Source organism: Anaerovibrio sp. RM50 (assembly GCF_000622005.1).
Lineage (GTDB): Bacteria > Bacillota > Negativicutes > Selenomonadales > Selenomonadaceae > Anaerovibrio.
In genome coordinates, this window is sequence record NZ_JHWV01000008.1 from 57,672 (window position 1) to 149,835 (window position 92,164).

Sequence of the window (92,164 nt, forward strand, 5' to 3'; positions counted from 1 at the left end):
CAATCCACCACGCCAGTATACAGAGCCACCGCCAACACCAAAACATTTGTAATAACGGTTACAATGATGATATGGCTCTCCCCCCACTGAGAGATAACATAAAAGGAAAAAATAAGGGGGAGCATGGATAAATAAAGGGTATCCACCGAATGATAAAAGCTATAGATGAACCCCCGCAGAATTTCACGAAAATTATAATACCACACAAAGGAAAGTCTGCTTTTATTTGAAAACAAAAAAGCACACTGCACAATACAGGATATAAATGTTCCCAGCAAGGTTGCAAGGCCTATACCAAAGGTTCCCAAGGTTCTACATAAGACTATATTCAGAATAATATTGGCCACAAAGGCAATGGCTGACGCCCTGACACATACCTGTTCCTCTCCATCCTGTATCAGAAAGGTATAGAACAAGATATTAAGAAAAACCACGGGAGGCAACCATTTCAGGCCATCATAATATCCTCTGGCATGGACCATATACTCCGGTGAAATTTTCCAAAAGGAAAGAAGCTGCTCCTGGAATATATTCAACAATAAAACCAGCATCAGCCCCAGTCCCACAGACAGCATTATGCCCTGACTGAACAGGCGATTTACTTCATCCCGATCCTCCTGCCCCTGGGCATAGGCCGCCAACATTCCCAACCCATCTGCAATGAGATAGCTTAAGAAAAACAATATTGTCATTAAGGGAAAAACCAAGGACATGGCCGCCACTGCGTCGTCATTTATAAACTGACCGGCTACGATATTATCCGACAGCATCAAGATATAGGACAACGTCATGGCTACCATGGCCGAAGTAAACACTGACCAAAATCTGGTAGAAATAACCGTTTTCTTCCGTAATACTGAGAAAAAACTCATGATAACAGCTCCAACACAGCTTTATCCTTATCCTGTAAGCCCTTAATCATTTCATCCACCGATTCGGCAAACCGGCCCATCATTCCCTCAGAATAACGGCTGGCATCATATTCCAGCTTTAAGCGGTAGGTGCCATCATCCTCGCACACCACATGGATGTCCAAAGAATTTTCCACTGCCGACGCTTTGTTTTGCGGTAATTCCTGAATCGTAGCCACCGTACCACAAAGAGGGATTTCACCGCTGACATTGCCCATTATATTGCCCTTTTGCAAGATAAAGGTGGCACATTCATCCTCCAGCCCCTCTTCATATACGGTCTCAAGACTATCGCGATGCTGGAAGCCTTCTTCTACCCGCTGTTTCAGGTCTTCAAGGAAGGCACCAACACTTATGTCCTTATCGAAATCATATCGAACTGGTATCTGGGTAAGCATCAGACCCATCAATCGCATTTCCGCCCTGGTGGTGCGGCCATTATGTACATAGCTCATAATAGCGCTGGAGCTGCCGGTGGATTTGGCGATGGCCAGCATCATGGCTCCCAGCAAAAATGTATGCTCAGGGTAATTCGTTTCCTTGAAAAGGTCCTTTTTAATATTCTTCAAGGTAGCAAAATGAGCATTAAAATTCCAAGAACCCTCATTTCTGTCACTTGGTGGAAGATGCTTGCTTTCATCGAAGTCCGCCAGCATATTGCGCCAATAGGCTGCACCGGCTTCATTTTTTGGTTTGGAGCATAGCTCTCTTATATACTCGGCATAACTGTACCCTGTTTGTTTTACTGGTTTTCCCAAATAGCGGTTATCCACTTCCCGGAAAAACAGCAATGCCGTTGCCACACCATCCATTATTACATGATAAAAATCCACATATAGATATTTTCCGGATGGGACAATAATCAGATATATGTGGAATAATGGCCTGTCTATAATCTGATATGGCTTTTTCAGCTCCAGCTTGCGTTTTTCAAATTCCGCTTCTGACAGGGACTCAATACGCACCTTTGACAAGGTTCCGTCAAAACGCTGGGATATTTCACCTGTCTCCGGGTGGAATAATATACGGCAACGGAATATATCATGGGCAGCCAGGGTATCATTGATGGCTCCTGCCAAACGCTCCATATCAATGGAATCATCCAGCTTGGCCAGGCCCCCTTCATTCATCATGGTAGATTTTGCCTTCTGAAAATGGGTATCCATCATCCAGCGCTGAATTGGGCTGAGGGGGTAAAACTCCCCAAGGCTGTCATCTGCTACCCCGTCCTCTTTTTCTTTATCGGTGTGAACAATTTCCACAAAACGATTGAAGCCCGTCATGGCAAAGACCTCGTCCACTTCTTCCTTGGGATCTACAACCTTGAATTTAATATTTTCCTTGTCCGTCCACTTTTTGGCCACCAGAATGGAACGTAACCCTGCCGATGAGAGATAATCAAGCTGGGACAAGTCCATCTGCAGCTCATCAAAATCATTGGTAAACTTTTCCAAGGTTTCATCGAACTCTGGGGAGGTATTGGCATCAAGCCGCCCCACCAGCTTCACCACTATTACGCCATCCTTGGATGGATCCTTTTTTATATCAATAACTAGCTTCATAATCTTATTTCCCCTTTACATTATCTGCTAGTATATACGACTATTCTTCATAATTATAACGCCATTGTTCAAATTTTTCCCATTTTTTCCATTGGATTTTTTGTATATGGATGTAACTAAAAAGGGCGACTGATAATTCAGCCGCCGATTTTTATGCTTCTTTACTCACCAGATTTCCTTCATCCATTGTCTGTAGTTTTCTTCCAGGAACTTTATGATTAAATTAAACATTCCGTAAATTTCATCACCCAGTGAGGCAAAATCCTTCTCCTTGTCGCCGATGGTCGTCATGCACACATCCATAATCAATGCGCCGTTACGATCGAAAAACAGCTTGAAGGGCTTGTAGTTCATGTTCTGGGTGTTGGCCATATAAAGAAGCTGTACATCTTTATCCTGTTTCAGAGCGTTGTTAAGAATCAAAACCCTTATCACGGTAAATGCCGAGTCATCCAATATAACCATGAGAGGAAGCTGCTGTCCCTCCACCTGAATGTGGGATTGGAAGGTCACCGTATTCTGCTCGTCATCAGGTACTTCCTCCACCTGAAATACCGTAACCTCCTTCTCCTTCAGATACTTTTTAAAAACTTTTGCCTTGGTATTCATAAATAATCTCCTTTGTGAATATTTTAAATTAGGTATTCGACAAAAATTACCGTTTATCCTGCCCCGTAAGAAATCCGCCTGTCAATTTTTTAGACCGACAAGCGGACTTTCCTGCTATTTGTACTATTCTTTTACTTACTTTAATATTGGAACTTCCTCCACCTGAAATACCGTAACCTCCTTCTCCTTCAGATACTTTTTAAAAACTTTTGCCTTGGTATTCATAAAAAACTCCTTCCCCGTAAGAAATCCGCCTGTCAATTTTTTAGACCGACAAGCGGATTCTCCTACTATTTGTACTATTCTTTTACTTACTTTAATATCAGATGAACTTTTAGAAGGTATAGGCTACACTAACGCTGCCCATTACCCCCTGCTTCTTGCCGACGAAGCAGGTGAGATTGAGGTCTACTCCCCATGGGTTGTCAGCACTCGGACGCATAAAGGTTCCGATTTCACCGCGGACTCTGCCACCGCCAATATCAGCACCACGAATGCTGAGACCGTTTACACGGCCAGTGGCCTTACCGTCCATCTCATACTCATAAGCCAGACCGCCGTAGAAGTTCCACCGGTCATTCCTCTCGGTGTACCGTGCCCCTACCCGCACCAGACTGCTAGTAACGGCATCAAGGCTGTAATCAGCACCAGCCACCGTAAAGTCTGTACCATTTCTGCGGTTGTAGAAATACTTGGCATAAACATCCAAAGAGCTGTTCTTATCCAGCTTCAGCTCCCTGCCCACACCAACATGGAAGCCGAAATAGTTAGTGTCGGTCTTGTAGCCGTAGGCATTGTTCATGCTATCCCGCAGGAGATTGTTGGCATCCTCATGTACAGTACCGGCACGGAGGCTGCCTTCCACATAGAAGCCCTTTGGTGCATACCACTTGGCCAGGAGGCCACCGCCGGTATAGCGGGTGCTGCCGTCACCAGGCTGAGTAGCATCATTGAAGGTAGTGTAGTTGCCGTTTCCATACTCGAAGAAGGCACCATACTCAAAGGAGGACTGCTTCTTCACGTTCTTGTGGCCCACTGCCAGAATTGCATTCCAGGTACTTACATCAATATGGCTGCCGGTTTCCTGGGTCAGCTTGCCGCCACCCAGCTTGGCAAAGGAAGCCACGCCGTCAGTGCCGGTATTAACAGGCAATGCCAGCCCGTCAGTAGCTGCGCCGATGTAGTCATTACCAACATTGAGAACCGTCATGGTAGCCTCTGCACCCATCAGAACGTTATGGGTCTGCTCAGTGGCCCTTACGTCCTTTACGTTGTAAACCACATTGCCCTTTTCATCAAGGGCCACCTTACCAGTACCCTCTACTGCTATACCAATGGTAAAGTCGGAATCCTCATTGACCTTGGTTGCCTTGTTGGTCACTGTGGTCTGATCAAGAAGGGTCATGGTATCATCCTTGGCCACTACCTTGACCCCGGTGAAGGTCACCTTGTTGGCGCTTACAGTGGTATTTGACAGGTCGCTGGCAGTACCATCAGTAATGGTAACCGCAGACTTGCTCTTGCTCCAAGGAACCACGGAGAAGTCCATGGCCTCAAAGTTGGAGATATTCTTTACCAGCTGGTCGCCGCCGGTCCATGGGGTATTGTTATAACCAATATTCAGGGTATTGCCGTTGTACTGCAGATTGCCGCCGAAGATACCGGTATTGGAAACATCTGCGGTACCAAAGAGATTAACTGTATTGTTCTGGGTAGTGCCGCTTACGCTGTAGCCACCATATACGCCGCCATCAATGGTAACGCCCAGGGTTGCAGAAGCAATGGTATTACCCTTTACGGTGCCACCGCCAAGATTTACGGTGTTGTTGTTGGCTGTGGAGGTTCCGCCATAGCCGCCAATAACGCTGCCATTTACCGTACCACCGGTCAAGGTTACCGTATTGCCAGTAGCCGTGGTGGTAGCAAAGCCGCCGATAACGTGCTCAGTTACGTCACCCTTCAAGAGGGAAACGCTGTTGTTTAATGCCTCGTCACAGCCACCGCCGATAATACCAAGAACAGTACCTTCATGGAAGTATACCAGGTCATTGGAGGAGCGGATCTTGCTCTTGCCGCCGTATACATAGTCATCAATGGCTGCTTTCTTTACGGTAACAATATTGCCATCAGCAGTGCCATTCTCACTGTAGCCGCCATAAACCGCACCCTTCACTGCCACATTGCCGTCAAGGGTTACATTATTGGAGGCTGCCGCACTGGTACCGTCGGTCTTGCCGCCGTATACGCTGCCGCCTACACTGCCGCCGGATACAGTTGCCTCATTGGTGGAAACAGCTCCTTCCTTGCTGTAGCCACCCATTACGCTGCCACCAACATTGCTGTTGGTAACATTAACAGTATTCTGTACAGAAGTACCGCTTTCACTCTGGCCGCCGACCACGGAACCGCCTACAGTACTTCCATCAACAGTTGCCTTGTTTTCAGAAGAATTACCGCTGCTGGTCTTGCCGCCAATTACATCCTTTTCTACCTTGCTGCCGCCAGTTACAGTGGCTTCGTTCTTGTCGGTGCTGCCGCTGGTACTCTGACCACCGACTACATTACCGCCAACCTCACTGCCACCTTCTACAGTGGTCTTGTTTTCGGAGGAAGTGCCGCTGTTGGTCTTGCCACCGGTAACATCACCAGTAACCTTGCTCTTGCCACTGACCTTGGTTTCGTTCTTGCCGGTATTGCCGCTTTCACTCTGACCGCCAGTAACATTACCGCCTACAGTACTTCCATCAACAGTTGCCTTGTTTTCATTGGAAGTGCCCTTGCCCTCGTTCTGGCCGCCGATTACATCCTTCTCTACCTTGCTGCCGCCAGTTACAGTGGTTTCATTCTGGTTGGTATCGCCATTCTTGCTATGGCCACCAACTACGTTGCCGCCTATCTCGCTGCCGCCGGATACAGTAGTCTTGTTTTCGTTGGAAGTGCCGTCACCGTTGGACTTACCACCGGTAACATCACCGCCCACCTTGCTGCCTTCAGTAACGGTGGTTTCGTTCTTGTTGGCATTGCCCTGTTCACTTCTTCCGCCGTTGACATTGCCGCCAACCTCACTGCCTTCCACTTCGGCCTCGTTGCCGGTGCAGTCACCGTTGCCGCCGGAACGGCCGCCAGTTACGTTACCGCCAATCTTGCTGCCGTTCTTGATGTCAACCTTGTTTTCTTCGGTATTGCCGTCGCCATCAGTCTTGCCGCCGTTTACATCGCCGCCGACTTCAGTGCCATCCAACGTGGTCTCATTGCCCTTGGAGCCGCCGCTGCCACCGGAGTGGCCACCGTTCACATCGCCGCCGATCTTACTGCCAGTCAGGATCACGTGGTTTTCTTCGGTATTGCCGCTGCCACCAGTCTTGCCGCCGTTCACATCACCATCCACTGTGCTGTCTTCCATCGTGGTCGTGTTGCCCTTGGAGCCGCCATGGCCACCGAGGGTTTCACCACCGGTTACGGTGCCGTGGATTGTACCTCTCTTGATAATGACCTCGTTTTCCTCGGTGTTGCCGGTATCGCTCTGGCCACCGTTGGCATCACCGTCTATTTCACTGTCTTCCACATCCAGCTTGTTATTGTCGGCATCGCCGTTCTCACTGGTACCACCGTTGGCATCACCGCCGGTGCCGTCATCGTTCTTCTGGATATGGGAATTTTTAACCTTGGTTTCATTATCCTTGGCCTCGCCGTCACCTTCGGCCTTGCCGCCCGGAACATCGCCCTTATGAGGATTTTCGCCGTCTATTGTGGTCTCAACCTTCACGGCCTCCACAGGTGCCACCTGCTCATCAACGCCGCGGTCAACCACATACATCAGGCTCTGCGTAGCACTGTCCCAATAAGCATGGCCCTTGCCGGTCTTGCCGTTGTCCAGGGTAAAGATGCCCGCACGGGTCTTGTTGACGCTGTCACCAAAGTTAGATACCAATTTCATGGTATCACCCTTGTTGAGAGCGCTTACCCCTGTAAAGAATACATTTTCTGCATTTACAAAGGCATCACTGTAAGCGATTTCTGTATTTGGACGGGCATAGGTGCTGTTCCAGCCCAGCTTGCCAACGTTAAGGTCAGAGGCCTTGTTGGAGGATACTGTGTAGAGTACATTGCCACCAGTGGCAGACACATTGCCCGTCACTGCCCCCTTGACGATCAGACCCGGATTGGCTGTGTAGGTGTAGTTCAGCTTGCCAGTATCCTGGGCACCAATATTATTCAAAGTATTATTGGCCTTCACCAGTGTCATGGAATCATTGGCAGCTGCCGTCTTTTTCTGGTCATCGGTCATGGTTACACCAAAGCCGGATTTATCCAGAGTCTTTACATTGGAGAAGTTGTACATGGCCTCGTGCTTATCCATCAGCACGTCACCCTTGTTATAGGTGACCTTACCCAGCCCGATAGTGTCTATGTAGGCCGCTCCTATGCTATACTGGAGAGCCGTACCGTCACTGTTGGCCTGAACGCCCTTGGCCTGCTTGCCTGAAATGGTGATGTTATTCTCTGTTTCGCTGTAAGTACCGCTTGGCTGATACTTAATGCTTTCATCAATTTTGGCACCAGTAAAGAAGCCTGTATCTGTAGATTTCAGGATATTATAATCGCCTACAGCCGTAGGAGTCGTAAAGCCGCTGCCCGTAACAGCAATGCCGCTGCGAGTCTTTGTCCAGCTTTCATGCACTTCTGTATCAACTGTGGTACCATCCCACTTGGAAATATCCACGCTGTCCAGAGTCTTAGTGTCCAGCGTATATTTAACTCCATTATTTATTGTAGTTACATTACCAGTCAAAGTACCAGAGAGATTTGCTACATTATTAATGCCATAGCTTACCTTCTGGCTGACCGGGGAACCCTTTACAGCAAGGTCAGCTGCAAGATTTGTGGCTCCACTCAGCAACTCCATGCTATCATTGTGCTTGATGGTATTGACCTTATCTCCATCAAAAGTAAACGTCAACTTCGATGCGTCCACGCCATTGTTTCCGACATTATTGAATGTATAGCCTGTGCCTGTCATTACCCGGCCAGTGCCCCAGTTCATATCGCCAAGGGTAATGGTATCTACGGCCATGGACTCGGCATAATATTTCAGGGTTGCACCGCTGTCTTCCGCCTTAACGCCGCCAGTTTTGCTGCCAGCCAGAGTTACGCCATTTTGGGTATCGTCAGTAATCCGCTCACCGCTTTTGTAAGCCTTGGACCCGGATACGGTGCCGAAAGTGTTTGCCCCCAAGTTGTTAAAGAGGATTTTATTTTCCGCCTGGGAAGCAAAATTCCCTGTCTCCACCGCTATGTTGGTGCCTGTCCAGCTGGTAGGAAGGTTCATAGTTTGTGTACCCGTCCAACCATTAAGATTCATGCTGCTAATGGTACCGCCAGTAATGGTATATTTTACATTTGTGCCGTTAGCTGTATTTTCCAACGATACATTACCAGTAGTACCAGTGCCCTTATAGACAATATTATTGTCGGTAAACTCAGCAGCTACCTTGGCATTGTTTGGCGGGGTTATCCCCACTGTACCAGAAAGATTGTTGGCACCAGTAATAAGATTAGTAGACGCATCAGGTGCTGTTGCTGTGCCTTTAAAGGTCAGACCAGAGGCATCGATATTTGTTACCCCTGCAAAGTCATAGGCTGTGGTGGCTGCCCGCGGGGTCCCCCATTCCATCTGCCCCAAGGAAACAGTATTCACATCAAATTTTTCAGCATAATAAGTCAGCTTTTTGCCGCTGTCCTCGGCCTTTACACCGCCAGCTCTGTTGCCGGCCAGAGTTACGCCATTAACTTCGTTGTTAAAGGTGCCAGTAGAATCATAAGCTCTAGCACCTGTAACCGTGCCAAAAAAGTTTTCCGTGGTGGTGGTGAAAATGTCCACTTTATCGGATGGGGTAACTGTGAAGTTTCCGGTGTCAACGGTAACGCCACCCGTGGTTGGCTTCGTCCAGCCCGTGGGCAGCGTTCCCGCCGTGCCGATCCAGCCATTGAGGTTGATGCTGTTCAGCGTCGTGCCTGTTGCGGTATAGTCCAGCGTATTTGCAGTGCGTGTCACACTGCCGTTGAGCGTCGCATTGAGCGTCGCGTCGTTGTCCGCAGCTGTTGAAAAATCCTGCGAATGACTGGTGCTGCTCCCCGCCGTCAGTCCCGTGGCGTTTGAAAGGAGCGTCATATTGCCAGTGACGGCAGCGGGATTGCTGAATGTCAGGCCCGTGGCGGTGATGGACGTGCCCGAGCTGAAATTGTAGCCGGACCCCGACCGCGCCGCGGCGCTCGTGTTCCATGCAATCGTGCCGAGAGAGATACCCGACACTTGCTTCGTCTCGGCCTCATAGGTCAGGTTCTTGCCGCTGTTCGTCGCTTTTACGCCGCTGTAAACTCCGCCGGAGAAGGTCACGCCGGTCGTCCCGGTTTCGCCGGGCAGGTCGCCGGTCTTGCCGTACTTCCGATTCCCTGTGATATAGGCGTCTTTGAAAAAGTTTGCCGTGCTTGTCGTCAGAATATCCTTCGTCGTGCTCGGCACGGTGAAGTTATTTGCCGTAATGGAATTATTGGTTAGGGAAGACGTCCAGCCAGTAGGGACAGCACTTGTTGTGCCGTCCCAGTTCGACAAATCAACTGCCGTAAGGTTATTTGTGATAACGTAATTGACGTTATATCGGTCAGGATACTTAATGTCATGAGTACCGCTATGGGTCAGCACCAAGGACTTATTCTGATCACTAGGGTTAGTATAATATTGCGCATTAGTGAAAGAGGTAACATTATATGTACCATTACCAGAAGGAATAGTTGCATAAGTATCAGTACCAGTTTTGATTTTAAAATTCTCCCCCATAGTAGTCGTAGATTTGAGAAGCGTCATGGTACCAGCAATATCTCTGTAACTCTTCAATGTGCTTGCCCCAGTAGTAAGATCTAGGTAGCCAATATCGATTTCTTGAGCAGTAAGTATCGCTGGAGCAGAAGTTGTATTAGGCTTAAATTTAAAATCATCCTTTATGACAAACTTCTGAAAGGCTCCAACTGTTAAACCAACAATATTATTTTGGGCATCGCCAGCCAGGTATAGTACATTATCACCACTTGTACCCGTAGCCTTCCGTACATCACCTGCCACTCCGCCCATAACAGATTTCGTTATGTTTGCAGATCCCTTAAAGGTTACACTGTTGCCACCCACATCACCTGAGGAATTAGCAGCTTTGCCGGCAATAACTTCTCCACTTATTATTACTTTCCCAGTCGTTGAATTGGTTCCCTCGATAATAACACTGTTGCCAGAGGCAGAACCAACATTGCTATATTGAGACAAGCCACCATAGACATTATTAATACCTACATTACCAGGGGTTTTAATTGTAATCGTATTACCCGTGGCAGCACCTTGATATGAGTAGCCACCACCGATATTAGTACTTGCAGAAAAACCTCCTCCATCTACCAATACCTGGTTATTTGAAGCAGTATAAGACGCTTGGGAATAAGCACCCCATACCTCTTTTAAATTTCCACCTTCATGGCTTACCGTTAGGCCCGAAAAATTTCCCGTACCAACAGCACCAACAATAATTCTGTCAGCGTATTTATTTATATTATTATCATTCGTAAGTTTAAAAGTAAATTTATCTCCATTAGAAGCACTTGTGATGTACATAAAGTTAGGAGACGTGGTTCCTACATTTGTGGAAACATGTACGGTGGTCTCACCATTATCTATAATGGAAGCATCTGATGCCTCAGCCACAGGCCCATAGAGGCACCCTCCGCCCAAGATCAATGCCGTCAATATAAGACGGGTCAATTCTTTTTTGCTTTTCTTGTTTTTCATATTACTCCCCTCCCTGGGCTATCTACGCCAAAACATAAAAAGCCTCCCCTCAGGCCGCCGGCAAGCCGCAAAGACTCACCAGCCTCCTGAGAGAAGGCTTATTTACATAGTTATGTACTTGTTGATAAGTGTCTACTGGAGCTGAACAGTTACCCCCCCCCGCGAGGACAGACTTAGGCACAAAAAAATCGCCCTGCACGTTGGTTGTAAATAAACTCTGCGCTTTCATGCCCTGTCACTCCTTTCGGGGAAATTTTAAAATACACTTATTTTTGTACATCTTCGACATTGAAAACAAAAATCCTGCAAAGTTAATAACTATTATGCCTAATTATCGGAATAACGGCGGATTTTCTTAAAAAAGCTCCCAGCCGTAGCCGGGAGTCATTTGAAATCCAAATATTAAATTAGGGCATTTTTCTTGCCAATCTCTTTTACCTGTTCAACAGACAGCTTTGTGACACGGGATATCATGTCTACTGATAATTTCTCTTTAAACATACCAATAACAGTTTCATTTGCCATCTGTTCCCTGCCCTCAGCCAGTCCAAGGGCCATGCCTTTTTCTATACCACGTCTTTCAACGCCTTCGCTTAAATTACACATTTCCGTTACACCCCTTTCAAGTCCCGGTGTTATTCTTATGGAAAATTCCTCTGCCAGTTTGTTTTTCTTTTCCTGCTGATTAAGGCTATTGTCAACCAACACAAGATTTAACAGCCTCAAAAGGCCCTCCAGCTCGGTATACTGTTTTTGCCCCAGACAAATCATCACCACTGACAACAAATCATAATGGGATTCTTTGGCCTTCGCTTTGCCAATAATATTTTCTTCTATTATAGCATCTTCCGTCGCTTATCCGCATTATCCATATTTCTCTCCTCAACTTTATGCCTTTAAATCTCTAATTATATTAATATAATATCATATATCACTTTATAAATCCATATAATATTAAGCTATTTATTAATATTATATATATTACTTTCAGCTTGGTAATATGGAATTTAATGTAAAAATATAAAAGCTCCCAGCCATAGCCGGGAGTCATAAAAATATTAAATATCATGTCTACTGATAATTTATAACATACAAACGTGTAGATTTTACCCAAGAACCTTTGCCACCCTGTTCTGTACCTCCTGGGCATTCCAAAACGGCTTTTTCCAAAATTCCACGGCACCCAATTCCATGGCCCTTTTCTCCAGATGCACCTGGGCGCTCATTACTATCACCGGAATATCCTTAAGTGTGTCATCAGCCTTGATGTATTCCAGTAAATCCAAGCCTGTCTTTTCAGGATCCGGGAATATCAAATCAAGAATAATCAGGTCAAAGGAACCCCCATGGGTATGGAGCTTCTCAACGGCATCGTCCCAGTTATACGCATTTACCAGCTCATAGGCCTCCAAAATTCGTGACAATAACATCTGATTGACTTCAGCGTCATCAACAATGAGAATCTTCTTTTTTGCCTGGTCCCCCATAATACCGCCACCTATCTATATATTTAATCCATATTAACAAAATCCGATTGGGAACACCCAACCTTGGAAATTCCCTTTACACTATATAATCATAATATCACAATGAATATAGCAGCACAATAATAACTATTAACAAAAATTCACATGCAATTTTAATGGAATTATAATAATCTTTTAGGAAGGAATAAGACCCCAAAACTCGAATATAATGATATATATATTATTTTTATATTCCCCTTGAAAGGAGGATTTCCTATGTTTCGCTTTTTAAACCCTCTTCTAAGCGGGATACTGCTCCTGCTGGTGGTTCTCTGCCCATTGACAGCCCAGGCCGAAAAGGTAAACTGGGAGGACAAAGCCTATGATTTTTCCAAGATAAAAATTGCTATTGTCTATGATGTGGAAATAGTTGATAATTCCGAGCTGCCCAGTGAGCTGACGGAAAAGGTGGTACAGGAGGAATATTGGAAAACCGCCTCAAAGCCTCCTTACAAGCTTATCCGCCCGGATGATAATTCAGTGCTTTATCCCCAGGACATGGCTGACATTTATGTAAAGGCGCAAGTATTAAAATGGCACGATGACTTTTACATTAAGCCGGCCTACACTGACTGGGAGACCCGCTCCTCCACCAGAAAGGTGAAGCGGTCCGATGGCAGCTGGTATGATGAGACATATTATTACACCGTGCCCGTATATCATCCTGAGCAGACCATCTACACCTCCACTGTACGGGTTAAGTTCGATGTGTATGACAACAAGACCAACAAGCTGATTATGTCCAGGGACGAGTTGAGAGAACGTGACGATTCCCGTCAGGGGCAGGTAGGTATATTTGGCCGTATAAGCAAGTCATTCTTTGATGATCTGGGCAAAAAAATAAAAAAATAAGTATGAAAGCAAGAACGTAAGTAAGAAGCAGGAGGAATTTTATGAAGAAAGTGTTACAGCTGGTCAACAACGATTTTGAGGACCTGGAATTGTGGTGCCCTGTTATGAGACTCCGTGAAGAAGGGGTACAGGTGGATCTTGTGGCTGAAAAGCCGGGCCTGTACCACGGAAAATACGGGGTTCCCTGTGAAGTGGAAATGTCCTTTAACGACGTGGAAGCAAAGGATTATGACGGCATTCTGGTTCCCGGTGGCTGGGCTCCCGACAAGCTGAGAAGGTTCCCAAAGGTTCTGGAGCTGGTGGCTGAAATGGACAAAAGTGGCAAGCTCATAGGGCAGATTTGTCACGCTGGCTGGGTTCTGGCCTCCGCCAAGGTTTTACAGGGCAGAAGGGTTACCAGTACCCCGGGTATCAAGGACGATATGACCAATGCAGGAGCCACATGGCTTGACCAGCCATGCGTAGTGGACAAGAATATAGTTTCTGCCAGAAGACCCCCGGATATTCCTGAATATATGAAGTCTCTTGTCGAGGTACTTAACAAACAGAAATAGGCTTTAATTTCAACCTTTATTTTTAAGGCACTTTGCAGCTTCGCAAAGTGCCTTCATTTATTTCATTAGCTTCCTTTGTGATGATTGCTTATATTATTTGGGACTATTTGGGGATTTTTAAATTTGGATATGGAAAATTGTATTTATTTAGGTTATAATGTATCTGAGGTAAAGTCTGAATTTTTGTACAATTAGCAAAAATTTCTATAACTTGTTTCTTTACCAGGGGTAAAAAGCAGGAAATACAAGGAGGTGTTTTCTATGCTGGAAGCGATTGGGCGCGTTGGCACAAGCTCAAGGCAACGCAATTATCAGTTGGTTGCCCAGTACCGTGCCAATTTAGGACGGAACCTGATGCCCTCAAATACATCACAGATACACCATTCCGCGAAAAAGAATGAAACTGCTCGTTTTGGTGGAATGAACTCCGGTGATGCTATTGAAACTGCCAGCATCAGGTCCAAACTGAATATGGGGGAGAGGTTATCCTCTATGGAGATGGATCATCTGAAGGGCAAGGAACCAACCTTGCATCGTCAGGCCCAGAGTGTGGAAGAGGCCAGAACCAGCTTTGAAAAGGAGCTGACGGACTGCACCACCAAGCAGGAGGCCAGAAATGCACTTATGACGGCCCTCAACAAGGATGCGGACAGCATTGCCAAGTCTTCTGCCGCCAAGGACTCTGATGACCATCAGATAATTGATGAACAGGCTGCGGAAGCCAGTGCCGTTCAACAGATGGTGACCAGCCTTATGACTCAGATCAAGGCCAGTCTTGGTGCCAGCACCAAAGCCGGCAAGACCGCTGAAATCGCTGAGTCCGCCGAGGCTATCAAGGCAGATGTGGCCACGGCCTCAGAGAATTCAATGCCTCTGCCACCGTTGAAGGACACCAGCTCCGGGGCTCATGACCAGGATATTTTACAGACATTCCTTTTTAAGATTCGTGCTCTGCAGAACGCCTGGGACAAATACGTTCATACCCAGGACTACAAGGCAATGCCGGAGGGTGGCTCCGTCCTGGACGCCCAAAGGAAGGCCGATGGAGTGGTAATGGACATGATCAAGCGTTATAGTCCTTATAAAATTCAGGCACAGATGGCTACTGCCTCCAATGTGGATATTGCACAGTAGTTTATCGTGATTATCAAATCATTCTTAGTAAGTAAATCATTCTTAGAAAATTAAAAGCTGGGCGTCACTTATGTGGCGTCCAGCTTATCTTTTTTCCTGCTAATTTGGGGGTTGCCCTGTTGAAGGGCCCCTGTTGAATAGCTTAAACCGATTGGATATGCTCTTTTTGTTCAAAGAGATTGCTTATGGTTTCCAGCATTTTCTTTACGTCAATCGGCTTGGCCAGATGGTCGTTCATGCCCACCTCTATTGCCCTCTGCCTGTCCTCCTTAAAGGCATTGGCCGTCATGGCAATAATCATTATATTGGCCTTTACCGGATCGTCCAGCTTGCGGATCTTTCTGGTGGCATCATAGCCATTGAGATTTGGCATCTGGATATCCATAAGAATCAGGTCATAATAACCCGCCTCAGCCTTGGAAACCATATCGCAGCACTCAATGCCGTCACGGGCCCTTTCCACCTTAAAGCCGCTGTCCTCAAGAATTGCCGTGGCAATTTCCGCATTAAGGTCATTATCCTCCGCCAGCAGAATCCGCTTGTTGGAGAAGTCAACGGCAACTTTCTGGTCATCACTGCCCTCCCTCTCAGAAGGAGCAGCGCCAATCTTATGAGGAATGCGGAAGCGCACCTCAGTACCCTCTCCCACCTTGCTGTTAATATGAATGGTTCCATGCATCAGCTCAATGAGGTTCTTAACGATGGCCATGCCAAGGCCCGTGCCCTGTATGCCGCTCTGGGAGGTATTACGCTCCCGTGAGAACTGCTCGAATATATCGGAAACAAATTCCTCGGACATGCCAATACCATTGTCCTTGATGGACACTTCTATTATGCACTGGTCTTCCTTATCTCCCGGCAGTTCACGGCAATTAATCCATATAGTACCGCCGGACGGTGTGTACTTCACCGCATTGCTCATGATGTTCATGACAACCTCTGACAAATGGGTTTTGTCAAGGTACAGATAATGATGCTGTATATCCCAATTATCCACCAGAGTCAGATTCTTCTTCCTCATTTCCCCTTCAAATACGGCAATGCAGGAATTGAACAGCTCCTCTGAATCCGTCAGCTCCTCCTCAATAATAACCTTCTTGTTTTCAATGCGGGACATTTCCAGCACGTTATTCAGTATATCCAGCAGCTGGTAGCTGGCCAGCTTCACCTTTTTGCGGTATTGCTTATTCAGCTCCACATTATCAGGATCCCGTTCCTCCAGCTCCGTAAAGCCAATAATGGCATTAAGAGGGGTGCGGATATCATGGGACATATTAAACAGGAAGGAGGTCTTGGCCTGGTTTGCCACATCGGCAGCTTCCCTTGCTTCCTCCAGTCTTATATGCTGCTCCTGTAGTATATCATTCAGGGCCTTTGTCTTTTCAAGCTGCAGATCCTGAGCCGCCGTCAGCTCCTCCAGCCGCAGCTGTCTGTCCTGCAAAATATTATTAAGGGTGGTAATTTCCATAATCTGGGACTCGGACTCGGCAAGATGCTCACGATTCTTCTTGTTTTCTCTGGTTATAAAGAAAACTACCAGGGCAAAAATTCCCGCCAAGGCCCCTATAGGAATCCAGATATTCTGCTTCAAAAACTCGCTTATTGGTACATCGCGATGAGGTATATAGGTGTAGGAACGTGTAAGGGCATAATCCTTTTCCATGAGGGTAATACCATGATTGAGCACACTCATAACCAGAGCTGATTCATTCATGCCCTCAAAGCCTATGGAAGAATCGTCAGGGAGCAGTGCGGAATGAAGAATCTTGTAGTCAGATTTTCTGTTAAGCAAATACTCCGTTCTAATACCGCTTACAATGACAACATCAGCCTCACCCCTGACAACGGCATCCATGGCCTCCTCATCGGTGTCAAAATAAAGCACAGGATTGTGCGGATAATGCACTGCCCTGAAATCATCAAGTACACCCAGACGGCTGGCCACGGCAATTCTGGCAGCGGCCAAATCAGGATAATCCCCCTTGTACAAAATGTTAAAGTAGGAATTAATAACCGGGTCAGTTGGCACCATGTCATATTCCTCAGCAATCCAATAGTTGGAAAAGGCCGGGAACATAACATCAATTTCGCCGCTCTGCAAAGCCTTGGTCATCTCCATATTAGTAGAGTATCCCTTGTATTCTATATTATCCTTCTCTACTCCCAAGGCCCTGAAAATCTCTGGTACAACGTCCTTTACAACACCAGTAACTTCCCCATTTTCATCGGTGTCACAGTATGGCAGATAATTATCAATATACCCCACCCTGAAGGTTTCATTTTTAGCCAGCCACTGGCGTTCAGCCTTGGAAAGTGTGGTGGTAAAAATTGTACGCTTAAACCACTTTTTGGTAAGGTCATTTATATAGTTTTGATTCTCCTGATACAGACGATGCTGGGCCTGATTCAGATCCTCCAAAATATCGGGACGGGCCTTGCTTACAACCAGATAAAAATCAGATGTTCCCGCCTCCTGGCATACCTCAATGCCCATATTTCGGAAATAGTTATAGCCCTCAGCCATCATCACATCTATGTAGCCTCTTTTGAGGGCCTCGTCACGGTCCTTGATGTCCTCGTAGGTGACAAGCTGGGCCTGAAGATTATGGGCAGCCAGATATTTTTCTACCACCTTGACCTGGGCACCTGTGAGAACGCCGATCCGCTTGCCATTTAAGGACTCCGGCTCCGAGGTAACCCGCTCATTGGAGGTACGCTTGAAAAACAGGTACTGGCTGGCTCCCATAGGGTCCTTTGGATAGCTGAGAACGGCCTCACGCTCCGGCCTGTATGCCAGACCGGCCAAAAGGTCAATCTCACCCTTTAGCAGCTTCTCATAGAGATCCCCATAGGAACCGTAAACATATTCATACTTCCAATTGCTGTACAGCTTCAGCCGCTGCATATAATCATAGGCGTAACCGCTCTTAACGTCACCATCCTGGTCTCCCATCTGGAAGCCCTCTTCCACGAAATAACCAACCCGCACAAGCTTTTCCGCGTTGGCTTCCACAGATGCCACCTCAGACAGCCTAAGAACACCTGCCACACAGGCAAGGAACGCCACAAGGCAAAACAGAAGATTTATATTTATCTTTTTAAAAAATATTTTGTGCCCATGTTTCATTTTCATGTGCCCCCCATATTTTAAAAAAATCACAGCGAAAAAATATTATCACACTGCACAGTTTAAATTCACGGCACACAAGTATATTCGTTAATATTATATCAAAAATTAGCCAACAAATTAAATAAAAATAGGTAAAATTGGGAATTTTTTGCCACTTTTTTAAAAATACAAGGTGACTGTTGTATAAAATGCCGGGAAAGTTGTATCATAGAGAAGTAAGTTTCCTTGTGGTATTACATTTCACGGCAGGAGGAATGAAGTTATGCTTAACAAAAATCACATGGCAGGCAACGCCCACCTCTCCTCGGAGGCGGCAGAGCCCTTTGATGTCCGGATAAAAAAAGACAAGCCGGAGCTGGCCCCGGGGGTAGACAAGCTTTTGGAGCTGCTTCCTGAGGACATCTACAAGCGGGCCTTCAAAAATATCCAGACCTTTAACAAGCGTGGGGACACTCTCCTTATTGTCAGCGGCGGCATACTGGAGCGCACATTCCTGGAGCGTGACTGTATTCCTGCACTGAAAGAGGCTTTTGAAGTGGCAAAGGTTCAGATTATCGGCTGAGTCCTTTTACACCACGTTTTTGGTGAGAATCTCCACCTTCAAAATATTCCCCACTCCGGAGATATTCTACATTTGGTGGGCAGTATCCTTTTGGGATGGATTTTTTTTAAAATTTTTTCCTTGACTCGTGCCTTTTTTTGCAGTATCATATTTCTTGTTCACGGCGCGTTGGTCAAGTGGTTAAGACTCCGCCCTCTCACGGCGGCTTCAGGGGTTCGAATCCCCTACGCGTCACCAGAAATCACAGCCCAGGATTATGTCCTGGGCTTTTTTACTACGAAATCTTAACGAATCGAATCTAATAGATGAAGATGAGCTTTTTGGAGTTTTGCATAAATGGATAAGAAACGTATTGGAAAGTATATTATAAACAGCCTTGTATGTCTGGCTCTGATGAATGTATTGTTTTATGCCACGGGGAGCGAGGGCATATCCTTCCCCGACACCCCATTTACCTTAAAATCTTTGGTGTGCGCTGTCCTTATTTTTGTTGCCCAGTACATAGGGGGCTGTCCTTTTTTTCACAGGAAAAATCTTGTATCTCTTTTTGTTATGGGCTGGTGGTATTTGTATCTCCTCTATAAATTTTTCCTTATGAATTCGGTGAATGCCCCATGTGATGGCACGGAAATAATCGCCGGCATGGGGGGAGCTGCCAGCTTTATAATGGGCCAGTTCCTCTGTGAAAAATACGCTCAAAAAAAAATTGCCTTTATTTTTTTGGACGTAGTGCAATTTCTTTTCTGCCTGCCCCCTGTCCTGTCCCTGATTCACTATAGCTTATATGGCACCCTCATAACCTACGAGGAGGCTGTTGCCCTGCACAATACAAATTTCAGGGAATCCTACGAATGGATTATTACCTATATGGGGCCTTTATATGCTTTCATGACGGTTCTGGTCCTTGGGGGAATCTTTCTGCTGATAAACAAAATGCGGACCTTCTGTTTATCTCATAGCGTCAACGAAATTGATTCCCGCAATGATATTAATTATGGCGAAAGCATGGAACACGACGGGGGCAAGAAGCCTCCTGTGCTGATTTTGTCCCTTGCCCTGACCCTGGCAGTTTCCATTTTGCCATGGAATATGTGGCTCCAGACTGATTTTGTGGCCCCTTACTTTAAGGCGGTCCGCTACAGCATGGGACTTAGCCAGTATTACCGCAACATTGAGGCAAAAAAGGACAGCATCGCCATTTCTGATGCCGCCCCTGTTACCAGTTCCTCCCACACCATTATTATGGTTATAGGGGAATCTGCCACCCGGGACAAAATGAAGGCCTTCACCCCCGATTACAAATACGATGATACCCCATGGCTAAGCCAGCAGCTAAATAACCCTAATTTTATTGTCTTTAAAAACGCCTACGCCTGCCAGAGCCTTACCCAGCAGGTGCTGGAAAGCGCCCTTACGGAAAAGAGCGCCTACAACGACAAGGAATTTCTGGACAGCGTGAATATTATTGATATTGCCAAAAAGAAGGGCTACAAAACCTACTGGATCACCAATCTGGGCTACAACAACAACGAATCCTCATTTTTTAACGTGGCCTCCCGGGCAGATGTGCTGCTTAACACCGGGGACGATGACGATCACAGTATGTTGGCTGAGCTTTCAAAAATTAACCCTCAGGAGAATAATCTCATTATCCTCCACGGCAATGGCAGCCACGCAGCCTACAAGGAGCGCTATCCAAAGGAGAAGGCTGTATTTGCGGAAAGTGACGCCGCCAAGGCCAAGGAAGCGGAGTACGCCAACAGCATACGCTACACCGACGAATTTTTGCAGGCCATATACGACTATGGCAGAGCGAAGCTGAATCTTCAGGTTATGCTATATTTTTCCGACCACGGGGAGCACATGAGAACAGGCCATACCCCTAATGACCAGAATTTTGTGAAGGTGCGCATTCCTATGTTTATTTATTTAGGGGATGAATACCTTAAAAATAACAAGGCGAAGGCAGAAGTGCTTATGGGGAGGAAGGACACCTTCTTCACCAACGATATGATGTACAACACCCTCAGCGGCATTATGAATGCAGAATCCAATTTTTATATTCCCCATGAGGATTTAACCAATCCCGCATACGACTTTACTGCCGACACCCTCTGGACCTTTGGGAATACCATAAAGGTCTCCGAGGACCCGGCCTTTAAATGACAATGTCCCACCCTTATAGTATGCGAAAAGCTAAAGAAAGTATGCTTTAAAATAATTTTTAAACTTTTTTCTATAACCCTATTGACATAGTAAGAAAATCGAGTATACTAATACACAACAACATACATGGCAATGACGCCCCATGAAATCAGGTACCGGATTTCGTGGGGTATTTTTGTTCTCCTGTAGGTTGTATTTCTCACAAAACCAAATAGAAATATCTATACTGTCACACAAGAAACAAGATCTCCTAGCTTTTTCTTCAGTATAGGTATAAGACAATGGCGTCTTATGGTTCTTCCTTTGAAAAGGAGGGATTATGAGGCGCCATTCTATTTGGGAAACATTATTAGGTATAATTTATTCTTTAAGATTTAAGGTGGAAAGGACTGATTCTTATGATTAATACCGGCGATACTGCTTGGGTCCTCATCAGCGCGGCCCTTGTATTTCTAATGACTCCCGGCCTTGCCTTCTTCTATGGGGGCATGGTTCGCAGCAAAAACGTACTTACCACAATAATGCAGAGCTTTTTTATAGTAGCCCTGATTTCCGTTGAATGGGTTATCATCGGCTATGCCATGACTTTCGGAACTGATATTAATGGATTTATTGGCAGTCTTGATAAAATCGGTCTTATTGGCGTAGGATACAATGTGCTGGAAAACGGCACTATTCCGGAGCTGGCCTTCGTAGCCTTCCAGTGTATGTTTGCTGTAATTACCCCGGCCCTTATCACAGGTGCCTTTGCAGAACGCATGAAGTTCGCAGCCTTCGCTCTCTTTATTCTCCTTTGGGCCATCTTTATTTATAATCCAATGGCTCACTGGGTATGGGGCGGTGGCTTCCTGGCCGAGCTTGGTGCCCTTGATTTCGCAGGCGGTCTGGTAATTCACATTCTCTCCGGTGTATCTGGCCTCACTCTCTGTATTCTCCTTGGCAAACGTGCTGGCTATGGCCGCACTGCCATGATTCCTCACAATCTTCCAATGACCGTTCTTGGTGCAGCCCTTCTCTGGTTCGGCTGGTTCGGCTTTAACGCCGGCAGTGCCCTTGGCGCCAACGAGCTGGCTGCCAACGCCTTTGTTACCTCACAGGCTGCTGCCGCAGCTGCCACCCTCTCCTGGGTAGTTACTGAGTGGAAGATGAATGGCAAGCCTACCATTCTCGGCGCCGCCTCCGGCTGTATCGCTGGTCTAGTTGCCATTACCCCGGCCGCTGGCTTCGTAGCTCCTCTTCCTTCCGTTATCATCGGTCTTGTAGGCGGTGTGGTTTGCTACTTCGCAGTAGCTGTCCTCAAGGAAAAGCTGGGCTACGATGATGCCCTTGACGCTTTCGGCGTACATGGTATTGGCGGTATGTGGGGTGCTTTGGCCACCGGTATCTGGGCTACCACCGAGATTAATCCTGATGGTGCCAACGGCCTTTACTATGGTGATACCCATCTCTTTATTGCACAGCTCATTTCCATTGGTGTGGCTATTGCCCTGGCAGTAGTAGGCACCTGCGTTCTCTACAAGCTGGTTACCCTTGTCACCGAAGCCCGTGTTTCCGAGGCTGAGGAGCTTACAGGTCTGGACATTGTAGAGCACGGCGAGCGGGGCTATGCCCGTTCCATTCTGGGTGGCTCCCCTATTATGGGCAGCTTTGAGGATTCCTCTGAAATGCTGGCCAACACTGTAATGCAGGCAAATGCCAACAAGGCGTAAGAAAGGACAGGTGATATTATGAAAATGACCAAGATTGAAATTATTACCCGTTCCAACAAGCTGGACGACCTTATGGGTGCCCTGAATGATATCGGGGTGCTTGGTATGACCGTCAGCCAGGTCTTTGGCTGTGGTCTCCAGAAGGGCCACGAGGAAGTGTACCGTGGCAAAAAGTACGATATAAATCTGGTGCCCAAGGTAAAAATCGAAACTGTTGTATGCGAGGTTCCCGTGGATCTGGTTCTGGACACAGCCCAGAGGGTTCTCCGCACCGGCAACTATGGTGATGGCAAGATTTTCGTATACGAGCTAACTGATGCTGTCCGTATCCGTACTGGCCAGCGCGGCGCCACCGCCATCATGGATATCCCTGGGGAAAAGAAGGAATCCATAAGATGAGCTTTTGCCCATCATATAAGATTTTCAATAATTAAATAACATTATAAAATCATTAATATAATACTATCTTAGATTCATATTAACCTAACAATCCCTCTTAAAAATGCTGGAACACGGAGTTTGTTCCAGCATTTTTATTTATATCTATATTACATAACCTATTACCTATTTATACATATCCTGCAAAGAAATCAGCTTATATTGGGACGTATCTATCTCCTCACTAAAACCGCTTCTTGAAAAGAAACCAAATCTGTAAAATTTCATCCCCAGTTGCTCAGCCTGCCATTTCTCCTCATTAACCACCTTCATTCCAAGTGGTTCTTTTTTATATTTACACTCATAAGATGTAAACCCTACATTATCCTCCGTAACCACATCAAATTCACCATTCTGCCCCTTTACCCTGTCATTATATATGTATCTTCCAATAGCCGAAAATGGTGGATCTACACGGCCGGCACGATTTTCCCTCAACAGATATTCCTTGGCTAACTGTTCAAATTTACGGGGCAAATATTCACTGGCTAATTTCTCCTTGATATGACGGTCCCAGAACACATCAGGGGACATAATACTCCTGGCCGTTGTTTCCTTAAACAGATAAGAATAATAGAAATCTAACAGATTATCGCAAATTACGTAGCGATGCTGTTTTTTACTTGAAGCTGCATTTATAGGGGAATCCTTTTCTATCAGTCCCATACCAGACAGCTTGCTGAGAATATGGCTTATATTGCTGCTGTTGTGGAGGAAATTGGCGATGTCTCTGTACTTGCCTACACCGTTGGCTATTTTTTCAAGAATAAGATTGGCATTCTCCTCCTTGGATAATTCTGCCTTTAATTGTAAACGAATCTCCCCTTCTAATAAGGAGCCTTCCGGTATAAGCAGCCGCTTTATATTTTCCTCAACTGTCAACTCATCATCTATTTGTATCAAATAAAAAGGAATACCTCCAAAGATGCTGTACAAGAGGAATTTTTCCTCCAATTTTTTGGAAGGAAAGAATTTGGCTGTATCATAATAATCAAATGGTTTGAGCTTTATAATTTCAGAAAATCTGCCAAATAAAGGTGCATCACTCTCTATGAGTTTTTGCATAACTTGAACATAAGAGCCGCACAAAATCAGCTTCAGGCAACCTTCATGCTGCCATGTATCAATAGCAATTTGAAACTCCGAATCTATTGCCTCATTGTCCCCTCGTAAAAATGGGTACTCGTCAATTACCATAATGACTTTCTGATTTTTGGCTTTTTTATAAACGTACTCCAACAGTTTTCCAAGCTGGCTAAATTGGACCGGTTCATCAAATGCCTCCGCCACCACCAGACTGAGTCCAGCCAAATTTTCTTCAAAACTGGCCTTGCGGCATACATAGTGAACAACAGTGGCATTTATCTGGCGCAAAGACTCTTTGATAAGTTCACTCTTACCTACACGCCTTCTGCCGTACAATAACAGACATTCCGATCGGTTATTGTCCAGCTTTCGCTTTATATCGCCCAACTCTTTTTCTCTGCCGATGAATCTCATGGTCTCACCCCATTTTGAATTATACAATAAAATTATTACTACATTTGTTTTTACTAAAATCATTTTTAGTAATTTTATCATAGTATAATATTTTAAACAAGGGGCAGCGCCACTAATTTTTCTTAGTGCGACAGCTCCTTTTTCTGTGCCATAGGATTAGTTAAGAGTAAAAAAAATAGACCGATTATCACGATGATAATCAGTCTCTAATCAGCCACGGCCTTATTTTGTTCAAGGAATTTAGCATATAATATAAGGTTGCGGATTTGTGGTTTAGTAAAGTTTTCGACGATACTTATTAATTCCTTCATATCTGCACTTTGGTATTTTAGGTTTCCATCATTTTGTTTAGCAATATATCCACATATTTCAAGCAAAGTGATGTAATTGATATTGTATGTATTACTTATAAGTTTTAGAGTATCTGGGGTTGGCTTATTACTTATACCAGTGCGGGTATCAAATCCTTTTTCTAATTTATTAAGGTAAGTGTGACTTATACCAATTAGTTCAGCGGCCGAACGTAGGCTGAGCTTCATAGCAGCTCTTTTTTCCTTTAACAATTTTGCTAAAGAATCCATGTATTCTCACCTCCTGATTTTATTGTAATATATTATCTAGGAAAACTTCTGTAATACATTGTTGACAAAAATGTAATATAGGGATTACAATAGATTAATAGGGTAAAACTTTTTTTAAGAGAAGTTTTATATAGAAAATATTTTATAATGTAATATTAACTTTATTATGTTAAGGGAGAATATAAGTGAGTTTTAGTAAAATAATTAATGTTATTGTATGTGTATTATTAGTTGTATTTTCTTTTACAGGGTGCATCAATACAAAAACTACCTCACCAGAAAAAAAAACAAAAGACGAAGTGGAGATTACGGAAATTAAAGAAAAAACGGATGTAACCACTAAAGAACAGGAAGAGCAGGCGATTATTTCCAGCAATGGTACTCATGCAAAGTTGATCGTGAAATATATTTATTTAACCGAAACAAGTGACGTAAAGCATGGTGATATCCATGCCAGTGCTAAAGGGGAACACTGTCTAATTGATTATGAAATAATTAATACCAGTACCGATAAAACCATTGTTGGTTACCAGGCAGACGTCATTATTTTGAACGATTATGAGAATAGGGTTGTTAAGACAAATATTAATGAGACAAATGTTGTCATAGCACCAAATGAAAGTGAATCAAAAAAATACCTCATAAAACGATTAACATCCAGAATATCAGGTTTTAGAAGTGAAAAAGTTAAAGGCTTTGTCATAATTACCAGGGTTCTTTATTCTGATGGTAGCTTAGAAAGAGGAAAAGATGATGCTGTAAAAGTATTTTTGTAAAAGCAAACTCTAAAGGGGCTGTCACATTCTTAATGCGACAGCCCCTTTTTACTTTTTTATGAGGCTTCCCCGGGTAATGCCCAGCTTGCCAAATTTGCTGTTTATATCATCAATGGCCTGGTACAGCTTGTCCTTTTTCTCATCATGGAACAGGGACAGGCTTTCCATTTCCCCGAAGCCTGTGGTGGAAACCCCCAGCAGCCTTATATTTTTGGTGATATTCAGGGCCGTAAATAGCTCATGAATGGCAGTATATATATCATTATCATAATTGGAGGGCTCAAATAGCTGCTTTTGACGGGTATGGGTGGTAAAATCCCTTGTCCGTAGCTTAAGCTGAATAGTCTTGGCCTTAAAGCCCGCTTTACGAAGACGCCAGCCCACCTTTACTGATAGCTCCAGCAGAACCTGCAGGGCATCCTCGGCGGTCTGCAGATCCTCCCCAAAGGTCACCTCATTGCCAATGGACTTGGCCCGTCCCCTTGGGGCCACCGGCCTTTCATCCTTCCCCTGGGCCAGCCAGAATAAATGGTAGGCGGTTTTTTCCCCGAAGGTTTTATGGAGCTCTTCATAGGGCATTTTCCGCAAATCGGCAATGGTCTTAATCCGCAGTCTGTCCAGTACCATGGCTGTCTTGGCCCCCACCCCCCAGATTCTCCTTACGGGCAGGGGATCAAGAAACTCCTGAACCTTGTCCTTGTCAACCACCACCAGCCCGTCAGGCTTATCAAGATCCGAGGCAATCTTTGCCAGAAACTTATTGGGCGCAATGCCCACGGAGGCCACTATTCCCGTTTTTTCCTTTATTTCCTTCTTCAGCTTCATGGCATATTGCAGGGGATTATCCATGAGCCGCTCCATACCCGTAATATCCAAAAAGGCCTCATCGATGGAAAGGGGCTCTATAAGAGGGGAATAAGTGTCAAAAATATCAAAAATCTGCTGTGAAACCTCACTGTAGCGGGGATAATTGCCCCTTATAAAAATTCCCTGGGGACAAAGCTTCATGGCCTTGGCAGTTGGCATGGCGGAATGAACCCCAAATTTTCTGGCCTCGTAGGAACAGGTGGACACCACTCCCCTGCCCCCTATACCGCCAACTATCAGGGGCTTTCCTCTGTATTCCTCGTGGTCCAGCTGCTCCACCGAGGCAAAGAAAGCATCCATATCCACATGCATAATGAGTCTGTCCATAAAATCCCCCGAGCCTAAAAATGTAATATCATCTAAGCCCTTATTTTATAAGGTTTTGGAAAAATTGTCGACCAGAAACCGAAAAATAGGTTGAGTGCAATGGGGCTTAAAGCTAAATATCTTTTTTGATAATCTTTTTCAATATTTTCTCTAAAAGCTGTTGTATTTGCATAACAATGTGGTATACTATGATAAAAATGTTATAACAAAGCAATAATTTAAGGGGTGTTTTATTTGGCTACTGTAAACGAAAACTATTTAAAACTGCCGGGGAGCTATCTCTTTGCAGAAATTGGCCGCCGTGTGGCAGCCTTTAAGGACGCCCATCCAGAGGCTGATATTATCCGTCTGGGCATCGGGGATGTTACCCAGCCACTGCCTGCTGTGTGCATTGAAGCAATGCACAAGGCTGTAGATGAAATGGCCAGTGCTGAAACCTTCCGGGGCTACGGTCCGGAGCAGGGCTATGATTTCCTTATTGAGGCCATCCGCAAGACAAATTACACTGACCGGGGCATAGATATTGAAGCTGATGAAATCTTTGTCAGTGACGGCTCCAAGAGTGACTGCGGAAACATTCAGGAGATTTTTGGAGTAGATAACAAGGTGGCCATTACCGACCCTGTATACCCTGTTTATCTTGATACCAATGTTATGGCGGGCCGCACCGGTGAAATCAAGGAAGACAGCCATTTTGAGGGAATTACCTACCTTCCTTGTGACGCAAATAACAACTTTTCTCCTGACCTACCAAATGAGCGGGTGGATATGATTTATCTCTGCTGCCCAAATAATCCTACCGGCACCACCCTTTCCAAGGAGGAACTGACCAAGTGGGTAAAATACGCCAAGGAAAATAAATCCGTTATTCTCTTTGATGCGGCTTATGCAGCTTACATTACCGAGGAAGATGTGCCCCGCTCCATCTACGAAATTGAAGGTGCAAAAGAGGTGGCCATTGAGTTCCGCTCCTTCTCCAAGACTGCGGGCTTTACAGGCACCCGTTGCGGTTATACCGTAATTCCTAAGGCAGTTAAAGGCTTTACAAAAGAAGGCAAGGCAGTGGAATTTAACAAGCTGTGGAACCGCCGTCACACCACCAAATTCAATGGTACTGCCTATATTATTCAGCGTGGTGCAGCTGCCATCTACACTCCTGAGGGCCAGAAGCAGGTTAAGGAGCTGGTGGGCTACTATATGGAAAATGCCCGCATTATACGTGAGGGCCTTAAGGCCGCCGGCATTGAGGCCTACGGCGGTGTTAATGCCCCATATATCTGGCTGAAGACCCCAAACAATATGCCATCCTGGGACTTCTTTGACAAGCTCCTGACAGAGGTAAATATTGTGGGTACCCCTGGTGCAGGCTTCGGTCCATGCGGCGAGGGATATTTCCGCCTTACCTCCTTCGGAGACAGGGAAAACACCCTCCGGGCCGTAGAACGCATCAAAAACAAGCTTCACTTCTAAAAAAAAAGTAACGGGTTTCACGCTAAGAAATTAGTGTGAAACTCTTTTTTTGTGGTTTATTTATCACTTTTTTAGGGGGTGTCATGGGATAAGGCCTCCCCCTATCCCATGACAGGCCCCGCCAAATTTATATAAATAAAAACCTGCTGATCAGTCAATAACCAATCAGCAGGAATAAATAATATTTATTTAACATTAATTTAATATTTCTTTATTGCTAAAATAATGTTTTAATACAACTATTTTGCTATTAAAACGGAGCATGGGGCCTGCTCCAGCACATTGCGGCTGACGCTGCCCATGAGGATACCCTCCACAAGGCTGAGGCCGCGGCTGCCCATAACTATAAGGTCCACTTCATTTTCAGTGGCATAATCCACGATTTTCTCGTAAGGAATACCCACATCAAGGACGGTTTCGCAATCAAGGCCCTCAGGCAGTCCTTCCTTGATCTCACCCAGAATTCTGTTGCCCTCCTCAGTAAGGGAATCAATAATCTCCTGACAGAGATGGACGGAAATAGCCGCCTGCTGAATATTTACCACATATATAAAAATTAATTTTCCCGGCTCCAGCTTGGCCAGACGCACGGCCTTCTCCACAGCCTTCTCGGATTCTTCAGAGCCATCTACAGGTACCAAAATCTTGCACATATCAGTTCCCCCTTTATTGCCAACGTCATTATAACGCCATTGTTCAAATTTTTCTTCTTTAGAAGAAAAATCTTCCAATTAGCGTTTCAACGAGCTGGGAGATATTCTCACCAGCTATTGTAGTTTGTTTTCCCCCACCTAAAGAGGAAGGGGACATCTTAAAGCTCGTTACAAATCTTTTATTCAAAATCCCCTACGCTTAAATTTTTCCCCTTTAACAGCCCCACACGGCCTGTTTCACCGCTTTCAGGGTGAACCAGCAGCCACTTGTTAATGGCAAAGAGCATTTTTGACTCCCCCCTGGCCTCCGGCTCCATGTCCAGGGCCTCGTTGGTTCCCCCAGGAAGAACAACGCCGCTGCGGAATTCCTTCCCATCCACTCCACAAGGTGCATAATGCAGGGTTGTGGCAAATATCTCCACCACCGTCCCCTTGGGTACGAAGAAGGCCTCCACCTTTGAGGTATCATAGGAATTATCCGAATAATCAATATCCCATCTGTGCCCAACCATAAGAATCATGTCCGTACCAGCTATATTAATTTCCGAATCCCTGTGGTACTCAAGACCGTTCAGCTTCTCGTTAAAACCATGGCAGCAGCCAAATTCCACAGGCATGCCCCCATATACCTCGTCCATAAAGGTGAGAAACAGCTTGGTGGTTTCAAATTCTGGAATAGAGGCTTCATAAAGCACCTGTCCCTCAGGAGCCTCTGGCAGCTTCTGAACCTCCTCCATAAACTCGGAAGCATCCACATCCAATACCCGTCCGTAGGTTCTGAAGGCTTCCTCCATTACACTTTTCATTATCTTAAACCTCCAAAAAATTACTTTTGCTTTCTAATTCGCCAGAATACTTTTCAAATCCTGCCAAATATGGAAAGTTTTGTTGCCAGAGGCCCTTCTTGGTTCTATACTTAAAAATGTACGTGCTTGGGATTTGAAAGTTTATCCCGGAGAGAGAGGTTTTATTATGCAATCCGTATTGACCATTGCCGGATCCGATTCCAGCGGAGGGGCCGGAATCCAGGCTGACATCAAGACCATTACTGCCCACAAGCTCTTTGCCACCAGTGCAATTACGGCCCTTACAGCCCAAAATACCACAGGGGTACGGGCCATTCACAATGCCCCGGCAGAATTTGTGGGACAGCAGATAGATGCTGTTTTTGAGGACATTCCTCCAGATGCGGTGAAAATAGGTATGGTATCTGCCCCTGACATTATTCAGATTATTTCTGAGAAGCTGCGGGATTATAGTGCCATGAATATTGTGGTGGACCCAGTGATGGTATCCACCTCCGGAGCCAAGCTCCTTGAGGAGGAGGCCCAAGATAATCTTTGCCGCCTGCTGCTGCCTATTGCCAGCGTAATTACCCCTAATATTCCCGAGGCCCAGGTCCTTTCCGGCATGGAAATCAAGAGTCTGGAGGATATGGAGGAGGCTGCCAAAATAATCGGCTCCAAAATATATGGCGGTGTCCTTATTAAGGGGGGGCATTTGTCCGCCACTGCCACGGATCTTTTATATTATGATGGGGAATTAAACTGGTACCGTCAGGAGCATATTGATAATCCAAATACCCACGGCACAGGCTGTACCCTGTCCTCGGCCATTGCCTGCAATCTGGCAAAGGGCTATGATCTGCCCGAGGCCATTGCCAATGCCAAGAAGTATATTACCGGGGCATTGAAGGACGGACTGAATCTGGGGAAGGGCTCAGGCCCCCTTAACCACATGTTTGCGTTATAAAAATTAAAGCACTCTGTAAATTTATTTCCAGAGTGCTTTTAAAATGCTTAAAAATAGTTATAAAAGTATTTAATTAATATTTATATAACACTATTTTAATGCTATGTATATCACATAGGCTTAAATTCCAGATTGTGCCTTATGCCCCAGTCCACCACTGCATCCTTTATATCTCCCTTTAAAATGTGGTTATGGTCTCCCCGGGCCTGAACGATGACTCCCTTGGACACCTCGATGCAGGCCACGGGCTTTCCCTCCTGCTCCAGATAGTAAATAGCACACTCCCTGCGGTTCATCTTTTCAGTGTACAGATAAAAAACGCAGTTATGGAAAGCCTCAGAAAGCTCAAAGAGCTCCTTGCCACTGCGGGCAATCTTAAAGCTCCCCTGAGGTGTTTCCTCCTCCTTTATGAGATCACCCTTGGTCAAGGTAAACTCTATATCAAGATAGCTGTTATGGCGGGCATTTTGTTCCCTGCGAAACTGCTCCATGGCGAGCCGCTGCAGGCGCCGCTCCTCCTCCGTCCATATATCATGGGTCTCCTTGGAAAAGCCTGTACGATAAAGGGCGTGGACAAATTCATCATTCATCTCATTATTGGTGTAGCTTCTGAACCACATGGAAAGACAGTCCTTAATATCCTCTGATGAGTCAGCCAAGGCGCTGTGGAGTATCTCAGCCACCTTCAGGGGCTCCCACTTTTCCATTAGCCAGCGGCAAAGCATCTGCCAGCCCACATAGGCAGGGTCATAGTCAGCGATTGCCTCCTTATCCTGGTTCTTCCACCACCAATTAATTGAATAATCGCTTACATCCCCCCACCAATACCGCCAGGAAAAGCCCTGACGCCTGTAAAAGGCCCCATTGCGGTCAATCCCAAGCTTTTCTATATCCTGGCCCCAAAGACTCTTTATATCATAAAATTGAGACCACAAATTTACATCTTCAATGCCTATTTTCTGCAAAAAATGGCATACTGCAAGGGACCGACCGTTTTCCCGATAGGCCTTCTGGAGGCCCTTTGTCTTTGGCAGCTTCAGATAATCGCAAATAAGGTCAAAGTTTGTATCATTTGCCCTTATAATATGACGGGCAAAATCATAGCCCAGCATATCCACGTACCAGCCCACATTCACATCAAGGGGATACTGGGTAAAATACTTTATGAGCCTTGCGGTGGGTATATCACTTGGCACAGTAGGTACAAAGCCAAATTCCTCCTGGGCAAGCTCCTTCAAAAATTCCATAACCCTGTCAACAACTATTTGTGGAATTTCCACGGAAAAATCAAAGCCCTCATCAGTCCAGTCGTACTTATAATTAAATACGTTTCCCCCGGACTCTGCCTGCTCTGATTTCGAAGGAATGACAGTATACTTCCACTTGCCATAATCCAGCCGAAGGGAAAATTGCTTGCTGCCCCTGGTATGAAGAGCCACACCGTTCTGGGTGCCCATAACGCTGAACACATCCACCAATATAATGGCAGTTTTTTGCGGTTTGTAGAGCTGTACCCGCCATCTGGCGGCCGCTTTTTTATATGCGCAGTCATATCGGTAATCAAAATCCCCTATATCCACATAGGCCAGAAGATGATTTGGTGACTGCTCCTGTGCCAGGGCACTGATCTCCCTTTTCCCCATTCCCTTGTCCACTATGCTCAAGGAAAATTTCTCAATATCCTTTTCAATCCAGGGCTCATGGCACTCCGCCCATGCTCCGGATTTCCCGTCAAAATAATAATAAATCTGTTCCACAACTATCCCACCTATGTATAAAGCGCACCTCCGTGGAAGTGCGCCTAGTACAGTTTATTCATTGTATTGGATTTCTTCCAGATCCAGCAAAAACTTCTTTTTGTCCAGGCCCCCTGTGTATCCCGTGATTGCTCCCCCGGCTCCCAAAACCCTGTGACATGGCACAATAATGGAAACGGGATTATGTCCCACTGCTCCTCCCACAGCCTGGGCCGAAACCCTGGTTCCCCGCTTCTCCTCCACAACCTTGGCGATTTCCCCGTAGGTCATGGTTTTTCCGTAGGGAATGTCCTTTATCACGTCCCACACGTCCATACGAAAATCCGAGCCCTTTAAGGACAGCTTAGGGGTAAAATCAGGTCTTCCTCCGTTAAAATACAAGCTCAGCCATAATTTTGCGTCCATAATATCCGGCTGCTCATCATTAAACTCAATATCACTGACATTTAAAGGAAGCTGATTTCCATCCTCATTTTCGTATATTATGCCCGTAAGACCCCCATCATCTGCGGTGAGATACAGCTTGCCCAGGGGGGAATCAAAAAAAGAAATATACTGCACCCTGAATATCTCCTCTAAAAATTATACCACTTTTTAAACATTATATAAATATTATATAAGTGTTGTAATAGTGTTTTTATATTTTTAAATTAAGGTTATTTTATACTCATATTATGGAACGCAGGCCTTGAAAACCTTTCCCACAGCATCGTGAATTACCAGGTCGCACCACTCATCAGCCGGGGTCGGGGTTTTGTTGATTACGATGAGATTCATGCCCCGGAAAAATCTCACCAGACTTGCCGCAGGATAAACCATCAGGGAGGTTCCCCCCACTATCATGGTATCAGCCTTGGAAATAGCCGCCTCTGCGTCAATAAGGTCCTGTCTGTTAAGGGCCTCCTCGTAAAGGACCACATCAGGCCTTACCATGCCCCCGCACTTCGGGCATGTTGGAATCCCCTCACTGTTTACCACAAATTCCGCATCGTATGTGGCGTGGCACTTTACACAGAAATTGCGGTGAACAGAACCGTGAAGCTCAATAACCTTCTTTGAACCCGCCATCTGGTGCAGTCCATCAATATTCTGGGTCACAACGGCCTTCATCTTGCCCATTTCCTCCAGCTTGGCCAGGGCCTTATGGGCATTATTGGGCTTGGCATCCAGATAGATAAGATTCTTCTTGTAATATTCGAAGAATTCCCTTGGGTGATCAACCAAAAAAGTATGGGAAACCATTTCCTCCGGGCTGAACTTCTGCTTCAGCCTGCGATTATACAAGCCCTTGGCACTTCTGAAATCTGGAATCCCGGACTCTGTGGATACTCCCGCACCGCCCAAAAACACCATGGAACGGCTCTTGTCAATTATGTCCTTCAGCTTTTTTATCTCTTCAGCACCCATCCAAAACCACCTCGCAATCCTTGGATATTTGCCGGTACTTTTAACATTCTCCGTTATGAATAATAACATTCTGCTTTCCGAATAATCTTAATTGTCATTTATTCTGCAAAATGCACTAAAATTCCTGCTGATTTTTGCCTTAAATAGAAAACACCTGCCGATTTAACGGCAGGTGTTTTCCTCTAGGAAGGTCTTATGGGTTTTATCAAATAAATGTGATTGTCGTTAAAATAATATTTATATAATGTTATATTAGTATTGTAATAACCTTTATATAACAATTATATGATGATATTTAAACAGCACGCTTGTAATTTTCCAGCTGCTCAATGCCCTTTGGCAAAGGCAGGCTGTCATAGGTGCTCTTAATAGAGGAATAAAGCTCCGCCTTTCTCTCAGTGGAGGTTTCCGGATTTCTCCACTCCTCATACATCTTATGGGTGGAACGGCTTGCCGCCAGTGTTTCCTGGGAATGAACCTGAATCTCGAAGGCCTGGCCGGAAGGACTGGTTGCATTGAGATGAACCGCCTTGTAACGGCCCTCCTTGTTGAGGTACTTATTGTCAATTTCGTCCAGAGTGTAACCCTTCTCCTCAAGGAGTGCCACTGTGTCACGAACCTTTTCTGCCATTTCATCATGATTTACCACCTCAGTATATCTGAGGAGATCACCGGTTTCGGAAACGTATTCGAAATCCTGTTTTGGGGTTTCCCCTGCTTCCAGAGCCTTGTTGGTCTTGCGCTCAATCTTGCTCTTGATGCTGGAGGCTGTCTTTACTGAATATTCCAGCCCCTCCATGGAGGTGCCAAGTCTGTTGGCTATGTCCAGCATATCCATTGTTATCCGCGGTTCATTGGCCCTTGCCATATTATAGGCCACCTGTGCCCGCTGCTGACATCCTTCAAGAATATTGTCCTCCTGGGATGCGCTGCCGGAAATAACCACCTTGCCGTTTCTATTGCGATAAGGGATACCCCCAAGGCGCATGCTGTCTGTGAGGACTGTAGCAGTGCTCATAAGCCCAATCTGGGCTGCCGCTGCACTATTTACATTACCAAAGCTGCATGTAAATGCGGACCAGGCCACAACACCGGCTACCAGGAATGCCTTCCCCTTCCCCAGGTTGTCCATTTTGGTAATCTCAATCATACGGGATAAATCATTAAGCTTGGTATTTTTCAAATACTTTTTCACCTTTTTCATATAATCTGTTACTTCATTTGTATCCATACAGCTTCACTTCCTCTCTGTATTAAAATAGCTGTGATACAATGCAATAGCTTTAACGCCACTGTCTATGGTTAAACTATAACAACTTATTCTGAATTTTACTTGAAAATAATTATTAAAATAAGATTAGATATAAATACATGACCTGATTGTATAAAAGCTTCAACAAGTCGAAGTGAATATTTCACCTTGTTATACACAGGCAAAAAAATTAGGACGCAACTGGGTTTGCGTCCTTTTTTCATGTTAAAGAATTAAATTAGTCCACAGCTTTTATTAAAAATCCACAACTTACTAAGATGTTATACAGAGTTATTAACAGGGTACCTGTGGATTGTGTGGATTATTTGAGGATTTCCGCAATGGATGTCTTCCCCACAATGTTCTGAATCTCGGAAATGTTCAGCTTGGCATCAAGGCACTGCTGCAAAAACTCCTTGCTGATCTTTTCCCCATTTACCAGTACAGTAAGCACCAGCTGGTTTTTCAGGTATTCCTTCTGGGAATTGCTGTGTTCCTCCACATGGGCCACTTCTGCCTCCGGAACATCCTCAACAATATCAAGTATGGCAGCTTCCTCTGCTTCCAATGTATCATTATCAACAGCATTTGGAGTAGCCTTGACGGCCTCAGCCGCAATGCGGTCCCTGGCTGCTGAAAACTCTGATACATTTTGGTCATCTATGGAGTCATAACCATCCATCAGAGATGAGAAATCTCCTTTTCGGTAGCACTCCATGAATTTGGCCTTATCAATATCCCCCAATAATGTATCAACAACTTCGTCCATATCCCCGGCCTTGGCCTTGGCCATAATAACCTCACGGGACATTTCACCGATGCCACGGGAAATAAGGAATTTTTCACAGGCCTTGTCGCTTTCGTCATCCGCCATTTTGTTATGCTCGAACAAATCAAACTGCATGGCAGCCTTCTTGGCGTTCCCCGCATAATCCTGCTCAATGGCCCTGCGCAAATAGGCAGGGATATTCTTCACCCCGTGCTGTGTAAGGGTGTACTGCACATTGTCCCTGATGCGTTTGGCATCATAGTTTTTAATAAGGCGATTGGCCACGATTTTGCCAATACCATATTTAAGGAGAATATCCACCAGATCATCCTCAGCCACTGTAATATTATCCTCAAGATTTGGAGTATCACTCTTTTTGCTGAGGAAAAATTTAAAGCCAATTATTGTGCGGCTAGGCTTGATTTTCTCGTATTCGATAAAATAGCCGGTATGGCTGTTAATATCATTTATGGAATAGTTAATAACGGACCTTATAAATACGGACACATTCTGATATCTGTCCTCAACACCCATATATTTCCGCAGCTCTTCCAGGGAAAATTCCCGCTCAATAACCCCTGAGGCCTTAAATTTATCAAAGCCCTGATATTGCAAAAGAAGCTCCAGCAGCTTAATGGAGTGGGTTGATTTCAGTGAAAAAATGGAGGAGGCAGCAATCTGGGTATATGGCTTGTCCGCCAATTCCAGTACATAGGGCGCAAAATCCTTATGGAGCTCAATGGAAAGCATACCCTTGGCCTTATCAAATTCAAATTTTGGAAATGGGACTACAGATACATACTTGCCTTTTTCCTCATTGTCCAGCAGATTTACCTGAATCCCCTGAAGATTACTGCAAAAGCCCTTCAGCCGTGAATAATACACATTGTTGCCACCAAATATCTTGATGACATCCACCGAAGGGATACTTACAACTTTATTTTCCGTAGGCTCTCCTGCCTTTAGCTGGGGCCTTAAGCTGGCCAATGCCATATAAAAAAGTCTGGCCTCCATAAGATTTGAAAAGAAGGAAGGGGACTCTATGAGGGTATTGGCCTGAACAATTATCTGTTTTGTTTTTTTCTTATGACTGCTAAGTTTAGTGTTCATCCCTTTACTATCCTTATATGTAAAGTTTTGTATATACGACCGGGTTGTATCAAACTTTTCACAGTGAAAAGGATACACGACCTCAATGTATCAATCTTACGCGACCATTATAACATTATATGAGTAAAATGTATAATACTTTTTTATATTTTTTTAAACAATGTTACATTTTAGTCGTGTATCGTATCGTCCCATATTGTCTGGCTTCAGGTGATTTTATTTCATGTTGTTTCATTTATACATGACCTTATTGTATAAAAACTTTATTGAAATTATGATACAATTCGGTCATATAAAGACCATTTTGTATCAATTGTTCAGATACATGAGTGAATTGTATCATAAAATTTGGGATAATTAGCTGGGTTCTGGAAAAACATGAACTAATTGTATCATTACTTTTAAATTTTCAACTTAATTTTGAGATACAATTAAGTCATGTATTATAAATTTATGATACAATCTAGTCAGATATAGGCTATTTATGACCTAATTGTATCATTTTTTTACGATTTTACCTTAAAGTTATGATACAATTCAGTATTCTATTGCTACAATAAGGTCATTTATCGGCTTTTTCCGCATTTTCTTCCTTAATATATGATACAATCCGGTCATGTATTCTCCATTTCGTCCACTGAAGCCGCCTCTATTGGCCTGATCCCTGAAATTATGTTACAATTTTTCAGATAACAATGAGGAACAAAAAAGATGACCATAATGTATCATCCTTTTGTTATTTCCCATACCAGGGCAGCCTTAGCTGACCAGATTGTATCCTAAAAACATGGTGTAACCCTTACAAATACTGAGTTTTCCACAGATACATGACCTAATTGTATAGTTACTTTCTAAAAATCCCCTCCAAAATCAATCTCAATGATACAATTCGGTATTGTATTGCTACAATAAGGTCATATAATCTATACAATTCCATACCATGACTGATACATTGTGGTCCTGTATCTGATACAATCCAGTCATCTGTATTATACAATTAAGTCATATAAAACCGCTGTATCCCTTGCTGCACGTGGCCTGAACAGGGAATAAAAACATAAAAAATATAAAACAATATATAAATAACTAAAACACACTTATCAACAGCAATCTCCGGATAAAAAGGTGGGGAAGGGGAGCAATGTAAGTGTGTGTTTTATTTTTTGAAAAATTTTACTTTTGTATTAAATATGAGATAGGGTACAGTTTTTCTTTTAATAAATGATACAATCTATTCATGTATTGAACAATGGTACATTTTAGTCATGTATTTTAGATAATGAATCTGTATATAGGAAGAAAATTCAAAGGGTTGCATTATTTTTAATTATGTACTATTATAACCATATTATAATCATTAAAAAATACTATATTAACATTTATGTAATGTTATATAAATGTTAATATAGCAATAAAATGAGGTGTATAAATGGAAATAATTGCTTTTTCAAACAAGAAGGGTGGTACGGGAAAAACCACCTCAGCCATTAACTTTTGTGCAGCATTAGGCAGAAAAGGATACAAGGTTCTGGCCATCGATCTGGACCCACAGGCCAATTTTACATCTGATTCCGGCGGGGAAGCTATTGGTACAGTTGCAGGTACCTTCGATTTCATTTTGGGAGCTCCTCTGGAGGATGTGGTTCAGCACAATGAATATTACGATTTCATGGGGGCTGACAAGCGCATTGAGAACCAGAGAAACAAATTTGAGGAAAAGGGCTCCGATTTCCTGCTGAAAAAGGCCCTGGCCAAGGTGGAGGGATATGACTATGTGGTTCTTGATACAGCCCCTAGCATGTCTGGCATAGTATTTTTGGCTTTGGTAGCCTGCAACCGTGTTATTGGTGTATGTGATGCAGACCAGCGAAGTGTAACCGGCCTTGGTGATCTGTATTCTGCTATCCAGAGCGCGGCGGATTATAACCCTGGTCTGAAAATCGATGGAATTCTAATTACAAGGGATGTTCCACGTACCCAGGCAAATAAATTTGCGGTGGATGTATTCCATCAGGCAGCTGCCCAGATAAACAGCATTGTATTTGATACACATATTAAGGAGCGTACAGTATTCCATCAGTGTACTGCCCTTCATACAAACGTGTTTAACGTGGATGCCAGATCTGATGGTGCCAGGGACTACGAGACTTTTACCGATGAGGTACTTGAGCTGTTTAAAAAGAGTAATCAAAAGATAAAATAAAATTATATTAATGTTATATAAATATTAGTTTAACAATATAACGAGCTTTAAGATGTCCCCTTCCTCTTTAGGTGGGGGAAAACAAACTACAACAGCTGGTGAGAATATCTCCCAGCTCGTTGAAACGCTAATTGGAAGATTTTTCTTCTAAAGAAGAAAAATTTGAACAATGGCGTTATAATAATGTTAAATTGGGGTGAAAATAATGGCAAAGAAATTGGATCTTAATAATACAGCAGCAGCCCTGGGGGATTTTACAGGCAGGGCAAAACCTATTGTTCCAATCCAGCAGGTTGAGGAAAAAACAGAGGAAACTCCTGTACAGGCCACTGTGAAAAATGAAGAAATGACACATGACCAAAATGTATCAGAAAATAGAGTAAATACATCAGCGGGAACAGAAGCTGTTCTGGATAATGTTGCCCCCAAAAGAAGGGGACGTCCTATCAAGGCAATAAAAAAAGATTCCAGATTATCAGTTTATCTCACAGAGGAGTTAAAGGGACGTCTGGAAGCATTGGCTGATAAAAAGAGCATGAGTATGAACACAATTATTACTGCAGCTCTTATGGATTATTGCGAAGCAAATGGCTTATGATGCAATTGATTTTAGGCAGGAACAATGGCAAAAGCTTGAAAATAAGTATTGCAAGATAAGATGTAAAATAAAACTATATAAATATTAAAATAACGTTATAAAAGTGTTTATTTGACAATAAAATAATATTTTTTAAGCATTTTAAAAGGCTCGTCCACAATAGGGCGGGCCTTTTAAATTTCACATAGTTCACACATTTCAAAAATCTCACAAATCACAATAATCTCAACAAATCTTAAAAAATCCCGATAAACGAACTAAAAGCGCTAATACTTCTTACCATAAACATCTTCTTCCTGACCGATATCCTCCTCGTCATCAGGAAAATGGCGATCGTCAATGTCAGGGTGCAGAGGGTCCGCGTCCTGCCAGGCTTCTTTTTCCGACCCATCATACTCCTGCCACCATTTCTTAGGCCCTTCCATACCGCTTCCCTCCTTTCCACGAAGCTTATCTTACCTCATTATACCATTTTCGAAAGAAAAAAATCAGAACTTTTAGAAAATTCTGATACATGAAAAAAGAAGGATTTTTCGAAGGAATGTAAAATATAACTAATATTAGTAGTAAGTTTATGATTGAGTCCATCTTCCAATGTGCAGGAGGAAAATATCATGAAGAAAGCTGGATCGTTGCAAAAGCAGGTAATGGCTTTTCTCATAATGACTCTTGTGCTCCTGACAGCAGTATTAAGCTTTGCAGCCATTGAAATAGTGGGCAGGGATAAGGATAAGGATATTTCCATGGAAATGAATATCCTTACCGCCAATGAGGCTGAAAAGCTGGATCAGGATTATATAAGATTTGAGGATGCTGTGAATCACATGACCAGCATCACGGATTATTATATTGATAGTGCAGAAGCAATAAAGGACCCGGCCAAACGCCAGCATATTGATGGAATTCTGCAGCAGCTGTATGACAGAGTATCCAATACAACCAATATGTCTCTTGGCTACTACTGTGTTTATAACCCTGATTTGGTAGGTAACAGGCAAGGATTCTTTTATGTACGTAATGCTGCCGGTAATATGGAAAAGCATGAAATGGCCACTATCAGTGATTTTGATGCTGATGACATTGAGCGCGTAGGCTGGTATAAAAAACCTGTAAAGGCGGGAAAAGCAGTATGGCTGCCTCCATACTTTAATAAGAATACAAGAAGATATACCATTTCCTACTGCTCTCCGTTATATAAGGACGGAGTTCTGGTGGCGGTTATTGGTATGGACTTTAATTTTGAAACTTTGCTGAATGTGGTAGACCGTATACAGTTCAGCAAGAGTGGTTATGCCTATTTAAAGAGTGCAGATGGCAAAATACATTATCATGCCCACGATTTTATGCTGGGAAGTGTTCATGGTGATGAAAACTTAGAGAGGGTAAGAAACGGAGAACTTCTGTCCCAGGAAACCTCAGGAAAAGATGTGCTTCAGTATTGGAAAGACGGCAGTGACAGGGTACAGACCTTTACTACCTTAAGATGCGGACTTCAGCTGGTGCTTTGTGATGACTATGATGAGATATACATGGGGCGCTATAAGCTGTTAACTGTGGATATTCTGGTTATTGTAGTTTGCGGCTTAGTGATAATTGGATTGATATATTACTATACCCGCCGTATTACCCAGCCTATTAAAAAGCTTACAGAGGCAGTAAATTTAATTAAGGAAGGCCAGTACGATGTGGAGCTTCCAACAAATGCACCAGGGGAAATTGGGGTATTGACCCAGGGTGTGGCCATGGCTGCGGCGGCCCTTGGGGAAAAGAACAGGCTTAATGCCTCTGCCCTGGCAGCACAGAACAGAAAGCTTGAAAAGGCTGTTAAAAAGGCAAATGAGGCCAGCAGGGCAAAAAGTGATTTCCTGTCCCGTATGAGTCACGATATCAGAACTCCGATGAACGCCATTGTGGGCATGGGGATGATTGCGGAATCCCACAAGGATGACCCTGTTAAGCTGACGGAATGTCTCAGAAAGATTTCAACATCCAGTAAATATTTGCTGAATCTCATTAACGAGGTTCTTGATATGAGCCGGATTGAAAGCGGAAATCTCACCATGACAAAGGCGCCAGTTAATATTCCGGAACTTATCGGAAGTATTGTTGCCATGATAGGCCCTCAATTAAAGGATCATAGACATAATATAACAACAACCATAAAAGACCTGCCACATGAGACTGTACTCAGTGATTCCCTTAGAATGCAGCAGGTATTCGTTAATATACTCAGCAACGCCATTAAATATACACCGGATGGTGGTAATATAAGCCTGATGGTTAGGGAGATTCACGTTTCTGCCAGCAGAAGCATGTATGTATTTTCCTTTAAGGATAATGGTATAGGTATGTCCCCGGAATTCCAGGAGAAGATGTTCCAGCCATTTGCCAGGGCCCAGGATGACCATGAAACAGAGGTAAAGGGAACTGGTCTGGGCATGTCCATTACAAAGGCAATTGTGGATTTGCTGGGTGGTACTATAAGCGTTAAGAGTGCCCTGAACAAGGGGACTGAGATAACAGTCAAGCTTGATCTGGAATTTGTGGAGGATTCTGCAGAGGGATCCAAGACCAGCAGAAGAATGGATTTCTCGGAAATTCACCTGGAGGGGAAACGTATCCTTCTGGTTGATGATATTTTGTTGAACCTTGAAATAGCGGAAAATCTGCTGGAAATGACCGGTGCAGAAATGGATAAGGCCGGCAACGGCAAGGAAGCAGTGGATATGTTCATGGAAAAGGGAGACGGGTATTACGACCTAATTTTCATGGACGCCAGAATGCCTATAATGGACGGATATGCTGCAACCCGATCCATAAGGACCATGGATTCGGAATATGCCCATAGTATTCCTATTATCGCCATGAGTGCCGATGCCTTTGCCGAGGATATCGAAAACTTCATGAAATGCGGCATGAATGATTATGTTTCCAAGCCAATAGATTTGAAGAATCTGGCCAGGGTATTGCAGAAGCATTTGCTCTAAAAAAACAATAAAATAATGTTAAATAAAGTCTATTAAAATGTTTTTTATTCCTCATAATAAAGGAGGGGCCATTATGAAAAAGTTTTTTAGGGTTTTATTGGTTGCATCATTGTTTATAGGTTTTGCAGGTATTACGGAGAAGGCATCAGCCTGGGCCCTGGAGGGGGATTTTTACGACGACAGCGGTAAATGCGTTGTAAGTGCTCATAATGGCTATGTAAACGGTCTTAAGGTCATGGCTGATTATGTGGAGGATATAACTGCTCCGGATATTCACGTGCTGAAGCTGCTGCAGCCTTACGGCATCAGTTTTATGACTGTGGAAGCAATTGACCAGAATCATGTAATCCGGGTGGACGATGGCCCTGAGCTCAGAGTCAGATGAAAATCGGTATGATTATGTAACAAGTAAAAATGATATTTTAATCACATTATAAAAATGATATAAAAATATTATAAAAGAAAATAGAAAAGCACTAATCGAGGGGTGACCTGTCTCTTATAGGGGGAGCATATCACAACCTGATTAGTGCTTTTATAATGTTATTTAAATGATAAAAATAAGCAGAAAAAAATGCCGCCAACACTATAAGGGGTAGTGCCAACGGCCATGGGTGAAATGCTCCGGGGAAGAGCAAATCGAGAGAGGGGTTATGGGGGATACTATGTATTCCATACATCCGCCAAGAAATAATACTACAAACGTAATACCATTTCTTGGGAGCATTATATACGAAAATATAGTTGGTGTAAACAACCATTAACAAAAAAATACTGTATACATGATGAAATATTACATATTGTAAAGTTGTAAAATGATTTGGTTCACTACGACTTCAAAAAAAGTACCTATCACAAATCCCTCAGAATGGGGATAAATGATAGGTACTGTTTAACTTAGCGTTTGCGCCTGTCAATGCCGGAGCGCCTGTAATATTCGGCCTTGTCCTTGTACATTTCCTGATCGGCACTGTTTGCCATATCATTTAGGTTGGTATATACAGAATCGTAATTGTTGGCTGCTCCAATGGCCACGGCCATGCTCTTTACACGCTTGCCTGACCAGCTCCCAAAGGCCTCCTTGAGCCGTTTAAGAATATCATCCCAGTCATGGACGTTATTATACAGAATAGCCATAAACTCGTCACCACCAACCCTGTAAACATTGCCATAAGGATTGAGGATTTTCTTCATACAATCAGCGGCTCCTATAATAAGCTCATCACCGGCCTCGTGACCCAGCTCATCATTGGCCCTTTTCAGTCCGTTAAGGTCCATGGCCACCATTACAACATCGCCCTTTCCAAGCTCCGGATTGAGTTTTTCCAGGTCCTCATTGAAGCTGCGGCGGTTAAAGAGCCCAGTGAGGCCGTCATGGTGGGCAATATATTCCATCTGTTCACGGTTTTTGTGAATGAGGTAAATATAAGCCAGCAGGCCGCTGACCACTGCTGTAATAACACCTATCACAATCATAAACAGGATAAAGTGCTGCAAGATGTAATCCTTGAGGGTCATGGTTTTCATTTTGCTGGTGTAGGTGTAGGTGGAGGTAAAGCCAAAATCCGATGGCAAATTTGTAATACCACGGTTCAAGATGGATAACAGCTGGTTGTTGCCGCGTTTTACAGCAAAACAGCGGCTGCTGTAATCCTTCATTGGGGCAGTTTTCAGCATACTGAAGGATGGGTGGACAAGATAGCCGTCCTTGCGGAACTGGTTGAGAATACAGGCATCCACATCACCATTTTTTACTGCATCCAGCATGCCCTCAATTCTCTCATAATAAAGAATCTCCGCATCAGGGAAATGTGCACGGATGTAAATATCTCCTATGGAATTTCCATTCTTCACTGCCATACGCCGCAGCTGGAGGTGGGAAAAATCACCCATATATACCAGATGCATTGGGGTGGAAATAACCTCCGTGGTAAGGAATACGTCGCTTTGCTCAGCCCGGGCCACATCATAGTTGGCCGGAAAGGCCATATCCACGGAGCCTGCCTGAATGGAGGCAATCATGGATTCGTAGGTGGGGTAGGGAACAAAGGAAAATTTTACTCTGTCGTCAATTTTCAGCCTGCGGGTCATTTCGTTAAGGAGGTCATTAATAATACCCTGGACGTTTCCTTTTTCGTCAGTAGCAGAGAAAGGAAGATAGTCATCAAGATAAGCTACTGTTATGATAGGATGATCATTAAGCCAATTTATTTCGTCATCCTGGAGCTGACCGCTGACAGCCAGACCCGAGAAATAGGTGTTGGAAAGCTTCTTGGTAAAATAAGGGTCCGTGGAGGTCATTTTCCCAAGGGCCGTATTGAGCTCCTGGACCAGATCAGGCCGGTTGCGGTTAAACGCCAGATAGTATTCCGTCTGGCCGATTCTGGCAATAGGAACCATGTGATTTTCCGGAACCACGTTGTTGTCCGTGTCCACGGTGGCATCTGTTCTGCGGGCATCGAAATCACGGAAACGGGCCTCATTGCTGCTGTAAGTGACAATATTTATCTGATGGTTTCCCATATCGTTCCATTGATGGAGCAAATCCTCCATAACGGTGTTGCGGTTAACGCTGACAGTGCGGTTGGTAAGGCCCGCAATGCCCTTGGAAGCCAAAGGACTGTTGTTGTAGACATAGATATAGTAGTTTTCAATGCCCATGGCGTAATCAGGGAACAGCAGCTTATCCATGTGCTCCGGGGTCTTTGAAACCCCTGCCATAACGTCGATTTCCCCGTTATAGAGCTTCTGCAGTATCTCGTCCCATTCGCCATATATGTAGTCATAATCCCAGTTGGTGTAGTAGGAAACCTTCTGTAGATAATCGTAGGCAAGGCCGGATTTTATGGCGTAATCATTCATGCCCTCCATAAAATTACGGCTTTCCACATAGCCCACCCTCACCAGCTTGGAGGTATTTAATTTTGGTATCTGTCCTGGGGCAGCGGTGGCACTTTGTGCAGACTGGCACTGCTCCATGGTATCAGGGATAAAAATTAGAGCGGAAGCAAGGCAAAAAAAAGACACCAGAAAACAGAGAATACTGCTATGGGATTGCAGCCATTCCCGCAAGGATTTTATGGACAGATGCTTCATAATCATCCCTCCCACCTTGTAAAGTGCGTTTTTCATGGTGTTTATTATATAATCGTGAAAAATAATTATTGACTGATGAAACTAAAATTTTTTCTTGTGATTATTATAAATGAATTTGTAGCAAATTGTAAGGTTTAATAGGAAAAATTTTAAGAGAAATTAGCTATTTTAGAATTTAATGGGCGGATAAAGGATTTTTTAAAGGGAATGCAGAATATAACATATAATGTGAGTTCGTGTATTCTGAAATAAGATGATGAATTTATTTTTAAGGCGGGTTTTTGTATGAAGGACGTTTCAAGCAACAAAATAATGGTTCGTTCCGGCACCTGGTATGAGGAGCTGAATGAGAACGCCCGCATGAAGAAAATCGTCTTTTCCGATGAGGTAAGACATATGTTGGGCTATGAGGATGCTGATGAGTGCCCCGATACCTTGGATTCTGTAATTGCCCTGGTACATCCTGAGGACAAGGAGGAGATGCTGGCCCAGGCCATTGCTGCTTCCACAGGCCAGACGGCTGTTTTTGATACGGAATTTCGTATCAAGAAAAAGGATGGGGGATATCTCATGGTGAATGCCACCGGCAAGCTTATCTACAACAGTGATGGCAAGCCGGTTATTATGCATGGCTCAATTTTTGATATTACGGAGCTGGTGGAAAACCGGATGCTTTACGAGGAGGTTACCCATCAGCTGGAGGCTACCCAAAAGCGTGAAAATGATATGAGCTGGTTCGGCCCCGTCTCGGCAATTTACGATACCGCCAGATTCCGTCTGGAATACGATGAGCAGGGTAAACGCACGGCGGTAACCTGGAATGAGGCCTACAGAAGGCTGCTGGGCTATGAAAAGGATGAGGAGTTTCCACAGATCCTCCAGAGCTTCTACAATCAGATTGTGGCAGAGGACCTGGAAAATGTGGGTCATGCCATGGACTTAATGGAAAATGATGAGCGGGATAGTTCTGTCCATGATGTGGAGTTCCGCATGTACAGAAAGGACCGCTCCATTGTGTGGGTCAGGGCGGCGGCACGGCGTATTTTGGGTCCTGATGGCAAGGCGAAGCGGGCTATTGGACTTCTTACGGACATTACCGCCCAGAAAAATCTGGAGCTGCAAAAGACTATTTATGAGGTGTTTTCCCAGGAGTATCTGACAGTGGGCATTATTGATATATTCCACAATCAGATATGGATACTTCGGGACAAGATGATAAACGATACCTTTATTAAATCCTACGAAAAGGGTGCCCATAACTATGATAATTTCCTTAAGGAATATGTGAGCAAGCACGTTTTGCCGGAGGACAGGGACAGGGTATATCGGGCCAGCCGGATTTACCACATCGTTATGAAGCTGAAGGAAAAGGAAATGTATCGCATGAGATATCAGCTGGTGGACGAAGAAGGCAAGGCTCATCATATTCAGGGCAGTTATTTGTGGCTCAATAAGGATGGGGACAGGCGGAAGGTTATTTGCGGCTTCCGTGATATAACTGACCTTATTAAAGTGGAGCAGGAAAAGCAGGAGAAGCTGCGTAAGGCCCAGGAGGAAGCGGAGATTGCCCGCTATGAGGCAGAGGCTGCCAATCAGGCCAAGACCTCCTTCCTGTTCAATATGTCCCATGATATCCGCACCCCGATGAATGCCATTACGGGCTTTAGGGAGCTGCTGGAGAGGGATCAGGAGGATCCGAAGAAGCGGCAGCATTACCTTGATAAAATGGATGACGCCTGCAAGGTGCTTATTTCCATTATAAACAATGTGCTGGAAATGGCCCGCATTGAAAAGGGTGTTCTGAAGCTGGATGAGACCCTGTGGAATACGGAGCAGTTTAATGACGGACTGTATTCTGTACTGAAATCCATGATGGACCAGAAGCATCTGGAGTTTACACAGGAAATGAACGTCCAGCATCAGTATTTCTATTGTGATGCACCGAAGCTGCGGGACATTTTCCTTAATCTTCTTTCCAACTGCTATAAATACACCAAGCCAGGGGGAAAGGTGCACATGAAGCTGGAGGAATTACCTCATGAAAAGCCGGGGTGGGCGTGGTACAGAAGCACCATCACCGACACGGGTATCGGCATGAGCGAGGAATTTCTGCCGCATATTTTCGATTCCTTTACCAGAGAGAACAACACAACCGCCAACAAGATAGAGGGCACTGGCCTTGGAATGTCCATTGTGAAGCGACTGACGGAATTTCTGGGGGGAAAGATTGAGGTCAAGAGCAAGAAGGGTGAAGGCACTACCTTCATTTTGAATATGCCCCACAGACTGGGCCAAAAGCCTGCCGAGGGGTATTTAAGTGAAGGCCATAAGGACGTGGATTACAGCATTTTCGTTGGCAAGCGGGTCCTCCTGGCAGAGGACAATGAAATCAATGCGGAAATTGCCATAGAGATTTTGTCCATGACGGGAATGACCGTGGAGAATGCCAAGGACGGCAAGGAATGTGTGGAAATGCTGGAAAAGGCCCCGGTACACTACTATGATTTGATTCTGATGGATGTGCAGATGCCAAATATGAACGGATATGAGGCCACAAGGGCCATAAGGGCCCTCCCAGATCTGAAGAAGGCAGAAATCCCGATTTTGGCCATGACAGCCAATGCCTTTGAGGAAGACAAAAAGGAGGCCTTCAAGGCTGGCATGGACGGACATCTGGCAAAGCCTGTGGACATCAAGGAGCTCATGAGAGGCATGGCCAGGGTGCTGAAATAGGTGTGGCAGAACATATTAAAAGGGCAGTAACCCTAATGAGGTTGCTGCCCTTATTTTTACGTTATTTATGTATTATTTTAACATTAATTAAATGTTATTTTACTTCTTTGCCGGAAATCACTACAGGATGTGCCAGCTCCGGATGTTCGCTGTAGAACTGTACAGTGGTCCAGTAATTTTCAAAGGCCTGACTGTAATCAGTTGCACCGATTTCCACCCAGCCCTGACGGCCACCAGGTCTTACATTTGCCATGGTGAGGGGATCGGGATAAACAACAGCAGGCACCTTTTCCTCTTTCTTTTTCGCTGCCTTCTTCTTCTCAGCCTTGATCATAGCCTCCATAACTGTATCGTCCACGTCCTCAACAACAGGAGGCAGCTCGGACCAGACAGAAACAGTTACTGTGTCGTCCAGCTCCGGGGTGAAGCGGAAACGGGCATTTTCAAAGGTGTCGTTTTTGATGGTGATTTTAACCCAGGCATAATAGGAGCCCCCGGCCTTCCGGAGGGTTTCAGTTTCCAGATAATGCATGGTAGTATCATCACCGTACACCAGCACCTCATGGGCCTGGGTGTTATTTGGAGCCACAACCTGGCTGCCACAGAAAAGAGCAACAGCTGCTATGGTAATGGCACATAATCTTTTAAACATATTTAGAATTCTCCCTTCAAGTTCGCTACATATTATTATACTATCAACTTTGAATTTTGCAAAACTAAAAGACCACCTTTTCGGTGGCCATACACATAATTGACATTTTCGGAACCAACTACTTACTACATCTCTCACGAAGTATAGGAAAGAGGTACCTGACGTCGTCGGACATCCCAATCGGGAGTGAAGCATTGATTAATATTCGGGTACTAACGTTACCACACAATCCACTGTCACTAACATCTACTACCAGACAACATCTACGTACAGACAAATCTACTACCAGACAACTAAGTGAGATTAATGAATATCGGCGCATCAACGTCAGCTGGGGAACCGTGTCTAATATGTCAAATTGCTGACGGTGCAAACATCAAGTACCTCTTTATTTGCCTCTATTATATTACAGACAAAAACACTTTGCAACAATATTTTGAATCGTCTGACAATAATTTTGGGGCATTATTTTTATTCCATTTCGGCATGATAGGCTTCCTTCATATTGTACATACGCTGGTCGGCAATTTCCCTGAGCTGCTGTGGATCAGTGCCATCATCAGGATAGAAGGCATAGCCGATACTTACGCTGACCATCATGTTGTTGGAGCCGCTGACAATGGAGCGGTTGAAGGCCTTGGTCATTTTGGTGGTTATGGTTTCGTAGGCACTCTTCTTGATGTCCTGGTCCACCAGAATGGCAAATTCATCACCGCCCAGGCGGTAAACCTTGAATTCGCAGGCACCCTTCATTCTCAGGGCAACCTCCTTCAGCACATCATCGCCGGCCCGATGGCCGTAGGTATCATTAATATGCTTGAACTTGTTTACGTCAATGTAGAATATGCCGTGGAGATTGTTGGTGCGCACCAGTGCAGCCATGTCCTCCTCAAAGCAGCGGACATTGTAAAGTCCCGTCAGCTGGTCCCTGAGGGAAATATTGGAGAACAGGGCCCTATCCTCCGCCAGCAGCAGCACCATGTAGGTGAGCAGAGTCAGCAGAAGCACCAAAAACAGCCCAAAGAGGGCATAAGGAAGCAAAAATGATGGCTGAACCCAGCCCTCCTCCGGAGCTATGTCAAGTCTCCAGGATACCCCTGCCGCATCAAACTCAGCCACCACAGGGTCTTCCATAATTCCCTTGGAAGCTGTAATAAGGCGCATTTCATCGTCGAATGGGTTGGTTTTATAAAGGGCATAATCATAGCCAAAGGTTTTCAGATTGTCGATGGAAATCTGGAAAACATCCGGAATTTTGAACACCGCAATAACAAAGCCCCAAAACTGCTTTATACCGCTGCTGTCACGGACATAAACCGGCTCCCTCAGCTCCATGCCCACTTCCCTATGCTGGATTTCAAAGGGACCCTGCAGGGTCATGGTGCCTGTATTTTTGCTGTAGGCGGCAAGAGAACCGTAATGCTTTTCCTCAAAAAGATTTATGAGGTCTCCTTCGTGGCCCTCCATGGGGTAAATAGAAGTTACAGTGCCCTGGGGAGCCAGCTGGAGACAGGAGATGAATTTACGGTCCTTCATAATGTGTCTGGCCACGTTGTTGAAGTCTTCCATGGTTCCTTCAGCATTTTCCTGTACAATAAGGTTCATGGACTCGGTGATACCACAGCATTCATTAATACCGTATTTTATCTCGCTGACGCGGTTCTGGATATTCTGCTTGGCCAGAGTCTGCTCCTGGGTGGTCTGCTGTCTCCAGATGCCGTTGATAACCAGCACCAGTACCAGCATACTCAGCAGGAATACGGCCGAAACTATAGTTATGCGGCTTGTTTTGCTCACATTATTTAAATTCATGACAAGTCCCCTCGATGGTAAATAGTTCTTCTTTTATTATTATAACGCTAATTGGAATATTTTTCATGGAATTGTGTAAAAATATTTAGCCGATTTGAAGTTTTTATGGTAAATAATTTGGTATTTTCTAATAAACTTCTAATTGTGGGGGCGGAGGTGAGGTGGTAGAATTAAAGAGCATTATTTTAAGGTATAGCTAATAGTGCAAGGTATCGTTAATAGTGAAATATTATAAGAGAGGATTACGTGAAATTTGATATGAGAAGCTTTAATAAATTAGCTGGATTAGCCCATAAAAATATAAGGAAAAATATTGGCAGGAAGGTGGTTGCCCCCCTGATGGCAGCGGCCCTTCTGGTAACTCCTGCCTTCGCATTGGGGGCAGAGGACTTCAGCGGCCTTAGCGATTCACAGGTGTATGATCTGGGTAATTCCTTTATGGAAAAGCGGGACTACAGCCGCGCCATGGAGGCCTACGACTATATATTGTCCAGCAACGATGGCTGGGCTGTGGTATATACCAGCCGTGCCCGGGCAAAATTTTTGTCGGGGGACAGGGAAGGGGCAGAGGCAGATTTAAATACAGCCCTCCGCGTTGATCCAAATTTACCTGATGCTTACTACGTGAAGGGCAGCTTCCAGTATATGGATAATGATTTCGCCGGGGCTGAGGAGAGCTTCAACCGGGCCTTGGAGATTTATCCCGATTACGTTGATGCAATCTCCATTCTCGGCAAGCTGTATTTCGACACGGGGCGGGAAAACGAAGCGGTAAAGGCCATGAGCCTGGCGGTGGAAAAGGCTCCTACTGCCATGAACTACGTCAACAGGGCCATTCTCTATTCCAAGATTCCCGATGTTTCTGCGGCGAACCTGGATTACAACAAGGCTTTGGAGCTTGACCCGAAATGCGTGACGGCCTATCTGAACCGGGGCATGCTTTTTGTGGAGCAGCGTAAGTTTAATGCGGCCCGCAGTGATTTTGACAACGCCATCAAGGTTGACCCCAAAAATGCCAGTGCCTATATTAACAGAGGCTACCTGTCCATGGAGGCCAAAATGTTCGAGGAGGCCATGGCGGATTTCAACAAGGCCATAGAGGTGCAACCAGATAATGCCCTGGCCTACAACGCCAGAGGTCTGGCCAACCGCAAGGTGGGCAGTTATGATGAAGCCATGGCGGATTTTGACAAGTGTATTGAGCTGGCACCGAATTATGAGCTGGGTTATCAGTCACGGGCCATGTTCCACAGGGATATGGGGGATTTTGACAATGCTGAGGCGGATTTTGAAAAAATCATTGAGCTGGACCCAAATAATCCTGTGTCCCACTACGACAAGGGCTGTCTCTATCTGGAGATGCAGCAGCCGGACAAGGCCCTGGAGCTTTTCAAAAAGGCTGTGGAGCTGGACGGGGGCAGGACACCTCAGTTTATACTGAACAAGGCTGTGGCTGAGGCATATCTGGGGGATAATGAGAATGCAGCAGCAGATTTTACCAAGGTTATTGGTATGACTGACAATTATGTAATCGCCTACCTTTATCGTGGTATGGTATACAACAATATGGGCATGAAGGCTGAGGCCAAGGCGGATATTGACAAGGTGCTTATGCTGGACCCTGAAAACCAGCAGGCCAAGGCCCTTATGAAAAAATTAAAATAACGCTGTTCAGCTGAAGATTTCGGCTGGAAATCACGATATAGTTTGTGATACAATATCCGTATCATTTTTGGTGTTGTATTGGAGGTTCCGTTCATGGATCCGGTTTATATTTCAATTATTATTTTGGTGGCATCACTGGTAGTCTTTTTCCTGATTTTCAAAGCCTACAGAGATGAAGGCAAGACGCCAAGATTCTACAGAAAAGCTGCTATCCTCTTTGGTATTCTTACAGTATTAAATGTTGCCGAAGCAATGGTGCGAGGTGGAGCTGACATCATGCTCATAATTTGTACTGTATTAACCTCAGTGGCAACAGCAGTGAACTGGCGCATTTACAAGAAGGGGGAGTGAATCCTATGGATATAATGAGCATTGCTTCTTTGTCAGTAGAAATGCATCAGCAAGAGGATGCAATGTCTATTGGCACAGCTGTAATGAAAATGGCCATGGATACCCAGACTGAAATGATGGATGGCATGCTGGATGCAATGGGGGCTGCGGAGGTGGCTGCTATGACTGGTATCGGTCAGAACATTGACATCATGGCATAAGACTGCCATAAGGTGAAAAGTCCACTACCTACCTATTAGGTGGTGGATTTTTTCATGGCGAATATTAGTAAATTAGTCAGATATTGCTTGCTATATAGGGGCATTTAATGGCAAAATAATAGGGTATCTGGGAAATTATATCGGATAAAATAAAACTATACTATTTTGATAGGTTTTAAACGCCGATCAGTATAGAAAAAGGAGTTATTATGAGTACAAAAAAGACGGTGTTTGCGGGATTTTTTGTGGCCTTGGGTGTGCTTTTGCCCATAGCTTTTCATGCTTTTGGGCCCGTGGCCAGGATTTTATCCCCCATGCATATTCCCGTGTTTTTGGGTGGTCTGATTTTAGGCCCTGTATATGGACTTATTGTAGGTGTGGTTACACCAGTTATTAGCAGCTTTTTGACGGGTATGCCTCCATTGATGCCTATGCTGCCAATGATGGTGGCAGAGCTGGGAGTGTACGGCCTGGTTTCCGGGCTTTTGAGCCGTAAGCTGAATCCATGGCTGGCCATGCTGGGGGCCATTATCTGCGGCCGTGCCATAATAGTGGTGGTGCTTCTTCTCTTTGGGGAAATGCTGCAGATTAAGGCTGATCCAATTACCTATGTGTGGGGTGGGATTATGACAGGAGCCCCGGGCATTGTGATACAGCTTCTGTTGATTCCATTTGTTGTTAAGCAGCTGAAGATGGCCTTTTCACATCATGAGCTGTTTAATTAGGAAACAAATAATCCTTAGAAAAAATGATATAAGTAAAAAATATTACATGTTTGGGAGCAAGTTAATGAGAAAGTGGAAGATTTTAAGCGGTTTGTTGTGTCTCAGTCTGGTTACGGGCAGCGCCTACGCCGCCGAGTTAGTCAACTATGGCGATGAAGAAGTGGTGGTATATGGCGATCAGGCCACTGATAATCAGGTGGATACCGTTATCGATATGAAGGACTACAAGGGAGAGGTCAAGTCTGTCCCTGAGATTCTTCGCGGTACTGCGGGAATTCAGATTCAGGAAAAGCCCGTGGGAGGCGCTGAGGACCAGAGTGTAAAGCTCCGTGGTCATGACAGCCGCCGCTTTATTGTGCTGGTGGACGGTGTTCCCCAGAAAAATTCCGGAGTTATGGGGGGCAGCTATTTCAGCTGGGATTCCATACCTGCGGATATGATTGAAAAAATCGAGATTATTAAGGGCGCCAAGTCCTTTAAGTATGGCCAGACCGAGGGCGGTGTTATTAATATTATCACCAAACAGGCCTACGGCGGTCAGATAAAGTTTGCCATGGGCAGCAGAAGACTCCGCCAGACAGCCTTTAATTACAAGGGCTCTGCTGACAATTTTGACTTTGGCATTAACTATCTCTATGAGTCCCAGGACGCTTATCTGAGAAATGCGGATTATGGCAACAAGCTATTTGGCCTGAGTCTGGGATACCATTTTAGCAAAACTGACACCATTAAGGTGAATTTCCAGCATAACCGCACCCATGTGGGCCGTGTTGTACAGAATATTCCGGGTACTGCGGGATACAATCCATATTACCCTACCACACTTTTTGGGGATGCATACGGCAATGATCAGGCCTTTGGCGTATTGCCTGGAGATGGGAGCCATACCATTGCCACTGGCAACCGCTTCGATATTTCCTATGAATCCAAAAGGGACAGCGGTAATGACCTACTTACCTACTGGCAGAATAACGAGGAGTTACATGAGGTAAAGGTTGTTAATGGTGCTGTTAGTTATGACCGTTACAATACCAGTGACAAGTCCTCTGGTTATATTTATCGGGGTACTCAGGTGCTGGATGACAAGCATGAGCTGGCTTTCGGCGGCGAGTATAACCGTCTGCGTTATGGCTATGGTTGGTACAAGGGGGCAAAACCAGCTACTGCCCAGGAACTTTATCCATCCCAGAAGGCTGATACTTGGGGCCTTTATTTAGGGGATACCTGGACCATGGACAAGCGTTGGACCCTGGAATATGGTCTCCGCTATGATACCATGCGCGCTGACCGGGATGATGACAGGGCTTCAGCAAAGATAAAATCCTACAGTGACAGCGGATTTTCTCCAAAGATTACTGCTACTTTAAAGCATGATGAAAAGACCACCACCAGCTTTTCCATCAACCGCATTTGGCGCAGTCCGTCCATGGCAGAGTTCTACTGGTATTATATGGATTTAACGGGCAACAATAATAGAAGTGGTGAGTTGAAGCCGGAAAAGGGCTGGGGCTATGATTTGTCCGTGGCCCACAGCTTCAGTGACAAATATGACACCAAGGTGTCTTTGTTCTACCAGAATTTCAGCTCCTTCATTAATTTCCTTCACACAAGACCATTCAACGTGTATATGCTGAACGGTGTGAAGATTTGGGGCTTTGAGTGGGAGAACAGCTATAGGTTCGATGATTATTCCTCTGTTTATCTTAACTACACCAACCAGCATACATCCAAGGACGGTGTAAAGGCTTATGACAGCACAGGGCTCAACGATGAGCTGGATTACCGCCCACGCCACATGCTTTCCCTGGGCTACAAGTTCAAGAGGGATAGCTGGACCTTCCAGTACGATATGAATTACGTTGGCAGCCAGAAGGCAAAATACGGCTATCCTTACGCCGCTCCGGGTACAACCCGTATTGTGGATCTGGGGGGCTACGCCGTACACAATATTTCTTTGACAAAAGAATTTGATAAGCAGACAAGCGCCAACTTTACGGTGTATAATTTATTTGACAAGGACTACAGCGAAATCTACGGCTATCCAATGGAGGGCCGCACCTACGTGCTGAGCTGCAGCTATAATTTCTGAAAATTAACATTACTTTAAGGGAATTCCTCGGGGGGAAATATTGGGCATGAAGCACTTTGTAAGGAAGTATCATGTAAAAAGAAATATTTTGAAATATTCTTTGATTGTACTGGGCTGTCTTATTGCCAGCGTGGGCATCAATGCCTGTTATGTACCGGCTCACCTTTTGACAGGGGGAGTTACGGGTATTTCCATGATTATGCTGTTCTCCTTTGGTTTTCCTTTGGGTATCCAGTCCATACTGTACAATATTCCACTTCTGATTGCGGCCTATTTTTATCTGGGCAAGCGCTATCTCATGGATGTGATTGTGGGAACAGTGGTATTTTCCTTCTGTCTGGACCTTACCAAATTCTTGAATGACTACCATCTGGTGCCGGACCACATGCTGTCGGCCATTTTCGGCGGTGTGTTGTGCGGTATCGGCTATGGCATTGTATTCAGGAATAACGCCAGTACCGGCGGCTTTGATATTATCGGGGCCATTGTGAAGAAGTACTATTCCTTTGATATGGGCGTGGTTATTTTTTCCTTTAACTGTATGCTGATGCTGGTGGCAGGGGCCCTTTTCGGTGTTACCCAGGCCATGTTTACCCTTATTGGCATGTTCGTGGCGGCAAATGTGACGGACAAGGTAATAGCGGGTATAAACCACAGAAAGGCTATCCTTATTGTGTCCAACAAGTCACGGGAAATTGCCGACGGAATTATCTATGAGGTTGGTAGGGGAGTCACCTTTATCCACGGTCAGGGGGCTTACAGCCAGGCCGAGCGGGATATTGTCTTTGTGGTGGTGAAAACTACCCAGATTGCCAAGATAAAGTCCATTGTCAATACCGTGGACAGGGCCGCCTTTATGCTTATTGTATCCGCCAACGAAGTGCTGGGCAGGGGCTTCACCTTGCCGGGCATTGAGCTGGAGAAGCTGCGTCAGGGCAGAACACCTGTGGAGACAGATGACTAATATGGCGATTTTAGGTTTACAATTTTACCCATATTTGCTATAGTTATGGGTAGAGTTTGTTAAATGGAGGTTTAAATATGTTACAACAGATATCTCTTTTCACGGAAAATAAGCAGGGGGGATTGGTAAAGATTACCTCTGTTCTCGCCAAGTCAAATATAAACATCTACACCATGCTGGCCAATGACAGCGCGGAATTTGGTATTATCCGCCTTATAGTGGACAGGCCTGATGAGGCCATCGATGCTCTGAAGGCGGCGGGCTACCAGTGCCGTCTGGACAAGGTTATTGCGGTAACCATGGAGGATGTTCCGGGGTATCTGGACAAGATTTTGTCCGCCGTGGACGGGGCAAATATCGATATCTGTTATCTGTACATTTCCTTTGACCGTGCTACGGGTAAGCCAGTGGCTGTATTCAAGACCAACGAGCCTGAAACCGCCACCTTCCTTTTGGGCAAGGGCTTCAATCTCATCGAGACATTCTAATTGAGATATTCTTATATAGAAGCTATTTGGAAAAATAGCATATAATGCAATCAAAAAGCAGAGTCATGGTTATTGGCTCTGCTTTTCTTGAAAAGAGGTGGAAAAATGTCAGTTGAAATAATTCAGGGGCTCCTTATTCCATTTTTGGGCACAAGTCTGGGGGCGGGCTGTGTATTTTTTATGAAGGAGCAGTTGAATCCCTTGGTGCAAAGGGGACTGCTGGGCTTTGCGGCGGGTATTATGGTGGCGGCCTCGGTGTGGAGCCTTTTGATACCCTCCATGGAGCAGGCCATTGACAGCTGGGGGGATGTGCTGAGCTGTATTCCTGCCGTAACGGGCTTCTGGGCGGGAATACTTTTTCTGCTGCTGTTGGACTATCTCATTCCCCATCAGCATTTAAACAGTGAGGAAAGTGAGGGCCTGAAATGCACCGCAGCCAAGTCCACCATGATGGTGCTGGCAGTGGTCCTTCATAACATTCCTGAGGGTATGGCAGTAGGCGTTTTGTACGCAAGCTGGTATAATGGGGCGGCTGATATCACCCTGGGGGCGGCCATAGCCCTGTCTGTGGGTATTGCCATTCAGAATTTCCCCGAAGGAGCCATTATATCCATGCCACTGAGGGCAGAAGGCCTGTCAAAGGCCAGATCCTTTGTGTATGGTGTCCTTTCCGGGGTGGTGGAGCCCCTGGGGGCGGCCCTGACCATTATATTTGCAAGTATCATTATCCCAGTGCTGCCCTTTTTGCTGAGTTTTGCGGCGGGCGCCATGCTGTATGTGGTGGTGGAGGAAATAATCCCCGAAATGTCCGAAGGGGAGCACTCCAATATAGGAACCATCATGTTCGCCGTAGGGTTTTCACTGATGATGGTACTGGACACCACCTTGGGATAAATAAGCGAAGAATGGAGGCGAGAGTATATGACTTTGGCTTTGGAAATTGAGAAAGAGAAGAAAAAAGAACGGGATAAGGCTGTAATCGAAACCTTATTTTCTTTGGTGAAAAAAATCAAGAATTACTGAGGAAGAAGCTGCTGAAGAGGCTGGTATTACTGTCGTTGAACTCAGAGAACTGGTTGATTCGATGTCTTGATGACTAAACCTGCTTTATAGCTTTTAAGGCGTGCTACGGCACGCCTTTTATGATGTACTTTATTTGTGACAATATTGATTTTATCGCATATATGTTCTACAATAATTATTGAAAAATGGATATTATATAGGAATTAATTACAAGTTTATTGCAATATATTAGAACGTGTGGAATAATAATTTTTAACTAATTATTATTTGAAAAATGCCGGAGGTAGTGACGTGAATATATACATGGATGCTAGTTTGGGCTTGAAATATAATAGCCCTCAGCAACAGGCACGGGTTATAACAGAAAACTGGATGTCTGAAAATATGTACTGTGTTATGTGTGGAGAACACCACTTGAAGCATTTGGAAAATAACAAACCAGTAGCTGATTTAATATGTCCGGCTTGCCAGAATATTTTTGAATTGAAAAGTCATAATGGTCATTTTGGCTCACTAATTGCTGATGGAGCCTATGATACCATGCTGGCCAGGTTGATGGATGATAATAACCCTCATTTATTTGTTATGGAATATAAACGCAAAGAATGCATAGTAGAAAATCTTTGGATTATTCCCAGTTATTTTTTTACTCCGGATATTATTATAAAACGAAATCCTTTACCACCAACAGCCCGCCGTGCAGGATGGACGGGGTGTAATATAGCTTGGAAGAATATTCCGGTTCTGGGCAAAATCCCTGTTATTTATCAGCAGGAAGTCCTTGAACCTAAATTTGTGTGTGAAAAAGTATCCGCCACGATGGCATTGGCGACTTCAAAGATACAGGCAAGGGGCTGGCTTATGGACGTGCTTTATTGTCTGCAACAGATAGGCAAGGAATATTTCACACTTGATGATGTATATGCTTTTACAGATTATTTACAGGAGCGGCACAGAGAAAATCACAATGTTCAACCTAAAATTCGCCAACAGCTACAATTTTTAAGGGATAAAGGATTTGTTGAATTCTTAGGAAGAGGATCGTATCATATAGTAAATAAGGAATAGTAATAAATATTATTTTGGGGGTGTAAATGTGAAATTTAATGTGGTGATTCAAGAAGTATATGAGAAAAAGATAGCCGTGGAGGCTGAAAACTGGCGTGAAGCTTTAATGAAAACCAATAAAGAACATGATAGAGGTGCGTTTATATTTGAAGATGACGACTTAAAAGAATGTAATGTAGGGGTCGATGGGTGGCCGTATCAGATTTTTGATAAATGGACGATTGAAGATGTGGAAGAATATGTTAAAAATCATCCTGCGTGGTCTAAAATGAATTTGAGTGAAAACGAAACACGGCAAGCGTTACATCTAATGGAAATGGATGATGATAAAAAAGGTTTTAGTTGGACAAAAATGGATAAAGAACTTGCTATTGTCATAAACAATAGGCAACATTAAAGTAAAAACAACAAGTCACCAAGTATATTATGGCTGGAGGGATAATCAATGTTTACGAAAAAAATCCTGGGGTTAGGTGTGGCACTTTCCGTATTATTAAGCTGTAACAGTGTTGTTTTGGCGGATGCTGATATTCATCAGAGTACACCACAAACCAATTTGGTCCAAAGAATAAGAACCGCTGACAAGTTAGACGGACAAAATGGTAAAGATACTATTAAGGAACGTATTGATAATATAATGGCAGAGTATAATAAGCCATCTACCGAACAGGCAGTAAAGCTTCCTAAGGTTGCAATAATGTATTTGAACAATTCCAAGTCTACTTATGATGATGAGGTGGACAGAGAAATATTCAAATACTTAAACAATGCGCTGCCTGAAGTAGAGTATGAGTTAATTGATGGTGCCCCATATATGGAAATACTGAAACAATCAGGCTATGATGATCCAGGTTCGGCAGAACGGGCTGACTTTATGGATGCCTTTGCAAATTCTGGAATAGATTATTGTATCTATTTGGAAGTACAGCCATTTATAGCACGTGACAAAATGACTTTTTTCACTATTGGTAAGGATATAACCACTGTTGTGCCGCTTAAGATATTAAATTTGACAACAGGGAAATATCTGTATAACGGCAAATTTACTGAGAAGGCATCTGACAGTACTGTAATAGGCGGAATTGGAAATAAGTCAGTATCCCTAAAAGCACTTGATAGTGCGGGCGAGAAAATGTTAAAGGAGATAAAGGAACGTTTGCCTAAAGGGAAAGTATAACAATTGAAAATTTTGGCCCATTAAAGGCCCGTTAGCTATCTGCTAGCGGGCCTCAATTAATTTAACGGTTAATTATTCGGTTATCTCACCTTTTCAACCAAATACAGATATGGGGCGGTGGCGTCGTGGTTGGTGAGCTGGCATTTTACCACGGAGTAGTCCTCCTTTGGCAGCTCCTCCAGAAGAATCATCAGGTGTACCCCTTCCTCTTTCCCTGATGGGTGGCCGGGATAAACCATAATGGAAATAACGCCGTTTACTGCCAGCTGCTTCATGGCATTTTCCACAGCCTTCACAGTAACCTTTGGCACGGTGGTAATGGAGTGGTCTCCTCCTGGGAGATAGCCCAGATTAAAAACCACCAGATCCAGCTTTTCCGATACCACCTGGCTGATATTTTCGTGGCTGTCCAGCACGTAGGTGATGCTGTCCTTGAATTCCTCGGTGGTTTTCTTGGTTTTCAGCATGGCTGTTGGCTGGACGTCAAAGGCGTAAATATGGGCATCGGGCTTCATGTGCTGGGCCAGATACAATGTGTCCTTGCCGGCGCCGGAAGTGGCATCCACGATTACCTTGGCTGTTTCAAGGGATTTTGACCACACCCCCTGGGCGATGGTCAGCATATTTGCCGCAGTCTGCATAGAGATTCCTCCATTAAAAGTTAATATATTTTAATTATCAAAGCATATCTGCCAGATCCAGCAGGAGCCGCTCGGTTTTTTCCCAGCCAAGACATGGGTCCGTGATGGATTTGCCGTATACGCCGCCGTCCACCTTCTGACAGCCGTCCTCAATATAGCTCTCTATCATAAGACCCTTGACGATATTGTTGATGTCAGGGTTAAGCTTGCGGGAATGAAGAATATCCTTGGCAATGCGGATCTGCTCCAGATACTTCTTGCCGGAGTTGGCATGGTTGGTGTCCACCACGATGGCAGGATTTTCCAGTCCACGCTCCTCGTACATCTTTATCACCTGGGTCAGGGTCTCATAGTGGTAGTTTGGCAGGCTGTTTCCTGCGGCATCAACGTAGCCACGGAGAATGGAATGGGCGAAGTCGTTGCCCTTGGTGCGAACCTCCCAGCCACGGAAAAGGAATTCCTGGGAATGCTGGGCAGCTGCCACGGAGTTAAGCATAACGGACAAATCACCGCTGGTAGGATTCTTAAGGCCCACTGGAATGCCCACGCCACTGGCAATCATGCGATGGAGCTGGTCCTCGCTGGAGCGGGCCCCCACTGCCGCATAACAGAGCAAATCGGAAAGATAGCGGAACACTTCAGGATAGAGGATCTCCTCGGCCCCTGTAAGGCCAGTTTCCTCAATGACCCGCACATTCAGCTTGCGGATGGCAATAATGCCCTCCAGCATATCCTCCTCTCCCTCAGGGGAAGGCTGGTGCAGCATACCCTTGTAGCCTACGCCAATGGTGCGGGGCTTATTGGTGTAGAGCCGGGGCACGATGAAAATCTTGTCCTTGATCTTTTCCTGCAGCTTTGCCAAACGGGAAACATAATCCACTACAGCGTCCTCGTTGTCACTGGAGCAAGGGCCGATAATAAGGGCAAGACGGTGGTCCTCCCCGGAAAAAATTTTTTTGATGGTTTCATCACGTTCCATCTTTATCTCTTTGTATTTCTTTTTAATAGGGTAATCCTCCATCAGACTTTGGGGTGAAGGAAGAACCCGGATAAATTCCATTTCCATACTCATAGTCAATCACTCTCGTCTTTCTTTGGGCAGTTCACCGTTTAAAACATCACGAATATATTGTAACATAATCCTGCCTAAAATGACTAAACATATTCCAAATTAACAAAAAAAGCCAAAAATTACATTTATTTAGAAATAATGTAACATTTTCGCTGTTGTTTAGATAATAGTTGTTGAAAAAAAGGATTAAATGGGTGAATGTCGAAATATATCATAATATAGTTTGACCGAAAATAATTTGAGCAATGAATATTCATTAATTGTCCAACACCAAAGGGAGGCTGCCTTTGATGGGAAATAATAAAACCTTCATTATGCGAATATTTTTAGTGGCCCTTATGGTTTTTGTGCTGCTTCCTTCCCATGTGCTTTATGCGGATAAGGCTCCCGACACCAGAGAGCCGGTCCGTGTTGGTGTTGTAGTGCAGCCCGGGGTGGCCATGCCATCAGATTCCGGGGTTTACTACGGCTTTGATGCGGAATATATGTACAAGATTGCCCAATATGCCAACCTCAGGCCTATGTTCCATCCATATAAAAGCAATGTGGAGATGTTTAATGCACTGGATACTGGGGACATTCAGATGGCCCTGGGCATTTCACCTAATCCGGAAAGATTGCAGCGTTTTTTGTTTGCCAACAACGGATTCTTTACCAGTCAGGCCAGTGTCTGGGTGCGCAATGATGACCCGCGGTTTAGCTATGGCAATCCTACGGAGTTCAATGATAAGAATCTTGGCGTGGTGAGGTCCTCAATTATGTACGACAGGGCCAGGGAATGGGCATCAAAGAACAATATTCATCCCGTTTTCAAGCTCTATTACAACGACAATGACCTTACTGCTGCCATGGATGCAGGGGAGCTGGATGGAATGGTAACCTTTGGGGCAAAGTTCTCCAAGGATTATCGGGCTGTATTTAATATTGCCGCAAATACCTATTATCCTATTTTTGGCAAGGATCAGATGGAGCTGAAAAACAAGGTTGACGCTGCCATGAGCAGGATTTCCTATGAGGATTCCCGCTATGCAGAAAAGCTCTATGATAAATATCGCCGTTACCACATGAAGGCTAGTCTGCCTCTTTCCCAGGAGGAAAAGGATTATATTGCCAATCATCCTGTGCTGAAGGTGGCAGTCCACGAGACTAATCCGCCTATTTCCTATTTGGATGAGGGGGGCAACCTTCGGGGGATATCTCCTGATTTATATAGGGAGATTGCCCAGGAATTAAACTGGCAGGTGGAGTTTGTGGTTTTCAACGACCGCAGGGATATAGCCCAAGCCCTTAAAAATGGTGATGTGGACGTTTATGGGGTAACCAGCCAGGATGTTATTTCCAGTGAGGAACAGGGGTTGGCTATTACCAATGTCTTTTTTACCCTTAACATTATGTGCCTGAGACGTCCTGAGGTTACAGATATCCGTACGGCGGCTTTTGTTGGCATGGTGCCTGAAAATGTGGAAAATACTATACGGGAAAGTGCTCCTGATCTGCAGTTTACCTCATTCCCTACCATTGAGGAATGTTATAAGGCCATGACCTCCAGAAAGGTTGATGCCATATATTGCAATATGGCACAGCTTAACTGGCTTACTGTAAAGCACGGCTCAGGGGATTTTGCGGTGGAGAGCGTGGAAAATCTCAATGCTGAGTTCAGCGGCCAGATTTTGCCGGGAAATTATGTACTGAATTCCATTCTCAGCAAGGCTGTTCATGGAAGAAGCATAAATATTACCCGTATACTCAGCAATAATCTGTATACGGATCAGACCACCATGGATTTCATCCGGAGTATACCTACCAGGATGGTAGTTATATTCTTTACCCTGTTGCTGCTTATAATTGTGGCGGTAAGTTATGCCATGTATCAGTCCCATCAGAAGCGGGTTAGTGCCGAGCTTAGTGCCAAGCAGGCGGCTCTTGATGCCTCAGAGCAGGCCCGTCAGGCGGAGAGCAGCTTCCTGTCCACCATGAGCCATGATATGCGGACCCCGCTTAATGGTATTCTGGGATATACCAGACTGGCCAAGGCTTCCCAGGATATGAAGGACATCCACCAATATCTGGAGCGTATTGACAGCTCCAGCAAGCTGATGCTGGCTCTTGTAAATGACGTTCTTGACCTGTCCAAGCTGTCCAGCGGAAAGATGGAGCTTCGGGAGGACAGAATCGTTCCCCATGAGCTCTTTGGCATTATCAAGGATGCTATCACCATGAATGCCAACAACCAGCACATTGATTTTAAGGCTGATCTTCACGTGGATGAAGGGGTAGTGGTTTATTCCGACCGCCTTCGTCTACAGCAGCTGGCCATGAACCTTCTCAGCAACGCGGTGAAATACACTCCTGCGGGAGGCCATGTGGTATGGGATGTTCATGTGAATGTGGAGGGGGACAAGTCCACTTTGGTGGAAATCATTCAGGACGATGGTATCGGCATGAGCGAAGAATTCCAGAAGCACATGTTTGATGTGTTCAGCCAGGAAAATCGTGAAGAAACTGTCAATACCAGAGGCACGGGACTGGGCCTTTCCCTGGTGCATAAATTCATTACTATGATGGGAGGCACCATTGAGGTAGAAAGCAAGCTGGATGAGGGTACTACCTTTATTTTCACCGTTCCGATAAAGACTATAAAAGAGGACAAAGAGACCTTGGCAGCCAACGAACAGGTCGGGGCAGTAAATATTGAAAGTATTTCAAAGGAATTGCTGAAGGATGTACCTATTTTGCTGGTGGAGGATAATGAAATCAACGCCGAGCTGGCCCAGCTTATGCTGGCTGAGTATGGTGCAAATATGATTGACTGGGCCCATAATGGCCAGGAGGCTGTGGAGATATACAGTGCCAGCGAGATTTCCCATTATAAGCTGATTCTTATGGATTTAAGAATGCCGGTTATGGACGGCCTTACAGCCACCAGAAAAATCCGTATGCTGCACAGGGCAGATGCCAGCGTTGTGCCTATAATCGCCATGTCCGCCGACGCCTACGAGGATGACATCCGTCATTGCAAGGAGGCCGGTATGCAGAACCACATCAGCAAGCCGGTGGATATCAACAGGCTTATAAAGGCTATTGTTGAAGTTCTGTGCTGACAAGTGTAAAAGTAAAAAAATTCTTTTTTAAAAAGAAAAAATTGAAAAATGGCGTTATAATAAAAGGATGATTATTAAATTTCTAGGAGAATTTTTATGGATGATATAAGGATGCCAGTCATTTTTTCCGGACATGGGAGTCCCATGACGGCCCTGGATATGAATGACATTACAGCAGGGATGCGGGCAGTGGGAGAGTCTGTCCTTAAGATTTTTGGCAAGCCAAAGGCCATACTGGCTATTTCCGCCCATTGGTTTACGGAGGGGACGTTTATCCAGAGTGCGGCCCAGCCGAAGCAGGAGTATGATTTTGAGGGCTTTCCGGAGGAGCTTTCCCAGGTGGTTTACCCTGTTACGGGATGTGCCGATCTCACCCAGCGGGTACAGGAGCTTTTGGGGGACAGGGTATCTGTAAATGACGAATGGGGCATTGACCATGGCACATGGTCTATTCTGGTTCACATGTTTCCAAGGGCAGATATTCCCGTGGTTCAGCTTTCCGTCAACAAGAATTTTACCCCCCAGGAGTGCTTTGATCTGGGGAAGTCCCTGGCACAGCTGAGAAGCGAGGGGTATCTGATTATTGGCAGCGGCAATGTAACCTACAATCCGGAAAAGGTGGCGTATACTGCGGATAAGGCGGCCCTGAGAAATCGTGAGGGGGCCCAGGAGGCCATCAGCTTCAACAATTATATCTGCCGTGCGGTGGAATATCACCATGAGGATCGGGCACTTAACTGGGAAATCGGACCAAATTCCGAATACGCGGTGCCAACCCATGACCATTATTGGCCATTGCTTTATACCATCGGTGCCGCAGACGGTGACGACGGTGTGGCGGTAAACAGGGTATTTACCATGGAGGACATAGCCATGACCATGTTTGCCTTTGGTATGTTCCCAAAACAGTAAGATAACAAACACCTTAAAAGGGGTGGGTAAGATATGAAAGACTTTAGATTCCCGCTGTTGGCATTATTCATGGGAATCTGCAGCGTTTGCTTTTGCTGGGGGGCGGCCCCGGCAATGGCGGCAGAGCCGGTGAAAACAATCGATATGGAGGAAAATACCTACGCCGTGTCTGACACGGCGTATCTGAATCTTGACTGGCTGGCCGGGTCAGGCAATGAGGATGCGGCAGGCATTTTGAAGCTTATCGGCAACAGGACCATTGCCGTGGACAGCAGTCTGCCGGATTATAAGCGTATAAGTGAAGTAAACCAGACCTTTCGGCGAATAAACTACGATGCCCTGAATCTGTACTGTTTGGCCAATGGCTATACGGAAATCATGGATCTGGGCTGTGGCTATTCCCCGAGAGGCATTTATATGTGTGAGCGGGGAAGGCATTATACGGGCTGCGATTTTGCCTCGGTAATAAGGGATATGAGAAAGCTCACTTCCTATCTTAACCCTCAGGAAAAGCTCTTTCTTCATTATAAGATGGCGGGGGTAACCAATGCATCGGAAATGGAAAAGGCCTCCCAGGAGCTAAGGGCTCCTGTATGTATCCTTTCGGAGGGCCTTTGGATGTATCTGGGCAATAATGAAAAGAAGCAGGCCCTGGCCAATATAAAGAGGATTTTGGATGCCAAGGGTGGATGCTTCATTACCACGGACTTCAGCCTCAAGGAATATGGCTGGAATGTGGCGGAGGCCATGTATCCAGGTCATGGTGACACCATAATGGAGGAAACTATGGAGCTTTATGATGTGGTATCCAGGGACGACACCGCCAGTAAATCCTTTAAAAACGCAGAAGAGGCGGAAAAGTTCATCAGATCCTGTAATCTTCAGGTCCGGCGGGTGCCCCTTATTAGGGGGAATTACGAAATGGATCCCAATAACTGCCTTACAGATTTTCAGGAGCATTATTTGCTGAACGTGGTGGCAGAAAACTATTTGTGGGTTATTACCTCTGATGCCAAGAGACCATCAAATTCATGAGTTTAAAATTATGATTATAATATGACCAAAGGGAATCGGACTGGCTTAACCGGTTCGATTTTTCTGTGATTTCTTTTCGGATTAAAAAAGTATTAAATATTTGTTATAGGACTTATGCTTCTGGGGTAAATATACGATTATATTGTCAAATAAAGCACATACAAGTAGTTATGCTTTACAAATGGGATTGTATAATTGCTTCAGTGCACAAAAGCGGCGAGTAATCCCCTGAGAAGATGCTGTAGGAGAGCAGAATCTTCTCGGGGGATTACCAATTTCAGGACATTTTTGGTAATTACGAAAATACGCAGTTTGTCCTATATATTTGCTAGTAAAAACCCGTGGCAGATGTTAATATTAAATGGGATATGTTAATTTTAAATGAGAGATTTCGATAAAATTATTAGAAAGGATTCTATTTTTAGAGAAGGAGTCTCTGTGCCATGGACATTATCGCAACCCCTTCCAAGACCCGTTTCCGGGTGGGCAATGTAAGCTCCACCATGATGGAAGAGTTGAGGAAGATATATGGCAACAACATAAAGGACATTGTGACCGTGGATGAGGAGGAGCTGAAGGTCCTCAATGAAAAGGGACAGCACTCCAGAGCCGCTGTGCAGGCCATTTTCCGCGTAGGCGGGAGAATTGCGCCTGTATCCTATCTGGGCTTTCTTCGGGACGAGGTTATGAGCGACCCTTATCTTCGGACCAATTATTATTTCGGCAACGGCAAGCTGTGGCGGATTATTCTTAATTCCAACACCATTCAGCCGGTATTTCGGGCCGCTGATTCCCTGGATCCCAATGATCTGATGGACACCATGCACCGCATTGCTGAAGCAGACCGCCGTCGTCCATTTGATTTGCGGAAGGGTAAGCTGCTGCGCATGTATATTTTCCGCATCAGCAACGAGGAGTATATGTTCCTTCTGAGCTGGCCGCTGTTGATAGACAAGCACTGGACCCCTCACAATTTGTTCCATCACCCTATGATTACCTACAGCAGGATGGAGGAATTCAGCGTTGCTGAGGCAGTTTCCATGGAGGGCAACGAGCTGGAGTATAATATCAGCCTTCTTAGCGAAACCCCGCTTCTGCTTAGTCTGAACAAGACCCAGATCCGGAGCCTGTTGGATTCCTGCTGGGTGACCTCCTACCAGAAGGATGACGTTATTCTCAATGCAAACGTGAACCAGACAGCCATGCTGGTGCTCCTTACGGGGCGGGTGGCCCGTTTCAGCAAGGGAGACGACGAGTGGATGAAGCCTCTGGATGAAGTGGAGGAGGGACAGCTTCTGAATCCACAGGTGGTGCTGGGGGTGCCGTCATCATTTTTGCTTGAGGCTGTGGAGGAATGTCAGGTTTTACACATTCCGAGAATGCAGTTCAAGCATTTGCTGCAGAACCACAACGACGTGGGCTGGCAGGCCTTCAAGGCTATAACAAGGGAGCTGGACCACTATCAGAAGAGCTGGACCAAGTTCCAGGAAAGTGTTGAAAAGAAAAATAATGCTCCAGAAGATCAAGAGGAAAAAGAGGATAAAGTAGTTTGACACCCGTTGTGTTGATGGAGAAGCCCCACATAGGGGAGATAATCGGCACCAGCGGGTGTTTTGTTGGGAAAGCAGGTGTGGTATATGAAAAAATCGGCAGTTAAGGTTATTTTGAGACTTTGCCTGATTTTATTGGGATGTTTTATAACGGCAATGGGATTTAACCTATTCCTTATTCCGGCCCATCTCCTTACTGGTGGTATAAGCGGTATTTCAATGATCGTGTACTATCTGACGGGATTGCCGGTGGGTGCCCAGAATCTGGTATATAATCTGCCAATTTTATACCTGGCTTATAGAATTTTCGGCAAGCGGTATTTCATGGACACCATTATCGGTACGGTGGCCTTTTCTCTTATCCTTGATACCACGGCCTTTGTTATAGATTGGAGGGTGTGTGCCGATCCTATTTTAAATGCAGTATTTGGCGGTGTATTAAGCGGTATAGGCTTCGGTCTGGTGTTCCGTGCCAATGCCAATACCGGGGGCCTGGATGTGCTGGGGGCAGTTATAAAGAAGTTTTACTCTGTGGATTTGGGTACTGCGGTGGCAGTACTGAACTTTGCCATTGTGTCAGCCTCTGCATTTATGTTTGAGCTGGAGGAGGCCCTTTTGTCCTTTGCGGGAATATACGTAACTGCTGAGCTTACCAATCGTGTGGTGGCAGGCTTTAACAGGGAAAAATCCATTGTGATTATTTCACCTAAGTCCAGCGAAATATGTGATGAAATAATGTCCGGAATTCATCGCGGGGTAACATACATCAACGGTCGGGGCGGAATGTCCGGGGCAAGCTGTGATGTTCTGTTCACGGTGGTGCGCCTCACTCAGGTGGCCCAGGTGAAAGCTATAGTGGATCATTATGACCCCCAGGCCTTTATGATAGTCTCAGATACCTCTGAGGTAAGCGGCAGAGGCTTTACCATGGAGTGTGAAAGCTACGAGGAAGCATGCAAAAAATGGGCACACAATATCTAAAAATATCATAGTTATAAAATATATTAAAATCGGATCTGGTAACGGGTCCGATTTTTTTCGAAAATAATTTGACAACTATATTCAAAAAACGTAATATACAAATATAATAAAATAAAGTTGAAATTGGAATGAAATACATGGAGGTAGACAATGATTGAAGATATGAAATTTTTGGAAGAGCAGGCAGAGCTTTTGAAGGTTATTGCCCATCCCGTTCGCCTTTGTATAGCCCGTGGCCTTTGGCGCAGTGGCAGCTGCAATGTGAGCCACATGCAGTGCTGTCTGGAGGTGCCTCAGTCCACCGTTTCCCAGCATCTGGGTAAATTACGCCAGGCTGGAATCATTGAGGGAGAGCGAAATGGTCTGGAAATTACTTATAGATTGAAGGATGAACGGGTTAAAGCCATTTTATCCTGTTTATTTTCTCAGTAATCATATTATGAAGTTAAGATTGTTGAAAATTTTAGGAGTGAACTGATATGAAAAAGTATTTAATTGTTGGTGGTGTGGCCGGCGGCGCAACTGCGGCTGCCAGACTTCGCCGTCTTGAAGAAGATGCAGAGATAATTATGTTTGAGCGTGGCGGGGATGTTTCCTTTGCCAACTGTGGATTGCCTTATTATGTAGGTGGCACCATTAAGTATAGGGACGACCTCCTTGTGATGGATCCAGCCGCATTTAAGAGACTGTTTAATATTGATGTGCGTATTTACAGTGAAGTGGTTGCCGTGAACCCTGAAAATAAAACGGTGCAGGTGAGATTTGGGGATACCCAGTATGAGGAAAGCTATGACGCCTTGTTGCTGGCTCCAGGAGCTAAGCCTTTAACTCCTGGAATCCCGGGAATTGAGCACAAAAATATTGTTACCCTCAGGAATGTTCCAGATGCGGATATTCTTCATAAGCTGAGCCACGACTATCCTTCTGGCAGGGCTGTAGTCGTAGGTGGTGGCTTTGTGGGCATTGAGTCTGCAGAGAATATAAGACAGCAGGGACTGGCGGTCACTGTTGTGGAGGCGGCACCTCATATTTTGGCTCCCTTTGATACGGATATGGTGGTGCAGGCGGAAAATGAACTGCGAAGCAATGGGGTAAATCTAAAGCTGGGTGACGGTGTAAAGGAATTTCATCACGAGCCGGATGGCAGCATTAAGGTGGAGCTTTCCTCCGGGGAGATGCTGGAGGCAGATTTCGTGGTACTGTCCATAGGTGTGCGCCCGGATACGGGATTTTTGCAGGATAGCGGTATTGACTTGAATGACAGGGGCTATATCGTTGTAAATGAATATATGCAGACTAATTTCAAGGATGTTTATGCTGTAGGAGATGCAGTGCAGACCTATAACGGGCAGACAAGTGAAGCTGGTTCACTGGCCTTGGCAGGACCTGCTAACAGTCAGGGGCGGCTGGCAGCTGATAATATAAACGGTGGCCAGAGAAAATATCGTGGCTTTGTGGGCAGCTCAATTTTGAAGGTATTTGAACTTACAGCGGCCTCCACCGGCATGAACGAAAGGGTCCTCCAGAGACAGGGGTTGGTATATGGCAAGGACTACAGATTTACCGTTACCTTCCCGGCAGATCACGCCACCTATTATCCGGGAGCCAAAAATTTTACCATGAAAATGATCTTCAGCATGAAGGATGGCAAGGTGCTGGGAGCCCAGGCCATTGGCCCGAAGGGGGTAGACAAGCGCATTGATGTAATCGCCTCCGTGATTCGCTTTGGTGGCACTGTGCAGGATTTGATGGATTTGGAGCTGGCCTACGCTCCACCATTTTCCTCAGCCAAGGACCCTGTAAATATGGCGGGATACTACGCAGATAACATTATGCAGGGGATGACGAATCCGCTTCTGCCAAATGAATTGGAGGCTGAGCTGAATAAGGGGGCACTCCTTATTGATGTGAGAAGTCCTGAGATGTTTGCGGCAGGCCACATAAAGGGTGCTGTAAACATTCCGGCTCCTAAGCTAAGAACTCAGCTGAATAAGCTGGATAAAAATCGTCCTATTATCGTTAGCTGCCGGGTGGGAATCAACGGCTATTATATGGAAAGAATGCTTACACAACACGGGTTTACAGTGCGTAATCTGATGGGTGGCTTCTCCTATGCCAGATGGTTTGCCCTGGATATACAGAACTGATCAGGAGGAGGAGCTTTAATCATGGGAAAATTATCACCCCGTCATGCGGTGGTGGATAGCAATATGTGTGTGGCTTGTGGAACCTGTGCAGATGTTTGCCCCACTGGCGCTATGGAAATAGTCAGTGGCGTCTTTGCCAAGCCTACAGAAGAAAAATGTGTTGGCTGCGGAATATGTGCTAAGGAGTGTCCTGCATCGGCCATTAGGGTGGAGGTGCGGTCATGAAGAAGCAGCAACGCCATTGGTACCATTATCTTTGGATTTGGTCCATCATCTATTTTTCTTTAGGATTTGTGAACATTTTATTTGCCTGGCTGGGGCTTATCAGCTTCTGCCTGCCACTTATTTTTGCCATTGGGGGCGGCAACAAGTTATTTTGCAACCGCTACTGTGATAGAGGCCAGTTTCTGCGGGTAATGGGAAGTCAGGTGGGACTCTCCCTCCGTCGGGAAATGCCGGAATGGATGAAGGGCAAGGCTTTCAGATATGGCTTTATGGTTTTCTTTTTCGCCATGTTCTTCAATATCATCTATGTATCCTGGCTGGTGGCCAGTGATATACAGGGGGTTCAGGAGGCAGTAACTGTGCTGTGGACCTTCCAGCTGCCATGGAACTGGACATATTCTGCGGGAATTACCCCATGGGTGGCTCAGTTTGCCTTCGGGTTATATAGCTTGATGCTTACCTCTGAAATTATTGCCATAGTGGCAATGCTTATCTATAAACCTAGAAGCTGGTGTGTGTTCTGCCCAATGGGCACTCTGACCCAGACCATCTGTAAGGCTAAGTATGTGCCAACAGCAAAATAGATTCAAATAAACATTTTTTAAATATTAAATAACATTTAAAAAACATAAAAAATAAAAGGCAACCTGCCATATATCACATGAGATATATAGCAAGGTGCCTTTTTGCTGTCATAAAGCAATTTATATCAGCATCTTCGAGTATTTCCCTGCATTACGCTTCACGTGCTTTATAGCAACAAATTGGAAAATGGTGGTAAAGACGATACAGACTAAACCAATTAATATCCATATTCCTGTCCGTTCATCATCAATGTTATTAATAAAGATGGCTGGATTGAATACGGTGCAGACATCATAAATAGTATGTAATATTACTGGAACTGAAAAGGCTATCAGATACTGGAGCTTATATGGAAGACCATTTTTCTTATTGTACTGTCCAATACCGATATACTTACCCATGATTATACCAAATATGGTATGAACCCCAAGAGTAATTAATCTTAACAGGCCTTCAATGTCCTCTCCATAGACAAATTCCTCGAGTAAGGTAATACCGATACCCACGGCAGCACCAATTAAAATGTACTCATAAACATTCTTAGGCTTAAATAACCATATTGCCAAAATAATCATAAGCAATCTGGATATTTCCTCAATTAATCCGGCTCGCCAAAAGGATGTTGCAAAAGATTTTATAACCACATTCTGTATATTTTCTACGGTAAATCCCATGTTCATAAACGTAAAGGCAATTCCCAGTGCAAATCCCAGGGTCAGTATAGTGGCCAATACGCCTAAAAGGATTGGTACAAATGCCTGTTTTTTATTAATGGACATATCACATTCCCATTTCAGCATTTTTTTATAAACTATTCCCAATATGATAGCAGTCAGAATCAACTGAATAATCATCATGATATTCGCCCCCTATAATATAATTCTACTATTCTTTATATCCATGCAGTTGAAATAATGTTATTATTTTAAAAAAATTTTTTAGAAAAATATTATTAGAAGGAATTTTTATCTGTGAGTGGAATAATGACTCTATGAAGTTTTGGCATTAATGTGTTAAGGAAATGTCGAGGAGGAAACTGTGATGAAAAAGAAAATCATTGGCTTATTATCTGTATTGACCATAAGTGCCTGCTGCCTTGGTACGGCAGATGCAGCTGAAAACATGGTGGGAATGCCAAACCCTATGGTAGCTTATGATACTGTGGCAGAGGCAAAGGATGTAGCGGGTTTTCAGCCACTGTATCTTCCATCTATCAGTGGCTATGAGGTGAATAAGGTATGGGTCATTGGGGGCGATCTTATCGATATAGAGTATGTATCAGATAATGAACCGGCGGGGAAATTCCGTCTTCGCACGGCCCGTTGTACAGAGCTTACCAATGACAATATCAGCGGCATATATGGGGCCACATGGAACAAGGAAAAAATCAATGGCTTGTCTGTAGCTATAGCGGAGATTTATTACGAGAAGGGTATGCCGATTGACTATGCTGCCCATTGGACCCATAATAATATGCTCTTTTCTGTAAGTGGGGAAAATCTTACTTATAGAGAATTCTGGCGGTTATTGGAGCATGGCCTGGTGGAGCTTAGCCAAAATTATTTTTAAAATGCTAATTATTTGATTAATTTAAATACGTGATATAGGTGATGAACATGAAAATTTTACAGGCACAATTGGCGGTATCTTCATCAAAGGATGAGGTATTCCAGGCTGTAGATGAAGTTTGTCAGCAGGCCGTAAAGGAGGATGCGTCCCTATTAGCATTGCCTGAGATGTTCTGTTGTCCCTATGAGACGGATAAATTCCCCGTTTATGCAGAGAAAGAGGGGGGAGATGTCTGGACTAGGTGTTCAGAGCTGGCAAAGAAATACAATATTTATCTCTCCGCCGGTTCAGTACCGGAATTAGGGGAGGCCGGTGAGGTATATAATACCGCTTATGTCTTTGATCGGCAGGGAAACCAGATTGCCAAGCACAGAAAAATGCATCTCTTTGACATTGATATCAAGGGGGGACAGTATTTTAAGGAGTCGGATACGTTAACGGCTGGCAAGGATATAACGGTGTTTGATACAGAATTTGGCACCATGGGACTCTGTATATGCTATGATTTCCGGTTCCCGGAGCTGGCCAGATTGATGGTTCTGAAGGGAGCAAAGGTGATTTTGGTGCCAGCGGCCTTTAATACGACCACCGGACCACGCCATTGGGAGTTAATGTTCCGTGCCCAGGCCATGTTCAACCAATGCTTTGTTATAGGTACCTCATCGGCCCAAAATCTGGCAGATACATATCACTCCTGGGGACATAGTATTGTGGCTGATCCTTGGGGAAAGGTCATAAGCCAGATGGATGAAAAAGAGGGCTGCCAGATAGTGGATTTGGATTTGGCAGAGGCAGACAGGGTAAGGCAGCAGCTGCCGCTCCTTAAGCATCGGCGGACAGATTTGTATACATTGGAGGAAAAGTAATATGTCAGGACACGTCCTGATTTTACTGAATAAGTCTTATTTTATGAAAAAATAGTGAGGGGCTGTTATTATGGAATTTAAAAATGTAGTTGAAAACCGTTTTTCTTGCAAAAAGTACAGTGGCCGCCAGGTAGAGGCTGAAAAACTTCAGGCAATTTTGGAGGCGGGGCGGCTGGCCCCAACGGCAAAGAACCTGCAGGAGCAGCGCATCTATGTGGTTCAGACTGAGGAAGGTCTGGCAAAGATAGATAAGGTGACACCTTGCAGATACGGGGCACCTGTTGTTTTGATTGTGGCCTACGACAAAAATAATGTTTTCACCTTCCCGGACAGTGACCGCAATTCCGGCGCTGAGGATGCAAGTATCGTCGCTACCCACATGATTTTGGCAGCAACCAATGAAGGAGTGAACAGCTGCTGGCTGAATTATTTTAATCCTGATGAGGTGGCCAAGACCTTTAATCTGCCTGAAAATGAAGAGGTATTGATGCTTATGGACCTTGGCTACGCCGCAGAGGAAGGCAAGCCATTGCCAAACCACTTCTCCAGAAAGCCACTTGAGGAAACGGTGACGTATATTAAGTAGAAAAAGGAAATCGGACTGGGCAACCCAGTCCGATTTTTACTTTTGTAGGTCTGTATTAAAATAACTATTTTGTTTGTGCGAATAAATACTCGATACGTGGATCATATTTGGCAAATTTTTGCAGTTCTTCGTCAGTAGGCCATTTGTAGTCATTCATGAGGTAGTTACACCAGTCGTAAACATCGTAATGAAGAACATACTGAGCACCATCGTATTCGCGACATTTTTCGATTAGACCACTGCCACGGATGAGACGCTTACGTTCGCTGCGTGAATAACCGCGTTCTTTAAGAAGCAGCATTATAGTTCCAAAAAATTTTTTTACTTCGCCACGAAATCCTGCAAATAACATTTATATCGCCAACTTTCGAATATTTTTTATTTGTTTTAGCGCTTTGTGAGAAAGGACAACCCATTGCCATCCATTGCTGTTGGCGCCAAGCTGGTCTATAGCCTGCTCAATTGTAAGTTTATGTGCTCTGTATCGGGCATACATACGGGAAACACCGGCATCTGCCATTGGTCCGTATATACAATCATAATATATCATATTTGTACAGATGAAAGAACATATTGTATTTTTGTATAGCTTTTATCCAATAATACCATAAATTATTAAATATTTATACCCATTTTCAATAATATTATTAAGAAAGATATTTAATGCGCTTATAGCGATTATAAATGTTACGAAAACTCTTGTGACGCGGTATCTATCTGATGAAATCAATAAAGCTATTAAGACGTGAACCACAGTGGCAATGAGGTATCTGAACATTTCGTGCAGGTGCACGAAATGAAAAAAATTGGACACTAGGCGGAGAGGGCAATTTATTCTAGTGGGATATTAAAAAGTTCAAATAAAAAGGCTTTTGCGATGCTGTGGTATTTAATCCTACGGCAGGCAAAGGCCTTTATTTTTAGATTGAACTTGTAAGAAATCCTTACAAGTTCAATCGGCAAGTATAAGAATAGTTGAAGAGAGCTTTACAAGCGGCGACCAGCAATGATGGAAGAACTTGCAGAGTTTTAAAATGTATTAAGTGGTGTCTGTGTCCAGGCACCATTTTCTTTTCTCTGAATTTATGGTACAACTATTAAAGGAAGCTGATTTTGCTTTCTTGTCAGCGGATTTTGTAAATATGTGCAAGGAGAAAGATTTTATGCAAGATGTTATTATTCGCTCTGCTACGGTAAATGATGCGGAGCGGTTGTTGGAGATATATGCTTATTATGTGACGGACACGGCTATTTCATGGGAGTATGATGTGCCATCAGTGGAGGAGTTTCGCGGTCGCATCGAAAATGTTCTGAAAAAATACCCCTATCTGGTGGTAGAGGAGAATGGGGTGATTATGGGCTATGCCTATGCACATCCCTTTGTGGGCCGGGCGGCCTATGACCATTCCTGCGAGCTGACTATTTATCTTGATAAGGAGTCCAAGGGCCGGGGCTATGGACGGAAATTATATGAGGCCCTGGAGGCAAAGCTGAAGGAAATGGGCATACTGAATCTTTATTCCTGCATCGGGGATCCTATAGAGGAAGACGAGTATTTGACCAGAAACAGCGAAATGTTCCACCAGCATCTGGGGTTTACCAAGGTGGGCACATTCTATAAATGCGGCTATAAGTTTAATCGCTACTATAATATGATCTGGATGGAAAAAATCATCGGGGAGCACCGTTAAATATTGGTTGCCGATTTAAATGACCGCCTTATTCCCTATTGCTTTAGTAGGCTTTATGCTGTATAATTTAAGAAAAATAGTGAGGGGCTGTTAAAGGCGTAGCTGAAGGGTTACGCCTTTTTATACATTTCACTGAATGCTTATATTTATTGGGTATTTGAGAATTTAGGGGTGAGGGAAGATGAAATTTGATTTTGATGAAATTGTGGATCGGCAGAATACCAATGCACTGAACACTGATGGCTTCCGGGGCTATATTTTCCATGCGGGGCCTGAGAAGGTTTTTCCCTATAAGGACGAAGAATTTGTGCGTATGTGGGTGGCGGATATGGAATTTGCCACGCCTCAGCCCATTATAGATGCTGTGAAGGCAAGGCTGGACCGCCGTATTATGGGCTATACCATGATGTTTAAGGATGACTATTATAATTCCTTCTCCGCCTGGTGCCATAAAATGTACGACTGGAGCTTTCCAAAGGAGGAGCTGGCCTTTTCAGCAGGGGTCATTCCCGCCTTATATCAGCTTATTGAGCTGCTGGTGGCAAAGGATGAAAAAATTATTATTCATACTCCGGCCTACGGATATTTTCAGCATGCTGCGGAATACAACGGCGTAGAGTATGTTAAGGCACCTCTTCTGAAGACTCAGGGGGAGTTCAATATTGATTTTGATGGCCTTGAGAAAATTGCCTCTGATCCGAAGGTGAAGCTGCTTATTTGGTGCAATCCCCACAATCCGAGCGGGCGGGTGTGGACCGAGGCTGAACTGAAGCGGGTGGCGGAAATAGTGGAGAAGAATGATTTGTGGATTATTTCCGATGAAATTCACTGTGATTTGTTGCGTACAGGGGTGAAGCATATTCCTACCGCCAAGGTTATGCCCAATTACAAAAGGCTGATTACCTGTATGTCTGCCAGCAAGACCTTCAATATGGCCGGATTGATGTTTTCAAATATTATTATTCGCGACAAAAAGCTTCGCAACGATTTTAAAGGGCGGGACAAGAATATTGGCATGCTGAATCCTCTCTCCATTGCGGCCCATCAGGCAGCCTATGAACACTGCGGTGAGTGGCTGAAGGAGCTTAAGGCGTATTTGGACGGCAACTTCCGTTATGTGGACAGCTTCCTAAAGGATAAATTGCCAGAGGCGGTATTTAAAATACCAGATGCCACATATTTGGCCTGGGTGGATATGGGGAAATGTCTGCCGGGAGTGGAGAATCTGGCGGATTTCTTTGCCAATAAGGCCGGAGTGCTCCTGGAAGGAGGCGACGACCTTTTTGTGGGCAATGCCAAGGGCTATGTGCGCCTGAATCTGGCCATGCCGCAGGCAATAATCGCCAAGGGCTTGGATAGAATGTATGAGGCGATAAAAAACATCGGTGAGTACCGTTAAATAAAGGGCTGCTGATTTAAATGGCCACTTGATTTGGATTTGAGCGCTTAGAGGTGAAGTTTTGCTATGCTTCAGATTTATACAGGCAAGGGAAAGGGAAAAACCACGGCGGCTATTGGGCTGGCCATCAGAAGTCTGGGGGCGGGGCATAGAGTGTTTTTCCTCCAGTTTATGAAGAGCCTGGCCTACAGCGAGCAGAAGATTCTGAAGGAATTTGCCCCAAGGCTTCAGCTGAGAACAACGGGAAAGCCCTTTTTCGTGGCGGCAGAGGGAATGCTGTCCGATGAGGAAAAGGCAAAGTGGGGAAATGATGTGGTGGTATTTCCACCAGGGGAGCCCCCCAGGGATTATGTGGAAATGATAGCCGAAGAATTTAATGCCGCCAAAAAGGAAATTTTGGCCATGAAGCCGGAGCTTCTGGTGCTGGACGAAGTGAATGTGGCGCTGTTTTTCGGCCTGATAAGCAGGGAGGAAATAGAAGCCTTGCTGAATGAACTGCCTGAAACCACAGAGGTGGTATGTACGGGAAGAAATGCGCCCCAGTGGCTTCTTGACAGGGCAGATCTGATTACGGAAATGAAGGAGATCCGCCACTATTACATCAAGGGAGTAGAGGCCCGCAGAGGCATCGAAAATTAAAAAGCGACACAATAAAAGCCGAATCATATCTATAGAGATAGAAGTTCGGCTTTTATTATGACGTTTTACTTAAAAGAATTTGACTACTAGATAAGTTGGCTTTAGCATTTCCCCAAAAACAAGACAGATTATCAAGACCTGCCACTTAGGTGGGCAATGACCACCTTATTAAAATAGGAGAAATTCACTCCATTAAAGCATGTGGGCTCTCAGCTCTTCACCGGAAAGTGGGCTCAGATATGCAGGGGCAATATCAAATACGGTCTTGCAGCCAATGTTGCCCTCCTGGTGGAGGCGGTTAATGGCGCGGGCATAAGCCACGATTACAGAAGCGGTGAACTCTGGGTTGGAGTCCAGCTTCAGACTGTATTCAATAACGTGCTTGTTCTCGTTATTCCAGCCGGTGGTGCCGGTGCGGAATACGAAGCCGCCGTGTGGAATGCCGCTGTGGTCCCTCTGCAGCTCTTCCTCGGAAATGAAATGTACGGTGGTATCATAGTCGGAGAAGTAGTTTGGCATCTCCTTGATTTCCTTTTCGATGGCTGCCTTGTCAGCACCCTCCTCAGCCACTACGAAGCATTCACGGGTGTGCTTCTGGCGGGTGGTGAGCTCAGGATTTTCCCCGGCACGGACAGAGGCCAGTGCGCTGTCAACTGGGATGGTGTACTGCTTGCCGTTCTTTACGCCCTTTACACGGCGGATAGCGTCGGAATGTCCCTGGCTTACGCCCTTGCCCCAGAAGGTATAGTCGTTGCCATTAGGGAGAATAGCGTTGGCATAGAGACGGTTCAGTGAGAACATGCCAGGATCCCAACCAGCGGAAATAAGGGCAATGTGGCCATTGGACTTTGCCGCGCGGTTTACGTTTTCAAAATGCTCCGGAATACGGGCATGGGTGTCAAAGCTGTCGATTACGTTGAAATGCTCAGCCAGGGCAGGAGTCATTTCAGGCAGATCAGTGGCACTGCCGCCGCAGATGATCATTACGTCAATCTTGTCGGCAAATTTTTCCACGTCATTGGCGGAAGCTACTGTTACACCGGCAGTCTGAATTTTTACAGTGGATGGGTCACGGCGGGTGAATACAGCCACCAGCTCCATATCCTCGCTGTTCTTTACTGCACATTCGATACCACGGCCAAGATTGCCGTAGCCATAAATACCAACCTTCATATTAAGTCACCTCATAAGAATCATTTGATATACTTGATTAGTATATCATTTTAAATTGCTATAACGCAAGAGTCATATTATGTATACATTATTACAATATTGAAAAAGTGTAGTAAATTCCTCCTATATAATAATAGCCTTTTTAACATCTTATATGGTAGAATGACCTAAAGGGGTGTCAGATATGAACGAAAATGACAATATTCAGCAGAATACTGCCGAAATGTGCAAGGGCGCGGTGAATATTGACCAGCTTACGGGCTTGCCACTGATGCGCTCTTACTGGGATCTGGTGGAGGACAGGATCAGAACAAATCCTCTCACCAGTACGATGATGTCCGTGAATATAGCGAATTTCCAGTATTTTAACAAATGGTACGGACGGGATAAAGGAGATGCTCTCCTGGCGGAACTGGGTCAGTATTTCCAAAAGCTTCGTCAGGATTATGATCTGATTGCCGGATACATGGGCAGTGACTATTTTTCCGTATTTTTTAAGGAAGATCAGGATTTGGTAGATGCTCTTATTGAGAGCGTCAAGCTTATTGTGAGCAGATATATGACGGATCCGTTGTTCCGTCCTTTTTGGGGTGCTTACAAATATACGGAAAATGATACCACCAATGCCATTGATATGTACGATTACACCATCATGGCCATGGGGAAGTCCTATCGTTACACATATAGTGACATCAATTGGTTTAGTGATGCCATGGCCAAGGATCTGGCCACCACCGTTGATCTGATGCCACGGATCCAGCGGGCTATGGCGGATGACGAGTTTACCATTTATCTGCAGCCGAAATGCCAGATTGTGGATGGCAGAATCGTGGGTGCAGAGGCACTGGTGCGTTGGATTAACTCCGCTGGGGAGACAATTATGCCGGGGAAATTCGTTTCCTTCCTGGAGAAAAATGGCTACATCACCCAGCTGGACCAGCATATTTGGGAGATTACATGCCGTACTATCCGCCGCTGGATGGACACGGGCCTTCCTGTGCTGCCTGTATCCATCAATGTTTCCCGCATTGATATTCAGAATATGGATGTGGTGCGGGTTCTCACGGAGCTGGTACATAAATACCAGATTCCTGTAAGCTCACTGGAAATAGAGATTACTGAAAGTGCCTACGTGGAAAATGAGAGCATTGTAAAGGAAGCAGAGGAAGCCCTGAAGCTCAACGGCTTCAAGATTATTATTGACGATTTTGGCAGCGGTTATTCTTCCCTTAATATGCTGAAGGATGTGGATGCGGATGTGCTGAAGCTGGACATGCGTTTCCTGGATTTTTCCAACGGCAACCGAGGCCGGGGCATTAATATTATCTACTCCATTATAGATATGGCCCGCCAGATTGATTTGCCTATTATAGTGGAAGGCATTGAGACACTGGAGCAGATTGAGCTCCTGTCCATGATGGGCTGCGAGTACGTACAGGGCTATTACTTCTATCAGCCAATGTCCATCGAGAATTTCGAGGCCATAATTTCCGACGAAAACAATGTGGCTACATCTAATATACACAAGCGTAAAATGACCCGTTCCTATCTGCAGGATATCACCGCCTATTTCTGGAAGGTGGCAGAGGTTAATCCGTGGACCGGGGAATATCACTTCATAAAGAAATCCGAGGACAAGGATGGGGTTATGGGACCTCGCCCTGTTACCATTGAGGATTACGTGAAGCGCTATGTGGAAATCGGCATGGTACACAGCAGTGACAAGGAGAAATTTATAAATTCCACCTCCATGGTGGCTACCCAGCTGCAGATTGCCAAGAAGCAGCACCGCCGCCGGGTTCATTTGCGTTGCATGAAGGAGGGCCGTTATGTTTGGGTTACCTTTGAGTGCATAGTGCCAAATGTGTTTTCCAAGAATAATCCTTGGGTGCTTTACACCTGGAAGATTGCAGATACAGACGTGGCTGTCCGCCAGGATACCATGAATATCATTGACAAGACCTTCAAGACTATCCTTAAAATGGACGGTCTGAACGGCAACTGCGAGATTATCCAGCTTGACAAGGATGAGGAGGCCCTTGGCTTCCACATTTCCAAGCATTTTTCCACCTGGAACGGGAATATTATCGACAATCATCTGATTCACCCTGACGAGCTGGAGGATTATAAGGAATTTACGGATATAAGGAATATGACCGCCAAGCTGGCAGCTTCGGACAAACCGTTGAAGTTCCAGTATCGCCGCAGGGTGGGGGATATCTACCACTGGGTTTGCATGACTGTTTCCAGAAGCCTTGAATACAGTGACGAGCATCCGGTGCTGATGGTGATGGTGCAGTATATCAATTATCTCTTTGAGCCTTACGAATCGGCCAAGTATACAACGGCGGATTCCCTGAAGAATTTGCTGAGCTCGCTGCAGTTCGTCATTCATCTTGACATTACTCAGGAGCGGTTTGTGTCCAGCCAGGATTTGGCAACGGTGGAAATCGAGACGGGCATAGTCAGCGATGACAAGTACATGGTGGGAGTGCGTCATCTGGTGGAGAAGTCTGTGCTGCCGGAATATAAGGATGTTTATCTGGCCTTTATGGACCGGAACTGGCTGTTGGAGAAATTCGGCGAGGGCCATACCACTCTTTCCCTGGAATACCAGCGTACGGTGGACGGAAAGCCTGTCTGGGAGCTTATCCTGCTGCTTCTCTATCGGGATAAGACCACTGGCCATCTGATGGCCACCGAATACATCTACAATATAGATTCCCAGAAGCGTATAGAGATGGATTTGAAGGCTTCTTTAAAGGTTCGTGAAAATTAATCTAAAATCCACTTTACAAATCCCATACCTTATAATAAAATGTCTTTCGTTTGGACACCCACTGTCAAAAAGTGCGGTTACAAATTTTAGACGAAGGGGATTTATTATACTGTGGTTTTAGAAGATTTACAGTCCCTGCGCCAGGCAAAGGGATATAGTATACATATGGTTGCTGAGCTGCTTGAGATTTCGGTGGACAGCTATTTGGAGCTGGAATATTCCGTAAGGGAGGCCAGTGACCGGGAAATGAAGATGTTGGACAGGATTTTTGGCGAGTGACTTGATTTTTGATTTATCTTGTGATAAGATATATGGTATGCGATAATGGATTAAAATACCTGAGGGGAGTTTTGATATGCTGGATGTCAATACAACAAAAATTCGTTGTTCCGGAGATGTAACCGATAAAACTCATGGTCAGTTTATATGCGGACCTCTTGATCGTGGTTATGGTACCACCATTGGTAATAGTCTCAAGAGAATTCTCCTGTCATCCATCCAGGGTGCAGCAGTTACTGCTGTTAAGATTGCCGGTGCTTCCGCCATGGACAGCAAGCTTTCTGATACCCATGAAGATGCAATTGATATAGTTTTGAACTTGAAGAGCCTGTGCATTGAGCCAGTTGAGAACGAAATGGTGGCTCACATTGATGTTAAGGCTGATGGCGAGGACCTGGAGGTTACTGCTGCTGATATTACTGCAGACAGCGAGCTTCAGATTATTAACCCTGAGCTTCACATTGCTACTGTAAAGGCTGGCAAGAAGCTCTCCATGGATTTAAAGATTATGAGCGGCTGTGGCTACATGGCTGCTGACAAGAATACAACTGCTGACAAGGGTATGTTCCCTATCGATGCACTGTTTTCCCCAATTGACCGCGTTGATTATGTGGTTAAGAATACCCGTGTTGGTAACATTACCAACTATGACAGCCTGACTCTGGATATTTTCACCAACGGTTCTGTAATGCCTGCTGATGCTTTGAAGCTGGCTGCCAACATTATGATTGAGGGCCTGAACCCATTCCTGGCTCTCTGCGAGGATACCGTTGTTGATGAGCCAAATCCTGAAAGCTACAGCCTGGCCTCCGATGACGGGGACAACAGCCGTGAGGCTATGGAAGAGCTGCTGAATGCTCCTATCAGCGAACTGGAGCTGAGCCAGCGTTCCACCCACTGCATGCAGCGCAACAATATCTTTACCATCGGTGATCTTGCTTCCAAGACTACTGATGAGATTATGGGTTTCAGAAATCTGGGCGCAAAGTCCTTCAAGGAAATTTGCGACAGACTTGCTGAGCGTGGCCTGTCCCTGAAGTCCGGCAGTTCTGCTGACTGATAGGCACTGGTTTTAAATTTAATGTGTAATACGCCGTTCATTTTGAGCGGCGTATTTTATTGTTTTAGGAAATCAGATTGGCCTGCCCAGTCCGTTTTTTATTTTTGCAGGATTTTTGTTACAGATGTGGTAATATATAAATAAGGGAAATTTTAAAATTACCAAGTTCTATTGAGAGAGGGTTCGGATATGCATATCGCTTGCCTGGATACTGAGTCCACCAGTACAGGAATCAGCAATGAGATTTTGGAGTTGTCAATTTTAAATGAGCAGGGAGCTCTTATTCACAATCAGCTTTATAAGCCAAAGAAGGTTCACAAATGGCATTATGCCGAAAGGGTACACGGCATAACTCCTGAGATGGTGGCAGACAAGCCTTATTTTGTAAAGCACATACCCAAGGTCCAGAAAATCTTTGACAAGAGCGAGATGATTTTGGGGTTTGCAGTGGATAACGATATAAGGGTGCTGGAAAAATACGGTTTCCAGAATTTACCGGAAAAGGCCATGGATGTCCGAGACCTCTATTGGGCTGTGTTCCATGAGGAAAAGGACTTTGATTATTATCATGTGCCACGGTTGGTGGTGTGTGCCGAGGAATGCGGCTACACCTGGCGTGACGGCTCTGCCCATTCTGCAGCGGCTGATGCTGAGGCCACCCTTTTCTGCTTTAACTACCTGGTACGGAAGTTTGTGGAAAAGTACAACCTCTTTGAGCTGCAGGACAAGCCGCACCTAAGTACAGAGGAAATAAACATCGTGTGGGAGCACCTGCGGAAGCTGCTCCGCGAGGAACGCCACAACAAGGCTGTGGAAAAGGCCAAGGGCATGCTGTATCTGGTGGATACACCTCAGGGCTACGCCATCTATGCCCGTAAGCGTCCTCTTACGGAGGAGGATAAGGAGCGTTTCAAGGAAAAGAAGCGGAAGGTTATCTGCATTATTGAGCTGGCTGATTCCCAGAAGGGATACGAGGACCTGCTGGCCCGCTTTGCCCCAAAGATGATCGGCGGGGAAAATTATTACAAGGCCTTCTATCAGCTGAATGATCAGGATATTGAGCTGTTTAAGAATTATACCAATGAGTTTATCGACGAGGCCTATCTTGAGGAGAAAGGCTAAAGGGCTGAATCAGTTGGTCTGAATCAATTGGATGGAATCCTTGGAGCTGCTGATAATTTGATATTTGAAAAGTGAAATAATCTTCCCTGGCGTGGCCGGGGGAGATTTTTTGTGGGGAAAATGAGTCCTTTCGCAGGTTGACAATATTGGCCTCATTTATTAAATTAGACAATGAGGGATAGAGACGGAGGATTATATGACATTAAAGAGAAAGATTATTTGGTCCACAATTTCAGTTTTATTGCTTCTTTGCATTTATGTGTGTTATGTGGCGCGGCCGGTTGATGTGGCCACTGACACCGAGGTGGAGGGCTTAAACAGTGAGGTGGAGCAGATACTGTATTATGCAGGGCTTGCCCCAAGCTCTCATAATGCCCAGATGTGGGATGTGAAGGTTTATCCGGCAGAGGGAAAGATCGTTATTTCCCCGGATACTTCCAGACTGTTGTATGCAGTGGATCAGGAAAGCAGGGAAGCCTACATTTCCATGGGTGCCTATGCCCGCAGCTGCATGCTGGCCTTTGAGGCCTATGGATATAACACAAGTATCCACGTCAGTGACAATGGCCAGAGTATTACGGTAATTTATGCCAACAGCGGCATGGCCAGGGATGAGGGGCTTCTTGCATTGATGATGAGGCGCCATACTGACAAGCGGGCTTATACCAGTGCCGGGATTCCCGAATTTTTTCAGGAGGGGCTGAAGGGCATCAGGGGGGCTGTGTTTGTTCCCGATTCCACTGATGCGTTTGATCTGATAAAGGATCAGACCCTTGCTGCGGCAGAGGAGCAGATGAACAACCAGGACATCCGCGACGAGCTGGCGGACTGGCTGAGGTTTTCCAATGGAGAGGCAGAAGAGAAAAAGGATGGCCTCACTGCGGAGCAAAATGGTATAACCGGCTTGAGAAAGGTAATATATTACACTTTGGGCAGTCACTGGTTTGCCAAGGGGGATACCTTTGCCCAGACGGGTTATGAACTGACCCGGCGCCAGGCGGAGAGCTGTACAGGCTATCTTTTGCTTACCTCCAATGATACAAATATTGGTTATATTGAAGCGGGGATGCATCTGACAGAGGCATGGCTCTATGCGGTCCGCAATGATATTGAGGTTCAGCCCATGAGCTTTGCCCTGGAAAGCAAGGCCCGCCGCTTTGCAATCCAGAACGCCCTGAAGCTGCCATATACGCCTCAGATGGTACTGCGTATCGGTTACGTTGACGGTGACTATGGGGCAAATGCCCTGATCCGCCGTGATTTAAAAGACTATATAGAAGTTAAATAAACAAAATACTATATAAGCTAAATTAATTAAATATTTATGTGCTGAATTTATGTGCTGAAATTTTTGCCGCTGCAAGGGATTTTAATTCCTCTGCAGCGTTTTTTTATACTAACACCCTTTAAAAAGCTAAAGTATTTCTTTGCTTTCACGTTCACCTGTGGTAGAATAAATGTGTTGTCGTGTAAGTTGGTGTATCGACAGAGTAAATAAATGTCGTTGGGAGAGATACAGATGCATCAGGAATTTTTGATGGGCAATGAAGCAATTGCCATGGGTGCCATAGCTGCCGGCGTGAATCTGGTGGCAGGGTATCCGGGGACCCCATCCACTGAGGTGCTGGAGACTGTGGCAAAACGCAGGCCGCAGGACACCTATGTGGAGTGGTCCATTAATGAAAAGACGGCTATGGAGGTCGGTGCGGGGGCTGCTTATACAGGGGCCCGTGTAATGGTTACCATGAAACAGGTGGGACTTAATGTGGCTACTGATCCCCTTATGTCCCTTGAATATATCGGTGTTAAGGGTGGAATGGTGGTTCTGGTGGCAGATGACCCGGGGCCAATATCTTCCCAGACGGAGCAGGATACCCGTCATTTCTCCAGATTTTCCAAGCTGCCATGCTTTGATCCTTCCACGGTGCAGGAAGCCTACGAGATGGTGCAGGATGCCTTTGAATATTCGGAAAAATATAGGACACCTGTCTTTCTCAGGTCCACAACCCGGGTTTCACATGGCTATGCTTCCATTGATGTGAAGGATGAAGAAGATTACAAAAAAAATACACCCGAAGGGTTCATAAAAGATACCAAACGGTGGGTTATATTCCCGAAGCTGTCGTACCAGGCCCATATAAATATTGAGGCCCGCAACGTGGAGCTGGCCAAAGAGTTTTCCTCCTATGACAAGAATCTGCTGCTTAATATGGAAAGCAAGGCATTCCCTAAAAAGGGCATTGCCACCGGCGGCTTTAACTATACCTACGTTTCCGAGACATTAAAAACCTTAGGCGATGCGAGATTTTTAAAGGTATCCACGCCCCATCCATTCCCGGAGGAGCTGGCTGTAAAGTTTCTGACGGGACTTGATGAGGTTATATGTATTGAGGAGCTGGATCCTGTTATTGAGCGGGAGCTTATATACATTGCGGGAAAATATCAGCTGCCCGTAAAGATATATGGCAAGCTGACATTGGACGTGAAGAATTCCGGGGAGAACTCCCTGGATTCTGTTATGGGAAATCTCACAAAATTCCTGGGGGTAAATCCTCCTGAGACCGGAGCCCTTTCTGAGGATGACAAGGCGGAAATGCCAGAGCTTCCAGTCCGTCCGCCGGTTCTTTGCGCCGGCTGCCCTCATCGCGCCTCCTTCTACGCTGTAAAGCAGGCCATGAAGGGGAAAAAGACTCTCTTTGCGGGGGATATTGGCTGTTATACCATGGGAAATGCCATGCCCCTTGATATGGTGGACACATGTCTTTGCATGGGAGCGGGCCTTGGAATTGCTCAGGGGGTGGACCATATTGAGCCGGATACCAGCTGCTTCGCCTTTGTAGGTGATTCCACCTTCTTTGCGGCGGCAATTCCTGGAGTAATAAACGCTGTATACAACCAGGCGGATATGACATTGGTTGTCCTTGACAATTCAACCACTGCCATGACCGGTCATCAGCCACATCCTGGCACTGGCCAGACCATGATGGGGGATGTGGTTAATAAAGTAAGCATAGAAAAAATATTAAAGGGCATTGGCCTGGAATTTGTGGAGACGGTGGATCCACTGGATTACAAGAAATCTGTGGAGACTGTAAAGTCAGCTGCGGCCCTGCCGGGGGTCAAGGCCATTATCTTCAAATCCCCGTGCATTGCCATTGTTAAATCCGACAAGTGCCTGGCAGTGGACAATGACAAGTGCATAAACTGCCGCAAGTGTATCCGCGAAATCGGTTGTCCGGCCCTTATAATACGTGATGACAAGGTAGTTATAGATGATTCCCTCTGCACCGGCTGCGGTCTTTGCAGTCAGATATGCCCGGTGGGAGCAATTGGAGGTGATCATCATGAGTAAGAATATTGTTCTTTGTGGTGTAGGCGGACAGGGAACTATTCTGGCCTCCAAGCTTATCAGCGGGGCGGCCATGAACAGGGGAATTCCAGTCAAGAGCGCCGAGACCATTGGTATGGCACAGCGGGGCGGCAGTGTATTCAGCCATCTGAGGCTGGGGGATGATGTGGACTGCCCTATGATTGCCAGCGGAAGTGCTGATATAATTATTGGCTTCGAGCCCGGAGAGACAGTCCGCATGCTTCCATATCTGAGGAAGGGCGGCCAGGTTATAGTGAGCAGCCGTCCTGTAATGCCCGTGACTGCAGCCCTGGCAGGCTCCAATTACAATGGCAGCGAGATGCTGGATTACATCAGAAAAAAGGTTGATAAGGTTATCGTTATAGATACTGAAAAGGCCTGCAGGGAATTGGGCTCTGCCAAAATAGTGAATCTGCTGCTGTTGGGGGCGGCGGTAAACAGCGGGGCTCTGGGCCTTGATGAGGAGGATATCCGCAAGGTTATTCTTACCAGAATCCCTAAAAAATTCCATGACCTTAATTTTAAAGCTCTGGAATATGCTAAAAAATCCAGCCTTTAATAGGGCTGAAAAGATTAAGCAATCCAAAAAAATAAACTGATAGGGGTAAAATCGAAATGAAGATAACAGAGGAACAGCTTAAGCTTGTGAATGACCGTATAGATGCACTGGAGGCTGCCAACAGCTTTTATGGCAAGAAGCTGGAGGAGGCCGGCATTAATCACGTGGCTTCTCCTGAGGAATTTGAAAAACTGCCATTTTCTGAGAAAAATGATTTGCGTGAGGCTTATCCATTGGGACTGATGACAGCCCCACAAGAGGACATAGTCCGCATACATTCATCCTCAGGAACCACGGGAACTCCCGTTATTATTCCTTATACCCAGAAGGATGTGGATGACTGGGCAACCATGTTTGCCCGCTGCTATGAAATGGCGGGGATTACCAAAAAGGATGTAATTCATATTACTCCTGGCTATGGCCTTTGGACTGCCGGAATTGGCTTCCAGGCAGGCTGTGAAAGGCTGGGGGCCATGTGTGTTCCTATGGGCCCAGGCAATACAGACAAGCAGCTTCAGATGATGCAGGATATGGGCTCCACCGTTTTGTGTGCCACCTCCTCATACGCACTGCTTTTGGCAGAGGAAATTGAAAAACGGGGTATTAAGGATAAAATTCATCTGAAAAAGGGGGTTATCGGCTCCGAGCGCTGGGGGCAGAAAATGCGTGAGCGCATTTCCAAGGAGCTGGGCATTGAGCTTTATGATATATACGGTCTTACTGAGATTTATGGTCCTGGAATTGGCATCAACTGCAAGCATGATACGGGTATGCATTACTGGGATGATTATATTTATCTTGAAATCATCGATCCACAGACATTAAAGCCTGTTCCTGATGGGGAGTGGGGAGAGATTGTCATTACCACTCTGGTAAAGGAAGGGGCTCCGCTGATTCGCTATCGGACCCATGACCTGTCCAGAATCATTCCGGGTGAATGCCCATGCGGCAGCAAGTTCCCACGTCTGGATGTTATCGGCGGACGTACAGATGATATGATGAAAATCAAGGGCGTTAATGTATTCCCTAAGCAGATCGAGGAAATTCTGGCTGAGTTCCCTGAGCTTTCCAGCGAGTATCAGATCCGCATTTCCCATCTGGACGGCAAGGATACCATGCGTATATATGTGGAGACAAACGGCAGCGTGGACTTTTTGGATATGGCAAAGAGGGTCGCCACCAGAGTCAAGAGCCGCATAGGCTTCACACCGCTGGTAAAGGTTGTGGAAATCGGTCTGTTGCCTAGAAGCGAAAAGAAGAGCAAGCGCGTTATCGACGAGCGTTATGACTAAGAATTGATATACTCTCGAGTAAAATAGAGATGTAATTTTGAGGCGCATCTGAAATTTTGTAAAAGTTTTTGTTGACAAAATTTCAGATGCGCTGTATTATTATCATCGTTGTCGCAACAAAGGTTGTGAAACGAACCAGGACAACACAAAAATAATATCAAAAAAAGTTCTTGACAGAAAAGAACAAATAAGATATTATAAACAAGCTGACTCACGAAGCAAGAGCTTCTGAGAAAGCAAGGTGTTCTTTGAAAACTAAACAATGCAACAGGAATCATGCACACATGATTCAAGCCAGATGATGGAGCAGCTATTTAATATAGTTGCTAACATACATAATAGTTTGTGCAAAACTATGAAATTCCTTTATTAAAAGGTAATTCTAGAAACTTTAAGAGCCATTCAGGTTCTTCAAAATATTTTTTTGGAGAGTTTGATCCTGGCTCAGGACGAACGCTGGCGGCGTGCTTAACACATGCAAGTCGAACGGAGTGA

General features: G+C 45.0%; 76 protein-coding genes, 1 tRNA gene and 1 rRNA gene (1 of these 78 running past the window's edge). 51 read left to right on the top strand and 27 right to left on the bottom strand.

From position 1 onward, the window contains the following. The 6 genes from T525_RS0106290 to T525_RS0106330 all read right to left on the bottom strand — a co-directional run. A protein-coding gene (locus tag T525_RS0106290; RefSeq protein ID WP_027406509.1) for an MATE family efflux transporter crosses the window boundary here: on the bottom strand, window positions 1-872 show its 5' portion. The gene continues 865 nt to the left of window position 1, outside the view; only the first 872 of its 1,737 coding nucleotides appear in the window; it begins with the start codon at window positions 870-872; its stop codon lies off the left edge, out of view. Continuing rightward, entirely contained in the window at window positions 869-2,473 is a 1,605-nt protein-coding gene (locus T525_RS0106295) for an anti-sigma factor antagonist (protein WP_027406510.1), read from the bottom strand. The genes T525_RS0106290 and T525_RS0106295 overlap by 4 nt, the downstream gene beginning before the upstream one ends. 165 nt (window positions 2,474-2,638) lie before the next feature. Continuing rightward, window positions 2,639-3,082, bottom strand: coding sequence for a hypothetical protein (locus tag T525_RS0106300; protein WP_027406511.1), 444 nt, complete (start codon window positions 3,080-3,082; stop codon window positions 2,639-2,641). 334 nt (window positions 3,083-3,416) lie between these two features. After that, entirely contained in the window at window positions 3,417-10,913 is a 7,497-nt protein-coding gene (locus T525_RS0106310; protein WP_027406512.1) for a hypothetical protein, read from the bottom strand. Window positions 10,914-11,315: 402 nt separating this feature from the next. Further along, window positions 11,316-11,639: a hypothetical protein gene (locus T525_RS14495; RefSeq protein ID WP_051533455.1), complete on the bottom strand. Its 324-nt coding sequence runs from the start codon at window positions 11,637-11,639 to the stop codon at window positions 11,316-11,318. Window positions 11,640-12,019: 380 nt separating this feature from the next. After that, the gene (locus T525_RS0106330; RefSeq protein ID WP_027406516.1) at window positions 12,020-12,400 is read right to left on the bottom strand and encodes a PleD family two-component system response regulator; all 381 of its coding nucleotides are present in this window, start codon (window positions 12,398-12,400) and stop codon (window positions 12,020-12,022) included. 255 nt (window positions 12,401-12,655) lie between these two features. Between T525_RS0106330 and T525_RS0106335 the strand changes: the two genes are divergently transcribed. From T525_RS0106335 to T525_RS0106345, 3 genes are all read left to right on the top strand, one after another. Continuing rightward, window positions 12,656-13,291, top strand: a complete 636-nt coding sequence (locus tag T525_RS0106335) for a hypothetical protein (protein ID WP_027406517.1) — start codon at window positions 12,656-12,658, stop codon at window positions 13,289-13,291. 41 nt (window positions 13,292-13,332) lie between these two features. Beyond that, the gene (locus T525_RS0106340; protein WP_027406518.1) at window positions 13,333-13,845 is read left to right on the top strand and encodes a type 1 glutamine amidotransferase domain-containing protein; all 513 of its coding nucleotides are present in this window, start codon (window positions 13,333-13,335) and stop codon (window positions 13,843-13,845) included. Window positions 13,846-14,106: 261 nt separating this feature from the next. Continuing rightward, entirely contained in the window at window positions 14,107-14,979 is an 873-nt protein-coding gene (locus T525_RS0106345) for a hypothetical protein (RefSeq protein WP_027406519.1), read from the top strand. A gap of 142 nt (window positions 14,980-15,121) precedes the next feature. Here T525_RS0106345 and T525_RS15575 read toward each other — a convergent pair whose 3' ends face one another. Continuing rightward, window positions 15,122-18,112, bottom strand: coding sequence for a transporter substrate-binding domain-containing protein (locus tag T525_RS15575; RefSeq protein ID WP_084276933.1), 2,991 nt, complete (start codon window positions 18,110-18,112; stop codon window positions 15,122-15,124). A 259-nt stretch (window positions 18,113-18,371) separates the two neighbouring features. Here T525_RS15575 and T525_RS0106355 point away from each other — a divergent pair, with 259 nt between their 5' ends. The 5 genes from T525_RS0106355 to T525_RS0106375 all read left to right on the top strand — a co-directional run bounded on the left by T525_RS0106355 (window position 18,372) and on the right by T525_RS0106375 (window position 22,945). Next, window positions 18,372-18,671 (top strand): hypothetical protein, encoded by a 300-nt coding sequence (locus tag T525_RS0106355; protein ID WP_027406520.1) that lies wholly within the window; start codon window positions 18,372-18,374, stop codon window positions 18,669-18,671. Between the two features lie 162 nt (window positions 18,672-18,833). After that, window positions 18,834-18,908, top strand: a tRNA-Glu gene (locus tag T525_RS0106360). Window positions 18,909-19,007: 99 nt separating this feature from the next. Then, window positions 19,008-20,837 (top strand): phosphoethanolamine transferase, encoded by a 1,830-nt coding sequence (locus T525_RS15580; protein ID WP_051533457.1) that lies wholly within the window; start codon window positions 19,008-19,010, stop codon window positions 20,835-20,837. Between the two features lie 398 nt (window positions 20,838-21,235). Continuing rightward, on the top strand, window positions 21,236-22,546 hold the full coding sequence (locus T525_RS14510; protein ID WP_037325327.1) for an ammonium transporter: 1,311 nt from the start codon (window positions 21,236-21,238) through the stop codon (window positions 22,544-22,546). Window positions 22,547-22,564: 18 nt separating this feature from the next. Then, entirely contained in the window at window positions 22,565-22,945 is a 381-nt protein-coding gene (locus T525_RS0106375; protein WP_198022642.1) for a P-II family nitrogen regulator, read from the top strand. A 165-nt stretch (window positions 22,946-23,110) separates the two neighbouring features. On the opposite strand, the gene T525_RS0106380 is transcribed toward T525_RS0106375, so the two are convergent. Together T525_RS0106380 and T525_RS14515 are read right to left on the bottom strand one after the other, a co-directional pair. After that, window positions 23,111-24,484 (bottom strand): ATP-binding protein, encoded by a 1,374-nt coding sequence (locus T525_RS0106380; RefSeq protein WP_027406522.1) that lies wholly within the window; start codon window positions 24,482-24,484, stop codon window positions 23,111-23,113. 206 nt (window positions 24,485-24,690) lie between these two features. Next, entirely contained in the window at window positions 24,691-25,065 is a 375-nt protein-coding gene (locus tag T525_RS14515; protein ID WP_051533458.1) for a helix-turn-helix domain-containing protein, read from the bottom strand. Between the two features lie 185 nt (window positions 25,066-25,250). On the opposite strand from T525_RS14515, the gene T525_RS0106390 reads away from it, so the two are divergent. Then, a complete protein-coding gene (locus tag T525_RS0106390; protein WP_027406523.1) occupies window positions 25,251-25,841 on the top strand; it encodes a hypothetical protein in 591 nt (196 codons plus the stop codon). Window positions 25,842-25,889: 48 nt separating this feature from the next. Here the strand turns inward: T525_RS0106390 and T525_RS0106395 are convergent, their stop codons facing one another. Next, window positions 25,890-27,035, bottom strand: a complete 1,146-nt coding sequence (locus T525_RS0106395) for a DNA polymerase IV (protein ID WP_027406524.1) — start codon at window positions 27,033-27,035, stop codon at window positions 25,890-25,892. Between the two features lie 234 nt (window positions 27,036-27,269). On the opposite strand from T525_RS0106395, the gene T525_RS0106400 reads away from it, so the two are divergent. After that, window positions 27,270-28,505, top strand: a complete 1,236-nt coding sequence (locus tag T525_RS0106400) for an LL-diaminopimelate aminotransferase (protein WP_027406525.1) — start codon at window positions 27,270-27,272, stop codon at window positions 28,503-28,505. 239 nt (window positions 28,506-28,744) lie between these two features. Here T525_RS0106400 and T525_RS0106405 read toward each other — a convergent pair whose 3' ends face one another. Further along, on the bottom strand, window positions 28,745-29,158 hold the full coding sequence (locus T525_RS0106405; RefSeq protein WP_027406526.1) for a universal stress protein: 414 nt from the start codon (window positions 29,156-29,158) through the stop codon (window positions 28,745-28,747). Between the two features lie 179 nt (window positions 29,159-29,337). Beyond that, a complete protein-coding gene (locus T525_RS0106410; protein WP_027406527.1) occupies window positions 29,338-29,964 on the bottom strand; it encodes a DUF4867 family protein in 627 nt (208 codons plus the stop codon). Between the two features lie 166 nt (window positions 29,965-30,130). Here T525_RS0106410 and thiD point away from each other — a divergent pair, with 166 nt between their 5' ends. Further along, entirely contained in the window at window positions 30,131-30,910 is a 780-nt protein-coding gene (thiD, locus tag T525_RS0106415) for a bifunctional hydroxymethylpyrimidine kinase/phosphomethylpyrimidine kinase (protein WP_027406528.1), read from the top strand. A gap of 110 nt (window positions 30,911-31,020) precedes the next feature. Here the strand turns inward: thiD and T525_RS0106420 are convergent, their stop codons facing one another. The 5 genes from T525_RS0106420 to T525_RS0106440 form a co-directional block, all read right to left on the bottom strand. Beyond that, window positions 31,021-32,667 (bottom strand): PcfJ domain-containing protein, encoded by a 1,647-nt coding sequence (locus tag T525_RS0106420; protein WP_027406529.1) that lies wholly within the window; start codon window positions 32,665-32,667, stop codon window positions 31,021-31,023. A gap of 54 nt (window positions 32,668-32,721) precedes the next feature. Next, window positions 32,722-33,228: a methylated-DNA--[protein]-cysteine S-methyltransferase gene (locus tag T525_RS0106425; protein WP_027406530.1), complete on the bottom strand. Its 507-nt coding sequence runs from the start codon at window positions 33,226-33,228 to the stop codon at window positions 32,722-32,724. 111 nt (window positions 33,229-33,339) lie between these two features. Continuing rightward, complete coding sequence (locus T525_RS0106430) at window positions 33,340-34,074, bottom strand: NAD-dependent protein deacylase (RefSeq protein WP_037325330.1); 735 nt, start codon at window positions 34,072-34,074, stop codon at window positions 33,340-33,342. Between the two features lie 295 nt (window positions 34,075-34,369). Further along, on the bottom strand, window positions 34,370-35,305 hold the full coding sequence (locus T525_RS0106435) for a hypothetical protein (RefSeq protein ID WP_027406532.1): 936 nt from the start codon (window positions 35,303-35,305) through the stop codon (window positions 34,370-34,372). Window positions 35,306-35,648: 343 nt separating this feature from the next. Next, on the bottom strand, window positions 35,649-37,205 hold the full coding sequence (locus T525_RS0106440) for a replication initiation protein (RefSeq protein WP_027406533.1): 1,557 nt from the start codon (window positions 37,203-37,205) through the stop codon (window positions 35,649-35,651). A 1,429-nt stretch (window positions 37,206-38,634) separates the two neighbouring features. On the opposite strand from T525_RS0106440, the gene T525_RS0106450 reads away from it, so the two are divergent. Beyond that, window positions 38,635-39,408, top strand: coding sequence for a ParA family protein (locus T525_RS0106450; protein WP_027406534.1), 774 nt, complete (start codon window positions 38,635-38,637; stop codon window positions 39,406-39,408). A gap of 205 nt (window positions 39,409-39,613) precedes the next feature. Then, entirely contained in the window at window positions 39,614-40,006 is a 393-nt protein-coding gene (locus T525_RS0106455; protein WP_027406535.1) for a ribbon-helix-helix domain-containing protein, read from the top strand. Window positions 40,007-40,272: 266 nt separating this feature from the next. Here T525_RS0106455 and T525_RS16280 read toward each other — a convergent pair whose 3' ends face one another. Further along, the gene (locus tag T525_RS16280) at window positions 40,273-40,431 is read right to left on the bottom strand and encodes a hypothetical protein (RefSeq protein ID WP_156945622.1); all 159 of its coding nucleotides are present in this window, start codon (window positions 40,429-40,431) and stop codon (window positions 40,273-40,275) included. Between the two features lie 189 nt (window positions 40,432-40,620). Here T525_RS16280 and T525_RS15585 point away from each other — a divergent pair, with 189 nt between their 5' ends. Together T525_RS15585 and T525_RS0106470 are read left to right on the top strand one after the other, a co-directional pair. Then, window positions 40,621-42,993, top strand: coding sequence for a hybrid sensor histidine kinase/response regulator (locus T525_RS15585; protein ID WP_051533459.1), 2,373 nt, complete (start codon window positions 40,621-40,623; stop codon window positions 42,991-42,993). Window positions 42,994-43,066: 73 nt separating this feature from the next. Beyond that, complete coding sequence (locus T525_RS0106470; RefSeq protein ID WP_027406536.1) at window positions 43,067-43,378, top strand: hypothetical protein; 312 nt, start codon at window positions 43,067-43,069, stop codon at window positions 43,376-43,378. Window positions 43,379-43,890: 512 nt separating this feature from the next. Here the strand turns inward: T525_RS0106470 and T525_RS0106475 are convergent. Then, window positions 43,891-46,089: a transporter substrate-binding domain-containing protein gene (locus T525_RS0106475; RefSeq protein WP_027406537.1), complete on the bottom strand. Its 2,199-nt coding sequence runs from the start codon at window positions 46,087-46,089 to the stop codon at window positions 43,891-43,893. Window positions 46,090-46,374: 285 nt separating this feature from the next. On the opposite strand from T525_RS0106475, the gene T525_RS15590 reads away from it, so the two are divergent. Continuing rightward, a complete protein-coding gene (locus T525_RS15590) occupies window positions 46,375-48,822 on the top strand; it encodes a PAS domain-containing hybrid sensor histidine kinase/response regulator (protein WP_051533460.1) in 2,448 nt (815 codons plus the stop codon). 94 nt (window positions 48,823-48,916) lie between these two features. Here T525_RS15590 and T525_RS0106485 read toward each other — a convergent pair whose 3' ends face one another. Both T525_RS0106485 and T525_RS0106490 read right to left on the bottom strand, forming a co-directional pair. Further along, complete coding sequence (locus tag T525_RS0106485) at window positions 48,917-49,474, bottom strand: hypothetical protein (RefSeq protein WP_027406538.1); 558 nt, start codon at window positions 49,472-49,474, stop codon at window positions 48,917-48,919. A gap of 471 nt (window positions 49,475-49,945) precedes the next feature. Further along, entirely contained in the window at window positions 49,946-51,286 is a 1,341-nt protein-coding gene (locus tag T525_RS0106490) for a sensor domain-containing diguanylate cyclase (RefSeq protein ID WP_027406539.1), read from the bottom strand. A gap of 246 nt (window positions 51,287-51,532) precedes the next feature. On the opposite strand from T525_RS0106490, the gene T525_RS0106495 reads away from it, so the two are divergent. The 11 genes from T525_RS0106495 (at window position 51,533) to T525_RS0106550 (ending at window position 61,036) form a co-directional block, all read left to right on the top strand. Continuing rightward, on the top strand, window positions 51,533-52,951 hold the full coding sequence (locus T525_RS0106495; protein WP_027406540.1) for a tetratricopeptide repeat protein: 1,419 nt from the start codon (window positions 51,533-51,535) through the stop codon (window positions 52,949-52,951). Window positions 52,952-53,044: 93 nt separating this feature from the next. Further along, window positions 53,045-53,302: a hypothetical protein gene (locus T525_RS0106500; RefSeq protein WP_027406541.1), complete on the top strand. Its 258-nt coding sequence runs from the start codon at window positions 53,045-53,047 to the stop codon at window positions 53,300-53,302. Between the two features lie 5 nt (window positions 53,303-53,307). After that, window positions 53,308-53,502, top strand: a complete 195-nt coding sequence (locus tag T525_RS0106505) for a YjfB family protein (protein ID WP_027406542.1) — start codon at window positions 53,308-53,310, stop codon at window positions 53,500-53,502. Between the two features lie 209 nt (window positions 53,503-53,711). Beyond that, complete coding sequence (locus T525_RS0106510) at window positions 53,712-54,227, top strand: ECF transporter S component (RefSeq protein ID WP_027406543.1); 516 nt, start codon at window positions 53,712-53,714, stop codon at window positions 54,225-54,227. Window positions 54,228-54,291: 64 nt separating this feature from the next. After that, window positions 54,292-56,316 carry a TonB-dependent receptor gene (locus tag T525_RS0106515; protein WP_027406544.1) on the top strand — a complete coding sequence of 675 codons (2,025 nt, stop codon included), beginning with the start codon at window positions 54,292-54,294 and terminating at the stop codon, window positions 56,314-56,316. 46 nt (window positions 56,317-56,362) lie between these two features. Then, the gene (locus T525_RS0106520) at window positions 56,363-57,280 is read left to right on the top strand and encodes a YitT family protein (RefSeq protein ID WP_027406545.1); all 918 of its coding nucleotides are present in this window, start codon (window positions 56,363-56,365) and stop codon (window positions 57,278-57,280) included. Between the two features lie 77 nt (window positions 57,281-57,357). Next, window positions 57,358-57,768 (top strand): amino acid-binding protein, encoded by a 411-nt coding sequence (locus T525_RS0106525; protein ID WP_027406546.1) that lies wholly within the window; start codon window positions 57,358-57,360, stop codon window positions 57,766-57,768. A 105-nt stretch (window positions 57,769-57,873) separates the two neighbouring features. After that, entirely contained in the window at window positions 57,874-58,662 is a 789-nt protein-coding gene (locus T525_RS0106530; RefSeq protein ID WP_027406547.1) for a ZIP family metal transporter, read from the top strand. A gap of 420 nt (window positions 58,663-59,082) precedes the next feature. Further along, on the top strand, window positions 59,083-59,859 hold the full coding sequence (locus T525_RS0106540; RefSeq protein ID WP_027406548.1) for a DpnI domain-containing protein: 777 nt from the start codon (window positions 59,083-59,085) through the stop codon (window positions 59,857-59,859). Between the two features lie 28 nt (window positions 59,860-59,887). Beyond that, the gene (locus T525_RS0106545; protein WP_027406549.1) at window positions 59,888-60,256 is read left to right on the top strand and encodes a hypothetical protein; all 369 of its coding nucleotides are present in this window, start codon (window positions 59,888-59,890) and stop codon (window positions 60,254-60,256) included. 48 nt (window positions 60,257-60,304) lie between these two features. After that, entirely contained in the window at window positions 60,305-61,036 is a 732-nt protein-coding gene (locus T525_RS0106550) for a hypothetical protein (RefSeq protein WP_027406550.1), read from the top strand. Between the two features lie 80 nt (window positions 61,037-61,116). On the opposite strand, the gene T525_RS0106555 is transcribed toward T525_RS0106550, so the two are convergent. Both T525_RS0106555 and T525_RS0106560 read right to left on the bottom strand, forming a co-directional pair. Beyond that, window positions 61,117-61,677 (bottom strand): class I SAM-dependent methyltransferase, encoded by a 561-nt coding sequence (locus tag T525_RS0106555; protein WP_027406551.1) that lies wholly within the window; start codon window positions 61,675-61,677, stop codon window positions 61,117-61,119. A gap of 37 nt (window positions 61,678-61,714) precedes the next feature. After that, window positions 61,715-62,749, bottom strand: coding sequence for a 3-deoxy-7-phosphoheptulonate synthase (locus tag T525_RS0106560; RefSeq protein ID WP_027406552.1), 1,035 nt, complete (start codon window positions 62,747-62,749; stop codon window positions 61,715-61,717). A gap of 290 nt (window positions 62,750-63,039) precedes the next feature. Between T525_RS0106560 and T525_RS0106565 the strand changes: the two genes are divergently transcribed. From T525_RS0106565 to T525_RS0106605, 9 genes are all read left to right on the top strand, one after another. Then, window positions 63,040-65,850 carry a transporter substrate-binding domain-containing protein gene (locus tag T525_RS0106565; RefSeq protein ID WP_027406553.1) on the top strand — a complete coding sequence of 937 codons (2,811 nt, stop codon included), beginning with the start codon at window positions 63,040-63,042 and terminating at the stop codon, window positions 65,848-65,850. A 96-nt stretch (window positions 65,851-65,946) separates the two neighbouring features. Beyond that, a complete protein-coding gene (locus tag T525_RS0106570; protein ID WP_027406554.1) occupies window positions 65,947-66,762 on the top strand; it encodes a dioxygenase in 816 nt (271 codons plus the stop codon). 33 nt (window positions 66,763-66,795) lie between these two features. Then, complete coding sequence (locus T525_RS0106575; protein ID WP_027406555.1) at window positions 66,796-67,797, top strand: class I SAM-dependent methyltransferase; 1,002 nt, start codon at window positions 66,796-66,798, stop codon at window positions 67,795-67,797. Window positions 67,798-68,240: 443 nt separating this feature from the next. Further along, window positions 68,241-69,350 carry a cyclic nucleotide-binding domain-containing protein gene (locus tag T525_RS0106580; RefSeq protein ID WP_027406556.1) on the top strand — a complete coding sequence of 370 codons (1,110 nt, stop codon included), beginning with the start codon at window positions 68,241-68,243 and terminating at the stop codon, window positions 69,348-69,350. A gap of 84 nt (window positions 69,351-69,434) precedes the next feature. Beyond that, window positions 69,435-70,328 carry a YitT family protein gene (locus T525_RS0106585; protein WP_037325335.1) on the top strand — a complete coding sequence of 298 codons (894 nt, stop codon included), beginning with the start codon at window positions 69,435-69,437 and terminating at the stop codon, window positions 70,326-70,328. A gap of 150 nt (window positions 70,329-70,478) precedes the next feature. Further along, a complete protein-coding gene (locus T525_RS0106590) occupies window positions 70,479-70,760 on the top strand; it encodes a helix-turn-helix transcriptional regulator (protein ID WP_027406558.1) in 282 nt (93 codons plus the stop codon). Between the two features lie 47 nt (window positions 70,761-70,807). After that, the gene (locus T525_RS14530; RefSeq protein ID WP_037325338.1) at window positions 70,808-72,475 is read left to right on the top strand and encodes an FAD-dependent oxidoreductase; all 1,668 of its coding nucleotides are present in this window, start codon (window positions 70,808-70,810) and stop codon (window positions 72,473-72,475) included. A gap of 21 nt (window positions 72,476-72,496) precedes the next feature. Continuing rightward, on the top strand, window positions 72,497-72,700 hold the full coding sequence (locus T525_RS0106600; RefSeq protein ID WP_027396666.1) for a 4Fe-4S binding protein: 204 nt from the start codon (window positions 72,497-72,499) through the stop codon (window positions 72,698-72,700). Then, window positions 72,697-73,284, top strand: coding sequence for a hypothetical protein (locus T525_RS0106605; RefSeq protein ID WP_027406559.1), 588 nt, complete (start codon window positions 72,697-72,699; stop codon window positions 73,282-73,284). Before T525_RS0106600 ends, T525_RS0106605 begins: the two co-directional genes overlap by 4 nt. A gap of 120 nt (window positions 73,285-73,404) precedes the next feature. Here the strand turns inward: T525_RS0106605 and T525_RS0106610 are convergent, their stop codons facing one another. Continuing rightward, entirely contained in the window at window positions 73,405-74,142 is a 738-nt protein-coding gene (locus T525_RS0106610) for a PrsW family glutamic-type intramembrane protease (RefSeq protein ID WP_027406560.1), read from the bottom strand. Between the two features lie 184 nt (window positions 74,143-74,326). Here T525_RS0106610 and T525_RS14535 point away from each other — a divergent pair, with 184 nt between their 5' ends. From T525_RS14535 to T525_RS0106625, 3 genes are all read left to right on the top strand, one after another. Continuing rightward, window positions 74,327-74,854, top strand: a complete 528-nt coding sequence (locus T525_RS14535; RefSeq protein WP_037325398.1) for a hypothetical protein — start codon at window positions 74,327-74,329, stop codon at window positions 74,852-74,854. Between the two features lie 47 nt (window positions 74,855-74,901). Beyond that, entirely contained in the window at window positions 74,902-75,720 is an 819-nt protein-coding gene (locus tag T525_RS0106620; RefSeq protein ID WP_027406561.1) for a carbon-nitrogen hydrolase family protein, read from the top strand. A gap of 70 nt (window positions 75,721-75,790) precedes the next feature. Then, the gene (locus T525_RS0106625) at window positions 75,791-76,306 is read left to right on the top strand and encodes a nitroreductase family protein (RefSeq protein ID WP_027406562.1); all 516 of its coding nucleotides are present in this window, start codon (window positions 75,791-75,793) and stop codon (window positions 76,304-76,306) included. 64 nt (window positions 76,307-76,370) lie between these two features. Here the strand turns inward: T525_RS0106625 and T525_RS0106630 are convergent, their stop codons facing one another. Together T525_RS0106630 and T525_RS16800 are read right to left on the bottom strand one after the other, a co-directional pair. After that, window positions 76,371-76,658, bottom strand: coding sequence for a hypothetical protein (locus T525_RS0106630; protein ID WP_027406563.1), 288 nt, complete (start codon window positions 76,656-76,658; stop codon window positions 76,371-76,373). After that, on the bottom strand, window positions 76,659-76,856 hold the full coding sequence (locus T525_RS16800; RefSeq protein ID WP_084276941.1) for a DUF3990 domain-containing protein: 198 nt from the start codon (window positions 76,854-76,856) through the stop codon (window positions 76,659-76,661). A gap of 613 nt (window positions 76,857-77,469) precedes the next feature. Here T525_RS16800 and T525_RS0106640 point away from each other — a divergent pair. The 3 genes from T525_RS0106640 (at window position 77,470) to T525_RS0106650 (ending at window position 80,035) form a co-directional block, all read left to right on the top strand. Beyond that, entirely contained in the window at window positions 77,470-77,997 is a 528-nt protein-coding gene (locus T525_RS0106640) for a GNAT family N-acetyltransferase (RefSeq protein ID WP_027406564.1), read from the top strand. Window positions 77,998-78,178: 181 nt separating this feature from the next. Then, a complete protein-coding gene (locus T525_RS0106645; RefSeq protein ID WP_027406565.1) occupies window positions 78,179-79,396 on the top strand; it encodes a MalY/PatB family protein in 1,218 nt (405 codons plus the stop codon). A gap of 66 nt (window positions 79,397-79,462) precedes the next feature. Next, a complete protein-coding gene (locus tag T525_RS0106650) occupies window positions 79,463-80,035 on the top strand; it encodes a cob(I)yrinic acid a,c-diamide adenosyltransferase (RefSeq protein WP_027406566.1) in 573 nt (190 codons plus the stop codon). 192 nt (window positions 80,036-80,227) lie between these two features. Here the strand turns inward: T525_RS0106650 and T525_RS0106655 are convergent, their stop codons facing one another. Next, a complete protein-coding gene (locus T525_RS0106655) occupies window positions 80,228-81,208 on the bottom strand; it encodes a diaminopimelate dehydrogenase (protein WP_027406567.1) in 981 nt (326 codons plus the stop codon). Between the two features lie 184 nt (window positions 81,209-81,392). On the opposite strand from T525_RS0106655, the gene T525_RS15595 reads away from it, so the two are divergent. From T525_RS15595 to T525_RS0106700, 9 genes are all read left to right on the top strand, one after another. Then, window positions 81,393-83,987, top strand: a complete 2,595-nt coding sequence (locus tag T525_RS15595) for an EAL domain-containing protein (RefSeq protein WP_027406568.1) — start codon at window positions 81,393-81,395, stop codon at window positions 83,985-83,987. Between the two features lie 111 nt (window positions 83,988-84,098). Beyond that, entirely contained in the window at window positions 84,099-84,266 is a 168-nt protein-coding gene (locus T525_RS16285) for a helix-turn-helix transcriptional regulator (RefSeq protein ID WP_156945625.1), read from the top strand. A gap of 76 nt (window positions 84,267-84,342) precedes the next feature. Beyond that, complete coding sequence (locus tag T525_RS0106670; protein ID WP_027406569.1) at window positions 84,343-85,326, top strand: DNA-directed RNA polymerase subunit alpha; 984 nt, start codon at window positions 84,343-84,345, stop codon at window positions 85,324-85,326. A 189-nt stretch (window positions 85,327-85,515) separates the two neighbouring features. Then, a complete protein-coding gene (locus T525_RS0106675; RefSeq protein ID WP_027406570.1) occupies window positions 85,516-86,448 on the top strand; it encodes an exonuclease domain-containing protein in 933 nt (310 codons plus the stop codon). A gap of 196 nt (window positions 86,449-86,644) precedes the next feature. After that, complete coding sequence (locus T525_RS0106680) at window positions 86,645-87,736, top strand: hypothetical protein (RefSeq protein ID WP_027406571.1); 1,092 nt, start codon at window positions 86,645-86,647, stop codon at window positions 87,734-87,736. Between the two features lie 231 nt (window positions 87,737-87,967). Further along, window positions 87,968-89,800: an indolepyruvate ferredoxin oxidoreductase subunit alpha gene (iorA, locus tag T525_RS0106685; RefSeq protein ID WP_027406572.1), complete on the top strand. Its 1,833-nt coding sequence runs from the start codon at window positions 87,968-87,970 to the stop codon at window positions 89,798-89,800. After that, window positions 89,793-90,377 (top strand): indolepyruvate oxidoreductase subunit beta, encoded by a 585-nt coding sequence (locus T525_RS0106690; protein WP_037325341.1) that lies wholly within the window; start codon window positions 89,793-89,795, stop codon window positions 90,375-90,377. Before iorA ends, T525_RS0106690 begins: the two co-directional genes overlap by 8 nt. A gap of 56 nt (window positions 90,378-90,433) precedes the next feature. Beyond that, window positions 90,434-91,669: a phenylacetate--CoA ligase family protein gene (locus tag T525_RS0106695; protein ID WP_027406574.1), complete on the top strand. Its 1,236-nt coding sequence runs from the start codon at window positions 90,434-90,436 to the stop codon at window positions 91,667-91,669. Window positions 91,670-92,090: 421 nt separating this feature from the next. Continuing rightward, window positions 92,091-92,164: ribosomal RNA gene (locus T525_RS0106700) — 16S ribosomal RNA — on the top strand; the annotation flags it as partial.

Bases quoted from the DNA above. Each gene is read 5' to 3' on its own strand.
- T525_RS0106295 (WP_027406510.1), bottom strand. From the start codon at position 2,473: ATGAAGCTAGTTATTGATATAAAAAAGGATCCATCCAAGGATGGCGTA.
- T525_RS0106300 (WP_027406511.1), bottom strand. From the start codon at position 3,082: ATGAATACCAAGGCAAAAGTTTTTAAAAAGTATCTGAAGGAGAAGGAG.
- T525_RS0106310 (WP_027406512.1), bottom strand. From the start codon at position 10,913: ATGAAAAACAAGAAAAGCAAAAAAGAATTGACCCGTCTTATATTGACG.
- T525_RS0106330 (WP_027406516.1), bottom strand. From the start codon at position 12,400: ATGGGGGACCAGGCAAAAAAGAAGATTCTCATTGTTGATGACGCTGAA.
- T525_RS0106335 (WP_027406517.1), top strand. From the start codon at position 12,656: ATGTTTCGCTTTTTAAACCCTCTTCTAAGCGGGATACTGCTCCTGCTG.
- T525_RS0106340 (WP_027406518.1), top strand. From the start codon at position 13,333: ATGAAGAAAGTGTTACAGCTGGTCAACAACGATTTTGAGGACCTGGAA.
- T525_RS0106345 (WP_027406519.1), top strand. From the start codon at position 14,107: ATGCTGGAAGCGATTGGGCGCGTTGGCACAAGCTCAAGGCAACGCAAT.
- T525_RS15575 (WP_084276933.1), bottom strand. From the start codon at position 18,112: ATGAAAATGAAACATGGGCACAAAATATTTTTTAAAAAGATAAATATA.
- T525_RS0106355 (WP_027406520.1), top strand. From the start codon at position 18,372: ATGCTTAACAAAAATCACATGGCAGGCAACGCCCACCTCTCCTCGGAG.
- T525_RS15580 (WP_051533457.1), top strand. From the start codon at position 19,008: ATGGATAAGAAACGTATTGGAAAGTATATTATAAACAGCCTTGTATGT.
- T525_RS14510 (WP_037325327.1), top strand. From the start codon at position 21,236: ATGATTAATACCGGCGATACTGCTTGGGTCCTCATCAGCGCGGCCCTT.
- T525_RS0106375 (WP_198022642.1), top strand. From the start codon at position 22,565: ATGAAAATGACCAAGATTGAAATTATTACCCGTTCCAACAAGCTGGAC.
- T525_RS0106380 (WP_027406522.1), bottom strand. From the start codon at position 24,484: ATGAGATTCATCGGCAGAGAAAAAGAGTTGGGCGATATAAAGCGAAAG.
- T525_RS14515 (WP_051533458.1), bottom strand. From the start codon at position 25,065: ATGGATTCTTTAGCAAAATTGTTAAAGGAAAAAAGAGCTGCTATGAAG.
- T525_RS0106395 (WP_027406524.1), bottom strand. From the start codon at position 27,035: ATGGACAGACTCATTATGCATGTGGATATGGATGCTTTCTTTGCCTCG.
- T525_RS0106405 (WP_027406526.1), bottom strand. From the start codon at position 29,158: ATGTGCAAGATTTTGGTACCTGTAGATGGCTCTGAAGAATCCGAGAAG.
- T525_RS0106410 (WP_027406527.1), bottom strand. From the start codon at position 29,964: ATGAAAAGTGTAATGGAGGAAGCCTTCAGAACCTACGGACGGGTATTG.
- thiD (WP_027406528.1), top strand. From the start codon at position 30,131: ATGCAATCCGTATTGACCATTGCCGGATCCGATTCCAGCGGAGGGGCC.
- T525_RS0106430 (WP_037325330.1), bottom strand. From the start codon at position 34,074: ATGGGTGCTGAAGAGATAAAAAAGCTGAAGGACATAATTGACAAGAGC.
- T525_RS0106435 (WP_027406532.1), bottom strand. From the start codon at position 35,305: ATGGATACAAATGAAGTAACAGATTATATGAAAAAGGTGAAAAAGTAT.
- T525_RS0106440 (WP_027406533.1), bottom strand. From the start codon at position 37,205: ATGAACACTAAACTTAGCAGTCATAAGAAAAAAACAAAACAGATAATT.
- T525_RS0106450 (WP_027406534.1), top strand. From the start codon at position 38,635: ATGGAAATAATTGCTTTTTCAAACAAGAAGGGTGGTACGGGAAAAACC.
- T525_RS0106455 (WP_027406535.1), top strand. From the start codon at position 39,614: ATGGCAAAGAAATTGGATCTTAATAATACAGCAGCAGCCCTGGGGGAT.
- T525_RS16280 (WP_156945622.1), bottom strand. From the start codon at position 40,431: ATGGAAGGGCCTAAGAAATGGTGGCAGGAGTATGATGGGTCGGAAAAA.
- T525_RS15585 (WP_051533459.1), top strand. From the start codon at position 40,621: ATGAAGAAAGCTGGATCGTTGCAAAAGCAGGTAATGGCTTTTCTCATA.
- T525_RS0106470 (WP_027406536.1), top strand. From the start codon at position 43,067: ATGAAAAAGTTTTTTAGGGTTTTATTGGTTGCATCATTGTTTATAGGT.
- T525_RS0106475 (WP_027406537.1), bottom strand. From the start codon at position 46,089: ATGAAGCATCTGTCCATAAAATCCTTGCGGGAATGGCTGCAATCCCAT.
- T525_RS15590 (WP_051533460.1), top strand. From the start codon at position 46,375: ATGAAGGACGTTTCAAGCAACAAAATAATGGTTCGTTCCGGCACCTGG.
- T525_RS0106485 (WP_027406538.1), bottom strand. From the start codon at position 49,474: ATGTTTAAAAGATTATGTGCCATTACCATAGCAGCTGTTGCTCTTTTC.
- T525_RS0106490 (WP_027406539.1), bottom strand. From the start codon at position 51,286: ATGAATTTAAATAATGTGAGCAAAACAAGCCGCATAACTATAGTTTCG.
- T525_RS0106500 (WP_027406541.1), top strand. From the start codon at position 53,045: ATGGATCCGGTTTATATTTCAATTATTATTTTGGTGGCATCACTGGTA.
- T525_RS0106505 (WP_027406542.1), top strand. From the start codon at position 53,308: ATGGATATAATGAGCATTGCTTCTTTGTCAGTAGAAATGCATCAGCAA.
- T525_RS0106510 (WP_027406543.1), top strand. From the start codon at position 53,712: ATGAGTACAAAAAAGACGGTGTTTGCGGGATTTTTTGTGGCCTTGGGT.
- T525_RS0106515 (WP_027406544.1), top strand. From the start codon at position 54,292: ATGAGAAAGTGGAAGATTTTAAGCGGTTTGTTGTGTCTCAGTCTGGTT.
- T525_RS0106520 (WP_027406545.1), top strand. From the start codon at position 56,363: ATGAAGCACTTTGTAAGGAAGTATCATGTAAAAAGAAATATTTTGAAA.
- T525_RS0106525 (WP_027406546.1), top strand. From the start codon at position 57,358: ATGTTACAACAGATATCTCTTTTCACGGAAAATAAGCAGGGGGGATTG.
- T525_RS0106530 (WP_027406547.1), top strand. From the start codon at position 57,874: ATGTCAGTTGAAATAATTCAGGGGCTCCTTATTCCATTTTTGGGCACA.
- T525_RS0106550 (WP_027406550.1), top strand. From the start codon at position 60,305: ATGTTTACGAAAAAAATCCTGGGGTTAGGTGTGGCACTTTCCGTATTA.
- T525_RS0106555 (WP_027406551.1), bottom strand. From the start codon at position 61,677: ATGCAGACTGCGGCAAATATGCTGACCATCGCCCAGGGGGTGTGGTCA.
- T525_RS0106560 (WP_027406552.1), bottom strand. From the start codon at position 62,749: ATGAGTATGGAAATGGAATTTATCCGGGTTCTTCCTTCACCCCAAAGT.
- T525_RS0106565 (WP_027406553.1), top strand. From the start codon at position 63,040: ATGGGAAATAATAAAACCTTCATTATGCGAATATTTTTAGTGGCCCTT.
- T525_RS0106570 (WP_027406554.1), top strand. From the start codon at position 65,947: ATGGATGATATAAGGATGCCAGTCATTTTTTCCGGACATGGGAGTCCC.
- T525_RS0106575 (WP_027406555.1), top strand. From the start codon at position 66,796: ATGAAAGACTTTAGATTCCCGCTGTTGGCATTATTCATGGGAATCTGC.
- T525_RS0106580 (WP_027406556.1), top strand. From the start codon at position 68,241: ATGGACATTATCGCAACCCCTTCCAAGACCCGTTTCCGGGTGGGCAAT.
- T525_RS0106585 (WP_037325335.1), top strand. From the start codon at position 69,435: ATGAAAAAATCGGCAGTTAAGGTTATTTTGAGACTTTGCCTGATTTTA.
- T525_RS0106590 (WP_027406558.1), top strand. From the start codon at position 70,479: ATGATTGAAGATATGAAATTTTTGGAAGAGCAGGCAGAGCTTTTGAAG.
- T525_RS14530 (WP_037325338.1), top strand. From the start codon at position 70,808: ATGAAAAAGTATTTAATTGTTGGTGGTGTGGCCGGCGGCGCAACTGCG.
- T525_RS0106600 (WP_027396666.1), top strand. From the start codon at position 72,497: ATGGGAAAATTATCACCCCGTCATGCGGTGGTGGATAGCAATATGTGT.
- T525_RS0106605 (WP_027406559.1), top strand. From the start codon at position 72,697: ATGAAGAAGCAGCAACGCCATTGGTACCATTATCTTTGGATTTGGTCC.
- T525_RS0106610 (WP_027406560.1), bottom strand. From the start codon at position 74,142: ATGATGATTATTCAGTTGATTCTGACTGCTATCATATTGGGAATAGTT.
- T525_RS14535 (WP_037325398.1), top strand. From the start codon at position 74,327: ATGAAAAAGAAAATCATTGGCTTATTATCTGTATTGACCATAAGTGCC.
- T525_RS0106620 (WP_027406561.1), top strand. From the start codon at position 74,902: ATGAAAATTTTACAGGCACAATTGGCGGTATCTTCATCAAAGGATGAG.
- T525_RS0106625 (WP_027406562.1), top strand. From the start codon at position 75,791: ATGGAATTTAAAAATGTAGTTGAAAACCGTTTTTCTTGCAAAAAGTAC.
- T525_RS0106630 (WP_027406563.1), bottom strand. From the start codon at position 76,658: ATGTTATTTGCAGGATTTCGTGGCGAAGTAAAAAAATTTTTTGGAACT.
- T525_RS16800 (WP_084276941.1), bottom strand. From the start codon at position 76,856: ATGATATATTATGATTGTATATACGGACCAATGGCAGATGCCGGTGTT.
- T525_RS0106640 (WP_027406564.1), top strand. From the start codon at position 77,470: ATGCAAGATGTTATTATTCGCTCTGCTACGGTAAATGATGCGGAGCGG.
- T525_RS0106645 (WP_027406565.1), top strand. From the start codon at position 78,179: ATGAAATTTGATTTTGATGAAATTGTGGATCGGCAGAATACCAATGCA.
- T525_RS0106650 (WP_027406566.1), top strand. From the start codon at position 79,463: ATGCTTCAGATTTATACAGGCAAGGGAAAGGGAAAAACCACGGCGGCT.
- T525_RS0106655 (WP_027406567.1), bottom strand. From the start codon at position 81,208: ATGAAGGTTGGTATTTATGGCTACGGCAATCTTGGCCGTGGTATCGAA.
- T525_RS15595 (WP_027406568.1), top strand. From the start codon at position 81,393: ATGAACGAAAATGACAATATTCAGCAGAATACTGCCGAAATGTGCAAG.
- T525_RS0106670 (WP_027406569.1), top strand. From the start codon at position 84,343: ATGCTGGATGTCAATACAACAAAAATTCGTTGTTCCGGAGATGTAACC.
- T525_RS0106675 (WP_027406570.1), top strand. From the start codon at position 85,516: ATGCATATCGCTTGCCTGGATACTGAGTCCACCAGTACAGGAATCAGC.
- T525_RS0106680 (WP_027406571.1), top strand. From the start codon at position 86,645: ATGACATTAAAGAGAAAGATTATTTGGTCCACAATTTCAGTTTTATTG.
- iorA (WP_027406572.1), top strand. From the start codon at position 87,968: ATGCATCAGGAATTTTTGATGGGCAATGAAGCAATTGCCATGGGTGCC.
- T525_RS0106690 (WP_037325341.1), top strand. From the start codon at position 89,793: ATGAGTAAGAATATTGTTCTTTGTGGTGTAGGCGGACAGGGAACTATT.
- T525_RS0106695 (WP_027406574.1), top strand. From the start codon at position 90,434: ATGAAGATAACAGAGGAACAGCTTAAGCTTGTGAATGACCGTATAGAT.